This is a genomic window from Mesorhizobium sp. PL10 (genome assembly GCF_053714315.1).
Genome location: NZ_JBSKBR010000010.1, coordinates 164,759 through 266,384, shown reverse-complemented (window position 1 = coordinate 266,384; position 101,626 = coordinate 164,759). Strand labels below are relative to the sequence as shown.

Here is a 101,626-nt window from a genome sequence, read left to right as displayed (position 1 = left end):
AAGAGAGCCTGAGGCGGCTCGCCAAGCGCTACGGGATCAACCAGAAGACGGTCGCGAAGTGGAAGAGGCGAGCTTCGGTCGCCGATCTGCCGACTGGTCCGAGGGAACCGAGATCGACGGTGCTCTCGATTGAGGAGGAGGCGGTCATTGTCGCTTTCCGTCGCTACACGCTGCTGCCCCTCGACGACTGCCTCTATGCGCTTCAGGCAACCATCCCGCATCTGACGCGGTCTTCATTGCAGCGCTGACGGCTAGCCGACGCACCAGTTTCACCATCCCTGACGGTTCCCACCGACCAGGCTTTGCTCTACCACTATGGTGGCGCAGGGCCCGGCCCCGGCGGGAGGGGTCAGCGATGCCGAGTTTCGACAGCCTGTTCAACGCCTTCGTCACCATTCTGGTGACCATCGACCCGCCTGGTCTCGCTCCGCTCTTCCTTGCGGTGACACGCGGCATGAACCGCGAGGAACGTCAGCAGGTTTCGATTCGCGCTTCGATCATCGGTTTCCTGGTGATGGCGCTGTTTGCCGTCGCGGGCGCCGCGATCCTGTCGGTGTTCGGCATCACTCTGCCGGCCTTCCGCGTCGCAGGCGGCTTTCTTTTGTTCTTCATCGCTTTCGAAATGGTGTTCGAGCGCAGGCAGGACCGCAAGGAAAAGATCGGCGACGTCGCCATCACCAAGGACATGATCCACAACATCGCCGCCTTCCCGCTGGCGATCCCGCTGATCGCCGGTCCCGGCGCGATTTCGGCGACCGTGCTTCTGTCCGGCTCGTTCCAGGGTTTTGCCGCTCAGGCGGCGCTGGTCGGCATCATTTTCGTCTGCCTTGCCATCACCTATCTGGTGTTCGTGCTGTCGGAACGCATCGACCGCATCCTCGGCCAGACAGGCCGCTCGATCCTCACCCGCCTGCTCGGCGTCATCCTGGCGGCGCTCGCGGTGCAATTCGTGGCGGATGGCATCAAGGCGCTGATGGCGGGGTGAACGGCAGGCCCTACTGCCTACTTCACCGCCGTATCGACGACCTCAAAATCGTGGGTGATGACGGCGGTCTTGGCCAGCATGGCGGAGGCCGAGCAGTATTTTTCGATCGACAGGTTGATCGCGCGCTGGACCTTGTCGTGCGCCAGCGCGCGGCCCGTGACAGTGAAATGCATGTGGATGCGGGTGAAGACTTTTGGGTCGCTTTCGGCGCGGTCGGCGTCGAGCTCGACGGTGCAATCCTCGATCGCCTCGCGGCCTTTTTCGAGGATGTGGACGACATCATAGGCCGAGCAGCCGCCAGTGCCGATCAGCACCAGCTCCATCGGGCTTGGGCCTGGCGTCTTGCCCTCGGGACCGGAGGCGGTTCCAAGCACGAGCTTGTGGCCGCTGCCGGACTCGCCGACGAAAGTGCGCTCTTCGACCCACTTGATCCGTGCTTTCACAGCAATCTTCCTTCTAGAAATGCGTCACTGGCCGAACACGACCGCATGCATGATGCGCCCTGGCAGCAGAGTGAACACGCCGGCGCCGATCAACGCGAAAACGTAGAGCGAAATCATGACCCTGCGATGTTTGGCGACGCGATGTATATGCGCGTGCCAGACCGCCAGCGGCACGGTGATCAACACGATGATCGACAAGAGGTGGATCGGGCTGAACGGGCCGATGAGGCGGATCTGCTGGATCCAGAAACTGGAGATGGCGATGACCAGCATCAGCGCCGCCCAGGCATAGCCCATCGCGCGGTGGCGCGTCGTGCCTTTCGGCAGCGCCAATTGGGCGCCGCCGATAACCAACGCGGCAAGGGCCGCGAAAGCGTGCCAGGGAATGGGAGGGGGCGCCGACAGAAGCGGTCCGAGCGACATTGCGCCCTCTCCTCAGATGCTATCGCTCAACGCTCAGAACGGGATTTCGTCGTCCAGTTCGCGCGACGAACCGCCGCCACCGCCGCCGCCTCTGGAACCGCCGCCGCCACCGCCGCGGTTGAAGCTTTCATTGGGGCCCGACTGGCCGAAATCCGAACCACGGCTCGCACTGCTGCCACCGGCATAGTTGCCGACCTGGCCGCTGCCCTCGCCGCGTGAATCGAGCATCTGCAGCTCACCGCGGAATTTCTGCAGCACGACTTCCGTCGTGTATTTGTCGGCGCCGGTCTGGTCCTGCCATTTGCGTGTCTGCAGCTGGCCTTCGACGTAAACCTTCATGCCCTTCTTCAGATATTGCTCGGCGACCTTGGCGATCTGGTCATTGAAAATGACGACGTTGTGCCACTCGGTCTTTTCCTTGCGCTCGCCGGAATTCTTGTCGCGCCAGCTTTCCGACGTGGCGATGCGGATGTTGACGACCGGATCACCGGAATTCAGGCGGCGGATTTCGGGGTCCGCGCCGAGGTTTCCGACCAGAATGACCTTGTTGACGCTACCCGCCATGACACTTCTCCGCGCTCATCCGAAACAAATTTCAAGTCGCTCACCTTACAGCCTGCGAGCCGCCCATGCCCGCAAAGGCTGGCTTTTCCCACAAGGTTTTTGTTCTTTTTTTGTTCTATTCCTGCCGCCCCCTTCTGTCAAGGAACGTCAACAAGAGGTAGGGTATGCGCCTGAAATTGCGACCATGCGGGATCGAAAGGCTGTGGCGAATGAAGGTCATTGCGCATCTGGACCAGCCGCGCGAGCAATGGCGGGCCGGCGTGGAGACCCGCATGCAGGTTTCCGCCAGCAATGGAGCCCGCCAGCTTTGCATGTTCGAACAATGGGTTCAGCCGGGCGTCGGGGCTCCGTCACATCGGCACCCGGTCGAGGAGGTGCTGAGCGTCATCGCCGGAACCGCCGAAATGTGGATCGATGACGACCACGTGACGCTGACTGCCGGACAGTCGCTCCTCATTCCAGCGCAGAGACAACACGGCTTTCGAAATGCCGGCACCGATACGCTTCATATCCATGCCGTGTTGGCGTCGCCAATCTTCGAAGCGACGTTCGAGGGGGCAACCGCGCCGGTGAGGCGCTGGCTTGCAGCGAGCGAATAAAACAGCGCTTGCCAAATCGATAAGTATCGACTTATGCTTTTGCCATGATCGAAGCAGAGATTTTTCGCGCCCTCGCCGACCCGACACGGCGTGCCGTCTTTGAACGGCTTGCCGCCGGCGAGATGAGCGTGTCGGAGTTGCGCAGCGGCATGAGCGTGTCGCAGCCGGCGGTGTCGCAGCACCTGGCGGTGCTGCGCGGCGCCGGCCTGGTCAGCGAAAGGCGGTCGGGCCGCAATGCGTACTACCGCACCGATCCGCAAGGGCTCGAGCCGTTGCTCGGCTGGATCGAACGCTACCGCGCATTCTGGCCGGAGCGCATCGAAAGACTGAAGGCCGTTTTGAAGGACATGGACCAATGACCGATGAAAAGCAGGCGCAGACCGCCAAGGATAGCCTCGCCTTCGAATGCGATCTGCCGGACGCACCGGAAAAGGTGTGGCGGGCGCTGACCGTGCCGGAGCTGTTGGCGGCGTGGATGATGCCAAACGACATCAAGCCGGAAACCGGCACCCGCTTTGCCTTTGCCGGACCGGACGCGCCGATCGAGTGCGAAGTGCTCGATGCCGAGCCGGGGCGGTTGCTGCGCTATTCCTGGCGCGAGCGGTCCGAAACCAGAAATGCCAATGGGCTGGACAGCATCGTCACCTTCACGCTTTCCCGCACCGTTTCCGACGGCACGCATCTGCGCATCGTCCATGACGGCTTCGTCCAGGCGGCAACGCCTGCGGTTGCGATGGCGGGCGGCAGTTGCCGGCTTTCGCTCCGCGCAGACAAGCCCACGCTACCTATCGCCGCGAACGCGCCGCGCCTGTTGCTGCGCGCAGCTTGATCTAGAGAAAAACGAACGGAGACAATGGGATGAGCGGCTTTGCCAATCTGGTGCCGATGGTGATCGAGCAATCGAGCCGCGGCGAACGCGCCTTCGACATTTTCTCGCGGCTGCTGCGCGAGCGCATCATCTTTGTCAACGGCGAGATCAATGACGGCATGTCGGCGCTGGTCTGCGCCCAGCTTCTGTCGCTGGAATCGGACAATCCCGACAAGGAGATCTCGCTCTACATCAACTCGCCGGGCGGCGTGGTGAGCAGCGGCTTCGCCATCTACGACACGATGCAATATGTCAGCTGCCCGGTGTCGACGGTGTGCATGGGCTTTGCCGCCTCGATGGCCTCGTTCCTGCTGATGGCGGGAACGCCGGGACGTCGCATCGCCCTGCCCAATGCCAGCATCGTGCTGCATCAGCCCCTGGGTGGATTCCAGGGCCAGGCCTCCGACATCCAGCGCCATGCCGAAGGCATTTTGCGCACCAAGCGGCACATGACCGAGCTCTACGCGCAGCATTGCGGACGCACCTATGAAGAGGTCGAACGCACGCTCGACCGCGATTTCTTCATGACCGCGCGCGAGGCCAAGGACTGGGGCCTCGTTGACCATGTTTTCGACACCCGCAAGCAGGCGGCGGCCTGATCGCCGGATTGAACGCGAGCCGGCGTCGTGTCAATTTCGACGCCGCCGGTCTGGCCTCGCATTGGGCGCGACACTATAGTCCAGCGATGCGCTACCGCCTGAACAGACTGATGACAGCCATCGTGATCACCGCCGTGACCGCGAGCGCGGCTCTTGCCGGGGACAGCACGTCCAAGTCGTCGAAAGGCGCCCTGCCCGGCGTGACCGGCGACTACCGCATTGCCAAGCCGGCGCCGCAGCCCGAGCCCGACGACGTGCTGCCCTCCGGCGAGAACGGCACATTCAAGATCGGCGACACCGATGTCAGGATTTCCGGCAGCATCACTGTCGATGTCGGGGTGGGTGCGAACAAGCCTTCCAACCGATAGGGTGCCGGCGACAGAGCGACCCTCGTCGGCTGCCTCGGTAAGCCGCACAAACAAACAGCCCCGCCGTCGCTTCCGCAAACGGTCGGGGCTTTTTTTGGATTCCAGATCCAACTTGCCGGTAGTGTTATACCGACTTTTGTCTCGGATGCTTCGCGGCATTCAGCCGACGATCCGACTATCCGTCTCTGATTTTGGTGTGATACGGCAGGTCACGGTTTGTCGGGTGGCGAAAACGCTGAACCCTGGCACTTATGCCCGCCGCGGCTCCAACGAGATGTGGAGCCTCAAAGGACTATCCGGTGGCGTCATGCTCCGCTCCTATGTCCGTTGCGACTGTGTCGTCCGAAGCGCAAATCGCAAAACCTGCGGCGTCTCGCAGGCGCCTGTGGGCGGCGAGGCCATCGAAAGACGGCCGGCTTCGTTGACTTCTGGACACTGCGCCCCTGAGTCGGTGACGTCAACCGTTGAATAGCCGGTTACCGAAAAATGTGATCGCCGGGAGCTTACGTCAGGGTCAGTTTTTGAAACACCCTTGTCAGGTTTCTGCACAGCTTTGTCAGGAGCGTGTTCGGCCTTTGTTCTTTCCGCTTGCCCCTGTGGGAGAAAGACGGTTAAACGACTTTGGTCGAGAAGTGTGACGTCTCTCGACGTGGCGGCAAAAATACCTACATAGGGGGTGGCCGGGATAACCCCGCCGATCCCACTGATACCAGACTTGAGGCGGCGACCGGCGATGGCCGACCATAAATACCTTTCCATTCGCGGTGCACGCGAACACAATCTGAAGAATGTCGATCTCGACCTGCCGCGTGACAGCCTGATCGTCATGACCGGCCTGTCGGGCTCCGGCAAATCGTCGCTCGCCTTCGACACCATCTATGCCGAGGGCCAGCGTCGCTATGTCGAGAGCCTGTCGGCCTATGCGCGCCAGTTCCTCGAAATGATGCAGAAGCCTGATGTCGACCAGATCGACGGCCTGTCGCCTGCCATCTCCATCGAGCAGAAGACCACGTCGAAGAACCCGCGCTCGACGGTTGGCACCGTTACCGAGATCTACGACTATATGCGCTTGCTGTTCGCGCGCGTCGGCATCCCCTATTCGCCGGCCACCGGCCTGCCGATCGAGAGCCAGACGGTCAGCCAGATGGTCGACCGGGTGCTGGCGGTCGAGGAAGGCACGCGGCTGTTCCTGCTGGCGCCGATCGTGCGCGGCCGCAAGGGCGAGTACCGCAAGGAACTGCTGGAGCTGCAGAAAAAGGGCTTTCAGCGCGTCAAGGTCGACGGTGTCTTCTACGAGATTGCCGACGTGCCGGCGCTGGACAAGAAATACAAGCACGACATCGACGTCGTCGTCGACCGCATCGTCGTGCGCGGCGATCTGGCGACGCGGCTGGCCGATTCCATCGAAACCGCACTGAAGCTCGCCGAAGGGCTGGCGGTGGCAGAATTCGCCGACCGCCCACTCGACGCCAGCCAGACCGGCGAGGACTCCGTCAACAAGTCGAAGAACGAGACGCATGAGCGCATCCTGTTCTCCGAAAAATTCGCCTGCCCGGTGTCCGGCTTCACCATTCCGGAGATCGAGCCCAGGCTGTTCTCGTTCAACAACCCATTCGGCGCCTGCCCGACCTGCGACGGTCTCGGCAGCCAGCGCGCCATCGACGCCAGCCTGATCGTGCCCGACGAGAACGTCTCGCTGCGCGATGGCGCCGTCAGCCCGTGGGCGAAGTCGACCTCGCCCTATTATGCGCAGACGCTGGAAGCGCTGGGCAAGGCCTACGGCTTCAAGCTCGGCGACAAGTTCAAGGATCTGACCGAAGAGGCAAAGGAAGCCGTGCTGCGCGGCACCGGCGAGCGCGAGGTCACTTTCCAGTATGATGACGGTCTCCGCTCCTACAAGACGACCAAGACGTTCGAAGGTGTCATCCCCAATCTGGAACGGCGCTGGAAGGAAACCGAATCCGCCTGGATGCGCGAGGAGATCGAGCGCTTCATGTCGGCGACGCCCTGCCCCGCCTGCAAAGGCTACCGGCTGAAGCCGGAAGCGCTAGCGGTCAAGATCGCCGGAAAACATATCGGCGAGGTCACCGAGCAGTCGATCCGCAGCGCCGACAAATGGTTCACCGACCTGCCGGCGCAACTGAACGACAAGCAGAACGAGATTGCTGTCAGGGTGCTCAAGGAAATCCGCGACCGGCTGCGCTTCCTCAACGATGTCGGCTTGGACTATCTGACGCTGTCGCGCAATTCGGGCACGCTGTCGGGCGGCGAGAGCCAGCGCATCCGCCTGGCCTCGCAGATCGGCTCCGGCCTCACCGGCGTCCTCTATGTGCTGGACGAGCCGTCGATCGGCCTGCACCAGCGCGACAATGCGCGCCTGCTCGACACGCTGAAGCACCTGCGCGACATCGGCAACACGGTGATCGTCGTCGAGCATGACGAGGACGCCATCCTGCATGCCGACTATGTCGTCGACATGGGGCCGGCCGCCGGCATTCATGGCGGCGAGATCATCGCCCAGGGCACGCCGCAGCAGGTGATGGCCAACCCCAACTCGATCACCGGCAAGTATCTGTCGGGCGCGCTTGAAGTGGCCACGCCTGGTGTCAGGCGCGAGGCGAAGAAGAATCGCCGGCTGAAGATCGTCGGCGCGCGCGGCAACAATCTGAAGAACGTGACCGCCGAAATTCCGCTCGGCACCTTCACCGCCGTCACCGGCGTGTCGGGCGGCGGCAAGTCGACCTTCCTGATCGAGACGCTGTTCAAGGCGGCGTCGCGGCGCATCATGGGCTCGCGCGAACATCCGGCCGACCACGACCGCATCGAGGGCCTCGAGTTCCTCGACAAGGTCATCGACATCGACCAGTCGCCCATCGGCCGCACACCGCGCTCCAATCCGGCCACCTATACCGGCGCCTTCACCCCGATCCGCGACTGGTTCGCCGGCCTGCCAGAGGCCAAGGCGCGCGGGTATCAGCCGGGCAGGTTCTCGTTCAACGTCAAGGGCGGCCGCTGCGAGGCCTGCCAGGGCGACGGCGTCATCAAGATCGAGATGCACTTTTTGCCCGACGTCTACGTCACCTGCGATGTCTGCCACGGCAAGCGCTACAACCGCGAGACGCTCGACGTCGTGTTCAAGGGCAAGTCGATCGCCGACGTTTTGGACATGACGGTCGAGGAAGGCGTCGACTTCTTCGCCGCCGTGCCCGGCGTGCGCGACAAGCTCGACACGCTGAAGCAGGTTGGCCTTGGCTACATCCATATCGGCCAGCAGGCGACGACGCTGTCCGGCGGCGAGGCGCAGCGCATCAAGCTCGCCAAGGAATTGTCGCGCAAGGCGACCGGCAAGACGCTCTACATCCTGGACGAGCCGACCACCGGCCTGCATTTTCACGATGTCGCTAAGCTTTTGGAAGTGCTGCACGAACTGGTCGACCAGGGCAACACGGTGGTGGTCATCGAGCACAATCTCGAAGTGATCAAGACCGCCGACTGGGTGCTCGATCTCGGCCCCGAAGGCGGCGACGGCGGCGGCGAGCTGGTCGCCCAGGGCATGCCCGAAGCCATCGTGCGCGAAAAGCGCAGCTATACCGGGCAGTTCCTCAAGGAGCTGCTGGAACGGCGCCCCGGGGGCAAGCGCGAAGCCGCGGAATAGTAGACAGACCGGTCGAGCGCCTGGGGAGTTTTGAATGACATTCCGACAGGCGCTTGCCGGTGATCTCGACGCAGTCGTCTCGCTGACGCAGGCCGCCTATGAGCACTACACGCCCCTGCTAGGCGCCCCGCCGATCCCGGTCACCGAAGATTATGCCCCGCGCATCGAACGCGGCGAGGTTTGGCTCTTGGAGCGTGGCTCGGGTCTCGCCGGGCTGATCGTCGTCGAGCGGCATCCCGATCATGCGATGATCTTCAGCGTCGCGGTTTCCCCGCCTTCCAGGGCAGGAAACTCGGCACTGCGCTGCTCGACTTCGCGGAGGAGCAGGCGCGATCGTGGCGCGTGCCGGAGGTGCGGCTCTACACCAATTCGCGCATGGAACGGAACATTGCAATCTATACCGCCTATGGCTTTCGCGAGACCGGCCGCCGGGCCAATCCCCACCGGCCGGGATGGACGGTGGTCGACATGGCCAAGCCGGTCAGCGAGAGCACGGCAGCCTGATTTTTCTGAACTCGGGAGGACGACTATGAGCAAATCCGGGACAATCCGCTCAGGCATGGGCGGCTGGACTTTCGAACCCTGGGATACGTCCTTCTATCCCGACAAACTGTCGAAGGCCAAGCAACTGCACTATGCAAGCCGGCAGGTGCCGAGCATCGAGGTCAACGGCACCTACTATTCCAGCTTCAAGGAACCGACCTTCATCAAATGGGCGAGCGAAGCGCCGGACGGTTTCGTCTATTCGCTGAAGGGCAATCGCTTCGTCACCAACCGGCGCGTGCTCGGCGAAGCCGGCGAATCCATAACGCGCTTCCTAGGCTCCGGCGTCGCGGCACTCGGCGAGAAGCTCGGGCCGATCCTGTGGCAGTTCGCGCCGACGAAGAAATTCGATCCCGACGATTTCGAGGCCTTCCTGAAACTGCTGCCGGAAAAACAGGACGGGGTGGCGCTGCGCCATGCGCTCGAGGTGCGCAACGACAGTTTCATCGTGCCGGAATTTGCCGCACTCGCTCGCAAATACAAGGCGGCGATCGTCTATGCCGACCATGCCAAATACCCTGATATCGCCGACATCACCGGCGACTTCGTCTACGCGCGGCTGCAGTCGGGCTCGGACGACAATCCCGACTGCTATACGCCGAAAGGGCTGGACGAATGGGCGGCGCGGATGAAAACTTGGGCGGAAGGCAAGCAGCCGGCCGATCTGCGGCGGGCCGACCCGGCTTTCGACGCGCCGGTGAAGCCGCGCGACGTGTTCGCCTACTTCATCACCGAGGGCAAGGTGCGCGCGCCGTTCGGCGCCATGGCTCTGATGAAGCGGGTAAGCTGATCGGCTGAACGGTTCGCCCCTCGTGAAAATGGCGAACCGCTCTCCTGCTTTGGGTTAATGCGATTCCGAACGTCCGAACGCGCAACAGCGCTTCAACCCAGAATTGCTCCAAACAACCGAAGCGTGATATCTTCCGCCCCATCGTAACCTTATCGATACCACCTTGCTGCATAAATCCGGTTGGGCCCCGTCGTCGCGACAGGTAGCCGCGAGCAAGGACGAGGGCATGTCGCTCGACTACAATTCGCTTCTGCTGGCTGTCGGTTTTTCCGCCGCTTGCCTCGGCATGACTTTGTTCGGCATCTGGCTGACCGCGCGCTCGGAAAAATTCCTGCTGACATGGGCGGTCAGCGTGCTTCTGATCGTCGCCGACGTCTTGGCCTACCAAGCCTATATCGACACGCCCGGACGCCTGCTCGGCCTCGCCACCTTCACCTTCCTGCTGCTTGGCTTTTCAACCATGCTGGGCGCCGCCCATCAATTCACGACCGGCCGCTCGCCGCTGCCGCGCATTGCCATTGGCGCCGGTGTCTCGCTGGCGATCGCCTTGCCGCCGATGGGGCTCGGCTATGACGGGCTGGGCTTCATGCTGGAAAATGCCTTTGCCGCGCTGCTCCTGTTTGCGACAGCCTATGAATACTGGAAGGGGCGTACCGAATTTCCGGCGCCGATCATCGGCATTGCCGGGCTCTACACAGCCACTGCCATATCCTTCGTGCTGTGCTCCGGGGTGCTCGTCTGGGATGGCAGGCTGGTGCTCGGCCATGCGCCAAGCAACTGGGCCGAGGATCTCAGCCTGATCGTCGTCATCGCCTGCATGACCGGCATCGGCGCGCTGTCGCTGGCGCTCAACCAGGGACGCCTGGCGCAGCATCACCGCCGCGAAGCGCTGACCGATCCGCTGACCGGCCTGCTCAACCGACGCGCTCTGTTCGACCTGCATGGCAAGACGCCGGTGGGCGTCTTTACCGCCGTGATCGTGTTCGATCTCGACGGATTCAAGGCCATCAACGACGAGTTCGGCCACGCCACCGGCGACGAGGTGCTGAAACTGTTTGCCAAGGATTTGACCGCCAATCTCCAGCCGGGCGACATCGCCGCGCGCATGGGCGGAGAGGAATTTGCGCTGGTCCTCGATCGCATCTTGCCTGAGAAGGTGGAATTCATAGCCGAGCGCATCCGGGCCAGTTTTGCCTCGCGACGGATCGACACCGAGACCCGACTGCTGGCCTGCACGGTCAGCGCCGGCTACGCCTTCGGCAGCGAGGGCGGCACCAAATTCGACAAGGTGCTCAGCGCCGCAGACAAGGCGCTCTACGGCGCCAAGCGCGGCGGCCGCAATCGCGTGCTGGCCTTCCGGCGCGCCGGTTAGGCCGCCAGCACGATCTCGTTATAAGTATCGAGATCGACGTAGAAAACCTTGGTGATTTCGCCGATCAGCTCATCCTGCTGGTAGCCTTGCGAGCGCAGAATGTTGATGGCTGTGATGATGTCGACGCGCTCCGTCAGCCGTCGTTTCTGGTGGTCCTCGACGAACCGCTCCATAGCCCTATTCTCCTGGCAAGATTATCTGGACGCATTGACCGACAATCAGAACTGCGAGGGAAAGCTAGGGCGGCTTGCTTGCGTGGAACTTGCAGGCTGAGCCAGCGCATTCCCTCGATCTACAGAACCAGACTGATACGGAAGCGGCCGACTCACCGAGGCCTGACAAAGACTAGCACGCAGTATTGTGGGTGCCAGTGTTGAGTATGGCGCCGCTGACGAAAGTCAGGCGCAACGGTGCGCGCCTATGCGACTTCAGCGCAGCGAAGGCAAAGCGTAGCCAAGACCCAAGAATCCATGCGGTGACTTCAATGCACCACTGACGGTGCAGAACCAGACAGCCTACACCGTCAGAAACTTCCTGACATCCGCGCGGTCGAGATCCTGCGCCGGACCGCTGTGGACGATCTGGCCGCGGTCCATGATGTTGACCTCGTCGGCGAGCTCGCGGCAGAAATCGAGATATTGCTCGACCAGAAGCACGGCGATGCCGGCCTGATCGCGCAAATAGCGGATGGCGCGGCCGATGTCCTTGATGATCGACGGCTGGATGCCTTCTGTCGGTTCATCCAGCACCAGGAGTTTCGGGCGCATCACCAAGGCCCGGCCGATGGCGAGCTGCTGCTGCTGGCCACCGGAGAGATCGCCGCCGCGGCGGCCCAGCATCTGCTTCAGCACCGGGAACAGTTCGAAGACATGCGCAGGCACGTCGCGGTCGGCGCGCTTCAAGGGCGCAAAGCCCGACTCCAGGTTTTCGCGTACCGTCAGCAGGGGAAAGATCTCCCTGCCCTGCGGTACGAATGCGATGCCCGACCGGGCGCGATCATACGCCGCGCTCCGGTCAAGCGCCTTCCCCTCGAAGGCAACGCTTCCGCTCGTCAGCCGGTGGTGGCCGACGATCGATCTCATCAAACTGGTCTTGCCGACGCCGTTGCGGCCGAGCACACAGGTGATCTTGCCGGCTCCCGCCCTCAGCGACACGCCGCGCAGCGCCTGGGCGGCGCCGTAGTGGAGCGTGGCATTGGAAACTTCGAGCATGTCAGCGCCTTCTCCAGAAGCGAAGGAAGGACAGATCGAAGCGATGGAATTGCACCCGCCACACCATGCTCATCTCCCCAGATAGACTTCGACGACGCGCTCGTCGGCCGAAACAAAATCGAGCGAGCCTTCCGACAGCACCGAGCCCTCATGCAGGCAGGTGACCTTGACGCCGAGTTCGCGCACGAAATGCATGTCGTGCTCGACGACGATGACTGAATGGTCGCGCGCAATGTCCTTGAGCAGGCGCGCGGTTTCCACGGTCTCGGCATCGGTCATTCCGGCGACCGGCTCATCGACCAAAAGCAGTTTCGGGTCCTGCGCCAAGAGCATGCCGATCTCCAACCACTGCTTCTGACCATGACTGAGATTGGCCGCCAGATCGTGGCGCTTGTCGCCGAGCCGTATGACGCCGAGGATGTCGTCGATCTGCCGCGCCTCGCCGGCCGAGCGGCGATGGAGCAGCGCCGGGAAGATCGAGCGCGGTCCCTTCAGCGCCAGCATCAGATTGTCTTCGACGCTGTGGCTTTCGAAGACGGTCGGTTTCTGGAATTTGCGGCCTATGCCCATCATGGCGATCTCGGCCTCGTCGTGCCGGGTGAGATCGACCTGGCCGTCGAAGAACACTTCGCCCTCGTCGGGCCGGGTCTTGCCGGTGACGATGTCCATCATCGTCGTCTTGCCGGCGCCGTTGGGGCCGATGATGGCGCGCATCTCACCCTTGTCGAGCACAAGCGAGAGATTGTTGATGGCGCGGAAGCCGTCAAAGGAGACCGAGACGCCATCGAGATAGAGGATGGTGTTGGATTTCGACATCGCTCTACTCCGCCGGCTGCGGTTCGGGGCCGGACGCGGACCAGGCACCAGGCGTTGTCGCCGCGGAGCGAACGATCTTCGGCGGCGGCGGGACATCAGGCTCTATGCCCGCTTCCTCTGCAATCGCTGCAGCCCGCATTGCCCGAGCGTTACCGCGCCAAGAATCCCACATGCCGACGATGCCCTTGGGCAGGAACAGGGTGACGGCGACGAACAGGCCGCCCAGCGCAAACAGCCAGAATTCGGGCAGCACGCCGGTGAACCAGGATTTGCCGGCGTTGACCAGCAGCGCGCCGACGATCGGGCCGACAATAGTGCCGCGCCCACCGACGGCTGCCCAGATCACCACCTCGATCGAGTTGGAGGGCTCGAATTCGCCGGGATTGATGATGCCGACCTGCGGCACGTAAAGCGCGCCGGCAATGCCGGCCATGACGGCCGAGACAGTGAAGGCGAATAGTTTGACGTTCTCCGCCCGCCAGCCAAGGAAGCGCGTGCGGCTTTCGGCATCGCGCACAGCCATCAGCAGCTTGCCGTATTTGGAGCCGACGATTGCCCAGGTGATGAAGACGGCAAGCGCCAGCATCACCGCGCTGGCGGCAAACAGCGCCGAGCGGGTGGCGTCGGCCTGGACGTTGAAGCCCAGAATATCCTTGAAATCGGTCAGGCCGTTGTTGCCGCCGAAACCCATGTCGTTGCGGAAGAAAGCGAGCAGCAGCGCATAGGTCATGGCCTGGGTGATGATGGAGAGATAGACGCCGGTGACGCGGCTGCGGAAGGCGAACCAGCCGAAGACGAAGGCAAGCAGGCCGGGCACCGCCAGCACCATGATGGCGGCGAACCAGAAATGGTCGAAACCGGTCCAGAACCAGGGCAGTTCCTTGTAGTTCAGGAACACCATGAAGTCGGGCAGGATCGGATTGCCGTAGACGCCGCGCGAGCCGATCTGGCGCATCAGGTACATGCCCATCGCATAGCCGCCGAGCGCGAAGAAGGCGCCGTGGCCCAGCGAAAGGATGCCGCAATAGCCCCAGACCAGGTCGAGCGCCAAAGCGAGCAGCGCGTAGCAGAGATATTTGCCGGTGAGCGCGACGATGTAAGGCGGAATATAGAACGCGCCGGTCGGCGACACAGCGAGGTTGAGCAGCGGCACGATGATGGCGGCAGCCAGCAGGATGAAAATGGTGATGGCGATGCGGCGGTCCGCACCCGCGGCGAAGAAGCGTCCGGTGATCATGCTTCCACCGCCCTGCCCTTGAGCGCGAACAGGCCGCGCGGGCGCTTCTGGATGAACAGGATGATCAGCACAAGCACGACGATCTTGCCGAGCACGGCACCGGCATAGGGTTCCAGAACCTTGTTGACGATGCCGAGCGAGAAGGCGCCGACCAGCGTGCCCCAGAGATTGCCGACGCCGCCGAAGACCACGACCATGAAACTGTCGATGATGTAGCCGCGGCCGAGATTGGGCGAGACGTTGTCGATCTGGCTGAGCGCGACACCGGCAATGCCGGCAATCCCCGATCCCAGCGCAAAGGTCAGCGCGTCGACCCAGGGCGTCCGGATGCCCATCGAGGCGGCCATGCGGCGGTTGGCGGTGACGGCGCGCATCTGCAGGCCCCAGGGCGTGCGCTTCATGACATAGAGCAGCACGCCAAAAACGGTGAGCGCGAAGACCAGGATCCAGAGCCGGTTCCAGGTGATGGCCAACTGGCCGACATCGAACGAGCCCGACATCCAGGAAGGATTGCCGACCTCCTGGTTGGTCGGCCCGAAGATCGAGCGCACCGCCTGCTGCAGCACCAGCGAGACGCCCCATGTCGCGAGCAGCGTTTCCAGCGGCCGGCCGTAGAGAAAGCGGATGACGCCGCGCTCGATGATGAGGCCGACAGAAGCGGCAACCAGAAAGGCGAGCGGCAGCGCAATGACCAGCGACCAGTCGAACAGGCCTGGAAATGAGGTGCGGATCACCTGCTGGACGACGAAGGTGGTGTAGGCGCCGAGCATGACCATCTCGCCATGCGCCATGTTGATGACGCCCATGACGCCGAACGTGATGGCAAGGCCGATGGCCGCAAGCAGCAGCACCGAGCCGAGCGATATGCCGTACCAGATGTTCTGGCCGGCATCCCACAGCGCCAGGCTCGAATTGATGCTGGCGATTGCTGCTGTTGACGCATCCTTGACCGCGCCTTGCGCATTGGCTTCCACCGACGTGAGCAGCGACAGCGCATCGCGATCGCCGCGCGCGCCGATGAGCGCGATGGCCGCAAGCTTGTCGGCCTCGGGCTTGTCGGAGACCAGCACCGATGCCGCGCGCGCCTGTTCAAACAGCGCTTTGACCTTGGCGTCGGTCTCGGCGGCGATGGCCGCGTCGAGCGGCTCGATGTTGGCGGCATCGGGCGTCTTGAACATAGTGTCGGCGGCGGCAATGCGCACCGCCGGATCCTTGGCGCGCAGCGTCAGCGTGCCCAGCGCATCGCGGATGACGCGGCGCAGCGTGTTGTTGACTTTGATCTTGGTGAGGTCAGCCTTGGCGGCATCGCCGGTCTTTTCGCCGCTCAGCGGGTCGAGTAGCGCGACGCTGTCGCCGGCCTCATTGCCGACGAAGACGGCTGAATCCGCTTTTCGGATGTAGAGATTGCCTTCGGCAAGTGCGGCAAGCGGCCGTTCAACCAGTGGATCGCCGGTGGCGGCAAGCTCACGCACCACTGCTTCGGTGGCGGAAAAGCCAGTTCCGGTGGCGAATTTGGCGACGATGGCGCGCAGATCGGCTTCGGCTGCGTTCGAGGGCAAAAGACTTGCCATCAGGAACACCAGCATGAGGCCGAAAGCGCGCAACAGGATCATCCGTTCAGATACTTTCCGGGAGGTGGAATTCGGCGTCCGGGCGGGCTGAAGCGCCCGGACGCCTTGCGGTCTCTGGCCTTGGAACCGGCCAGTCCCGGGAGGGATCAGTTGGTGCCCTTGCCGCCGCACCTGCCGGTGGCGACGTTGAAGTTGCCGCAGGACAGGGGCGCGCGCCAATCCGAGATCAGGTCCTTGGAATCAGGCAGATAGTCGGACCATTCGTCGCCCATCACGAGGCCGGGCGTCTGCGACACGGTCTCGAACTGGCCGTCGGCCTGGATCTCGCCGATCAGCACCGGCTTGGTGATGTGGTGGTTCGGCATCATCGTCGAATAGCCGCCGGTGAGGTTCGGCACTGACACGCCGACCATGGCGTCGATGACCTTGTCCGGATCGGTGGTGCCGGCCTTCTCAACCGCCTTCACCCACATGTTGAAGCCGATATAGTGGGCTTCCATCGGGTCGTTGGTGGTGCGCTTGTCGTTCTTGATGAACTTGTGCCAGTCGGCGATGAACTTCTTGTTTTCGGACGTGTCGACGCTCTCAAAGTAGTTCCAGGCGGCGAGATGGCCGACCAGCGGCGCGGTGTCGAGACCGGCCAGTTCTTCCTCGCCGACCGAGAAGGCCATGACCGGGATGTCCTCGGCCTTGATGCCCTGGTTGCCGAGTTCCTTGTAGAAGGGAACGTTGGCGTCGCCATTGACGGTCGAGACGACGGCGGTCTTCTTGCCGGCCGAGCCGAACTTCTTGATCGCCGAGACTTCGGTCTGCCAGTCGGAGAAGCCGAACGGCGTGTAGTTGACCATGATGTCTTCAGCGGCGACGCCCTTGGCCTTCAGATAGGCCTCGAGGATCTTGTTGGTGGTGCGTGGATAGACATAGTCAGTGCCTTCCAGCACCCAGCGCTTCACCGAGCCGCCGTCGTCGCTCATCAGGTAGTCGACAGCGGGGATCGCCTGCTGGTTCGGTGCGGCGCCGGTGTAGAACACGTTGCGCTCGCTTTCCTCGCCCTCATACTGGACGGGATAGAAGAGGATGTTGTCGAGTTCCGAGAACACCGGCAGCACCGATTTGCGCGACACCGAGGTCCAGCAGCCGAACACGGCCGCGACCTTGTCCTTGGAGATCAGCTCGCGCGCCTTTTCGGCGAAGAGCGGCCAGTTGGACGCCGGGTCGACAACGACCGCTTCCAGTTTCTTGCCGAGCAGGCCACCCTTGGCGTTCTGCTCTTCGATGAGCATCAGCATGGCGTCTTTCAGCGTCGTCTCCGAAATCGCCATGGTCCCCGACAGCGAATGCAGAATGCCGACCTTGATCGTGTCTTCGGCAGCCTTTGCCGGAGACGACATCGACAGGCCGGCAGCGACCACGCCGGCCGAAAAGATTTTTGTTATTGTCGCGAAATTGCCCCTCATACCGAAGACTCCCAAGCTGGTTGATTGCACCGCAACACTACAATGCAACAGCCGTGCCAAACGCAAAGGCACCGCTCGGAAAAGGGGAATAGCGCAACGTTATCAGGCTGCTATTATATTAGCCTGAAGAAAACAAAGGCAGCCGGTTAAAGATTGATTGAGGGAAATTTGCGCAGCGCACAAGGCTTTTGCCTAATTTTTGCCCAAGTATGACAAGTGCCTAGATTTTGAACTCCGCCAGTGGCAATGCGGACGAACAATATTGCGGCACGGCGCAATAATGGGGCAAGCTCATCCCCGCAAACGAGTGACCTGATGACATCCCGCATCTCATGCATTTCCGGCATCCTGCTTCTGATGGCAACAAGCGGCGGCGCGCGCGCCGATTTCAGCGATGGCAAGCTGCCGGACGGCACCTATCACTGCGAAGTCTATCTGCTCGGCGCCTTCCTCAACCTTGGCGACATCACCATCAAGGGCGACGTCTATAGCGGCCCGGTGACGTTCGGCACCGCGCCTCAAGGCTATAACTATCAGATGAATGCGAATGGCGAGATCACCTGGCTCGGGCCGCTGGGCGGCTACACCAGCGGCGGCAATTCCGTCTCGATGACACAAGCGACGCTGGATGGCGAGACCACCCCGTCGTTCGACATCATCCTGAAGCAGCCCGACGGCGCCTTCACCGCCTCGACCTGCACCAAGGGCTGAGCCGGGCCAAAACCCTTTCCTCTCCCTGTCATGCGGATGTTGCCGAAGCAGACTAGGCAGCGGTGCGCCGTAACATCCACCCTGAGAGGCAGACACCATGGCCAACGCACCGTCTTCATCCTCCCCCGTCATCCGCGAAATCATTGCCGAGCGCGTCTCGCGCCGGTCTGTTTTGAAAGGCAGCCTCGCCTCCGGCGCGCTGCTTGCCGGCGGCAGCTTCGTCGGCTCACTGTTTGCCGGCGAAACGCATGCCGCGGAGGCGCAGTCGACACTCGGCTTTCCCGAACTGAAGCGGGTCTACGACAAGACCCATGCCGCCGCCGAAGGCTATGAAACCACCATCGTCGCGCGCTGGGGCGATCCGCTTGCCGCCGGCCTGGCAGAGTTCGACGGCAACAAGGTTGCCGCCGACGAGCAGGAAAAGCGCTTCGGTTACAATTGCGACTACATCGCCTTCATGCCGCTGCCCAAGGGCACGGTGAATTCCGACCATGGCCTGCTCTGCGTCAACAATGAGTACATCTCGCCCAATGTGATGTTTTCAGGGATGACCGAGGACGACGCCGGCAAATCGATGAGCAGGGAACAGGTCGATCTCGGCATGGCCGCCATGGGCCACTCGATCGTCGAAGTGCAACTGAAGGACGGCAAATGGGAAACCGTGGCCGACAGCCCGCTCAACCGCCGCATCACCGCCAACACCGAAATGACCGTTTCCGGACCGGCCGCAGGTCATGCGCTGATGAAGACCTCGGCCGACGCCACCGGCACCAAGGTGCTCGGCACCAGCTATAACTGCAGCGGCGGCTTCACCCCCTGGGGCACGGTGCTGACCTGCGAGGAAGGCGTGTCCGACATTTTCGGCGGCGATCCAAAGAACGCGCCGACCGCCGACCTTCTCGACCGTTATGGCTTTGACGGATCCGACATCTATGGCCGCGGCCGCTTCCATGACCGCTTCAACCTCGACAAAGAGCCGAACGAGGCCAACCGCTTCGACTGGGTGGTCGAGATCGATCCCTACGACCCGCAGTCCAAGCCGGTGAAGCGCACCGCGCTTGGCCGCATGTCGCATGAGGCCTCGACCGTCGTCCTCAACAAGGACGGCCGCGTCGTCGTCTATATGGGTGACGACGACTACTTTGAATACATGTACCGCTTCGTCTCGGCCAAGGCGTATGACAAGGCCAACCCGGCCTCCGGCGCCGATCTGCTTGATGACGGCGTGCTGTCGGTCGCGCGTTTCGATGCCGACGGCTCGATGACATGGCTGCCGCTGGTGTACGGCCAGGGCAAGCTCACCGCCGAGAACGGTTTTGCCGACCAGGCCGAGGTGTTGCTGAAGACGCGCTTCGCCGCCGACGCGCTGGGCGCCACGCCGATGGACCGGCCCGAGGACATCGAGACCAATCCGGTAACCGGCCGCGTCTATGCGGTGATGACCAAGAACAAGAAGCGCGATCAGTCGAAGGTCAATCCGGCCAACACCCGTCCCGAAAACTTGTGGGGCCACATTGTCGAACTGATTCCGCCGGGTGGCCGCGGCGTGGATGCCGACCATACGGCGGAAAAATATGCCTGGGACCTGTTCGTGCTCTGCGGCAATCCAAAGGACGCAAAGATCGGCGCCACCTTCCATCCGGATACGTCGGACAATGGCTGGTTCGTCTGCCCCGACAACATCACCTTCGATCCGGCCGGCCGGTTGTGGGTAGCGACCGACGGCGCCAATGATTTCGACCTGCCGGACGGCGTCTATGGCGTCGACACGGAGGGTGCTGCGCGCGGCCTGCCGAAACTGCTGTTCACCTGCCCGCACGGCGCCGAAGCGACCGGGCCGTGCTTCACGCCGGACGGCACGACGCTGTTCCTGTCGGTGCAGCACCCCGCGGAAGATGCCGAGACGCTCGACAAGGCGCAGACGCTGTGGCCCGACTTCAAAGACGGCCAATTGCCAAGGCCTTCCGTCGTCGCCATCCGCCGCAAGGACGGACAGCCGGTCGGCGCCTAGTCGATCTCGGGAGAAAAAATTGCGGAACGCGCCCATGCGCGTTCCGCGTAGCGGTCCGGGAGGATGGCTCAGATCGTCTTGGCCGACATTTGTGACGCGATGTATTCGGCCTGGCGGATCGCCAGCGACACGATCGTCAGCGTCGGGTTTTCCGCCGCCCCGGTCGTGAACTGGCTGCCGTCCGACACGAACAGGTTCTTGATGTCATGCGCCTGGCCGTGCTTGTTGACGACGCCGTCTTCCTCCTTCTCGCTCATCCGGTTGGTGCCGAGATTGTGGGTCGAGGGATAGGGCGGCGTCGGGAAGGAGCGCGTTGCACCGACCGCATCGTAAAGTGCTGTGGCCTGCTTGTAGGCATGGTTGCGCATTGCCGTGTCGTTGGGGTGGTCGTCGAAATGCACGTCGGCGATCGGCATGCCGTGTGCATCCTTCTCGTCCTTGTGCAAGGTGATGCGGTTTTCCTCGCGCGGCATGTCCTCGCCGACGATCCACAGGCCGGCCATGTGGTCATAGTGGTCGAGCGCGGTGGTGAAGGAACGGCCCCAGCCGCCAGGATTCAGGAAGGCGGCCATGAAGGGCAGGCCGAGCGACAGCGTCTCGAATTCGTAGCCGCCGACGAAGCCCCGTGAGGGATCGTGACGAGCCTCGTCGCGGATGATGCCGGCCATGGTAGTGCCGCGATACATGTGCACCGGTCTGTCGAAGATGGCGTAGACCGAGCCGGTGGTGTGGCGCATGTAGTTCTTGCCCACCTGCCCCGACGAATTGGCGAGACCGTGCGGGAATTTGGACGATTCCGAATTGAGCAGCAGGCGAGGGCTTTCAATCGAATTGCCGGCGACGGCGACGATGCGGGCCTTCTGCTCCTGCAGCTTGCCGTCCTTGTCGGCATAGACGACGCCGGTCACCTTGCCTGAGGCGTCATGGTTGATCTTGATCGCCATCGCATTCGGCCGGACTTCGAGATGGCCGGTCGCCTCGCCCTTGGGGATCTCGGTGTAGAGCGTCGACCATTTGGCGCCCCATTTGCAGCCCTGGAAGCAGAAGCCGGTCTGCTGGCAGGAGTTGCGGTCGTCACGCTCGACCGAATTGATGGCCATGTTGCCGGTATGGCATTCCTTGTAGCCGAGCTTGTCGGCGCCGGCCTTCAGCACCTTGAAATTGTTGTTACCCGGCAGCCGCGGCCAGCCATTGGTGCCGGTGACGCCCATCTTGGCCTCCGCCTTGGCGTAGTACGGCTCCATCTCGGCAAGCGTGACCGGCCAGTCCAGAAGGTTGGCGCCTTCCAGCTTGCCGTAGGTCGAGACCGTCTTGAACTCGTGCTCCTGGAAACGCAGCGAAGCACCCGCCCAGTGCGTGGTTGAGCCGCCGACCGACTTGACGATCCAGGCCGGCAAATTGGGGAAATCCTTCGACACCCGCCAGTCGCCGGAAGTCGTGCGCTTGTCCGTCCAGGCGAGCTGGCTGAAGGAGGTCCACTCGTCGTTGATGAAATCCTCGTATTCGTGGCGGGCGCCGGCCTCGAGTATGACGACATCGACGCCTTTCTGGGCGAGTTCGTTGCCGAGCGTGCCGCCGCCGGCGCCAGAGCCGATGATGACGACGACATTGTCGTTCTTGAGATCAAATGAAGTTGCCATGGTTTCCTCCCATGAATTGCAGTCTGCGGGGTTTCAAAACGACAGAGGGCTCAGAGCCACTCGATGTCGTCGAAACCACGCGCGATGTAGCCGCCCTTGGAAAAGGATTCGCCCTCGTAGCCGAAGATCGGCCACACCTCCTGCTGGTTATAGAGGCTGACGACGAGGCCGCCGCGAATGGACTGGAAGAAGGGCGTCGCCTCGATCTGCTGCAGCACGGCGACGCGCTGCTCCTCCCAGCCGAGGCCGCGATAGCCGCCCTCGCCCGACTTCTTGTCGAGATCGGCGATGCCGTCTTCGATCATCGTCTTGTAGGTAGCGTCCTTGCCGGCCTGCTCGTCATGGCCCTTGACGGCGATGGCGTAGTATTTGTCGGGCACCTGATCGTGCGGATAGATGTCGCGCGCCATCTGGATCAGCGTCGCCATGGTTTCGGGCTTGAGCGCCGATGTCTCGAGACCCCAGGCATTTTCGGGGCTGATGACGGTGCTGCCGGAAATGACGAGCAGCGCGCCAATGCCGCCGCGTTTGAGAAGTTCCCGACGTGAGAGCCCAGGCTTCGCGTCATAGATCGTGACCATTTTGTTCCTCCCTGCTTCTATTTGCGCCCATGAAGAGCGCCGTTGCTGGCGTCGCGCGGCTGAACGCGGCGGAATACCTACTGGAAACGCCCTCCACGCTGCAGAACCTCGATCTTGTAGCCGTCGGGGTCCTCGATGAAGAAAAAGCGGGCGATCAGCGATTCGTCGCGGTTGAATTCGACGATCTTCTTCGGGTTGAGGCCGAGCGCGCCGATCCGGTCGTGCTCGCTGTCGAGATCGGCGACCGAGACCGCCAGATGGCCGTAACCGTCGCCAAGCGCATAAGGCTCGGTGCGGCCCTTGTTCACGGTGAGTTCGAGCTCGAACCCGGTTTCGGGGTTGGCGAGGTAAATCAGGGTGAAGGTCTCGAAATCCAGCCTGTCGGCGATATCGAGCCCGAAAGCGTTTCTGTAGAAATCGACGGATCGGTCCTCCTCGAGGACCGGATCATGGAATGGATCGCCTTCGCCAAATCAGTCTCCGTCGCTGCATGTTGGAGGCGATTATGGGCGGCGCGCGTGAAAGGTGGTGGCAGCCGGTTACCACGGCCAAATTTCCAATCGCTGCCATGCCTGCGCCCAAAGACGAAAGTCCGATTGCCGTTTTCGGCATTCGGGCTGAAAGTGGCTGAATAGATATATGCTTGAAGGCGTGACTCACTGCGCCCAAAACCAACAATATCGGGAGGTAGGAATGTGCAGGGTTTTTGCCGGCCAGGATCCGGAAGGCTACAGACAGATCAACCGGTCGATCCGCATCGACGGCCATTCGACCAGCATCCAGCTTGAAGCGACATTCTGGGCGCTGCTCGACGAGATCGCCGACAGCCAGAGCCTGACGACGCCGAAGTTCATCTCAAAACTCTATGACGAGGCGATCGAGATCAACGGCGCCATTCCCAACTTCGCCTCGATGCTGCGCACCACCTGCGCGCTCTATCTGCGCGGTCATCGGCCCGACATTGATGAGCTGGCGCCGAAGCGCGAAGCGGCATGAGAAGCTAGCCTTCTGCCGCCACGTCGAGCCCGAGCCGCGCAATGTCGGTGAACAGCGCCTGGCGCTCGGAATAGGCCGTCTGCTCCTCTGTCACGATGTTGTCGACGACGGTCAGCAGCGACAGCGCACGGGCGCCGAAATGCGCCGCGATGCGGTAGAGCGCGCTGGTTTCCATGTCGACGGCGAGCGCGCCGAGCGCCTGTGCTTCAGCGAATCGAGCGCGCCCTTCCGGGTGATAGAATATATCGCTGCAGATGGTCAGCCCTGCCCGATGGTCAATGCCGAGTTGAGCGGCGCGGGCCAGCGCGTGCGCAAACAGGCTCGGATCTGGTCCGGCGGCGGCATCGTAGAGGCCGAAGACCTGGCCGCTTCGCTCGCTTTCGGCGCGCACCGATTGTGAAATCACCAGGGAGCGCAGCGGCACGCCGGCGGTCAGGCCACCGCAGGTGCCGGTGCGGATCAGCGTTTTGACGCCGTGGAAATCCAGGAGCTCATGCACATAGATCAGGAAGGACGGCACACCGATGCCGGTGGCCTGTATGCTGACGGGCCGGCCGCGATAGAGGCCGGTAAAGCCCAGCGCGCCCCTGCGGCGGTTGACACAGCGCGGCGCCTCAAGAAACGTCTTTGCCATCCACTCGGCGCGCTGCGGATCGCCCGGCAACAGCACGGTTGCGGCATAGTCACCCTTGGCTGCCTCGTTGTGCGGCGTCACGACATGCTCCCCAAAACCCGCCGCCCGTTTCGCCTGCAATCATGGCAGCGTCACGTCATTGCGCAAGCGGTGAATTAGGGGACCCTAAGATTCAAGCACGTCCTTGACGACAGTGGCCAGTTGTTTGAGCGAGAACGGCTTCGGCAGGAAGCCGAATTGCGCGTCGGGTGGCAGGTTTCGGGCGAAGGCATCTTCGGCATAGCCGGACACGAAGACAAACTTGATGTCGGGCTGGCGCTTGCGCAATTCGCCAAGCAGCGTCGGGCCGTCCATTTCCGGCATCACCACGTCGGACACGACGATATCGACCTTGCCGCCGAGCGCTTCGAAGACTTCCAGCGCCTCGACGCCTGAGGACGCCTCATGCACGGTGTAGCCGCGCGAGGTCAGCGCCCGCGAGCCGCCCATGCGCACGGCGTCCTCATCCTCGACCAAAAGCACGGTGGCCGACCCCGACAGGTCCTTGGCGGTGTCGGCGGCTTTCACCGGGGCTGCCGGCGCCTCGCTTACGTCGCCGGGCTTTTTCGCCTCGACGATGTGGCGCGGCAGGAAGATGCGGAAGGTCGAGCCCTTGCCGACTTCGGAATCGCAGTAGATGAAGCCGCCGGTCTGCTTGATGATGCCGTAGACCATCGAAAGCCCCAGGCCGGTGCCCTTGCCGACCTCCTTGGTGGTGAAGAAGGGTTCGAAGATCTTCTTCAGCACGTCCGGCGCAATGCCGGAGCCGGTGTCCTCGACCTCGACCAGGACATAGTCGGCCGGAGTGAGCTCGCGGTAGGAAAAGCTCTTGCATTCCTCGGCGGTGACATTGCGGGTGCGCACGGTGAGCTCGCCGCCGGCCGGCATGGCGTCGCGCGCATTGACAGCGAGATTGACCACCACCTGCTCGAACTGGCCGATGTCGACCTTGACCGGCCACAGGTCGCGGCCGTGATCGACCTTGAGCTTGATGTCGTTGCCGACCAAGCGGGCAAGCAACATCCGGAGATCGGCAAGCACGTCGGTGAGGTTCAACACCTCCGGCCGCAGCGTCTGCTTGCGCGAGAAGGCGAGGAGCTGCCGCACCAGCGATGCTGCCCGGTTGGCGTTCTGCTTGATGTTCATGATGTCTGGGAAGGACGGGTCCGACGGGCGGTGATTGGTCAACAAAAGATCCGACGCCATGATGATGGCGGTCAGCACATTGTTGAAGTCGTGGGCGATGCCGCCGGCGAGCTGGCCGACCGCCTGCATCTTCTGGCTTTGCGCCATCTGGCCCTCGAGCGCTTTCTGCTCGGTGGTGTCGACGGCATAGACGATGGCAGATTCCTCCGCCCCTTCGCCGCCGGTGCCGTCGGCGACCGCGTTGACGTAGAAGCGGATGTGGCGTTCCTCATTGCCGGGCAGCAGCGTGTCGATCGGCTCGATATCGGCCTGCCTCAGACGCGCTTTCTCGAAGGCGGCGGCGAAGGCCGGGCGGTCGCGCTCGTGGATGACCGTATCCAGCCGCACGCGGCGGTCGACGGCATCGCGGTCGACGACGGAGGAAAACAGCGACAGGAACGGCGCGTTGGTGCGCAGGATGCGGCCGCTGGCGTCGACGCCGGCAATCGCCATCGGCGTCGAGTTGAAGAAGCGGGTGAAGCGCACTTCCGACGCCCGAAGGTCGGCGGATGCATCCTCGCCCTGGGTGCGGTTGAGCACGATTGTACGGGTCGGGCCGTTGGTCCCCTCGCGGCTGGCCGAAACGCGGTGCATGAAGCGCACCGGCAGCGCTTCGCCGGTCGTCGTGGTCAGATCGAGATCGATGACCGCGTTGCGGGTGGTGCCGGGATCGGCCTTGACCGAGCGCACCAGCGCCATGCCGTCGCCGGCGACGATTTCCGGCAGCGTCACCGCGCCAGGCGTGAAGCTCGCCAGATCGATGCCCAGCCATTCGGCGAGCGTGGCGTTGATGTAGGTGACGCGGCCCTCCTGGTCGGCCGAGAAGAAGCCGGCCGGGGCGTGGTCGAGATGGTCGATGGCCTTTTGCAGGTCGAGGAAGAAACGTTCCTGCTCGGCCCGTTCCTGGGAAATATCGGCAAGCTGCCAGGCGAGCATGGGCAGACGCTGGCCGGGAACACTGAAGGTGCGGGCCCGCGCCCGGTACCAGCGTGCGCCTGGTTCGGCGCCCGGCCGGATCGACTGCGCCAGCCGGAATTCGCCGTCGCCGGCCTGGCCGTCGCGCAGGCCCGAGGCCAGCCGGTATATGGTCACCGAGGCTTCGGGAACATCGGAAAGCAGGCCTTCGACTGTCTTCAGATCGGCTGCCGACGCAGCCCCCGTCATCTCGGCATAGGCCCGGTTGGCGTAGACGACGCGGCCCTTGGTGTCGGTGACGATCAGGCCCTGCGACATCGAATCGACGAAGGCCTTCGACAGTTCGTCGCCGGTCGAACGCGGCGCGATCTGAATGAAGCCGATGGCCGTGGCGAACAGGAAGCCGACGCCGATCATGGCAAGCACGCCCAGCATGCCGAGCAGGAAGGGATCGCCAAGACGCTCTCGGAAAATGCCGAAAACGATCGCGGCCCCGGTCAGGACGATGATGAAGACGATGAGCCGGGTAACCGCGCCCGGCCGCGTGTTCTGGTCGACGATCGGTACCGGATAGAAATCGCCGCGCGTTTCCCTGGCCATATGCCCCCTGCTCGTGAATTCCTGATATCCGACACCGCCCCGGCCGGTTGAATCACATTCTCCTAGTCCGGAAAAGGCCTTGGCGGCAAATGTCGGATAAAAATGACGTGCCGGTGTTTCAAGCTGTTCACGAAGCGTGAAGGCAACTTGCGGTGTCTGGTCGCAACGGTCTAGTGTCGCTTCCACTTCAAAAACCGATTTGGGGGCACCGATGCAGTGGCTGGATAGCGTGGCGGGTCCTGGATATGCCGCAGCGCTGCTGTGGACGTTTGCCGCCCTTGTCCTGCTGGTCATCGTGCTGGTCATTATCAGGCTGGTCCGCAACCTGACCTTCGGCACCTTCGTTGCCGGCGGCCGCAATCGCAAGACGCGGCTGGCGGTCATGGACGCCACCGCGGTCGACAGCCACCGCCGGCTGGTGCTCATCCGTCGTGACGATATCGAACACCTCATTTTGATCGGCGGCCCGACCGACGTTGTGGTCGAGCGCGACATCAGGCTGGCGGCGCCACGCCGTCCGGCTTTGACCGGCGATGGCGGCCAGCAGCAACAGGCACCGCGTCCGCGCGCTGCACAACCCGCATCCGCCCCACCCGCAAGACAGGCGCCACCGCCGCAACCGGTAAAGGCTGCTCCGGCCGCCCTTCCGCCCCGCCAGGCGGCGCCGGCGCCAAAACCAGCCCCAATATACCAGGCCAGCAATGTGACACCGCTGCCGGCCTATGGCGCGGCCGCCAATACCGCGCGGCAGGCCCCGCCGCCACCGAAGCGCGAGTCGATCGACGACACGCTGATGCGGGAACTTGAGGTCTCGCTCGATGATTCGCACGCCAGCAAGCCGGTAAGCAGGCCGGCAGCGACAGCGCCGGCGTCGCTTGATGACGAGATGACCAAGCTGCTCGGCGAACTCGCCAGCCAGAAGCGATAGCGGGAATCGAAATGGCCGATGGCCTGGAGCGTTTCACCGTTTCATTGAAAACGACGAACTGTCCTGTCTCTTTGATTTTGCACTGGCGAGATGATTTCGCGCCTGTTTGCTGGATGGCATCCAATACAGAGTCGAATTTGACGTTCAGGCTTGACGGATGAGCGTTTGCCACGAGCCCAACAACAAAAAATGGCCGGAAATCCCGGCCATTTTCAATTTCTGTCCTGCAGTTGCGCTTCAATCGTCGCGATAGACTTTCTCGCGGCGCTCGTGGCGCTCCTGCGCTTCGATCGACAAGGTCGCGATCGGGCGCGCGTCGAGCCGCTTCAGCGCGATCGGCTCGCCGGTTTCCTCGCAATAGCCGTAAGTGCCTTCATCGATGCGCTGCAGCGCCGAATCGATCTTTGAAATGAGCTTGCGCTGGCGGTCGCGGGCGCGAAGCTCGATGGCGCGATCGGTTTCCGAAGAAGCCCGATCCGCGAGATCCGGGTGGTTAGCGTTTTCCTGCTGCAGGATTTCGAGAGTTTCGCGCGCTTCGCGCAGTATGTCGTTCTTCCAAGTGACGAGCTTCAAGCGAAAGTAAGATTTCTGCCGCTCGTTCATGAACGGCTCGTCTTCGGAGGGTACGTAATCGGCGGTAGAGATATCGTTCATTCGACTCACCCAACAACCCCAAATTTCGCGCTTATATATTCGCGCGGAGGGGGCTGCACAAGCGTAATCGGCGCGCGTTTCACGCAATTGTTAATGCCGTACTGGCGAGGGGCGGCAAAGCCTTCCACAGCAAGGGCGCGCGCGAATTCGCACATGATTCGTTGCGCTTGGGTGCCGCCGCCCATTGTGCGGCAGGCCGTTCCTAATCCATTGTGTCATTTGATAGGCAGCACGCCATGGGGGTCCGGTGAGTAGACTGTATCTGTTGCGGCATGCCAAGGCCGGCTGGGCCCTGCCCGGCGTGCGCGACTTCGACCGCCCGCTCGACGCATCGGGCATTGCCGATGCCGAAACGATGGGCACAGCCATGCGTGCCCGCAACTACATTCCCGATATCACGCTCTGCTCCAATGCCAAGCGGGCGCGCCAGACGCTGGAGGGCATCGCCGGCCACACCGATACCGGCCGGGTGCTGTTCTTCGACACGCTCTACAGCGAGGACGCCGCCGGTTACCTGGGCATCATCCGCGGCAATGGCGGCCCCGGCTCGCTGCTGGTCATCGGCCACAATCCGATGACGGAAGACCTTGCCATGGCGGTTTCCGGCAATGGCGACGAGGCGGCGCGGGCCATCATGAACCATGGTTTCCCGACCTCCGGCCTTGCCGTCGTCCGCTTTAACGGCGCCCTCACCGAGGCCGCGCAAGGGGCCGGCTATCTCGAAGCCTTCCTGACCCCCGCCGATCTCTGAGCAGAGACGGCCGGCCCGGGCGCCATTTCAAACTTGAACCGCAGAGCCTATATCGGGACTGACGGAAGCCCCGAGAGAACAAATTTGGCATCATCGCTGACGACATTCACCGACGAAGCGAGAATTGCCCTGGATACGCTGTCGGGGCGGGCGAGTGGGCTTTTCTCGCCATCGCTGCGGCTCGGAGTCACCGGCCTTTCCCGCGCCGGCAAGACGGTGTTCATCTCGGCTCTTGTCCACAACCTGATCCACGGCGGGCGGCTGCCGCTGTTCGAGGCGCAGAAATCTGGACGCATCGCGCGCGCCTTCCTCGAGGAACAGCCGGATGACGCGGTGCCGCGTTTTCAGTATGAGGACCATATCGCCGCACTGGTCAATGACCGTATCTGGCCGGACTCGACGCGCGCCATTTCGGAACTCAGGCTCACCATCGAATACGAATCGGCCTCCGGCTGGAACCGCATGTTTTCCAGCGGCCGGTTGTCGGTCGACATCGTCGACTACCCCGGCGAATGGCTGCTCGACCTGCCGCTGCTCGGCAAATCCTTCGCCGATTTCTCGCGTGAAGCTTTCGAAATGGCGATGCTGCCGGTGAGGGTCGACTTGTCGCAGGACTGGCGGACCTTGTCGGCGGCGATCGACCCCAATGCCGACGCCGACGAGATGAAGGCACGCCGGCTGGCCGAGAGCTTTGCCGCCTATCTCAAGGCCTGCAAGCTGGACGAGCGGGCGCTCTCGACCTTGCCGCCCGGCCGTTTCCTGATGCCTGGCGACCTCGAGGGTTCGCCGGCGCTGACCTTCGCGCCCTTGCTGCTTCAAGGCGAGCGGCGGCCGCGCTCCGGTTCGCTGCAGGCGATGATGGAACGGCGCTACGACGCCTACAAGACACATGTGGTGAAGCCGTTCTTCCGCGAACATATCGCCCGCCTCGACCGCCAGATCGTGCTGATCGACGCCATGCAGGCGCTGAACGCCGGCCCTGGCGCGATGGCCGACCTTGAACGTGCCGTGACGGAGATCCTCTCCTGTTTCCGCCCCGGTCGCGGCAATTTCCTCACCGACCTGTTTTCACGCCGCATCGACCGCATCCTGGTCGCTGCGACCAAGGCCGACCATCTGCATCATGAAAGCCATGACCGGCTGCAGGCGATCGTGCGGCGGCTTGCTGACCGGGCCGTTGCGCGGGCAAATTTCACCGGCGCCGATGTCGACGTGGTCGCCATGGCGGCTATGCGCGCAACACGCGAAGGCACGGTCAAGCAGGGCCGGGAGACGTTGCCAGTGATCATCGGCACGCCGCTGAACGGCGAAAAAATCAACGGCGAAACCTTCGATGGCAAAACCGAAACCGCCATATTTCCCGGGGACTTGCCGGAAAAAATTGGTGCCGTTTTCGATGTTTCCGAAACCGACCATCGGCAAAGCAGCGACGATCCGGCGATCCGTTTCGTGCGCTTTCGCCCGCCAAAGCTCGAACGCACCGCCGAAGGCGTCACGCTGTCGTTGCCGCATATCAGGCTCGACCGCGCCTTGCAGTTCCTGATCGGAGACCATCTGGCATGACCGCGCCCCGCAGACCGGCAGCTTTCCGTATCGAGCCGGCGGCCGAACCGAAGCAGGCCCGCAGCCATGCCGAGCCGCTTCCGACGCGCAAGCCGCGCGCCGTGGTTGTGCCGGCCGAGATCGACGTCTTCGACAAACCCGACATCATTGCTGCCGAACCACCGCCAGCGACCGTGCCGCGCAAGCGCTCGCTGTTTGCCAGCCTGTTTTTCGGCGCGGTCGGCGTGCTGGTTTCGCTGGCCGTCGGCCTGTGGACCGACCAGCTCATTCGCGACCTGTTCGAGCGCGCAGAGTGGCTGGGCTGGCTGGCGGCCGCAATGGCGGGGATCGCCGTGCTGGCGCTGGTGGTCGTGCTGGTGCGTGAATTCCTGGCCATTGCCCGGCTGGCCGAGGTCGAAAAGCTGCAAAAGCGGGCTCTCGATGCCGTGGCACGCGACGATCCGAAGGCCGCAAGGGCCGTCGTCGACGAACTGTCGGCCTTTGTCGCGGCCAAACCCGAAACGGCGGCAGGCAGACGATCGCTGGCCGAACTGCGCGGCGAGATCATCGATGGCGGCAATCTGGTGCAGCTGGCCGAAACCGAGATTCTCGGGCCGCTCGACGCCCGGGCAAAGGTGATGATCCTGGAAGCGGCCAAGCGTGTGTCCCTGGTGACGGCGGTCAGCCCACGGGCGCTGGTCGACGTCGCCTATGTCGTGTTCGAGGCGGGGCGCCTGATCCGCCGCCTGTCCGAGCTTTACGGTGGCCGGCCGGGCACGCTGGGCTTTTTCCGGCTGGCGCGCAGCGTTCTCGCCCATCTGGCGGTGACCGGCTCGATCGCCGTCGGCGACAGCTTTGTCCAGCAGATCGTCGGCCATGGCCTTGCCGCGCGACTTTCGGCCAAACTCGGCGAAGGCGTCGTCAACGGCATGATGACGGCGCGCATCGGCATTGCGGCGATGGAGACGGCGCGTCCCCTGCCCTTCATTGCCGCCAGGCGGCCGGGCATGGGCGATTTCCTGTCGGCGCTGACCTTGTTCGCGACCAAAAAAGAGAGTGAAACGCCTGCTCCCGACAAGTGAACGTCCTCTCGCGGTCACCAAGCATTAACCAATCTTGTTCATGGTCGTCCAACAACAGCCTCCTTGTTGCCGGGTGTCTTCCATGAAAAGCGTAATCTTGTCCTGCGTCCTGCCCCTGGTCGCGATTGCAGCACCTCTGGGCCTGGCCGGGAAAGCCTCTGCAGCCGAACCCGACAAGCAATTCTTCCACACCGTCGAAGGCAAATGGGTCGGCCCGGGCGAGATCGTCGCCGGCAAGTACAAGGGCACGAAATTCACCTGCAGCTTCGACGGCTCGACGCCTGACAACAAGACGGGCATGTCGCTGGACGGCGACTGCCGGGTCGGTGTTTTCACCCAGAAAATGTCGGCGACCGTCGAGCGCAAGGGACGCGACTACAAGGGCAACTTCATGGGCGGCGCCGCGGGTTCTGGTCTCGACATCATCGGCGGCAATGTCGTCGATCCCCGCAAGGTGGTCTTCACCATCAACCGCAACCAGTTGCGTGGCGTCATGCAGGCTCGCATTCCCGACGACAATTCGATGACGGTGACCATCGCCGTGCGCGTCGACCAGCAACTGGTGCCGGTGATCGGCATGAGCCTCAAGCGCGTCGATGCCGTGGAAGTCGGTTCCATCGCCAAGAACTGATTGCCGGCAGCGGCAAGAAAAAAGGCGGCGGCCATCCGAGCCACCGCCTTCTTCATCAATTCCCCGAACGACAATCAGCCCTTTATGGCGGCCGTCAGCTCGTCATAGGCCTTGCAGGCTTCGTCCAGCGTCGTGGCGCCCTGGTACTTGGTTGTCACCGCCTGCACCTTGGCCGTCAGGTCAGCCGCCTTGGACGGATCCTTGGTGATCGCCTCCTGCAGCGCGGCGGTCATCTCCTGCGCCTTCTTGGCCGCTATCTCCTGCGTGCATTCCGGCGCCTTCGAGCAGGCCGATGCGGCAAGCATGGCGACACCCACGCCAACGAGCAAAAACTTCTTCATGTCAGTCATCTCCTCAAAAAGGCAGAACTTGATCGTCGCTGCCTTCCAACGGCCGAAGCCGAGCGTCCCTTAGCCGCCGATTGCGGCCAAACGCAACGCGAGAACCGCATAAACTTGTGTAACGCAGCTGCAACATCGCGGCGGCCCGGATTTGGGGCCGCCTATGCATGTCGCCCAAAAGTGCGCAGCGGTTTTGGGACAACGACATGTATAAATACAGCAACCTAAAGCGCGTCGCATTGGGCCGGTCAGGCGCGACGCGCTTTAGGCCAGCTGCAGCAAGGTTCAGCCGCGAGGCTGTAGCATCGCCAGCACGGCTGTCGATGCGGCAAGGACCGCGGTAAGGGTCAAGGGCCCCGTAGCGCCATAGGTGTCCACGACATAACCACCGGCCACCGCGCCCATGGTGATGGCGACCTGGAAAGAGGTGACCATCAGGCTGCCCGCTGCTTCCAGCGCATCAGGCGCCGCACGGGACAGATTGGTCGGCAGCACCACCGGCGCCATGCCGAAGGTGAAGCCCCAAAGCGTGACAAGCCCGAAGGCAATGCCGATGTGCACGCCCCAAAGTACCAATGCCAGCGCCGCAAACGCCATCAAAGCGGCGGTGACCAGGAGCGCCATGTGGATATTGGCATCGGCCAAGCGGCCGCCGGCAATGTTGCCGATCACGGCGGCGATGCCAAATCCGAGGAGAGCCAAAGCAATCGGCCCGGTTGCGAGCAGCGTAACGTGTTCGAGGAAGGGGCGCACATAGACGGAGCCGGCAAAATGCCCCGTCATCAGCAAGACAATAGCCAGCATGCCGAGTTGAATGCCACGCCGCCGTGTCAGCCGAAACACGTCGGCGAGACTGTTGCTTGCTGCCGCAGGCAAGGTCGGCAGGCTAAGCAACTGTAGCAGCATGGCAATCACGGCCAGCCCCGCCGTCATGGCCATGGCGCTGCGCCATCCCAGCCAGTCGCTGATCAACGCACCCATCGACGGCGCGGCAATGGTGGCAAGCGAGACGCCGAGCGTGACGATAGCCATGCCTCGACCTGTCGCATTGGCGCCAACCAGCCTCGCCACGACGGCAACCGAAAGTGCCCAGAAAGCGCTGAGAGCGATCCCCAGCCCGGCCCTGCCTAACAACAGCAGCCAGAAATTGGGCGCCAACGCTGCAAGAATGTTGGAACCGACCGCCAGGGCCATGAGGCCAACCAGCACGGTCTTGCGGTTCAACCGGCCGATGAGAACATTGCTCAGCATGGCCGTCACGGCGCCGACCGAAGCAGTCGCGGTGACGACCTGTCCGGCCGTCCCCTCGCTGATGCCGAGATCGCGCGCCATCGGCGTCAACAGACCTGCCGGCAGGAATTCGGCTGACACCAGCGCAAAGCTGGTGGCCGCCAGTGAAAGGACCGCAAACCAAGTGCCTGCGCTCCACGCTGGTGCCGCATCGGCGTCAAGGCCGATCGCGGTGTCTTCAAGCTGTAATGTTGTGTCAGTCACGGAAAGATCTCCAAAGTTTGGAGATCTTAGATAGGCGAGTCTGCCCGGATTATATGTATCTTAAAATCCGAAATTCATATCTATTCGTCCGGGAATTGTGCGGCGCACAACGCCGGGCGAGACATTGGTGATGCGTTTGAACGCGCGGGCGAATGATGCCTCGGAATCATAGCCCAAACGGGTAGCGACTTCGGCAACCGACATGCCGTTTTGCCCCAGCAAATCGCGGGCAAGTTGCATACGCAGGCGGGCGAGATAATGTGCAGCGCCCTCCCCCAAGACAGCGCTGAAGCGCTCGGCGAAAATCGACCGCGACTGGCCCGCCACGCCGGCCAGGCTTCCCAGCGTCCAGTTATGGCCGGGGTCTCGGTGCATGGCTGCCAGAGCGCGGCCGATATGAGGGTCGCGGATGGCTGCGAGCCAACCGGTGGTCGAGGCTCCGTTGCAATTGACCCAGCAGCGGATGAGCCGGGCTGTCAGCAAGTCCGCCATACGCGACAGAATCGTGGCGCTGCCCATCTGCGGTTGCGCGGCCTCCACCGTCATCGCCGCGAGCAAAGGGCCGACGACCGGGTCATTGCCGGCGACATCGCAACCCTTGATGACAGGCGGCATCAACGTGATCAACGGGTTGAGCGCACAGGAGCCCAAGGCCATGGAGCCGCAGAAAAGGGTGCTTGTCGCTCCCGTTCCCTGCCCTACCACTTCGCAGACATTGCCGCCCAACTTGGTCACCTGGCAGCCCTCGAGCGAGTCGCCTTCAACGTCCGGCGCACTCGCCAGCCGATGGGCGGTGCCTTGCGGGAGCAGCACCAGATCGCCATCGCGCAACTCCTGCCAGCTTTGCGCTTCGGTATGGATCCAGCATGGACCCTGGCCTACAAAGTGAAAACGAAGCAGCGGTTGTTGCGGAAACTCTATGCTCCATGGATGCCGGAGTTCGCAGCGGCCATAGTTGACGCCACTCAAGCGAAAGTCTTGCAAAACTTCGCTTAGCGCATCCATCGGGATATGGGGCGGCGAAGACGGTCGGGACGAATGGTCAAGCATTTGGCAAACATAGATGCCGAACGTCCGGCAGGCAAGCAGAGACCGTTGTTCCACCGGGGCGACCGCTTCGATGACGCCCTGCCCTTCCTGGCAGGCTTCCCGCCCTTGCCTCCCACTCCAACTGCATGCAAGGAGTGCTGGAGAACACAGGGACAAGAGGCATGGCGGCGGAAGCATCGGGCAGCGATCTCATTCAGGTGGTGGCGCTGCTTGCCGCAGGCGTCGTCGCGGTCCCGATCTTCAAGCGCATGGGGCTGGGCTCGATCCTCGGCTATCTCGCCGCCGGCGTCGTCATCGGGCCGTTCGGTATCGGCATTTTTTCCGAATCGGAAGCCATCCTGCATGTCGCCGAACTCGGCGTCGTCATGTTCCTGTTCATCATCGGGCTGGAGATGCAACCGTCGCGGCTGTGGGGCCTGCGCCGCGAGATTTTTGGCCTCGGCGCGCTGCAGGTCGGCGTCTGCGCGCTCTTGCTGACCGGTGTCGGGCTGGCCGGCGGCTTTCCGATCGCGCAATCGTTCGTTGCCGGCGCCGGCTTCGTGCTGACCTCGACGGCAATCGTCATGCAGCTGCTGGAAGAGCGCGGCGAGATGACCAGCCCGAAGGGACAGCGCATCGTTTCCATCCTGCTGCTCGAGGATCTGGCAATCGTGCCGCTGCTGGCGCTGGTCGCCTTCCTGGCGCCTGGCGGTGCCGAGATGACCCTGCAGCAAAGGCTGACCGAGATCGGCATCGGCCTTGGCGCCATTGTCGCCCTGGTGGTCGCCGGCCGCTATCTGCTCAATCCGTTCTTCCGCATCCTGGCCGACGCCAAAGCGCGCGAAGTGATGACGGCGGCGGCGCTCCTGGTCGTGCTGGGGTCGGCGCTGGTCATGCAGCTTTCCGGCCTGTCGATGGCGATGGGCGCGTTCTTGGCCGGCGTGCTTCTATCCGAATCGACATTCCGCCACCAACTGGAAGCCGACATCGAACCATTCCGCGGCATCCTGCTCGGCCTGTTCTTCCTCGCCGTCGGCATGTCGCTCGACGTGCATGTGGTGGTCGATAACTGGCGTCTCGTCGCCATCTATGTCGTCACCTACATGGTGATGAAGGCGATCGGCATCTATCTCGTCGCCCGCATGCTGAAGAGCGGCCACCGCGAAGCGCTGGAGCGCGCCGTGTTCATGGCGCAGGGCGGCGAATTCGCCTTCGTGCTTTATTCCGCCGCCGCGGCAGTCGGCATCATCGACAGCCGGGCCAACGCCACGCTGACCGCAATCATCATCATCTCCATGGCGCTGACTCCGCTGGCCATCATTGCGCTTAGATATTTGACGCCGCGCGATGAGCAGTCGCTTGAAGGCGTGGACATCGCCGACGGCCTCACTGGCAGCGTTCTGGTCATCGGTTTCGGTCGCTTCGGCCAGATCGCCAGCCAGCCGCTTTTGCTGCGCGGCATTGACGTGTCGATCATCGACAATGATGTCGAAATGATCCAGGCGGCCGCCGATTTCGGCTTCAAGGTCTATTATGGCGACGGCACCCGGCTCGACATTCTGCGCGCCGCCGGTGCTGGCCGCGCGCGCGCCGTGCTGATCTGCGTCGACAAGCCGGACGCTGCCGTTCGCATTGCCGAACTGATCAAGGCGGAGTTCCCGCTGCTGACCGTTCTGGCGCGTGCGTATGATCGCGGTACCGCGCTGTCGCTCATTCGCGTCGGAGTGGATTTCCAGCTGCGTGAAACCTTCGAATCGGCCCTCGTCTTCGGTGGCTCGGCGCTTGAAGCGCTCGGGGTCGAACCGGAAGATGTCGCTGACGTCATCGAGGACGTGCGGCGCCGCGACAACGACCGCTTCGAGACGCAGCTGGCGGAAGGCATACGGGCTGGCCGGCGCTTCCTCAGGGGCAATATCGGCACGCCCATACCGACGCCACTTGCCCCGCCACGCCGACCCGGCCAGGCCCTGAATGAAGAAACCGCCGGTGTGTTGAACAAATCCGAACAAGCCCAGTCAGAGGAAGGCAGATGACCGCATTGGATGAGCAAGCGCTCGCCGTCACAAAATTCTGGCGCGAGGCCGGCGAAGACGCCTGGTTCGAGAAGAACGACGCTTTCGACGCGGATTTCCGCAGCCGGTTTCTGGACCTGCATTTTGCCTCCGCGCGCCGCGAATGCGATGCGTGGTCGGAGCATGCCGAGGGTTCGCTGGCGCTGATGATCCTGCTCGACCAGTTCCCGCGCAACTGCTTTCGCGGCACCGGCCACATGTACGCCACCGATCCGCTGGCAAGGCACTTTGCCGCCAAGGCGATCGCCGCCGGCCACGACCTTGCGCTGGAAGAAGACCTGCGCGTCTTCCTCTACCTGCCTTACGAACATTCGGAACTGCCCGCCGACCAGGACAGATCGGTCGAACTCACGACCGCCAGGGCGCCGGAGTATATCAAATACGCGATCGAGCACCGCGACATCATCGAGCGTTTCGGCCGCTTTCCGCACAGAAACAAGATGCTTGGCCGCGAGACGACTGCCGACGAACAGGCATTTCTCGATGGCGGCGGGTTTTCAGGTTAGCTCAACCACCAGTCACGGCCGGACGTGAGCCGCTCAATCCCTGACGTGTCGACCGCACCCAGCCGTTCGGCCACGCTGCGGCCGCCAACCGCCAGTTCCGGCGCTATCTCGGCCAGGGGCGCCAGCACGAAGGCGCGCTCCAGCATCCGGGGATGCGGCACTTCCAGCCCGGTCTCGTGGATGATGCGGTCGCCGAACACCAATATGTCGATGTCGATCAGGCGCGGCCCCCAGCGCTCCTCACGCACCCGCTTCAGCTTGCGCTCGGCCTCGAGACAAAGGTCGAGCAGCGCCCTCGGCGCCAGCGCCGTCGAAATCTCGGCAGCGGCGTTGAGGAAATCCGGCTGGTCGAGCTTGCCCCAGGGCGGCGTGCGGTAGAGCGAGGAAACAGCGATGACGCGCGTGCTCTCGTCGGCGTCGAGCAGGCGCAGCGCCGTGGCCATCGAGGCCGCCGGATCGCCGAGATTGCCGCCTAGGCTGAGATAGACCGTGTTATTCGGGCCAGACAACGGTCACCTCGACATAATCGAGCACGCCGGGCACCGGCGCGTTTGGTTTGCGCACGGTGATCTCGGCCTTCCTGATCTGTGGAAACCGCGCCGTCAGCGCCTTCGCCACTTCGAGCGCGAGCGCCTCGATCAGGAAACGGCGATGCCCCGTGATGATCTTTTCAATCACCGTGAAGGCGATGCCGTAATTGACGGTGTCCTCGATGGAATCATCCTCCAGCGGGCGGCTGGGCTCGACCGTCAATTCGGCATCGACGTAGAAACGCTGGCCAAGCGCCTCCTCCTCGTCCAGCACGCCGTGCCGGGCAAAGAAGGCGCAGTTCTTCATGCGGATCACGTACATTTCTTAGCTTCCTGGGCTTAGTATCCCGGCTTTTCACGCGCCAGCATAGCATCGGCCACGGCCAGTGCGTCCACGTTGATTGCGACATCGTGGACGCGAAAGAGATCGGCACCCTTCAGCCTGAGGATGACGCTGGTGGCGGCCGTGCCGGCGCCGCGCGCGGCGGCCTCGCGGCCGGTGATCGTGCCGATGAAGCGTTTTCTGGAGGTGCCGGCCATCAGGGGAAAGCCGAGCGCCTTTAGTTCGGAAAACCGCGCCATCAGATCGAGGTTCTCCTCCGCCGTCTCCTTGGCGAAGCCGAAGCCGGCATCGAGCACGATATGGTCGTCCTTGACGCCGCTGCGCTTCGCGATTTCCAGCGATTTCTTCAGGAATAAAAACTGATCGTCGATGACGTCGGGCAGCTTTTGCCGCTCGCGCCCGGTGTGCATGATGACCAGCCCGGCGCCGGTCTCGGCGGCGACGCGGGCAATGCCAGGTTCACGCTGCAGGCCCCAGACATCGTTGACGATATGCGCGCCGGCGGCAACGGCGAGGCGCGCGGTTTGCTCGCGATAGGTGTCGACCGAAATCAGGGCATCGCCGGAGCCGGCGAGTGCTGCTATCACCGGCAGGATGCGGGCCTGCTCGTCCTCAGGGGTTACGGGAGAGGCGCCGGGGCGCGTGGATTCTCCGCCGATGTCGATGACGGCAGCGCCCTCTTCCACCATGCGGCGCGCCTGCGCCACCGCCTGGTCAGCCGCGATGAACCGCCCGCCATCCGAAAAACTGTCCGGAGTGACGTTGAGAATGCCGACCACTATGGCCTTCTCGCCAAGGTCGAGATGGCGCCCATGCGCCAGTTGCCATCGCCTTGTCGTCATTGTCCTTCAACCATGTGACCCATCGAGCGCTTGCAATCCATCAACGATGCGTGATCGGTGGGGGATCAATTCGGTTGCGCCGGCAACGGCCGTAAAGCAAGGTGAGTGAAGAGGCAACATGATGAAGCGACCCCTGCTCTGCGCCCTGATGCTGGCTTTGACCGCCCTGCCTGCGGGCGCGACCAATCTGGTGAAAACCTATAGCTATTTTGCCATCGGCGGCAGCACGCTCGATGACATCGAGACGCAATTGTCGAAGCATGGACCCGAGGTGAAAAGCACCGGCATGCGGCATCCGGGTGCGACCCAGATGGCGTTCACCACCCGCATCAGCTACGCGCAGACTGCCGATTCCTGCCGCATTGCCAAGGCTGCCGTCACCGTCAAGGTCAAGGTTATCCTTCCGGAGTGGCGCCGGCCGCGCAAGGCCGACCCCGATGTCAGGCTGTTCTGGGATACGCTGTCGGCAGACATCAAGCGCCACGAGGAGCGCCATGTCGAGATTGCCAAGAACCACGGCCGTCAGCTTGAGGACGCGCTGAACGCGAGCTTTGCGCAAAAGACCTGCGCCGAGGCAAAGGCGCAGGCGGCGCAGATTACCGCGGCCGAACTCGCGAGGCATGACCAGGACCAGCTGCGCTTCGACCGCGTCGAAGGCGTCAACTTCGAAAGCCGCATCCTGCGGCTGCTGCGCTACCGCATGCAGCGCGTCGAAAGCGGCCAGATTCCACCCGGCTGATCACAAGCCAAAATTGGCGAAGCATGGGGCCAGTCACGAAAAATTTTCGGGCGGCGGTCGAAATCGGCCTATAGGGAATGACATATGTCAGGCTCGCAAGGCGAGCTTCGAACACGACATCAAGACCAATCAAGGCGGCTGATTGAGCGAAGCGGCCATTGGGCGCCGCAGTCGCGCGCAAGCATATGGATGAACTGATATGGACCAGGCTGTCGACAAGCCGGCTATGGTGGCGCCCGCCGCGCCGCTGACGGAAAGCGAGAAGAACGTCATCATCGCCGGCATCCTTTTGTCGATGCTCCTGGCGGCGCTCGACCAGACAATCGTCGCGCCGGCCATGCCGACCATCGGCCGTTCGCTCGGCCATGCCGACTATCTGCCGTGGATCGTGACCGGGTATCTCCTGACGGCGACCGCCATGGCGCCGCTCTATGGCAAGATCTCCGACGTCCATGGCCGCCGGCCGACCGTCTATGCGGCGATCCTGATCTTCCTCGTGGGATCGCTGGTCAGCGCCTTGGCGCCCAACATGTTCGTGCTGGTCATCGGCCGGGCGATCCAGGGTGCGGGCGGCGGGGGCCTGTTCGCCCTGGCGCAGATCGTCATCGGCGACCTAGTGCCGCCACGCGAACGGGCGCGCTATGCCGCCTGGATTTCGGGCACATGGGCTGTCGCCAGCATCGCCGGACCGTTGCTCGGCGGCGGATTTGCAGAACATCTGCACTGGTCGCTGATCTTCTGGATCAACATTCCGCTTGGCCTGGTGGCAATGGCGATCATCAACAAGCCGCTGCGCAAACTGCCGGTCGCCGCAAAGCGGCATCGCATCGACGCCCTGGGCGCGCTGCTTCTGGTGGTGGCGACGGCATTGCTGCTCCTGGCGCTCAACTGGGGCGGCAGCGCCTATCCATGGGCCTCTCGCGAGATCCTCGGCCTGTTCGCCTGTTCGACGGTCTTCTGGGGCGCATTCGCGCTCCGCCTGATGCGTGCGGCCGAGCCGCTGATTTCATTGGAAGTGCTCAGCAATCCAATCGTGCTTGCCGGAACGGCGTCGATGTTCCTGCTGCAGGCCGCCAATATCGGCCTGTCCGTGTACCTTCCGGTCTATCTGCAGTCGATCATCGGCCTATCGGTCAGCCAGTCAGGCCTTGCCATGCTCGGCCTGCTGCTCGGCACGGTCGCGGGCGCGACGTTCAGCGGCCGCACGATCCCGCGCTTCTTCCACTACAAGCGCATCGCCATGATCGGCGTCATCTTCGCCATCGCCTCCCTTGGTACGCTCAGCCTGGTCGCCGGCCGCGCCTCGCTGCTGGTGGTCGAGGTGCTGACGATCTGCGTTGGCCTGGGAACGGGCACCACCTACCCCGTAGCCACCGTCTCGGTTCAGAACGCGGTCGACCGCGCGCATCTCGGCGTCGCCACCGGCGTGCTGACGTTCCTGCGTTCGCTGGGCAGCGCGCTCGGCGTCGCCATGCTCGGCGCGGTCGCGCTCGGCTACGGCCTGCCGCTTGCCGGCGAAGGCGTGCCGGCCGCCGGACAGATCGTCTCGGCGACGCCGTTCATGATGATCTTCCTTGCTGCGGCCATCACGCTCGTCCTGGCGCTGATCACGCTGGCGCTGATGCCGGAAAAGTCGCTGCGCGGCCGCGACGAAGCCGAGCCGGCGCCTCTGGTGGAGTAAGATTCCGTTCTCAGAGGGCGAGTTTGAAGAGCTTGAAAGACAGGTCAGGAATTCGCCGCCGAACCAATGCCACAACGCTGCGGCCGTTTCCTGTCGGCGAGAGTGTTTGTGCGCCTTGTTGGCGGCATTATGCTGTGATCCAATAGACACGAAGCAGACATGTCCTGATCTATGTGACAGCCGGCTCGACAATCGAAGATACGGATCGGCTGCTCGGGCCTTGGGAGCGAGATTACTCTAAGGTGGGTAGGTGGTTGATTTGTAGAGCTGCAGCCAATGCGAGCCACGAGCGTTCTCTTACGCATTTACTTTGGCGACCGAGGATCGCTGCGTGGCCTAGTTTGTCATGTCTAGGACTTCTAGTCATGATATTTGGCGCAGTTTCCTTGCCAAGAAACGCTTACGCAAATAGTGACGAAGAGTACTGGGTAAAATTTCTGCGCGACATGGACGGTATCCTCAAAGCAGAACATCACAGTGTAGTGCCGATTGAGAGTTTTGTTAATGGAGCCAGCACGAACACTTCTGTTAACGAGTCGAGAGATTTATTGAATACATCTGAGTATTTTGTGAAATCCTTTAACTCTGGGGATGTTATAGTGTATGTGTTTGCAAATGATGTATTCATAGTCAACTTGAATTTTGATGGACGTACCGGCTATTTCCTATCAAAAGGTAGCGGTCCATGGCTCAAGAAAACAGTAGACGACTATAAAGTCCACCCGGCTAAAAAGTAGTTTCGCTAATATATACGAAAAAGGTCGGCAGCTATTCCACGACGCCGAGCTTCTTCTGCAGGCTGGTCGACGACGTCGTATACTGGAAGACGATGCGCTCGCCGGGGCTGATGACGCGCTTGGCTGCCTGCGCCATCAGCGCCACCTCGTGAAAGCCCGACAGGATCAGCTTCAGCTTGCCGGGGTACCAGTTGATGTCGCCGACGGCGAAGATGCCTGATACCGAGGTCTGGAACTTTTCGGTGTCTACCGGAATCAGGTTCTCGTGAAGGTTGAGCCCCCATTCGGCGATCGGGCCAAGTTTCATGGTCAGTCCGAAGAACGGCAGCATCCGCGTGCACGGCACCTCGATGTCGCCGTCAGGCCCACCCTTGATGGTCGCTGACGCCAGTTGGCCGTCGGCACCGGTCAGGCCGCTCACCTGGCCGACGCGGAATTCCAGCTGTTTCATCTCCTGCATGGCGTACATCTTGTTGACGCTGTCGGGCGCCGCCCTGAATTCCGGCCGGCGGTGGACCAGCGTCACGCTCTTTGCCACCGGCTGCAGGTTCAGCGTCCAGTCGAGCGCGGAATCGCCGCCACCGACGATGACGAGGTCGTGGCCACGGAAATCCTCCATGCGCCGCACCGAATAGAAGACGCTCTTGCCCTCATAGGCCTCGATGCCGGGAATGGGCGGCCGCTTGGGCTGGAACGAGCCGCCGCCGGCGGCGATCACCACCACCTTGGCCTCGAACACCTCGTTCTCGTCGGTGGTGACCCGAAAACTGCCGTCGTCCAGCTTCTCCAGGCTGGAGACCATGCGGTTGAAAGTGAAGTCGGGCTTGAACGGGTGGATTTGCTCGAGCAGCTTGTCGACCAGGCCTTGCGCCGAGATCGAGGGCCAGCCCGGAATATCGTAGATCGGCTTTTCCGGATAAAGCTCGGCGCACTGGCCGCCCGGCCGGTCGAGGATGTCGATCAAATGGCACTTCATGTCGAAGAGGCCAAGTTCGAACACGGCGAACAGGCCAACCGGCCCTGCCCCGACAATGAGTGCGTCGGTCTTGATTACATCGGTCATGCCTGGTGAGCCTCATTGCCAAACTGGCGCGAGACTGCATGAGCATTGGCTTGCTGCCAAGCGCCGGCGATAAAAATCCGAAAGAAGTTGGCTCAGCCCTGGCGGGCGGGCACGCGCACGACGAGGCCGTCAAGCGCGTCGCGGACCTTGATCTGGCAGGACAGGCGCGAATTTGGCTGGACGTCATAGGCGAAGTCCAGCATGTCCTCTTCCATCGCCTCCGGCTCGCCGACTTCGGCCGTCCAGGCTTCGTCGACATAGACATGGCAGGTCGCGCAGGCGCAGGCGCCGCCGCATTCCGCCTCGATGCCCGGCACCGCATTGCGGATCGCATTCTCCATGACGGTCGAGCCGTTTTCAGCCTCGACGTCGAAAGGAGTGCCGTCATGGGCGATGAAGGTCAGCTTGGTCATTTGTCACCTGAAGGGAGTCTCAGCCGAGATAATCACTCCGCCGGACAAGTCAACTGCGGCGCGAAAGCGCCGCTCTGTGACGTTTTTTCAGAAAGCTGGCTAAAACGCGCCCTGGCGCCGCTGATTCATCCCGGTGGTCGCTGCCGAGCGGCAACCATTAGCGGTTGATGGCGGCGATGAAATCGCGCACTTCCTCGATCAGGGCGCCGAGGCGCTTGAGGGTGCGCATGTCTTCCGGCTGCTGTTCGATCGATGAGGCGCAGTCGGCGATGGCAAAGGCGCCGACCCCGCGCGCCGAACCTTTCAGCCCATGTGCCAGAAGCAGCCTCTCCCTGACATCGGCGTCGACTATTCTGTCGCGGACAGAAAGCGCCTGCTGTACGAAGAGTGCCAATACCTCTTGTTCGAGGGCGCGATCGCCCATTGTCTGGCGGGCCAGATGGGCCATATCCACCGGCCGCGAACGGGCCGGTCCCGACACATCGCCGCCCGGCATTGAAAAGGCAATGCCGCTTTCACCGCGTACCAATTTGAAACTCCCTGTGCCAATCACCAAAAAACCTAGGCGATTTCCGTCGCCAACGCGTTAATGAATGGGCTGGAAAATTGTTGCCGTGGAGGCGGCGAAATCACGTTCTCGTTAACCTTATATTTAAAGTTTTACGTATCTCGCGGAATGCATGTTTTCTTTACCCCTGTGTGTCATTACGATACGAGGGTCCATTTTCAGCCTCCTGCGTGGGACCAGACAAGCCAGAATCAGGCCAAAATCATAAAGTCCCTCGGCAGCTAGTACAGGGTAGCGAAGGCATGGCGAAGAAACCAACGACGACCAGAAATCTCGACAGCGACGTAGCCAGGGAACTCGAAAAGGCACTAGACCTCGACCTTAGCGGAGACGGCAGCGGCGATCTCGATATTGCGGCGTCGATGGAAGATCTGGAAGCCCAGATTTCGCAGGCCGCCGATGAACTGGCGCGGGAAGGCCGCACCCAAAATCCCGCCCCCGTTCAAAGCGCACCCGTCCAACAAAATCAAAGCGCGATGCCGGCTGCCAAGGCCAAGCCCGCTGAGTTGCGCCCGGTTGAATCGCGCAACGCCGCCCAGCCGGCCGGTTTCAAGCCGGCAAACGATGACCACCAGAAAGACTACAAGACGCTGCTGCACAGCCTCAACCGGCGCGCGTCGAGCACGATCTATTGGGTCGTGGCGTTCGTGTCGCTGGCCTGGATTGCCGGCGCCGGCGGCCTTGCCAACCTCCTGTTTGGCCCCAGCATCTGGAAAATCCGTACATTCGATCAGCTCCTGGCCCGCCCCGAACTGATCGGCCTCGCAATCGCGGCAATCATTCCGGTTGTCCTGTTTTGGGCCTTCGCGGCGATGATCCGCCGCGCGCAGGAAATGCGCATAGCCGCCCAGTCGATGACGGAAGTTGCTTTCCGCCTGGCGGAGCCGGAAAACCTCGCCCAGGACCGCGTCATGATGATCGGCCAGGCCGTTCGCCGCGAGGTGGCGGCGATGGGCGAAGGCATCGAGCGCACTTTGGCGCGCGCCGTCGAGCTCGAAACGCTGGTCCACAGCGAAGTCAACCAGATCGAACGCTCCTATTCCGAGAACGAATCCCGCATCCGCTCGCTGGTCGACGGTCTGGGCAGCGAGCGCGAAGCCGTCGTCACCCATGCCGAGCGCGTGCGCGCCTCGATCACAGGCGCGCATGAGACGCTGAAGGACGAAATCGGCGCTGCCTCGGACATCATTCGCGACTCGATCCTCAACGCCTCGACCAAGCTTTCGATGACGATCACCAATTCAGGCGACACGCTGATCGACCGCATCAACGAAAGCTCGATGTCGATCTTCGATCAGGTGGAAGGCCGGCTCGATACGATCACCGACCGGCTGTCGACATCGGGCGAAGCCTTCGCATCGCTGCTCGACACCCGCATCGCCAAGCTGACGGACACCACCGATGGTCTGACCCGGTCACTGACCGACCTGCTCGACGACCGCACCACCGGAATGGTGTCGCTGCTCGGCGGCGCCGCCCGGACCCTGAGCTCGGAATTCGAATCCAGCCTCAGCGGCATCGAGCGCACCTTGGCCGAACGTGGCCAGGCGCTGATCAGTGAATTCGAGACCCGCGCCGAAGCGCTCGACACCGGCACCCAAAAACTCAACGCCGCCCTTGAGGCTCGTGCCCGCCAGATCAACGAGACGCTGGTAGAGCGCGCCCGTGAAATCGCCCACACCTTTGCCGAGAGCAAGGACCATTTGTCGGCGATGATCGATCAGGGCAAGACCCAGATCGGCGCCGACATGGCCGACATCGTCTCGTCGACCTCGTCCATGCTCGAAGCCCGCGCCAGCGATTTCGCCGGCCGTATGGAAGCGGCCCGCCATGTCGTGTCGCGCTCCTTCGACACCGACATCCAGCGCATGGCCGACGCCCGCGTCGGCATCGAGGAAGCTGTCGAAAACCACAGCCGCAAGCTGTCCGAAAGCCGCGAACGCATGGCGGAGGCCATGCAGGCCGACCTGGCGAAATTCGCTGAGGGCCGCGCCGGCATCGACGCAGCCGTAACCAACCAGGTGCAGAAGCTCGCCGAAGGCCGCAACCTGATTTCGCGCGCGTTGGAAGAGGATCTGCGCAAGGTCAACGAATCGCGCGCCGCCATCGATGCGTCGCTGGGCAGCCATCTCGAACGGCTTGAAGAGGGCCGCAACCGGCTTAACCAGGCCTTGCATGAAGACTCCGGGAAACTCGTGCAAGCCCGTACGATCATTGATGAAATGGTCGCCGGACATGTCGGGAAACTGGCCGAAGGCCGCAACATTCTTTCACGTGCCCTGGAAGCCGATCTCGGCAAGCTCGCCGACAGCCGCGCCTCGATTGACGGGCTGGTCGCCGGCCAGGTCGAAAAGATCGCCGAAGGCCGCGCGGTCCTGACCAAGGCGCTCGAAAACGATATTATCGGCATCAAGGGTGTGATCGAGAACCACTCGGCGAAACTGGCCGAGGACCGGACCGAACTCAGCAAGGCGCTGGAGAACGACCTGTCGGGCATCAGGGGTCTGCTCTCCGACCATTCGAACCGGCTCGCCGACGATCGTGGCCTGTTGTCACAGACGCTCGAGGCCGACCTTGCCAAGCTGGCGGAAAGCCGGTCAAGCATCGACGGGCTGGTCGCTGGCCAGGTCGAGAAGCTGGCCGAAGGCCGCGACATCCTCAAGCGCGCGCTCGAAGCCGACATCAATACCATCAAGGGTGCCATCGCGGGTCATTCCGACAGGGTGGCGGAAGAGCGCAGCCAGCTTTCGAAGGCTCTGGAAGCCGATCTGCAGAATGTGAACAGCCTGATCGCCGACCACACGAGCCGGCTTGTCCAGGATCGTTCGACGCTATCCCAGGCGCTTCAGGATGATCTGCACAATGTGAGCGGCATCATGGCCGATCATCAAAACAGGCTCGTCCAGGACCGTTCGGCACTCTCGAAGGCACTGGAAGACGACATCGCCAAGCTGGCGGAGAGCCGCTCCAGCATCGATGGGCTGGTCGCCGGACAGGTCGAGAAGCTCGCCGAGGGCCGCGACATCCTCAAGCGGGCGCTCGAAGCCGATCTCAACACGATCAGGAGCGCCATTGCCGACCAGTCGCAAAAGCTGACCGAAAACCGTGGAGAGTTCGCACGGGTGCTGGAAGCCGATCTGGAAAATGTCAACAGCCTGCTCCAGGGCCACAGCGACAAGCTCGTCCAGGATCGCGCGACGCTGTCGAAGGCTCTTGAGGACGACCTTGCCACGCTGGCCGAGAGCCGGTCGAGCATCGACGGGCTGGTCGCCGGCCAGGTCGAGAAGCTGGCCGAAGGCCGCGACATCCTCAAGCGCGCCCTGGAAGCCGACCTGCAGAAGCTGTCGGCAAGCCGCAGTGAGGTCGACGACATCATTGCGGGGCATGTCGGCAAGCTGGCCGAAGGCCGCAATATGCTGACCCAGGCGCTGGAAGACGATCTGGCAAAGCTCGCCGACACACGCCAGGATGTCGACCGCTCGCTGTCAGGCCATATCGACCAGATTGCCGCCAGGAGCACCGATATCTCGGCGGCTATCGCAGCCGACGTCGAGAAGATCGAACAAGCCTTCAGCAAGCAGACCGGCATCATCGAGGAGCGCGCCGGAACCATGGAGCGCGCGCTGTCGGTGGGTGTCGACAATGTCCGCAACGTGCTCGAAAAGAGCGCCGTCTTCGTTGCCGGCGCCCTGCGTGAGAAGGTGATGGAAGTCACCAGTGCCCTGCACGAACAGGCAGGTGCCGCCTTCAGCGATGCCGACCGTAAAATCGCCGAGCGTGCCGAGCAGACTTCGGCCGCCCTGCTCGCCCGCGCCGAGGATATCGCCCGCACCTTCGAGGACGCGGATCGCCGCCTGCATGCACGTGCCGAGGACACGTCGAGCGCCCTGCTTGCCCGCGCCGAGGATACCTCGAGCGCGCTGCTTGCCCGGCATGACGAGACGTCGAACTCGCTGCTCGCCCGCGCCGAGGAAACGGCCGGACGGCTGGCTGCCCGCGCCGGCGAAATCGTCGGAACGTTCGACGCCGCCGACCAGAAGCTGGTCGCCCGTGCGGTTGAAACGGCGCAGTCGCTGGCCGACCGCGCCGGCGACATCCTGCGCAACTTCGAGGGTGCCGACCAGCGGCTGAGCATGCGCATCGGCGAATCCGCCGAAGCGCTGGCCGCCCGCGCTTCCGACCTCGGCCGTATCTTCGACGCCGCCGACCAGCAGCTCATCTCGCGCATTGCCGAGGGTTCCGACGCGCTGTCGGCCCGCGCCACCGAGATCAGCCGCATCTTCGACGAGGCCGATAACCGCCTGGTGTCGCGCATCGCCGACTCCACCTCGACGATCGGCGAGCATGCCGACAACATCGTCGGCGCCTTCGCCAGCACCGAGCAGCGGGTTGCCGAACGCGCACGCCAGACCGGCCAGGAACTTGCCGTCCACGCCCGCGAGATGGAGCAGGCACTTGCCGGCGCCGACGAGCGGCTGGCGGCGAGCGTTGCTGCCGCAACCACCCGCGTCGAGGAACAGGTCGCGAGTGTCGAAAACCGCCTCGCCTACACCACCGAGACGATGGGCCAGAAGCTCAACGAGCAGGTGTCGAGCGCCGAGGCGCAACTGATCTCGCGCGCCAACACGATTGCCGAGACCTTCACCGCGGTTGGCCAGCATATCGGCCAGAGCACCAACGACGCTGCCAAGACCATCGGCACAAACACTCGCGAGCTCAACACGATGCTGGCGGCACGTTCGGCCGAAATGTCGAAGATCCTCGACGAAACCGCACGGCCGCTGGTCGAGCGCTTCTCCCAGGGCGGCTCGGAACTGCAAAAGAGCATGGAAGAAGTCACCGAACGCGCCACCGAGAAGCTGCGGAGCGAAAACGCCGCCCTCGTCAACGCGCTCGCCAGCCGCACGGCCGAAACGCTGTCGGCCGTCGAAGGCGCGCGCTCGTCGCTCGCCGACAGTGTCGCCGATCTTATTGGCCGCATGAGCGTCTCCAGCTCGCAGCTCGGTGAGCTGATCGAGCAGGCGGCAGTCAATCTCGGCCAGGTCGACGAACGTCTCAGCGGCAGCACGCAAAGCTTCGCGGCGACCACCGAAAAGGCGGCGCAAACCTTCGCCAGCTCGGCCCGCCTGGTCGATTCGAATACGACGCGGCTTACCGAACTGTCGTCTGCGACGCTGCGCGAAGTCGCCTCGATCGCCACCAAGTTCGACGAGCACAGCCGTCTGTTGTCATCAGCTTCCGACCTGCTGAGCTCGGCGCAGAGCAATCTGGAACACACGCTGGAGAGGCAGTCGTCGCTGGAAGATCTCGCCGTCGGCCTGGTCAAGAAGTCGGAAGACCTCGAGAAGGTGATGCGTTCGTTCGAGAGCCTTGTCGGTCAAACGATGCAGAATGCCGAAGGCAGGACGCTGGCATCGGCCGACAAGATCCGCATTGCCATCGCGGAAGTGGTCGATTCGGCAACCAACCGGTTTGCCGATGCGACCGAGGAGATGCGGCGCACCGCAAGCTCGATCAAGAGCGAGCTTGACCTCACACGCGCCGAGCTCAAGAAAGGCGTCATCGAGATGCCGGAAGAGGCCAAGGAATCGACGTCGGCGATCCGCCGTGCCGTTTCCGAGCAGATCAACGCGCTCAAGGAACTTTCGGATATCGTTGCGAAATCGGGCCGCGGTGGTGGCGACAATTCCGAGCCCCGTAATTTGCGCCCGGCCCCTCAGGCGCCGGTCCAGCGCCCGGCCGAGCCGGTACGCCGCCCGCCGCCGGCGCCGCAGGACGAGCGTCCGGCACCGCAGGCGCCGCTTGGCGGCCTGCGCGGCACGCTCGATATCGAACGTCCCGCCGAAGCACCGCGCCAGCGCGACGCCAATGCCCGCACGCAGCAAGGCGGCTGGGTGCGCGACCTGCTGACCGGGGCATCGCGCGAGGAGGAAGTCGCCAGGCCGGCAGCGCCCGCGGAGGCGCCGCGCGCAACACCCGCCCAGCGTTCGCCGCTGCATGTCATGGAGTCGCTCAACTCGCTCTCCGTCGACATCGCCCGGGCGATCGACCATGACGCTTCGATCGAGCTGTGGAACCGCTACCGGCGCGGCGAGCGTGACGTGTTCACGCGGCGCCTCTACACGCTGAAGGGCCAGCAGACCTTCGACGAAATACGGCGCAAGTATCAGGGAGAGGCGGAGTTCCGCGCCGCCGTCGATCGCTATTGCGACGACTTCGAAAAGCTGCTCAAGGACGTCTCGCGCAACGACCGCGACAACATCATGGCGCAGACCTACCTGACGTCGGACACCGGCAAGGTCTACACCATGCTGGCCCACGCGAGCGGCCGATTGCACTGATCGGGGCGAAGGTAGCGACAAGCAAAAGGCGGGATTTTTCCCGCCTTTTTCATTTCCGAGAGCTTGGAGGGGCGCGAAGGATCGCAACCAAACCGCACTATCTTGTCGCGATACGAAGCAATCGCCTCGCTCAGATCACCTGATCCGTCCAGCGGACGATATCCTTTGCAGCTTGGCCGAAGGCGTCGTCGAGTGCACCGACATAGGCAGCGTTGCCGCTGCCGGAGACCGGCGCGCTCGCGGTGAAGTCCTTCGAGGCGCGCACCTCGCCATTACGGTCGTTGAGGATGCGCACGAACAGGTCGACCTCGGCATGCTCGCCGCCATTGACGCGAACGTCGAAGGACCGCACCTCGACGATGATTTGATAGTCGATCGCCAAGCCCTCGCCCGGCTTACCGACACCGGTAAAGCTGCCGGAATGCTGGAACGTCTCGGCGAGCCTGGCCTGCACGATGAGCGGCAGGCGATCCGCCCATTGCGCGCCCTTGAGGTACTGGATCGAGTGGTCGGACGGCCTGATGACGATGTTCTGGCTGTCCAGCGCCTTGAGCGCCGAAGGCTGGGCGATCAGGATCTGGCGGCGGCTGTGGCCCCGCATGTCGATCGAGGGAGCGGAAAGCTCGAACGTATCGAGCGGCGCCGGCTTGCCTCCCAATGCCGCGCAACCGGCCAGCGTCAAGCCAAGCAACACGACAGCAGACTTATGCCCACCCAAGCTGAACGTCACGCGCGATCCCCATTGTCCCCGGATCGTAAGACCAACCCGCAGTCGCGGTTCAACTTCTTGCGGCGGGCGGCGGCCGAAGTCAACGCCGCGCCCTGCCGTCGAACTGCCGAACCTCGCCGGCGCCGCCCGAAAGGATGCGTTGCGGATTGCGGCTGAGATCGGTCACCGCCTCTTCGATGCGGCTGATCGAACGCCGGCTGTCCTGGACCAGCGCTTCGACATTCGACAGGCCCTGGCCGGAGAAGCGCGCCAGATTGTCGGTAATGGTGCCAAGCCGTGCGTTCAGCGTGTCGGCGACCTGCTTGAACGATTTCAGCGTGTCCCGGGCATCAGCCATCACGCCGTCCGCCTGGCCCGAACCCAGCAGCGTGTCGACCCTTTCCAGGATGCCGTCGACGCGCACCGAGGCATCATTGAGGCGCTGCGCCAGCTGTCTGGCATCCTTGATCGTCTCGTCGATATCGTCGGCCCGGTCGGCGAACTTGTCGGTCACCTTGGCGATGTCGGCGGCCGCCTGGTTGGCGTTTTCGCTGGCCTTCTGGATGTTGGCAAGCGCCACCCGCACCTGCGCCGGATCGATGCCGTCGAGCACATTGTCGACCTTGGCCAGCGTGCCTTGCGTGCGCGTGGCGAAATCATTGACCGAGCCGACCGCCGTATCGACGTTCCTGATCACGCCGTCGAGCTGCTTCGACGTTTCCTTGAGGTTGCCCGTCACCGCATCGACGTTGGCGACAATGCTCTTGATCTTGTCCTTGTCGACGGCGTTCAGCAGGCCCTCGGCGGCCTTCAGCGTGCCGTCGAGCTTGCCGGAAACACCCTTCAACTCATCCGACAGCGCGCTGACGGCAGTCAGGAACTTGTCGATGCCGTCGGCATTCTTGGCAAGCGCATCCGAGAACGTCTGGGCGTTCTTGACGGTCTGCGTCAGCGGCCCACGCACATCCTTGGTGAAGCCTTCGAGGTCCGACAGCACCTTGTCGGCACGGGTGAAGATGTTTTGCGCCGTCTGCAGGAGATTGTTGACAGCCGACGGGTTGGCGAGAATTTCAGCGACCCTGCCTTCTTTTTCCGCCTCCTCAAGCAGGTTCGGCTCCTTGGGATTGGCGCCCTTCAATTCGATGTTGACCTGGCCGGCAAGGCTGGCGATGCCGATATCGGCCTGCGTCGATTTGGTGAGCGGGGTTGTCTTGTCAATCTCGGTCGTGGCAATGGCGGCATTAGGGTCATTGCGGTCGAAATAGACGCGCTTGACCACGCCGACCTTGACGCCGTTGAACAGCACCAGACTGCCGGGGCCAAGGCCTGAGGCCGAGCCCTGAATGCGCACGCGCAACTCCGCCGTCTCGCCGCGATCGCCAATCTGCGCTGTCCAGTAGACGAACGCGAAGGCCGCCAGGATCGCGGCCAGCGTGAAAATGCCGACAATTACGTAGTTGGCTCTGGTTTCCATTGCCCCACTTATGGCTATTCGCGTGCCGCAAGATCAAGTTGCCGGGCGCGTTTTCCGCGGAAATAGGATTTTACCCACGGCTCCTCGCTCTTCAGCATGTCGTCGATCGTGCCTTCGACCAGGATTTTCTTGTTGCCGAGCACCGCCACCCGGTCGCAAGCGGTAAAGAGCGTGTCGAGGTCGTGTGTGACCATATAGACCGTCAGGTCCATCGTATCGCGCAGCTTGACGACCAATTCGTCGAACTCGGACGCGCTAATCGGATCGAGGCCGGACGTCGGCTCGTCGAGGAAGACGATGTCGGGGTCGAGCGCCAGCGCCCGCGCCAGGGCGGCGCGCTTGATCATGCCGCCCGAAAGCTCCGAGGGGAATTTTTGCGCGGCGTCCGGCGGCAGGCCGACCAGCTCGATCTTGAGCAAGGCCAGCTCGTCCATCAGCTTCTTCGGCAAATCGAGATATTCGCGCATCGGCACCTGCACGTTTTCCTGCACCGTCAGCGCCGAAAAAAGCGCTCCATGCTGGAAAAGCACGCCAAGTCGCATGTCGACGCGCAACCGTTCGATGTCGCTCGCCTTGTCGACATCGACGCCGAACAGCTTGATCGTCCCGGACTGCTTGTGCAGCAGGCCGAGAATGGTGCGCAGAAGCACCGATTTTCCGGCGCCCGAGGCGCCGACGAAACCGAGGATTTCACCGCGCTTGATGTCGAGCGCCAGTTTGTCGAGGATCAGCTTGTCATCCAGGGAGACAGTAATGTCGCGCACGGAGAGCACGATATCGCTTTCGTTCGTCCCTTGCTCAGCCTTGATCGCCTTTGAGCTCTTACCCATCATGTCAGAACTCGATCGAGGCGTAGAAGATGGCGAACAGACCGTCCAGGATGATGACGACGAAGATCGACTTCACCACCGAGGCGGTGACGTGCAGGCCCAGCGATTCGGCGCTGCCGCCGACTTTCATGCCTTCGACGGACGCGATGGTGCCGATGATCATGGCCATGAACGGCGCCTTGATCAGGCCGGCGAAGATGGTGCTGATATCGATCGCGCCGCGCAACCGATCGATGAAAGCGGACGGCGTGATGTCGGAATAAAGCCAGGCAGCGAGGATGCCGCCGCCAAGGGCCGCAAAATTGGCAATGATGGTGAGACAGGGCAGCGCGATCACCAGCGCCACCAGGCGCGGAAACACCAGCACGCCGATCGGATTGAGGCCGATGACCTTCAGCGCGTCGACCTCCTCGCGCATCTTCATCGAGCCGATCTCGGCGGTGATGGCGCTGCCGGAGCGGCCGGCGATCATGATTGCGGTCATCAGCACGCCGAGTTCGCGCAGGATCAGCACGCCGACCAGGTCGACAACGAAGATGTTGGCGCCGAAATAGTTGAGCTGGTAGGCGCCTTGCTGGGCGACGATGGCGCCAACGATGGCCGACATCAAGGCCACCACCGGGATGGCGCCGACACCCATGCGATCGATCTGGTTGAAGATCGCCGCAGGGTTGATGGCATGGCCGCGCCCGAGTTTCATCTGCGCGCCGCCGATGGTGGCGCCGAGGATGTTCATCGAGGCGAGGAAATCGTCGCGCATCTCATAGACGCGGCGGCCGATCGCCTCCAGCCCGCGAAGGACGATGTTGGGGCGCCGGACACGACCCGATTCGGGCTCGCGCCGAACGGCCTCGCCGACAGCACCAAGCAGGATCGAGGCAACATCGCTTTGCCCCTGCATCTTGACCTCGACGCCCTTCTTCTCAAAGACGCTGACCAGGCGGTCGATCAACCAGGCGCCGGCCGTATCAATCTTCTCGATGTGGGAGAGGTCGAGGGCCAGCGTTTGAAAGCCTTTGCGCTGCTCGATCTTGCGCATCTCGGCATCGATCAGCGCCACTGTCCGCGTCGTCCAGATTCCGGAGAAAGCGCAACCGAGGACGCCTCCCTCCTCGCCGACCGCGACGCGGGGCTGGTGGTTGGCCTCCTTGGCGGCGTTGCCGCTTGCGTCGCGTTTGCCGATGGTCAACATGGCGTCCTGTTTAGCCTGACGGGTCGAGCCTGTCGATTTGCCGACAGGCTGATGTTGCATAGCCGGAGTAGAAAATTATGGCGCGTGTCATTTCGGTCGAGGCCGAGCGTTTTCCCATCGCCGGCACCTTCACCATCTCACGCGGATCGAAGACCGAAGCCGAAGTCATCACCTGCACGATCAGCGATGGGGACAATCGCGGATGGGGCGAATGCGTCCCTTACAAGCGCTATGGCGAGACCATGGACGGCGTGCGCGACGCCATCGAGGCGATGCGCCGGCAGATAGAAGGCGGCATCAGCCGGAAGGGCCTGCTCGATGCGATGCCGGCTGGTGCTGCCCGCAACGCCATCGACTGCGCCTTGTGGGACCTGGAGGCGAAGACGAGCGGCATAGCGGTGGCGGACATTATCCACGCCATGCCCCTGTCGGCGCTGGAGACGGCCTACACGCTGTCGCTGGGCGAGCCGGAGGCGATGGCAGCGCAAGCCAGCGCCAATGCGGGGCGGCCACTGCTCAAGGTCAAAATCGGCGGCGACAACGATGTAGCCCGCATCCGCGCCGTGACCGAAGCGGCGCCCGCCAGCCGCATCATCCTTGACGCCAATGAAGGCTGGACCGATGCCAACATCGTCGAGAACCTCGCTTTTGCGGCCGATCACGGCATCACCCTGATCGAACAGCCGCTTGCCGCCGGCCATGACGCCATCCTGCGCCACATTGCGCACCCCGTGCCGATCTGCGCCGACGAAAGCGTGCACGAGGCGAAGGACCTCGAAGAACTTGTCGCCCTCTATGACGCCGTCAACATCAAGCTCGACAAATCCGGCGGCCTGACTGCTGCGCTTACCCTTCGTGACCGCGCCCGCGAACTGGGTTTCGAGGTGATGGTCGGCTGCATGGTCGGCACCTCGCTGGCGATGGCGCCGGCGGTGCTGCTCGCGCAAGGCGCCGAGTTCGTCGATCTCGACGGTCCGCTGCTTTTGGCGCGCGACCGCGATCCCAGCCTCGTCTACCAGGGGTCGCTGGTGTCACCGCCTGACAGGATGCTGTGGGGCTGAACGCGCGGCGAGCCCGATCAGCGCCAGGCCGATGATGGCGATCGGGATCATCGCCAGGAAGCCGTCGACGCCGTAGCGCTCGTAGAGCGGGCCGGATGCCAGCGTCACCGCGGCCATGAAGAAGCCGTTGAAGAAGTAGGCTATGCCTTGCGCGGCACCGGTGCGCTCTTCCGAAACCGTCTCGCCGATCATCCTCTGCAAGCCGATCAGCACCATCGCCACCGACACCGAGTGCAAGGTCTGGACGCCGAAAAAGCCGATAACGCCAAGCCCGAGCGGCCAGATCAGCGGAAAGGCGATCCAGCGCACGATCGAGCCGATGCCGGCGATCAGCATCACCTTGACGACCGAGACGGAGGCGAAAATACGGTTGAAAAACAAAAACATGCAGACTTCAGCTACGACGCCCCAGGCCCATAGCAGGCCGATGACGGAGCCGCTGATGCCGATCGACTTCCAGTAGATCGAAACGAAGCCGTAGAGAAAGGCATGGCTGGCGGTGATGATGCCGACGCCGAGGGTGAAATAGAGGAAATACGGGTTGAGCAGGCTGGGCGCCGAATGCTGGATGTCGGTGGCCGACAGCGGCGAGGCCCGGCGCGGACGGCCAAGGCGGGGCGCCAGCAGCCCGGCGACGAGTGCGGTTGCAAGCGACAGGAAGATGATCACCGGCACGGCCTGAACGCTTGTCCAATACAGGATGAAGCCCCCGGCAGCATTGGCGCAGAGATAGGAGATCGAGCCCCATTTGCGCATCGCGGTGTAGTTGGAGCCGAAGCGGCGGACGCCCGACAGCGCCAGCGAATCGGCGATTGGCGAATGCGGTGTCCACACCACCGTCAGCGCCAGCGAAACGGCTAGCACCATGGCATAGGTGGAGGTGAGGAAATAGCCGGCGGAAAGCACCATCGTCGCTGCCACCAGCGCGATATAGACGTCGGCCCTGTCCTTCGCCCGGTCGGCCAGTGCGGTGAGAAGCGGCGTCGTCACCACGCGCAGGAACATTGGTGCTGCCAGGATAACGGCGATCTGCGACGCGTCAAACCCCTGAGCCTCGAGCCAAACCGGGAAAAAGGGCACATGCGTTCCCAGCGACACGAACAGTGTCGCGAAGATCAGGCTCATGCGCAGTTCGAAATGGCGCGGCTTGACGAGTTGTTCAGGCGAGAGCGGCGGCAGCGACATGAATCGATCCAATTACGCTGCAAAAAAATAGCTGCGGCGCAGATCGATCCCTTAACATGCGGGAAAGCCGTACGAAACCGCCTGGACCAACCGATTAACAGCTAGGTCACGCCGCTTCGACGACCCTGTCCTCGATCAGCATCGGGATGAAGGGTTCGTCTGGCGCCTCGGGCAGGATTTTCGCCCAGTGGATGATCTCCATGCGGCCGTCGAAATGCTCGACCACCGCCGTGCAGCTCTCCACCCAGTCGCCGGTGTTGATGTACTGCACATCGCCGTAATTCTCGATTACGGCATGATGGATGTGACCGCAGATGACGCCGTCGACATGCGAGCGGCGCGCCTCGTCGGAGAGCACGGTCTGGAACGAGCCGATGAAATTGACCGCCCTCTTGACCCTTCCCTTTGCCCAGGACGAGAACGACCAGTAAGGAAGGCCTAACAGATGGCGGAGCTTCGTCACCACGCGGTTCACCATCATGGCCGCGTCATAGGCGTAGTCGCCGAGATACGCCAGCCAGCGCTGATTGTGGACGACGGTGTCGAACTGATCGCCATGGATGACCAGCAGGCGCCTGCCGTCGGCGGTTTCGTGGATGGCGCGGTCGGCAACGACGATGCCGCCGAAATGCACGCCCTGGAACTGGCGCGCGAACTCGTCGTGATTGCCGGCGATGTAGGTGATCGAGGTGCCCTTGCGCGCCTTGCGCAGCAGTTTCTGGACGACGTCATTGTGGCTCTGCGGCCAATGCCAGCTGCGCCGCAGCCGCCAGCCGTCGACGATGTCGCCGACGAGATAGATGATATCGGCGTCGTGATACCGCAGGAAGTCGATCAGGAACTCGGCCTTGGCCGCCTTAGATCCGAGATGCAGGTCGGATATGAACATGCTGCGGAAAGTGCGGGTTTCTGTGCTGGACATCAGATCGTCACCGTTGCTTTCGCGCAGGCTATGCCCCGATTCATGCAACAACCGTATGACGGTTGCGATTGGGCCAGCCAAAGAGCTAGCGTGCCGCGCCAATCACAGGAGAAAATCGTCATGGATCTCGGTATCAGGGGCAAGAAAGCCATTGTCTGCGCTTCGAGCAAGGGGCTCGGCCGCGGCTGCGCCATGGCGCTGGCCGAGGCGGGCTGCGATCTGGTCGTCAACGGACGCAATGCCGAACTGGTGGCAAAAACCGCCGCCGAACTGCGCGAACGCTACGGCGTGAAGGTGACGGAGATTGTCGGCGACGTCTCGAAACCCGATGTACAGAAGGCACTCCTTGCCGCCTGCCCCGGCCCCGACATTCTGGTCAACAACAATGGCGGCCCGCCGCTGCGCGATTTCCGCGAGCTCGACCGTGCAAAAATCCTCGAAGGCGTGACGCAGAACATGGTGACGCCGATCGAGCTGGTGCAGGCTGTCATCGACGGCATGGCCAAGCGCGGCTTCGGCCGCATCGTCAACATCACCTCGCTGTCGGTCTATGTGCCGATCCCTGGCCTCGACCTGTCATCGGGTGCCCGCGCGGGCCTGACCTCGTTCCTGGCCGGCGTGGCGCGCACGGTGATCGACCGCAACGTCACCATCAACAGCCTGCTGCCGGGCAAGCTCGACACCGACCGGCTACGCGGCCCGCACGAGGCCGGCACGACGGAAGACCCGGCCGCTGCTGCCGCCCGCAAGACCCGCATCAGCGCCGACGTTCCAGCCAAGCGGCTCGGCACGCCGGAAGAGTTCGGCCAGATCTGCGCCTTCCTCTGCTCGGTCCATGCCGGCTACCTCACGGGCCAGAACATCCCGGTCGATGGCGGCCTCTATGTCAGCGCATTCTGATCGACGTGCCTGCGAAGCAGCAGGAGTCGCTCGCGATGAAATCGGTATAAGTATCTGATACAACGTCGCTTTCGGCGCGCGATGGCGGAAAGCTGACGGCGCGTCATTTAGCGTCGCGACAAACCTTGGCCGCATGCTAAAAGGACTCTGGCATAGCAGTTTCGAGGGAGCGGCCGCATGGAAGGCGACAACAAGAAACCGGCACGTTCGGACCTCGACGAAGCCGCCCTTTACTTCCACAAGCACCCGCGACCGGGAAAGCTCGAGATCCAGGCAACCAAGCCGCTCGGCAACCAGCGCGACCTGGCGCTGGCCTATTCGCCGGGTGTCGCAGCCCCCTGCCTTGAAATCCGAGACAATCCGGCGACCGCCGCCGACTATACGGCGCGCGCCAATCTGGTCGGTGTCGTCTCCAACGGTTCGGCCGTGCTTGGCCTCGGCAATATCGGCCCGCTCGCCTCCAAGCCGGTAATGGAAGGCAAGGCGGTGCTGTTCAAGAAATTCGCCGGCATCGACGTCTTCGACATCGAGATCGACGCGCCCGGCATCGAGCGCATGGTCGAGACGATCTCGGCGCTGGAGCCGACCTTCGGCGGCATCAACCTCGAGGACATCAAGGCGCCGGAATGTTTTGAGGTCGAGGCGAAGTTGAAGGCGCGCATGGGCATTCCGGTGTTCCATGACGACCAGCACGGCACCGCCATCATCGTCGCCGCCGCCGTGCTCAACGGGCTTGAATTCGCCGGCAAGACCATTTCCGACATCAAGATCGTCACCTCCGGAGCGGGTGCGGCGGCGCTCGCCTGCCTCAACCTGCTGGTCTCGCTCGGCGCCAAGGTCGAGAATATCTGGGTCACCGACCGTTTCGGCGTCGCCTACAAGGGCCGCACCGATGAGATGGACCGCTGGAAAGATCCCTATGTGAAGGACACCGAGGCGCGCACGCTGGCCGATGTGATCCTGGGCGCCGATGTCTTCCTCGGCCTGTCTGCGGCCGGCGTGCTGAAGCCGGAACTGCTGCAGCACATGGCGGAAAAGCCGCTGATCCTGGCGCTGGCCAATCCCAATCCCGAGATCATGCCGGAGGCGGCGCGCGCGGCCCGGCCGGACGCGATGATCTGCACCGGCCGTTCCGATTTTCCCAATCAGGTCAACAACGTACTGTGTTTCCCTTACATCTTCCGTGGCGCGCTGGATTGCGGCGCCAGCGCCATCAACGAGGAGATGAAGATGGCGGCGGTCCGGGCGATTGCAGCCCTTGCCCGCGAAGAGCCGTCAGACGTTGCGGCGCGCGCCTATTCCGGCGAGACGCCGATCTTCGGGCCTGACTTCCTGATCCCCTCGCCTTTCGACCCACGGCTGATCCTGCGCATTGCGCCGGCGGTGGCCAAGGCTGCCTGCGACACCGGCGTCGCGACCCGGCCAATCACCGATTTCGCCGCCTATATCGACCAGCTCAACCGCTTCGTCTTCCGCTCCGGCCTGGTGATGAAGCCGGTGTTTTCCTCTGCCAAGGCGTCGAGCGCCAAGCGCGTGATCTATGCCGACGGCGAGGACGAGCGCGTGCTGCGCGCGGCACAAGTGGTGCTGGAGGAAGGGATTGCCGAGCCAATCCTGATCGGTCGCCCGCATGTCATCGAGGTCAGGCTGAAGCGCTACGGCCTGCGCATCAAGCCCGGCGTCGATTTCGGCCTGATCAACCCGGAGGACGATCCGCGCTACCGCCACTATGTCGACCTTTTGATCGAGCTTGCCGGCCGGCGCGGCGTCACGACCGAAGCCGCGCGCACCATGGTGCGCACCGACAATACGGTGATTGCGGCACTGGCGCTGAAGCGCGGAGATGCCGACGCCATGGTCTGCGGCCTCGAAGGCCGTTTCGAACGGCATCTGCGCAATGTGACGCTGGTCATCGGCGCTCGCCCCGGCGTCAAGGACCGCGATCTGTCGACGCTGTCGATGCTGATCTCGCAGCGCGGCATCATTTTCCTGACCGACACCCATGTCTCGGTCGATCCGACGGCCGAGGAAATTGCCGAAATGACCATTCTGGCGGCGGAGGAAATCCAGCGCTTCGGCATCGAGCCGAAGGCAGCGCTGCTCTCGCATTCGGATTTCGGCTCGCGCGATTCCCCCAGCGCCCTGAAGATGCGGCAAGCAGCGGCGATCCTGGCGCGCGTTGCGCCCGACCTGCAATGCGACGGCGAAATGCATGCCGACACGGCCTTGTCGGAGCATCTGCGCCAGCGCGTTTATCCGCATTCGCGGTTGAAGGGCGAAGCCAATCTGCTGGTGTTCCCCAATCTGGACTCCGCCAACATCACGCTCAGCGCGCTGAGGACGATGATGGATGCGCTGCATGTCGGACCGATCCTGCTCGGCACCGACAAGCCGGCGCATATATTGACGCCGTCGGTGACCTCGCGCGGCGTCGTCAACATGACGGCGCTGGCGGTGGTCGAGGCGGCGCACAAGGCGCAGGCGGTGGTCGATTTCAGCTAGAGCGTTTCACCGGTTCACGGAAACGGCGAAACGCTCTAGCTCTTTGTTTTTTCGCAATTCCGGACGGAAAACCGCTCACACTTTTCCTGGAATTGCTCTGGCGCTCAGGCGGGCGCGAAGCGGTAATGCCCGGTCTGACCGAAGGCGAACAGCGTGTCCTCTTGCCGGGCGCCCGCCCCGATATTGTGGATGACCAGCGGCCTTTCCGGCACGTCCGCCGAGCGGTCGGATGAGACGATGACGATGTGCGGCAGGTTGCCGGGCAGCATCTGGGTGACGAGATCGCCCGACTGAAAGTCGGCGGGCTCTTCGCTGACGGCCAAGGAAACGCCCTTGCGCCCGAAAAAGGCGGCAAGGTTGCCGACCCGGCGGTGATCGATGTTGCGGTCGGTCGCCTTCAGGCCCCAGGTCTTCGGATAGGCCGCAAAATTGGCCGCCATATCCTCATGCACCAGTTTTTGCAGATCGAGACTGAAGGCGCGGCGATAGGCGCGCACGATGACATCCGTGCACACGCCTCGATCCGGCGCGACATCGCCGCCGGGGTAGCCGAGCCGGACATAGGTCGGGTCGTAGAGAGTGGTGACGCCGATCTGCTCACGCGCGGCTTCGACCAGTCTGCTGCGCCAGTCCGCGCGGCTGGCCTTTCCTGCGCGAGGGTGGGCGCCGCCAAGCAGACCAGACCGAATTGCAGTGCGGTTCGACGGCTAATCGTGGTCATGCCAGGCCCCGGGGCATTGCTTGATCGAGGGATATTTCCCGAGCGATTGCGCCTTTTTCATGCAGCAGAGATTTTGGCGCGGTTGCGCCTTGTCCGAACACCTCTTGCACCGCGTCTATGGGCTAAGACCATCTTTGGTTGTAGATTGAGGGAACGGTTAACCGCGAATCCGGTAGCATCGCGACAGGCAGGCAAGCGGGGTCTCTAGCAATGACGGGCGGAAAGTGGACGCATTTGGCTGCGCTGCTTGGCGCGCTGGTGCTTTCGGCCGTCGCCACCACAGAACCGCAAGCCGCTTCGCGTGTCTGCCGGCAGCTGGAAGCCGAGCTTGCTTCTTCATCGAATGGCCGCGGCAAGTCCGGAATGGTGCGGAAGTATGACAACGCCATCGCCCGCCAGCTCGAACAATTGTCAAAGGTGCGCGGTCGTGCGAGCGATGCGAATTGCGGGTTTTCGCTGTTTTCGCGCAACGTCAGCCAATGTGCTGCGCTGAACAGCAGCATCGATCGCATGAACGCCAATCTCGATGCGTTGCAAGCCAAGCGCGCGCAGCTTGCCGACGGCGGCTCGCGGCGCGACCGCGGCCGCATCCTGGCCGCGCTCGACGCCAATGGCTGCCGGGACGAGCCCGCGCCGCGCCGGCAGGAGCAAGAAGCCAGCCGCGAACCCGACGACGGCAATCTGTTCGACCAGCTTTTCGGCGGCAACCGGCAGATTGACACGCTCGATCAGCCAGACGATCCCGACGAAGAGCGCAATGTGCGCCGCGTGCTCAACCAGCCCGGCGTGCCGGATTTCCCGACGGTCGGCGGCGAGTTCCATACGAGCTGTGTACGCACCTGCGACGGCTATTTCTTCCCGATGTCGAATTCGGCTTCGCTGGGCGATTTCGAGCGTGATCAGAAAAACTGCGAATCGAGCTGCCCCGGCACCGAGATGCAGGTGTTCTATTCACGCGGCATGGATGACGATTCGGCCAACATGACGTCATCGGTCACCGGCCGTCCCTACAGCGAATTGCCGACCGCCTATCTCTACAAACAACCCGACATGTCGCGGCCGCCGGCCTGCGGTTGCAATGCGCAGGCTGGAAATTTCGAGATCATCGGCGGTAACCCGCCACCGCCCGAACAATCGCAGCCTGACACCCAGGCGACGCCGTTCATTCCGATGCCGGCGGCAAAGCCCGATGCGGGCGCGGATCCGGAGACGCTGGCCAACATGCAAGGCGGGCTCGACGGCGACGCCATCAAACGCCTTGCCGTCAAACCGGTGGTATCGCCGGTGTCGCTGATCCCGCCGGACCAGCGCAAGGTCAGGGTCGTCGGGCCAGCGTTCCTTCCCGACCCAGCAGCGGCAATAGATCTGCAAGCTCCGGCCCGGAAGCAAGTCCGGTAAGCGCCAGCCTCAGAGGCATGAACAGCGCCTTGCCCTTGCGGCCACTGGCTTCCCTGATCCTGGCCGTCCAGTCCTTCCAGACCGTGCCGGTCCATGGCTCTTCCGGCAAGAGGTCGAAAGCCTGCTGCAGGAAGTCGCGATCCTCGTCGGAAAATTCCGGCGCCGGCTGCGGCCCGTCGGCAAGGATACGCCACCAGCCGGCCGCATCGCTCAGCCGGTCGATATTGCCGCGCACCGCCAGCCAGAACGGTTCGGCCTTGTCGCCCGAGATGCCAAGCACAATCAGCCGGTCCTGCGCCACGGCGAATGGCATGTGGTGCATGAGCGCGCGATTGAGCACGAACAGTTCGTCCGGGTCGAACTTGGCGGCCGATTTCGACGTTGCGGCGGGATCGAAGCGCTCGGCGAGTGCCGGCATGTCATGCATGGCCGCGACATTTTCCGAGGTGCCGACAAGCACGGCCAGAGAAGCGACCGCCATGGGTTCGATGCCGTCCTCCCGCAGGCTCTCGATCGACAGCGCACCGCTGCGCTTCGACAGGCCCTCACCCGAGGCCGTGGTCAGCAGATTGTGGTGGCCGAACACAGGCGGCTCGGCGCCCAGCGCCTTGAACAGCGCGATCTGCACGCCGGTGTTGGTGACGTGGTCGTCGCCGCGGATGACGTGGCTGACCCCCATATCGATATCATCCACCACCGAAGGCAGCGTGTAGAGATAGGTGCCGTCCTCGCGCCGCAGCACCGGATCGGACAGCGAGGCGAGGTCGACGGTTTCCTGGCCGCGCACCAGATCCTCCCAGTGGATTTCGGTGCGTTCCGGCTGCAGCGGGTCGCTGGTGAAGTTGGGCAGCAGAAAGCGCCAGTGCGGCCGGCGCCCATCCGATCGATACTCGGCGATCTGCTGCTGCGAAAGCGTCAACGCCTCGCGGCCATAGACCGGCGGCAGGCCGCGCGTGCGGCGCACCTTGCGGCGCAGGTCGAGTTCTTCAGGGGTTTCGTAGCAGGGATAGAGCACGCCCGCCGCCTGCAGCCGTTCAACCACCGCATCGTAAGCTTCGAAGCGCCGCGACTGGTATTCGGTGGCGTCGGGGAAAATCCCCAGCCAGTGCAGGTCGTAGAGAATGGCGTCGGAAAATTCCTGCTTCGAGCGGGCAATGTCGGTATCGTCGAAACGCTGAATGAAACGGCCCTTGTTGTTCATGGCAAACAGCCAGTTGAACAAAGCGGTGCGGGCATTGCCGATATGAATGCGGCCGGTTGGTGAGGGGGCAAAACGGACGGTAACTGTCATGGGCGGGGCGTAACGGATGCTCTTGGAATTGACAAGACGCGCCCCCGCGCGACGCCAAAGACATAATGCACGCCAGCTAAAATGAAAAGGCTGTGAGCCGAATCCGCCCGGGCCTGTCTCCCGGTGAACCGCTCACCAGTGGTGTACGCCGGCAAAACCGGGCTTTCCACAGCCGCTTTCTATCCCCGTTATCCACATATGTGACACACAAGATGTTGGGGTCACAAAAGCTACGTAAACGAATCCTTGACGACGCAAACCGAGTCGCCTTTTATGTGCCATGTGCTCTTGTTGAGGGTGCGACCGGAGAGTTCAGAGCCCGGTCTTTTTTCCCGGATTTTGTGCGTTTTTGCCCAGATTTCCGCCTGTTTACGAGGCTGGCGGAAGCGTTGGGATCGTGGGGCTTGGGGTGACGAAAGGGAGAATTGTCGGACTGGAAAAAATCATCTGTTAACACTATATTTAGTGTTTGCAGGCAGTCTCGACGCTAGATAGTGTGAACCTCCCTCCAGCGAGGGAATCGATCAAAGTTTCAGTTTTGAGGGACCCGCGGGTCGGCCTGCAGCCAGGGTAAGCGCCTGAAGAGGTGTTTGCCAGTTCGCTGCTTGGCGCCCGCGACGAGGAGAGTGTCGGGGTTGCTTGCAGCACCGGCAAACGGCGGACCGTGCTTTTCGCCATGTGGGGCAGAAATCCCTGGGGAAAAGCGCTATATATAGACAAAAGGGATCGGACCAATGCGCATCGAGCGTCGTTTCACCAAGCAAGGGCAATCGGCTTACGCGGAGATCGAATTCCGCAAGGCGCTTTCGGAGATCAAGAATCCGGATGGCTCGGTGGTGTTCCGTCTCGATAACATCGATGTGCCGGCGCAATTCTCGCAAGTTGCCGCCGATATCCTGGCGCAGAAGTATTTTCGCAAGGCCGGCGTGCCTGCGCGCCTGAAGAAGGTCGAGGAGAACGACGTCCCCTCCTTCCTGTGGCGCTCCGTCGCCGACGAGGCCGAGCTGGCAAAACTGCCGGAGGCCGAGCGCTACGGTTCCGAGATCGACGCTCGCCAGGTCTTCGACCGGCTGGCCGGCACCTGGACCTACTGGGGCTACAAGGGCGGCTACTTCAAGTCGGAAGACGATGCCCTGACCTTCCGCGACGAGCTCGCCTATATGCTGGCGACGCAGCGCGTGGCGCCGAATTCGCCGCAATGGTTCAACACCGGCCTGCATTGGGCTTATGGCATCGATGGCCCAAGCCAGGGCCACTACTATGTCGACGCGTTCACCGGCAAGCTGACCAAGTCGAAGTCCTCCTACGAGCACCCGCAGCCACATGCCTGCTTCATCCAGGGCGTGCAGGACGATCTCGTCAACGAGGGCGGCATCATGGACCTTTGGGTGCGTGAAGCGCGCCTGTTCAAATACGGCTCCGGCACCGGCTCCAACTTCTCGCTGCTGCGCGGCGAAGGCGAAAAACTGTCGGGCGGCGGCCGCTCGTCCGGCCTGATGAGCTTCCTCAAGATCGGCGACCGCGCGGCGGGCGCCATCAAGTCGGGCGGCACGACGCGCCGCGCGGCGAAAATGGTCATTGTCGACGCCGACCACCCCGATATCGAGGAATTCATCGACTGGAAGGTCAATGAAGAGCAGAAGGTCGCCTCGCTGGTGACCGGATCCAAGATCGTCAAGAAGCATCTCGAAGCGATCATGAAGGCCTGCATCAATTGCGACGGCAATGCCGACGATTGTTTCGATCCGGCGCTCAACACCGCGCTGAAGCGCGAGATCAAGGCGGCCAAGAAGTCGGCGGTGCCGGAGAACTACATCTACCGCGTCATCCAATTCGCCAAGCAGGGCTACACCTCGATGTCGTTCAAGACCTACGACACCGACTGGGATTCCGACGCCTACCTCACCGTTTCCGGCCAGAACTCCAACAATTCGGTGTCGCTGAAGGACAATTTCCTGCGCGCTGTCGAGGACGATGCCGACTGGCACCTGACCGCCCGCAAGGACGGCAAGGTGCTGAAGACGCTCAAGGCACGCGACCTATGGGAAAAGATCGGCTACGCCGCCTGGGCTTCCGCGGATCCCGGCCTGCATTTCAACACGACGATGAACGACTGGCACACCTGCGCTTCGGCCGGTGCGATCCGGGCCTCCAACCCGTGCTCGGAATACATGTTCCTCGACGACACGGCCTGTAACCTCGCCTCCATCAATCTGCTGCCCTACCGCAATGCCGATGGCACGATCGATATCGCCGCCTATGAGCACACGGTGCGGCTGTGGACCGTCGTTCTGGAAATCTCCGTCATGATGGCGCAGTTCCCGTCGAAGGAGATCGCCAAGCAGTCCTACGAATACCGCACGCTCGGCCTCGGCTATGCCAACATTGGCGGCCTGCTGATGACGTCCGGCATTCCCTATGACTCCGACGAGGGCCGCGCCATCTGCGCCGCACTCACCGCCATCATGACCGGCGTCGCCTATGCCACCTCGGCCGAGATGGCGTCCGAACTCGGCGCCTTCGCCGATTACGACCGCAACGCGCAGAATATGCTGCGAGTCATGCGCAACCATCGCCGTGCCGCCTACGGTGAAAAGGGCGGCTACGAGAAGCTTGCCGTCAACCCGGTGCCGCTGGTCGCTTCCGACCTCAAGCAGCAGGATCTGGCCACGCACGCCAAGGCTACCTGGGACCGCGCTATCGAGCTCGGCGAAGAGCATGGCTACCGCAATGCGCAGGCGACCGTGATCGCGCCGACCGGCACGATCGGCCTGGTCATGGATTGCGACACCACCGGCATCGAGCCCGACTTCGCGCTGGTGAAGTTCAAGAAGCTCGCCGGCGGCGGCTACTTCAAAATCATCAACCGCGCCGTGCCGGAAGCGCTGCGCACGCTCGGCTATTCCGAAAGCCAGATCGCCGAGATCGAGGCCTATGCGGTCGGCCACGGCAACATGAACCAGGCGCCGGCGGTCAACCCCGGCGCGCTCAAGGCGAAGGGCTTTACCGATGAAAAGATCGCGGCGCTGAACGCGGCGCTGAAGTCGGCCTTCGACATCAAGTTCGTCTTCAACCAGTGGACGCTCGGCGCCGACTGGGTGAAGGAGACCTTCGGCTTCACCGACGAGCAGCTCAACGATTTCTCGTTCGAGATGCTGCCGGCGCTGGGCTTCTCGAAGAAGGACATCGAGGCCGCCAACATCCATGTCTGCGGTGCGATGACGCTGGAAGGCGCGCCCTTCCTTAGGGCGGAGCACCTTGCCGTGTTCGATTGCGCCAGCCCGTGCGGCAAGATCGGCAAGCGCTCGCTGTCGATCAACAGCCACATCCAGATGATGGCGGCCGCACAGCCCTTCATCTCCGGCGCCATCTCCAAGACCATCAACATGCCCAATGATGCGACGGTGGAAGACGCCAAGGGCGCCTACATGCTGTCGTGGAAGCTGGCGTTGAAGGCCAACGCGCTTTATCGCGACGGTTCGAAGCTGTCGCAGCCGCTCAATTCGTCGCTGCTCGCCGATGGCGAGGAGGATGAGGACGATGCGGTCGAGCAGTTGATCCAGGCCCCGGCGGCGGCACGTGCGGCGCAGATCACCGAGCGGATCGTCGAGCGCATTATCGAGCGCGTGTCGCGCGAGCAGGAGAAGCTGCCGGGACGCCGCAAGGGTTATACGCAGAAGGCCAAGATCGGTGGCAACACCATCTTCCTGCGCACCGGCGAATATGACGATGGCCGTCTCGGTGAGATCTTCATCGACATGAACAAGGAAGGCGCCACGCTGCGCGGCCTGCTCAACAACTTCGCCATCGCCATTTCGCTGGGCCTGCAATACGGCGTGCCGCTCGATGAATATGTGCACGCCTTCACCTTCACCAAGTTCGAGCCGGCCGGCATGGTGCAGGGCAACGACGCCATCAAGAGCGCGACGTCGATCCTCGACTACGTGTTCCGGGAGCTTGCCATCTCCTATCTCGGTCGCAACGACCTCGCCCATGTCGACCAGTCGGACTTTTCCAACACGGCACTGGGACGTGGCATCAGCGAAGGCAAGACGGACGCGGTCTCCAAAGGCCTGACCCGCGGTTCGCCGGTGAAGCTGGTGTCGCGGGCGGCAAGCAGTGATCCCAAGGGTTTTGCCGGCGGTTCGGCGAGCACCCCTGCCCGCTCGGCGCCCACCGCCTTCTCCGGCTCCAACGTGCTGGCGCTGAAGCCGGCCAGCGACGAGGCGGTCGCCTACAAGCGCGACTATGAGGAGCGGGCCAGGGAGCTGGCCGAGGACATCGCCTTCGAGGAGGTTGTGGACGCGGCTTCCACCGACGCCACCGCAGCGCTGTTCACCGACGCCGCAGCCAATGAAGCGGCCGAGGCCAAGAAACTCGCCGCCGACCGCCGCGCCAAGTCGCTGCTGCAAGGCTACACCGGCAATTCCTGCTCCGAGTGCCAGAACTTTACGATGGTGCGGAACGGGACTTGCGAGAAGTGCGATACGTGCGGCGCGACGAGCGGGTGCAGCTGAGGACGAATAGCTCTATTGCCCCCATCGAAGCTTTTTGTTGTTAAAATTGACCCTGGCGATAGCTGCTCATCGTGCCAGGGTCAATTCTCATTCGATCCAATTCGAGGGTATGAAGGCCATCTCTTTCTAGAAAACTATATTGTGCCTCAGGGTAATTTCTCAGAACTCTCCCTGCCAGAGAAGCTTACGGGAAATTTTCTAAGCATTTTGACCGAAGATGGTCAGTATGCCACCTTTTGCTATCCAAGGTTTGGCAAAAGAACTTGGGCTAATTTTAAATCTCTCCGAGTTGATTTCACCTTCCCATACCTTTTGGACAAGGTAGGGATTGCTGGATCCGAGGATAAATCGGTGACATCCCTGCGAATCTATTCACCGACGCTAGCCAGTATACTTGGAATTAATCCAGTAGAGCAATCCTTTGACATGCCAAACACTGGAGGAAGCGCTAAATTTAAGATAACACGAAGAGAATGGGAGACCTCTGAATACAAGGTTGAAATCAGTGACAAGAGAAATATCGGAAGCTCTTCTGATCGGAGCGAGGTTCATTTTCGATCCGATATTTGCTTGGCAATTACATACAAAACAGCAAGGTCGATTTCGGAGACACTGCACGATCTGCATGCTCTAGACGATTTCTTATCTGTGATATCCGGCACATACGTGAGCATTAAAGATGCCTGTTTGAGCATTCTGCTTGGCGAGAATGGCAACGAAGGCGAGGACGAATTTCATCTTTCGGGATACGATATCGGCTTCTCAAAAAATGCGTTCGTCGACAGACACGAGACCTTAGCTCAGCTACCATTTCAAGCTGACTGGGGGGAGGTGCTGAATAAATTTGTCGAGGAGCGGAGTACGAACGAGGTCGCATTCAAGTGGTTCCGTTCGTCGCAGGTCAAGCAAAGGTATGTTGAAGAAATTTTCTTTTATACTGTGCGGATGGTGGAGAGGTACTTTAAAGCGAAACCTTCCGTCGATGACGACGCGTCCAGAGCGCTGTCGATAATTTTAAATCGGTCAAACGACGACAATTTTCTCGTCGATTTTGTGAATCGGAGGCTTTCTCCGCTCCTTAGTCGCGCTCCCTCGTTACCTCGAACCCTACGCGAACTCTACGCTCGCTTTCCAGAGATGCGCGCTTTCTCAGAGATCAAACCCCAACGAGTTAACTACCTAAGGGGTAAAGAGGCCCACGGAGCCGATACAAACTACGACACCGACGAGTATGTCGATATGGACTACCTATCCAGGTCATTCCTGCTGGCTTTTAGAATTTCAGTTTTGGAGTCTTGCGGCTTTGATCGCCAGGGTATCCTTGATGGTTTGAAAGCAAGAATGAGCAAAGTACGCCACTTACTCAAACCGATGCCGGACTGATCAACCGAGGCGCGCCGAGTTTGTTTTTGCCGATGATGGGCAGCGATCTTAGCTGACAAAATCCTGAGACGATTGAACGTCATGATCGACCACATCACCATCGAATTGAGCGACCTCGATAAGAGCAAGCTCTTCTACGAAAAGGTGATCCAGAGCACTGGTAAGAAGCCGCCGCTCCGTCTGTAGGGGCTGCACCAGGAACACTGAACAGCATCCTCAAGCAGTCCGGCTTAAAGGAGCGATGACATGCGTTACGCTGTGGTGATCGAAAAAGCCGGAAACAATTTTTCCGCTTATGTGCCAGATCTGCCGGGCTGTACTGCGACTGGTGCTACGGTGCCAGAAGTGAAAATCGAACTTCGCGACGCAATACGGTTCCATATCGAGGGCCTGCGCGCCGATGGGCTGGATGCACCGAAAGGCGTCAGCCTCGCAAAATACGTCGAAGCATAGAGACGGACCACGACCAGGATTTTCTGCGCCTACCTACTCTAACACCCTTAGCGTCTGCTCATCGAACAGCGACTCATCCTGTCCTGCCCGCACGAAAAGCACCTTGTGCCCCTCTCCCGCCGGCACCTCGAAATACTGGATGCCATCGGGCATTTCGCCCCAGTCGCCGCAGGGCGGGTCGGGGATCTCGTTGGGGTCGGCCTTCGCTTCCAGCTCTTTTGCGTAGGCGGCGTCGGGGCTGAAGGTGAAGCGCTTGACGCCGGCGGGCACGGTTCCCTCGGTGTAGGGCGTGAGCTCACAGCGGGCGCTGATGGTCCTGTCGGTCTTTTCCAGCAACAGGCGCAGCACTGCGGCCTCGGCGGTTTCGCCTGATTTGACGTCGAACACCTCGACCAGAGGATCAGGCGCGCCGCCATCGCTGTATTTGATGGCAAGCGCATTGCCGACGAATTCGAAATGGATTTTGCGGAAGCCGAAATCGCAGCGCTGCGCCCAGGCGGCCAGACCGACCGTCTTGTCGGTCAGTTTTTCCCAGACACATTTGTCGATCGGCGGTCGCGACGGAGCAGGCTCGTCGGCACGCGCCACGGCCGATGTCAGCGCCGAGACGAAGAGGGCGCAAATCCAGGTGATCGATCTCATCGTGTTATCCATTGCCGCATCCCGTCAAAGAGAAGGCACCAGCCCGACCAGCCGGGCCGCGCCGCCGATAAAGCCCGCCGCGCACAACCACAGCACCCACAACCCGCGCGCCCTGCATTCAAGCACAGCTGACGCCGGGTTTGCCGGGTCGTAGTGCACGTCGACCTTGCTGCCTTCGGCGTAGCGTTGCGCCTGGCCGCTGACGAGGGCCGGTATCGAAGCCAACACGTAGGCGCCGAAAGTGACGCGGGCGGCGGTGTAGCGCCGGCCGGCGACCTCGTAGCTGTAGACGATGCGGGAGCGGAAGACGGGGCGCCAGCGCCGGTAACCGTTGTCGATGCGGACCGTCTCAAGGCCTGACGCATCGATGCGGCCGGCAGTCACCGGCCATTTCGTTGCTCGCTTTGCCAGCACCTTATGGGCGATGCCCATGAGCAGGGCGAACAGGCCGATGAACATGAGAAACACTGCGATGCCGAGGTTTTCCGGCTTGGGCAGATGCGAGCGGATCGCCTCCAGGACACCGCTGAACGAGAACACCAGCAGCGCCGAGCCGATCACCATGCCGGCTGACAGCTTGACCATGAATTTGAAGGCGCCCTCGGGCAAGGTGCGCTCGATCACGGCTTTGCTCGGATCGGCCGGATTGTAGAACACGGTCACCGCGGCGCCGGTAGGAAACTGCGCCAGCGTTTCCTCGACTTCGAAATTCCCCAGATTCTCCTTCACGCTGTAGCGCGAGCCGCGAAATTTCTTGGTCCCCACTTTGTATTCGAAGGTGATGGCGGGAAAATTCCTGACTTCGGTGACCTTTTCGCTGTCGGGGCCAACGCCCGATACGTTCACCTTGCGGGCCTCGACGCGCGAAGAAATGATCTTTCCCCGCGTCGGCAGCCAGTGGCTCATCGCCTGCACCTCGCGCCATTTGACGAAGGTGATGCCCGACAGCACGGCCGCCACCACGCAGACAAATCCGACGATCAGAAACTGCAGTTCCACCCCACCCCCCTTGCCTCTCGATCAATCCCCTATGGCCATCACCGCGACATATCCCTCCAGCTGAAGCGCCCGATCGCGGATGACATTGGTGGTGTCGGCGGCCTGCATCGGCACGAACATCGTGCCTTCCCTGGTTTCGTAGAGCGCGCCTCGCGCCTTGGTCTCGGCATCGCGAAACGCCAGCCATGCGCGCTGCGATTTCTGAAGCTGTCGAGCAGCCTCATGCGGCAGCTTTTGCATCAGCGTCGCATAGGCGGCATTCATCCGCCGATCGTAGTCAGCCGATGCCGCCGCCTCACAATCGGTCTGGCCGGCGGTCGACCCGTTGGCCGGGTCGTTGAGGCAGCGGTCGAGGGTGTCCGCCGTCGGGTCTCGAACGGTCGAGGCCGCAGAGGCTGCTGCCGACGAGATTGCCAGCACCAGCGCTGCCGTGATGGCAAGACGTGTGTGTCCGCGTTCCGCTATCCGCATTTCGCCTCCGAAGCGTGATTGCGCTATTATGAGGAGCCATCGACGCCTGTCCACACAGCACGTTACGCGGCGCCTCTTGCTCGGGTATCGAAGTGCCACCGACTTTGTTAATAGTCGCCCAAAACCTCACGTCGTTGGGAGCCACGACACCGAATGACAGCACTGCGCGTTCTCTCCGATGCCTTCATCCCGGAACTGCCGAACCACTACAAAGGCAAGGTCCGCGAGAATTACGATCTGCCGGATGGCCGCCGCATCATCATCGCCACCGACCGGCTGAGCGCCTTCGATGTCATTTTGACCGCGATCCCGCTCAAGGGAGAGCTGCTGACGCAGACGGCGCGCTACTGGTTCGAGGAAACGGCAGATATCTGCCCGAACCATGTGCTCGATTATCCCGACCCCAATGTCGTCGTCGGCACAAGGCTCGACATATTGCCGGTGGAGATCGTCGTTCGCGACTACCTCGCCGGCACCACCAGCACGTCAGTGCTGACGAAATACAAGAACGGTGAGCGCGATATGTATGGCATCCGATTGCCGGACAGACTGCGCGACAATGAGAAGCTGCCTCAGGCCATCGTCACGCCGACCAGCAAGGCGCTCGATGGCGGTCATGACGAGCCGTTGACGCGCGACGATATCCTGACGCGCGGCCTGTTGTCGGAAGAGCAATGGGACACCGTCTCGCGCTATGCACTGGCGCTGTTTGCGCGCGGCAAGGCGCTGGCCGCTGAACGCGGCCTGATCCTGGTCGATACAAAATATGAGTTCGGCACGAACAGGGATGGCACCATCATCCTTGCCGATGAAATCCATACACCCGACTCAAGCCGCTACTGGCTCGCCGAAAGCTACGAACAGCGTTTCGAGGCTGGCGAGCGGCCGCAGAGTTTCGACAAGGACTTTATCCGCGCCTGGGTCACGGCGCGCTGCGATCCCTACACGGACCGTATTCCGAAAATCCCGGCCGAGCTCATCGAGCAGACGTCACGGGTCTATACCCAGGCCTATGAAACCATCACCGGCAAAACCTTCGTCCCCGATCTGTCTGGCAAGACGGTGCTCGACCGCATTCGCGAGAACCTGAAGCCATACTTCTGACCGGTGGCGGCAGCAGCCCACAACGCGTCATGTCGGCCTCACCGCCAGGAAGGTGGTCCACTCTTCGCGATCGCGGCCAATGTTGAATTCGTCGCCGACAAGGACCAGACCGGCGGCTTCGAGGCGGGCGACGAAATCGTCCCTGCGCCAGTAGACCGTGTGATATTCGCCGCTTGTCTCGCCATCGCCAATGCGCATCGAGACGAGGAAGGCGCCGCCTGGCCGAAGCGATCCGGCTATCTTGGCAAGCACCTGGTCGGTCTGCTCGCGCGGCACATGGATCAGGACGCAGAGCGCCAGGACTGCGTCGTAGGGGCCGCCGAGATCGTCGGTGATGAGATCGAGAAACTCACCGTGCTTGCCGCGAGCGGCCTGGAGCTCCAGAAACCGCTTTGTCGCATCGGTGCGCCGGACATTGGCGCCGAGCCCCTCGACGAAGTCCGCATCATATCCAGGTCCCGACCCGACCTCCAGAACCCGGCCGCCTTTGCCGGCAATCTTCACCAGGCGCTTCAGCCATTTCTGTTCTCTTTGGTTCGGAACATGCCTGACCAGTGCATCGTAGCGTTCGGCATAGTCTTCATAGGCGTTGATCGTCTGGCGGCTCTTGGCCAAGTCCTCGGACAGCACGGTCATCATTCCCTCCCTTGGTCAAAAGAGCTTGCTTAGCGAATGGTGCCGGGAGGGACGCGTCCGTCAAGCATACCGATATCCCTGAGGAAATGATCCGACAGCGAGCGGTGGTCGAGCAGGCCGCGCTTGCGGGGTCTGAACGGCGCGGTGAAGAGGTCGAGCACCGGGCGGCGAAGCGTGTTGTAGAGAGCGATGGTGGTGGTCATTGCCGTTTCCTCCAGGGTTCGGTTTGATGAACACAACATGCCGTTTTCCGGTCTTGGTTTCCAATCGAACGTCGCGTAGTATGCATCAGGAGGATTGATGCGTCATGAGCTGGGAGCTGCCACCATTAGGAGCCATCAGGGTCTTTGAAGCCGCCGCGCGACTGGGCAGTTTCACCAAGGCTGCCGAGGAGCTCGGCATGACCCAGTCCGCCGCCAGCTATCAGATCAAGGTTCTGGAAGAGCGAGCGGGAACGCCGCTTTTCATAAGAAAAACAAGGCAGATTGCCCTGACCGAAGCCGGGCAGCAGCTGGCGCCGCACGCATCCGGTGCGTTCTCGGCGCTGGCTGATGCATGGGTCGCCACCAAGGGCGGAGCGACCGGCGTGCTGTCGGTGACGACCATGGAGACCTTTGCAACGAACTGGCTCGCCGTGTGGCTTGGAACATTCCAGCTGATGCATCCCGACTTGGCCGTGAAGGTGAACACATCGCATGGCCTGGTCGATTTCACGCGCGGCGACATGGACGTCGGCATTCGCACCGGCGGCGGAAAATGGGCCGGCCTGACGGCCCACTATTTGTTCAAGGCCGACTACACGCCGATGCTCAGCCCAAAGCTCGCCGAGAGCGTCGGCGGCATCCACCGTCCCGAGGATCTCTACAAGGTGCCGCTCTGCTGCGCCGACGATCCCTGGTGGAAAATCTGGTTCGAAGCCGCCGGCGTATCTTACGAGCCCGATCGCATCATCGCAGGCCCTAAGCTGGGTACGCAGGCCTATGACGCAATGGCGGCCCTGACCGACAAGGGCGCAGCGATCCTTACCAAAAATCTCTACAGCGCCCTGTTGGAAAAGCGCCAGTTGATACAGCCATTCGACGTGCTTGGATCGGATGGCGACGGCTATTGGCTGGTGCACCTGGAGAACCGCCGCAACACCCCCAAGATCAAGGTGTTTCGCGACTGGGTGCTGGCGCAAACCGCGGAAATACGCGAGCGCGAAAGGCGGTAGGCCCGGAGGGTTCTCCCTTCTCCCCCTGTGGGAGAAGGAAGAAATGCCTCTAATCCTTGAAGGTCAGCCCGTATTTTGCAACCTGCTCCTTCGGCATGTCCGCAAGCGCCTGGCGGGTTGTGTAGCCGCCGTAGATCACCTTGCCGTTCTTGATCATCCAATCCTCGACGTCGGCTTCGGCCACCGTCATCCTGTCGCCCATCTTGTATTTGTTGCCGTTGACCGGCACGTCGGCGAGCAGGCCGATATAGGAGCCGTCGCTGTAGCCGACCAGCTGCAGCCAGATATGCTCGGTGGCGCCGTTCTGGGTCAGCGGGAATTTTACCGTGTAGGTGCCGGGCGTGCCGGCAGCCATCAATTCGTGGAAGCGCTTGAGGGTAGAGCGGCCGCTGTTCTTGGCAGCCTGCATCGCCTCGTCCTCGGTGGAATAGGAAACGACGTTTTGCTTCGACTCCGCCAGCGAAGCGCCATTGCCGCCCGGCATATGCCCGAGCGCATTGAAAAATCCGTAGCCGACGGCGGCGACAACAGCGATGGCCACAATTGGATTGCGCATGAACCCCTCCGAACCCGATCACGGGCACGTTACCGGAGGGCTGTTGCGATACAGCTAAAGGACAGGGTGAGCGGATCGTTAGCGAAAAGCGAAAAATTCAAGCCAAGGCACCCAAACGGCCACGGTGCTGCCGACGATAGCGCGCGCGAGCCCTCAGTTGGCGTCGGCTATGGTCGTCTGTCCACCTGCCCATGCCCGCCAGGCGCGCTCGTCGCCATGGAAGACGTTGAGGTCGATGCGGCCGGTCACGCCATGCGACAGGCCGGAGCCGGAATACTGCCAGAACAGCCATTTGCGGCCCGGATAGACCTTGGACGGGTGCCGCGCCACCGCGCGCAGCCAGAACGGATAGTCGAGAAAAGCGCCCTTGAGATTGTCGCGGTAGAAATCCGGGCTGGTGTAGATGATAGGCCGCTGGCCGTAATGGCGCTCGAGCTTGTCCATGAACACCTGCATCTTCTCCAGCACCGTCGCGCGCGAAGGCCGCCGCTTGCAGGAGGACTCGCCGTTCCATTCGACATCGATCACCGGCGGCAGCGCGCCGTCCATCTTCGGCACATTGCGGATGAACCAGTCGGCCTGCTCGCCGGCGGTGCGGCACCAGTAGAAGAAATGATAGGCGCCGCGCTTCAATCCGGCGGCGTCGGCATTGCGCCAGTTCTTCATGAACATCGGATCGAGATGGTCGCCGCCATCGGTCGCCTTGATGTAGGCGAAGTTGGCGCCCTGAGCGCGCAGCTTGCTCCAGTTGACGTTGCCCTGCCAGCGCGAAACGTCGACGCCGTGCACGGCGAGATAGCGCGGCGACGCCTTGCCGAAGTTGATCGGCTTGGCATCGCGAAAGCCGTAGCGGGTCAACGGCGAGGCCAGCATGGCAGGCGCCGCGCGGGTCAGCCGCTTCGGCGGAGACATCAAGGCAACCGGCTCGACCGGCGGCTCGGCGTTTTCCTGAGGTGTGTCCGCCACGATCGCCTCTTCTTCCTCGACCATGGAAAAGGGCGGCGCATTGTCGGCCACAGCGTTGTCGGCCACCATGTCGGACCGCATTGGTGCTAGTTCGGCCACCGCCGGAGCCGCTGCGACCGGCGCTCTTGGCCGCACGACCGAACTGGTCGTTTCGTTCGACGGCTGCAAGGCATCGACGCCCGCTGTGGACGAGCAGCCGGCAAGGCACAGCGATGCCACCATAAAACTGACGACGCCTGAAATCCGCATCTGGACCTGTACGCAAAACACAACAGACCGATGGCAAACAGACGCCGCCGGACAAACCGGCTTCGATTACTAACGATAAATTACCAATAAAGTTTGAATCGAATATTAGCCATAAGCCAAATCTTCCTTCTCCCTTGTCGAGCCCGAAGGGAGAGCGCAGCGGCTGACTGGCTCCGGGCGACGCTTCAGAACCGAGACTGATTGATGGTGCCAGGAAATGTCTCGGCTGAGGCTCCAGCTCACCATCCCGCTTGACAAGTCCCGTGTTAATACTACCCTGCGCTTACCTTACATTGTAAGGTTACGAACCGGGAGGAAACCATGTCGTCCGCCGCTCTGTCCGAATTGCAGCCGGTTGCCCTGCCCGAACCGCATCAACCCGCCATCGCAATGGAGGACGTCTCCCGCGATTTCAGCCGCGCGATCGAACGCGCCGAGGTCAATGCCTGGCTCGACCTCTATCGCGCCGTACCGGCCGACTTTGCCGCGCGGCTCGGACTGGCGATTGCCGAAGGCGGCGATCTGGTCTGGACCACATGCACGGCAATCCCGTTCATCCATTTCAACTGCGTCAAGAATATCGGCGTCGATGGCCCGGCCAGCGAGAACCAGCTTGACGCGCTGTTGGCGCATTACCACGCCGCCGGCATTGCGAGGCCGTGGTTCTATGACAATCCGCACGCCGAGCCTTCTACGCTCAGATGCTGGCTCGAGGCGCGCGGCCTGCAGCGCCTGAGCGGTTGGGAACGGATTTTTCGCGAGGCAGCACCTCTGGCGGCTGAACCGCTTTTCCTGATCGAGGGCGTTTCGGTCGAGCAGGTGACGCGGGCAACGGCAAGCGAATGGGCAGGCTTCATCGACAGCCAGTACCGGCTGCCGACCTCACCATGGCTTAAGGCGCTGGTCGGCCGACAGGGCTGGCATCATTACATTGCGCGGCGGGACGGCGTCGCGGCCGCGGTGCGCTCGCTGTTCATCGGCGCTGACGGCACGGCCTGGAGCGGCATCGACGCGCCGGTACCCGGCATCATGGCGCCAAGCTTCGATCTCGATGCCATGCTCGGCGAAGCCATGGTGCGCGACGGCCTTGCGGCCGGCGCGAAACTGTTTGTCGCCGACATCGAGGCGCCGCACCCCGACCGCGACGGCCCGGCCTATCGCAACTATGCGCGGCTCGGATTCAAGCTGGCCTATTTTCGCAGCCATTACAGCTATTTGCCGGCAAGTTCGGGCTGACCTACCTGCCCAGCCATTCCCGCAGGCAGGTCTTGGCCACCACATGCGCCGGCGGCACCGACGGCTCGTCGGCGGCGGGGCGGCGGTGGCGTTCGAGCAGGAGGCGCACCTGTTCGGGACGCACGCGATCACGCTCCATCACAAGCAGGACCATCGGATCGCTCAAAAGCTCGTCCAGGGTGTTGATTCTGTCGCTCATCGGTCGTCTCCTCGAATACCGGGCCCGCAGCCGATAGATAGGCAGGCAATCATGGCCCGCCAATGACGCTTTGCCGGCTATGTCGTGTTTTCGGGATTAATTTCCGATAAGACCTGCGTCAGTTCGGAGGCGGCGCACCTTCATGTTGCGGCAGCCCGTCATCGAGCCGCAGCCAGGGCTGCTTCGAGGCCGTCCACATATGCATTTCGGGCTTGAACAGCGAGGGATCGTCGAGCGAGCCGGTGGTGATGCCGACGATGCCGGCGGAATCGCGCCGGGAAAACAGCGTCGTGCCGCACGCGGCGCAAAAGCCGCGCTTGAGGTCCGCAGAGGTGTTGACCGTCGCCACCTGGCCCTCGACGGTGACGTCATCGATGCGAAACAGCAGACGCGCGTTGAAGGCCGCGCCGATGACCTTCTGGCAGCGCCGGCAATGGCAGACGCGCTGATTGACCGGCGGCGCCTCAGCACCATAACGCACCGCCCCGCACAGGCACCCACCCTCATATTTCGCCATCATCTGAACCCGTCGCGCTGGAGATCCCCGGAAAGTATCGACTGGCAGCTTTCGGTCAATTGAAAAGCCCTGATGGCGCTATCGATTGCGCTGATACGACCGATGGGCTGTTGCTGGCCCAACGCAGGGAGCGGCGAAGCATTGACAGCCAGCCGGCGGCCGCGCCTGTTTTATCGCAGGGCCGACCGGGAGGAAATCATGGCGCAGGACATCGAAACCATTGCGGTCGCGGATCTGTTCGGACCGCCCTCGCCCGGCCGCGACCACACCGATGCGCGGATCATGGCTGCCGCCTCCGGCATCGGTTTCATGGCGATCCGGGATTTTCCTGGCGACGACTGGCTGACACGGGACAAGCGATTGCTGCTGCTCAATATCTTCACCCTGCCCGACGCGGAGAAGGCAAAGCTGCTTCGCTGGAATTTCGATCGCACGAAGAAGAACGTCTATCGTGGGTGGTTCCCACTGCAGCCGACGGCCGTCTCCTACAAGGAAGGCATCGATATAGGCCCGGACATTGCGCATGCACCCACTGACGCCGCCGACGATGCGGGCGACCCGCTGCGCGAGCCGACTCCATTGCCGTCCGACGCGGCGCTGCCTGGCTGGCGCGCTTCTGCCGCACAGTATTACCTGGCCATGGAAGCGCTCGGCAACGCGCTGATGCGCTCGATCGCGCGCGGGCTCGATCTGCCGGAAACCATCTTCGATGCGGATTTCGACGGCGGCATCTCGACGTTGCGGCTGATCCGCTATCCCTTGCGCGACGCCAACAGCGGTGTCGATCTGAGCGGGCCGGAGTTTTCCGTCGTCCACAAGGGCGAGACGCGCACAGTTATCGGCCGCGAACATGCCGATTCCGGCTTCGTCACGCTGCTAGCGCAGGACGGCGTCGAGGGGCTGCAAGCCAAAAACCTTGCCGGCGAGTGGATCGACGTGCCGCCCGCCGACAGCACGCTGGCGGTCAATTTCGGCCAATTGCTCGAGCGCTGGACCGGCGGGCGGGTACGGGCGACGCGGCACCGGGTGATCGCACCGAAGACGGCACGGTTCTCGATCCCGTTCTTCTATGAGCCGCGGGTCGATGCGGAGATCGCGCCGTTGCCGCTGGCAGATGCGGCGCCCTTCGAGCCGTTCCTCTATGGCGATTATCTCTGGGACTCCGCCACGACCTTCGTCGAGATGAGCGGCATTAAGCATTTGCGCGCGCCGCGCCGCGCCAAAGCTTCGTAATTCGGCCAAAAACCGACCGCCTCGCAGAGACGGCCGGCAGCATTCTGGGCAGAGCTACCTGGTTTCGCTCACGACCTCATCCCAGGTCTTCACCTTGGTCTCGCCATTGAGGAAGGGCGGTGCGGCGGCGGTCAGTTCCGGCGCGAAGAAGACGTCGTAGTGGGTGCGGTTGGGGATGATGGCCAACCGGTTCTGCGACAGGTTTTCCCGCATCCAGCCAGCGTCCTTCAACCCGCCGCCGAGCATCTGGTAGAACTTGATCTCGTGCTCGGGCTTGTACATGTCGCTGTCGCCATAGGCGAGCATGACCGGCATCTTCAGCTTCGCGACATCGGCCGAATAGTCGTAGTCCTTGCGCATGAAATTGCCGAGCGCGTCGAGCAGTTTTGGGAAATCCTGTGGACGCGGCGCCACCGCGACGTAGGATTTGTACATCGGCGTGTCCTTCATGAACTCGGCCGCCGCCGCGCTCACGTGCGCCTGCTGCGGACGCATTTCGTCATAGAAGCCATCGGGAGAAAAGCCGGTCGATACCAGCACCAGCCGGCGCACCGCTTCGGGATGCTGGACCGCCATGCGAAAGGCGACGCCGCCGCCCAGGGAATAGCCCAGCACGTCGACCTTGTCGTAGCCGAGCGCCTTGACGATTGCCGCCATATCGTCGCCCATCGCTTCCAGCGTGAAGGGCCGCTCGCCGAGCGCGGTACGGCCGTGGCCCTGCAGGTCGACGGCAATGATGGTGCGGTTCTCCGCCAGTTTCGGCAACAGCGGCGCGAACATGTCGGACGTGCCGAGGCCGCCATGCAGCAGAAGCAGCGGTTCGCCCTTACCGTAAACGGCATAGTAGTAGTTGAGGCCGCCGATCGGCAGCAGACCGGATTTTTCCGGTTTCGACAGTGCGCTGAACTCGGTGGTCATGGCGGGCTTTGTCTCCTCTGCATTGGTAAGGCCGGGTGCTGCGAACAAAGCTGCAACCGAGGCAAGAATGGCGAAAAGGGTCGATCTGGACATGTCAGCCTCCTCCGGTGTCGGGGTCAAATAGGGGTTGCGGATTCAAAGGGTCTTGGCGAGTTCTTCGAGTTGCTCGGTGCACTGGCCCCAGCCCTCGTGAAAACCCATCTTCTCGTGCTGCTCGCGGTCGGCAACGCTCCAGTGCCTGACCCGGGCGATGTAGCGGGTCTTGCCATTGCCTTCGTCCTCGAAGGTCAGCACGACAGTCATGAACGGCTTTTCGGACGGCTCCCAGGCGCTGGTGTAGGCATCAGTGAAGACGATCTTTTCGCCGGGAACGACATCGAGGAAGACGCCGGGATTGGGAAATTCGTTGCCGTCGGGACCGGCCATGACGACCAGGCTGGAGCCGCCGCTGCGCACGTCCATTTCGGCGCGCGGCGTCGTCCATGGCTTGGGTGAAAACCACTGCGTCACCAGCTTCGGCTCGGTCCAGCAGCGATAGACGCTCTGGCGCGGCGCATCGATGATGCGGCCAAGCACCAGTTCGCGGTCGTTAGTCGGGGCGATGTCGAGCTTGGTGGTCATGGAAACTCCTCGTTGTCTTGGTTGGATTTGGATTCTGCCCAAGGACGAGCGGGCACGCCACATGCCGACACGCTCCGCAAAAAATCTGGCGGAGCGTCGATCGGCCGGCTGTCATTGATTGGGCGGAGGCTGAGCCTCAGTGGCGCTTGGCCTGTACCAGATAGGCGTCGATCTCGGTCTCGCCGAGCCATTTGGCGGCTTCCAGCCGATGCAGGCCTTCGACCAGGATATGGCGCTTGCCGTCATGGCGGACCTGGATCGGCATCTTCATGCCGTTTTCCAGAATGTCTTCGGCGAGATGGCGGACGGTTTCGGGATGCAGCGTCTTCTTGCGCGCCGTCGGCACGTAGATGTCGTCGACCTTGACCTTCTGCACTCTCAGCATGCTGGCTCCCCAGACGGAAAATGCCGCCTTGCCTGAGATAGTCGCTTTGGCGGGAGCGGCCAAGAGCGGCCAGGCAACTGCTGGCCCGATCGTTTCCATTTGACGCTTGCCCGGGAGATGGCCGAAATGGCGGCCTTCGATCGTTTCCGGTATCCATGACCCAACTGCCGACCGAATTCCCCGATTTCGGACTGACGCCCGAGCAGCGCCGCGAGGCGGTGCGCGGCCATTATTACGAATGGCCGGGGATGGACGGCGAGCGCGGCGAGATCTGGTCCTATTCCGACCGCTTTTCCTACCGCGCCGGTGAAACCGTAACGCTGCATGTCACTTCGACCGCGCCGCGCTTCAACATCACCATTGTGCGCGACGGCGGTAGCGAGATAAAAATCTTCGGGCAAACGGGTCTGTCGGCGCGCTGGCAGGACACGCCTGACCAGTGCTCGGTTGTAGGCTGCGGCTGGGAAGCGTCTTTCGAATTTCGCATCGGCGACGACTGGCCCTCCGGCGCCTATCGCCTCACGCTGACGGCGGAGGGCCGGGACGGCAAGCCGATCCATTGCCACCATCTCATCATCGTCGCTCCTCTGCCCGGCAAGAAACCTGGCCGTGTGCTGCAAGTGGCGGCGACGGGAACCTGGCTTTCCTACAACACCTGGGGCGGCTCCAATGCCTATCAGGGCATCACCGGGCCGGGCCGCGACCAGTATGCGCGCATGGTGTCGACGCAGCGGCCCTGGTGCCGCGGTTTCGTGGTGCTGCCCAAGGATGCGCCGCGGGTTCCGCTGGAGGTCGCGGTGCCGACGAAGACGGTGCCGCGCTATCCCCATATGGAATGGGCTTATGCCACCGGGCATTCGAAGAAATACGCGTCGTCCGGCTGGGCTAGCTACGACAGCCACTTCTTCCGCTTTGCCGAGCGCGCCGGCTATCACGTCGATCTCGCCAGCCAGCACGATCTGCACTTTTCGCCCGAAATCCTCGACGGGTATGATTGCGTCGTCTTCGTCGGCCATGACGAATACTGGACCTGGGAAATGCGCGATGCGGTCGACAACTACGTTGAACGCGGCGGCCATGCGGCGCGCTTTGCCGGCAATTTCATGTGGCAGACCAGGCTGGAAGACGAAGGCCGCCGGCAGGTCTGCTACAAATACCGCGCTCGGGCCGAGGATCCCGCCTACAGCAGTGACGTAACCCGCGCGACCAATTCCTGGGAGGCGCCGGAGATTGGTCGCCCCGGGGCAATGACCTTCGGCCTCAACGCGACACGCGGCGTCTATGCCGGCTGGGGCGGCTGCGCGCCGCGCGGCGTGCGCGGCTTTCCGGTCTACAGGCCCGAGCACTGGGCGTTTGCCGGCACCGGCATCTACTATGGCGACCTGCTCGGCGCCGACAGCCATGTCTATGGCTATGAGGTCGACGGGCTCGATTTCGAGATCCGCGGCGGCCTGCCCTATCCAACACCGGCCAGCGGCGCGCCCGACGGCTTGCAGGTGCTGGCCGTAGGCATGGCAAGCCAGGTCGAGGAAAGCGCCGACATCCCGATCAAGGACCAGTTTTTGACCGACGAGGACGGCCGCTTCACCGCCGAGGCGCTGTTTGGGGAGCCAAGCGACGCCAATCTGGAAAAAGTCAAACGCGGCAATGGCATGATCGTCAATTTTCAGCGCGGCAAGGGCGAGGTCTTTCACGCTGGAAGCTGCGAATGGGTCGCCGGCCTCTTAAGGCAGGACCCGATGGTCGAGCGTGTGACCAGGAATGTAATCGATCGCTATCTCGGAAAGTTCTGACATGCAGAAGCCCTCCTCCATCGAAACAGAAGCGCGCGCCCCCTCGCATCTGTTTTATCTCTCCAGCCTGCGCCGGCCGCTCATCGACCGCGCCGAAGGCATCTACATGTGGACGCAGGACGGTCGCCGCTTCATCGACGGCTCGAGCGGGCCGATGGTTGCCAATATCGGCCATTCCAACCGCAACGTGCTCGACGCCATGAAGCGGCAGATGGACCGCGCCACCTTCGCCTACCGGCTGCATTTCGAAAACGAACCGGCGGAAGAGCTGGCGCGGAAACTCGCGGGAAAACTGCCTGAGGGCATGGACCGCATCTTCTTCGTCTCCGGTGGCTCGGAAGCGACGGAATCCTGCATCAAGCTGGCGCGGCAATGGGCCGTTGCCACAGGCCAGCCCAAGCGCTGGAAGGTGATCACGCGTTTTCCCTCCTATCATGGCGGCACGCTGGGTTCGCTGTCGGTCACCGGCGACGATGCGCTGGCCGAGACCTTCACGCCGATGATGCGCGTGATGCCGACCGTGTCGGCGCCAACCGCATGGCGCGACCGCGACAACCTGTCGATGGAACAGCGCGGCATCCGCTATGCCGACATGCTGGAGGAGAAAATCCAGGCCGAAGGGCCGGACAGCGTGCTCGCCTTCATCATGGAGCCGGTCGGCGGTGCTGCGACTTCCGCCCTGGTGGCGCCCGACAGCTATTATCCGCGCATCCGCGAAATCTGCGACCGCTATGGCATCCTGCTCATCCATGACGAAGTGATGAGCGGCGCCGGCCGCACAGGCAAATTCCTTGGCGGCGACCATTGGAACTGCAAGCCTGACATCGTCGCGCTGTCGAAGGGGCTGGGCTCGGGCTATGCGCCGCTCGGCGCGCTCGCGGCCCCGATGCGGCTGGTCGAGCCACTGCTGGCTTCAGGCGGCTTCCAGCATGGCCACACCTATGCCGGCAATCCGCTTGCCTGCGCCGCCGGGCTTGCCGTGCTCGGCGAAATGGACCGGCTGGACCTGATCGCCAACGCCGCCGCCATGGGCGACGTGCTGATCGACGGGCTGAAGGGGCTGGCCAAGCGCTTTCCATTCATTGCCGACGTGCGTGGCAAGGGCCTGCTCACCGGCGCCGAGATGGTTGCCGATCCCGATACGCTGCGGCCGATCGACCAGGGCAAGAAAGCCACCCAGCGTCTGCTCGACCTCGCCTATGAACGCGGGCTGATCATCTACGGCCGCAGGGTCAAGGGCGGCGTCGACGGTGATAATTTCATGGTCGCCCCGCCGATGATCGTCACGGCTGAACAGGTCGGCGAGATCCTTTCCATCATCGGCGACTCGCTGGAAGTTCTGGCGGCCGAGCTCGACCTGCCCGTCGAAGGTTAAAAGCATGGCGCCGCGGAAAGTCATCATCACCTGTGCAGTCACCGGCTCGGTGCACACGCCGTCCATGTCGCCCTATCTGCCGCTGACGCCGGACCAGATCGCGACGGACGCCATCGCGGCAGCCGAAGCCGGCGCCTCGGTCCTGCATCTCCATGCCCGCGACCCCAGGGACGGTCGGCCGACCGCCGATCCTGAGGTGTTCATGCAATTCCTGCCGCGCATCAAGCAGGCAACCGACGCCGTGATCAACATCACCACCGGTGGTTCGTCGCTGATGACGCTGGACCAGCGGCTGGCGGCCCCGCTCAGGGCCGAGCCGGAAATGTGCTCGCTCAACATGGGCTCGATGAATTTCGCGCTGTTCCCGATGCTCGACAAGCCAAGGGAATGGCAGCACGAGTGGGAACCAAAGCTGCTCGAAGCCACGCGCGACACCATCTTCAAGAACACCTTTGCCGATATGGAAGGCGTTCTCGAAAAACTCGGCAAGGGCTGCGGTACGCGCTTCGAGTTCGAGTGCTACGATGTCGGCCATCTCTATTCGCTGGCGCATTTTCGCGATCGCGGCCTGGTGTCGGGGCCTCTGTTCATCCAGTTCGTGCTTGGCATTCTGGGCGGCATCGGTGCTGATCCCGACAATCTCATCCATATGAAGCGCATTGCCGACAAACTGTTCGGCGACAGCTACCAGTTCTCGGTGCTCGCCGCCGGCCGCAACCAGATGCCGCTGATCTCGATTGCGGCGGCGATGGGCGGCAATGTCCGCGTCGGCCTGGAGGACAGTCTCTACGATGGGCGGCAGCTGGCGAAATCCAACGCCGATCAGGTGCGCCGCATCCGTGCCATTCTGGACGGGCTGTCGCTGGATGTCGCCACACCGTCGGAGGCGCGCGACATGCTGGCGCTGAAGGGCGGCGACCGGGTGGCCTTCTAGGGCTCGCACGGGATCGCGTGGTAAAAGGAGGCTGACATGGAAAAGATTCTGGTCTCAGCCTGCCTGCTTGGCAGCCACGTCCGGTATAACGGCTCCTACCGGCTCAGCAACCATCCCGTATTGACGCGATGGCAGGCGGAAGGGCGGGTCGTGCAAATCTGCCCCGAGGTAGCCGCAGGCTTCTCCACGCCGCGTCCTCCGGCAGAAATTCTGGGCACAGGGGACGCAGTGCTTCACGGTCAAGGCCAGGTGATCGAGCAGACAGGAAACGACGTGACCGCACTCTATCTCGAAGCCGGCCAGCTTGCCCTCGATCTGGCCCGGGAAACCGGATGTCGCTATGCGGTTCTCACCGATGGCAGCCCGTCCTGTGGCTCAAGCTTCGTCTATGACGGCAGTTTTTTGGGCAAGCGCGTAGCCGGCCGTGGCACGACCACCGCGCTCCTGGAAGCGAATGGCATTCGCGTCTTTTCGGAAGACGATATCGGCGAACTTGACGACCTCCTGAACGGTTCCGCCGGAACCACGGCCTGATCCATGGCAGGAAAGATCCAGTCCAGCGATACCGTTATCCGCCTCGGCACCATCCGCGACGTCGACACCATCTACGGCGCGCTGCTCAAGCTCGGCACCCACATCGGCGGGCATCAGGAGATTACGTCCACCACTGAGGATCTGCGCCGCTACGGCTTTGGCGAAAAGCCCGCCTTTTCCACCCTGATCGCCGAAGTCGGCGGCGAGTTTGCCGGGCTCTGCCTGCACTTTCCGATCTTCTCGACCTGGATGGGGCGGCCCGGCGTCTATATCCAGGACCTCTACGTCGAGGATCGGTTTCGCGGCCGCAAGATCGGCGAAAAGCTGTTGCGCCGGGTCGCGCGCGACTGCCGTAGTGATGGCGGCGCCTATCTCAGGCTGTCGGTCGATACCGACAATGACGGCGCCAGGGCCTTTTACGAGAAGCTGGGCATCGGCTGGGCGCATTACGAGCAGACGCAGAAGATCGTCGGCGAGGCCTTTTTCGCCTTTGCCGATTCAGTGCTGGATGGGGAAACGGAATGAAAGCTTTCTTTGCCAAGGAGCAGAAACGCCACGACCCGAAGGCCTTCCTGTCCAGCGGTGCACCGCAGCCCAATCCTGAACAGCCGGAGCGCGCCGAGCGATTGTTAGCCGGCGCAAAATCTGCCGGCTTGACCATCGAGCGCCCCAGGGATCATGGCCTTGGCCCGGTTGCGGCAGTGCATACGCCAGAGTATCTCGCCTTCCTCGAACATATTTTTGCGCGCTGGCGGCGCATTGAAGGCGCCTCGGCGGAAGTCATCCCCAACATCCATCCCCTAGCCCGCGACGGCGCCTACCCGGCCTCGGCGGTCGGCCAGGCCGGTTACCACATGGCCGACACAGCCTGCCCGATCTCGGCCGAGACCTGGCAGAGTGCGCTGTGGAGCGCCTGGAGCGCGGTCGAGGCCGCCGAAACCGTCATGGCCGGCGCGCCCGCCGCATACGCGCTCTGCCGGCCGCCCGGCCACCATGCCTTCGCCGATGTCGCCGGCGGCTTCTGCTTCATCAACAATTCGGCGGTCGCGGCGCAAGTGTTGCGCAAGCAGGCGGCGCGGGTGGCGATCCTCGATGTCGACCTGCATCACGGCAACGGCACCCAGGGCATTTTTTACGGGCGATCCGACGTGCTCACCGTCTCGCTGCATGCCGATCCGGTGCGCTTCTATCCGTTCTTCTGGGGCCATGCCGACGAGCGAGGCGAAGGGCCGGGCCTCGGCTATAATCTTAACCTGCCCTTGCCGCGCAAGTCAGCCGATGCGGCGTTTCTCGAAGCGCTTCAAGCGGCGGTCCAGCGCATCCAGGCCTTCGCGCCGGAGGCGCTGGTCGTGGCGCTCGGTCTCGATGCGTTCGAGGGCGACCCGTTCGGCGGGCTTTCGGTGACCACGCCCGGTTTCTCGCGCATCGGCGAGGCGATCGCAAAGCTCGGCCTGCCGACGGTGATCGTGCAGGAAGGCGGCTATCTCTGTGACGCACTCGGCGACAACCTCACCGCCTTCCTCACCGGCTTCGGCGGCAAAAAGCGATAGCTGACTAGAGCGTTTCACCGTTTCACGGAAACGGCGAAACGCTCTATGTCTTTGTTTTTTACGCAATTCCGGACGGAAAACCCGCTCACACTTTCCTGGAATTGCTCTAGCGCTGTTGCCTCAGCATGGCGATCACCCGATGCACGCTTTCCAGCGTCTCGTCGATTTCGGCCGTCGTGTTGTAGTGGGCAATACCGATGCGCACGACGCCCTGCTCGGCAGGAATGCCGAGCTGGTGGACGATCTCCCAGGCGTAGTTATGGCCCGACCACAGGAAGATGTTTTCGGCATTCATCTGCCGCACGATCGTCTCCGGCACGACGCCTTCGACCGTGAACGAAACCGTCGGCACGCGCTCGTTGACACGCTTCGGATCGGTGATGCCGCGGATGGTCAGGCCCTCAATGTCCGACAACCCTTCGATCAGCCTCAGCGCCAACGGGTTTTCGTAGGCGATCGAGACCTGGAATGCCTTGGCAATCCTGCGTCGCCGTGAGCTGCCCTCGCCTGCCGCGGCACCCAGTTCCGCGAAGTAATCGACCGCGGCTGTCAGCCCGGCCATCAATTCGATCTGCGGCGTGCCGAGTTCGAAGCGCTCCGGCAGGCCGTTGGAGGAGCAGCGGCATTTGTAGGGTTTCAGCGCATCGATGACATCACGACGGCCCCAAAGGATGCCCATATGCGGCCCGAAGAATTTGTAGGCCGAGCAGACCAGGAAATCGCAGCCGAGCTCCTGCACATCGACCAGCCCGTGCGGGGCGAACTGTACGGCATCGACATAGACCAGCGCGCCGGCCTGTTTGGCGATTGCCGTCAGCGCCTGAACCCGGTTGATCGAGCCGGTGAGGTTCGAGGCGTAGTTCAGCGCAACGAGCCGCGTCTTGTCGGTGAGCAGAGCGCTGAGTGCCGCCTCCTCGACCTGCCAGCTCTTCTCGTCGAAGGGCAGGAAGCGCACGACAAGGCCGAGATCCTCGGCCAGTTGCAGCCAGGGCGAGACATTTCCCTCGTGATCCATGCGGGTGACGATGATCTCGTCGCCCGGCTTGAAATCGCGGCCAAGCGTGCGCGACATGTGATAGGTCAGCGTCGTCATGTTGGCGCCGATGATGATTTCCTCTGGGCTTGCCGCGCCGAGAAAATCGGCCATTGCCGCATGGGCGTCGTCAACCACCTTTTGCGCGGCAATCGTGGTCTCGAAATAGCCGCCGAGATTGGCGTTGGTCGTCAACAGACAGCGCGCCACCGCATCGGCAACCGCTTGCGGTACCTGCGTGCCGGCCGGATTGTCGAGATAGATGCGCCGGCGGCCCTTGTCGGTCAGGTCCAGCGCCGGAAATTTCCCCCTGACGGTCTCGATCGGAAAATCCATTGCTGTCCCCTTCCCCTTGTCTTTGCTCGGCAATTCCGTCCGAACGGCTTGCCTATGGGCACGGATTGCCGACGCGCTGGTGGATCGCATCGACGGCCTTCTGCATCTCGTCGGTCCAGGTCACGTCGGCCGAGGACAACGCAATTTCAAGCTGGGCAATCGTCGTCGCGCCGATGATGCTGGAAGTAACAAATGGCCGGCTGGCGACATAGGCGTTGGCGAACAGCGCCGGTTCGAGGCCAAAGGAGCGCGCCAGCTCATTGTACTCGAGCTGCGCTTCCGCTGCGTTCGGCGTCTCATAGCGCTGGCCGCGGTTGAACAGCTGTGAGCGCGAGCCTTGCGGCCGCGCGCCATGGTCGTATTTGCCGGTAAGATAGCCTTGCGCCAGCGGCGAATAGGCGAGAAAGCCAACCTCTTCTCGCTCACAGACTTCGGCCAGGTTCACCTCAAAGGTGCGGTTGACGAGGTTGTAGGCGTTCTGCAGCGAAACGACACGCGGGCCCACGCCCTTGTCGGCCTCGGCGATGAAGCGCATGACGCCCCAGGAGCTTTCATTCGACAGGCCGAGATGCCGGATTTTGCCTGCTTTCACCAGTTCGTCGAAGACGGCGAGCGTCTCTGCAATCGTCGTTTCGCCGGCCGGCGCCCCAAAGGCGTCGGCACGGCGCGGCGTGGCGCCGACACGAGTCGGGTTGGCGCCCCACGGAATGTCGCGCTCCGGCCAGTGGATCTGGTAGAGATCGAGATAGTCAGTGCCGAGCTTGGCCAGCGATTTGTCGATGGCGTCGAAAATGTCGGCGCGCACCAGCTTCGAGGGACGATCGCCACGAAACCAGCGGTTGGCGGTGCGACCGACCACTTTCGAGGCCAGGATGACCTTGTCGCGATTGCCCTTGGCCTTCATCCAGCTGCCGATGAACTTCTCCGTCCGTCCTTGAGTCTCCTCCTTGGGCGGGATCGGATAGAGTTCGGCAGTGTCGATGAAATTCACGCCGCGCTCAAAAGCCAGATCCATCTGCGCGTGGCCTTCGGCCTCGGTGTTCTGCTGGCCCCAGGTCATCGACCCCAGGCAGATCTGGGTAACAAGAAGATCGGTCCGACCGAGACGGCGTTTGTGCATGGATTTCTGCTCCGGAGGGAAAGCTGGCGCGGCAGCGCGGGAAGGAAGCGGTATCCTATAGCAAAGCCGGGCGGCTCTCCAACCCTTGGCTGACCGAGATTTATGTGAAGCTTGGCAAAGTCAGCGCCGGACGCCGGCCAGCGCGCGCCGCTTGGCTTCGTCGATCAGCATGTTGGCCACCTGCATGCGGATCATGGCGCGCTGGCGCAGATGTGGCGCGACACGATCGGGATGGTTGGCGAAGGCGAAGTTGCGGCGCATGCGGCCGAGATCGGCAGTCTTGACGGAATGATCGAGGCCGAGTTCGACGGCGATCGCTTCAGGATCGATCGGCGGCAGTCGTTCCTCGGGCTTTGCTTCCTCGCCGGCCAGCGCCAGCTTGGCCTGGTCGAGAAGGGCTGCGAATTCGGCGGCAAGGTCGGACCCCGCTTCGCGATACTCGGCAGTGAAGGTTTCGCCGGAGACCTTGATGCGGCCGGAATGAAGCTCGTCGGCCACGGACAGATAGTCGAACGGGATCGACGGCCGCGCGCCTGTCTCGTCGTTCGCCTCGTCTTTTTCCGAGGCCACGAAGAGATCGTCCAGCAAGGAAGCGAAATCCCGCTTGGCGCCGATGACTGCCTCCCCCTTGTGAGCACGCGCATGCGATCGAGACGAGCGCACCATAGTGCCGGCTCGTTAAAAATGAATGCCACTGATCTTAACCAGTTTAGGCGTTCGCCAGGCTGGCGCTTGGCGGCTGCTGACGCAAGCTCAACAAAAAGCCGGACTGCATTTGCATGCAGTCCGGAAATTTCGCCAGGAGTGGCGAGGAAAAGCCGGCCATGTGCCAGCGTCTATGCGTACGGTCGGCGCCAACCAAAAGTTTCAGCGCATGAGCCAATTGTGCCGAAAAAAATTTGCATGGCATGGCTGCCATGCAAATGCTGCACTGCACAATCTTCACATTTTTTTTATATTCGGTGACGTGGAGGGTCAACTAGGGGCCGAATCATGGGGTTCTTCACTGAAATGTTTGCTCGTCCGCGTCCGCAGGAGCATCAGCGTTATCGTTCCGCCTTGGCGCTGTTGCATTCGATGAGTAATGCCGACCGCGCCGACATCGGCATCAAGCCGGCCGATTTCCCGCGCATCGCGCGCCAAATGTCCGTGCGCTAAGCCAGCACATTCCGAGGCTTCCCGGCAGCGGCCGGGAAACCTCGGAATGCCGAATTCCTCAACGATTGCCGAGATACGCACCCTTGGTCAACGGCACGCCATTGTGGCGCAGGATGTCGTAGGCCGTCGTCACGTGGAAATAGAAGTTGGGCATGGCGACATGCAGCAGATACTGCAGTCCGGGCATCGAGACCTCGCGCGGGCCAAACTTCAGTGCGACCACCCTGTCATCCGAACCATCGAATTCGGCAGCCGAGAATGACGCCAGCAGGTCAAGCGTCTTGGTCAGGCGCGCCTGAAGCTCGGCGAAGGTCGCTTCATTGTCGTCGTATTTCGGCACCTCGCGGCGGGCCAGCCGCGACGGCGCGCCCTTGGCGTGGTCGGTGGCGACCTGCACCTGCCTGACCAGCGCGTACATGTCTGGCGCCAGCCTTGCGGTCAAAAACACCTGCGGGTCGATCTTGCGCTCAAGCGCGTTCTGTTCGGCAGCCGTCAGAATGCCGGACAGCGCCTTCAGCCTGGCCGAAAACACCGGCACGGAGGCCTCATACATCGATAGTGTCACGTCACATCTCCATTGCGGCTGAAGCGCCGACGAGGGACGTAGCGCCTTTACCGGGGATTCTTCAAGCAACGGCAGCGATGCGTCACCCCGCCGCCGCAATCCATGTGGTAGAATCTTCGTTACCGTGCGGAGATTCCCGATGAAGCGCATCTTTTTCGCAGCAACTGCACTCTTCTCCCTTGCAGCGATCGGCCAGTCGGCGATGGCGGACGACGATACGCCCGAAGCCCCTTATGTCGACGACAGGTCGAGCGCCGAGGCGGTCGTCCAGTCACTCTACAGCGCCATCAACCGGCACGAATTCGCCCGCGCCTGGGGCTATTACGGCGATACGAAGCCGGCAAAGGATTTTGACGCCTTCGTCAAGGGCTATGACGGCACCGACAAGGTCGAGGTCGAAACGGGAGCCATTTCCAGCGACGGCGCGGCCGGCAGCATCTATTACAGCGTTCCCGTCGCCATCAAGGCCACCGACAAGGATGGGGATGAGAAGGTCTTCGCCGGCTGCTACACTCTGCGGCAGGTGAACGCGCAGGCCCAGGCTGCGCCTCCCTTCGATCCCATCCATATCGAAAAGGGCGCGCTAAAACCCTCCAGCGCCGATTTCGAGGAGGCGGTTCCGGCAAACTGCGGCGACGGTCCGCCGCCGCCGAAGAAGGATACCGCGCTCGAGAAGGCCAAGAAGGCGTTCCTGGCGACCTATGGCAGTCAGTGCGACAAGCAGTTTGTCGGCGAGGAGCCGAATGCTTTCTCGATCAAATACAAGGACAAGGACGCACAGCCTGGCGACCCTGAAAAGGAGACGCGGCTTTTCGAATTCTACTGTTCCGCCGCAGCCTATAATACCGCTTCGGTCTACTACATGACGGATGCGCTTGGTGAAGTGCTCCAGTTGCAGTTCGCCGAACCGGAACTGGACATACGCTACGAGAACAATGACAGCGACGGCAAACTGCTGGGCGTGACCGTCACTGGTTTCCACACGACCGGCTGGGCAACCAATCCCGAATATGACGAAGAGACCAGGACGATTCGCACATTCAACAAATGGCGCGGCGTCGGCGATGCCTCTGACAGCGGCACCTACCTGTTTCGCAACGGTGATTTTTCGCTGGTCCAGTACGATGTCGACGCGTCTTATGACGGCGAAGAAAACCCGCAGACGGTGGTCGACTACAACACTGCGCCTTGAGGCCGGCTCAGGGGGCTTTCGACAGCATCCAGTTCAGCGTCTCGCGCCAGTCGACCATGCGGATCGGCGTACCGTGGGTCCCGGTCTCGAAACGGACGAAGTGCGTCGGATAGGGATAGGCTTTCGAGTTCGCAATGATGGAGCGGAAGAAGGCTTCCTGCTTCTCCACGGGAAAGACCGGATCCTTGCTGCCCTGGCCGAAGAATACCGGCACATGGCGCCTGTAGGCGGGGCTTGCCAAAAAGCTGTCATCCCATAACGAACCGAGCAGCAAGAGCCCGTTGATGCGCCGTCCGGTATCGTTGCGGCCGGCTAGCTTCCAGCACAGCGAACCGCCCATCGAGCCGCAGGCGACGAAGATTTTCGCATCGGGCGAGGCCTCGGCATAGTGGCCGATCAATGCTGCGACCTGGGCTGCGCCCTTGTCACCGAAATCGGTGAAATCGGGTGAGAGATAGAGGCCGCCATTGCCGGCCATCAGGTTCTTGATGCGGTTGAAATTGCCGCCGAATGTGAAGTCGTCGACGCCCTGCTTGCGGCTGCCGCCCTGCCCGTGCAGGTAAAGCACGATGATGCCGGCGCCCTCGGTTTTACCAACGGCGATATGCCTGACATCGCCGGCATCGGTTTTCAGCATCAGATCCTGCTGAACCTTGCGCACGCTTGTGTCGGTGTACTCGGCGCGCACGCGCTTTTCCGGCACCTGGTCGCGGGCGTTGATGTCGCGCATTTCCTGGTAGTCGATGACGGTGTGCGCGCCGCTGTCGGACGACGACAGCGTCGCCGGATAGGCGAAGAGATCGTCTTTGAAGGGTTTTAGTTCAAGTGCCTCCGCGCGGACGGCGGACAGCGAAAGAACGATTGCGGTGAGCAGCGCACGGGAGAATGGGAAGCGAAGAGCCATCCTTCAGCCATGCGTTTTTCAGCTTCGGTTTGTCAATCCTGCAGCACGCCGCCGGCGTCTTCGAGCGCTTCGCGGGTGTCGACATCGATCGATGCACCGTCGCCAATTTCGACGTCGATGACATCGAGCCCCTCGGCCTCGACCAGATGGCGGGCGCCGGTGTCGCCTTCGAGATGGGCGATGGCCGGAAACAGCGCGCGGGGCAAGAGCACCGGATTGCCGCGGCGGCCATCATGCGCGGCGCGCACCACTGAATGGCCGCCGTCCCTACGGAAGGCGTCGATCAACCTGTCGAGATCGGCCGCGGAGATGCCCGGCATGTCGCCGAGGACAATCATCGCGCCGGCGGCCTCGGCTCCGACTTTGGCCATGCCGGCTTTCAGCGACGAGGACAGGCCTTCGGCAAAATCGGGATTGTCGGCGAAGATCACATTGAGGCCCGATAAGGCGTGATGTATCCGCTCGCGCTGATGGCCGGTGACGACTACGGTGGCCGAGGCCTTCGAGCCTAGCGCGCGTTCAGCGGTGCGGCGTACCAGCGGCTTGCCGTCGAACAGCGCCAAGAGCTTGTTCGGCCCGCCCATGCGGCTGGAACGGCCGGCAGCGAGAAGCACGATGTCGACCTTCAGCCCGGCGACCCTTGCTGACTGGGGGGCCGGCAGCGGCTCGCGCGGCTGCGGCCGGGTCGGGATCTCCATCAACAGTCCTCCGACACCCATACCGGCAATATCCTTGGCCGTCACATCGAGACCGGCGATAAGTCGGTCGAGCACCCAGTCGAAGCCGTTCTCCTTGGGGCTGCGGGCGCAGCCCGGCGCGCCGATGACGCGTTTGCCGTCAAGCGTGCCCAGCACCAGCAGATTGCCGGGATCGACCGGCATGCCCGCGCGGATGACGGTACCGCCAGCCTTCTCGATCGCTGCTGGGATGACGTCTGCGAAATCGCTCATCGCCGAGGCGCCGAAGATCACCACCATGTCATTGTCGCGCGCCAGCGCAGTCGCGGCCTCGGCCACAGGCGCTACTTCGTGCGGCGTGCGGCGCTCGACGGTCAACCGGGCGCCGGAGCGCGCCAGCCGCGCCTCGGTGACGCGCCGCGTCTTGTCGAGCACACTTGCCTTGATGCCGGGCAGCACGGTCTGGATGACGCCGATGCGCACCGGCTGGTAGGCGTTGACGGCAAAGATCTCGCCGCCGGCGCAGATGCTCGTCACGGCATCGACCAAGGCCGAGGCGACGGCGAACGGTATGATCTTCACCGTGGCCACCATCTGGCCCTTCTCCACCGGCGCGTGCTGCGCCAGTGTGGCGATGGTGATGGTCGGATCGACAGCATTGATGGCGTCGATCATTGCCGCGTCGACCGTAAAGACGCCAGCCGCTTTGGCGTGAAGGTTGACGCGGCCGGTCGCGGCGGACTTTGCCTCGATGGCGCGGTGGGCCATGCTTGCAGCGATCTTTTCGGCCGCAGCATCCTCGCTGAGATCATCGGCGGCAAGCACAGCCACGACGATTTCGGCAATGCCGGCCGCCTTCAATGCCGCAACATCCTCAGCAGTCAGCCTGTGCGCCTTGCGGAAGCGGCGCTCGCCGGCCGTGGTGGCATGGGCGAGCACCGCGCCTTCGGCCTGATCGATCTGAACCGGACCGAATTTCACGCTGCCGCGCCTTTTGCTTCCAGGCCGCGTGAGCGAAAGGCATGGATGGTCTGGGCGAGGATGGCGACGGCGATCTCGGCCGGGCTCGCCGCACCGATATCCAGGCCGATCGGCGCGTGGATGCGGGCGATCTGGTCGGCGGTCGCGCCCAGTGCCAACAGGCGCTCGACGCGCTTGGCGTGGGTTTTGCGACTGCCGAGCGCCCCGACATAGAAGCAGTTGGCGTCGAGAGCCGCCTTCAGCGCGAAATCGTCGATCTTCGGATCATGGGTTACGGCGGCGAGTGCGGTGTAGCTGTCAAGCGGCTGGCGTTTCAGCACATCCTCAGGCCATTCGGCATGCAGCGCCACATCGGGAAAGCGGTCCGGCGTGGCGAAGGCTGTGCGCGGATCGACGATCTCCAGCGGATAACCGGCGATCTTGGCCATCGGCGCCAGCGCCTGGCTGATATGGACGGCGCCGATCACCACCAGGCGCGGCTGCGGCAGATGCGCGTTGAGGAAGAAAGTCCGCCCCTCGGCCTCGACTGAACCGGAACTGCCTGAGCGAAACGCCTTGGCGATTGCTTGCCCGAGTTCGCCGGCGACAGAATCGCCCTCGCGCACGATGCGGTCGCGGCCATCGCCGAGATCGGTGACCAGGATTGCCGCGCGGCGGGCGCGGCGTTCGGCATTGAGCGTTTTGAGGGCGTACGGGTCCATACTAACCGAGCCGCTCCACATAGACCTTGATGCGCCCGCCGCAGGACAGGCCGACCTGCCAGGCGGTTTCGTCGGCAACGCCGAACTCCAGCATCTTGGCTTTGCCGGTATCGATGACGTCGATCGCCTCGCTCACCACCGCACCCTCGACACAACCGCCCGAGACCGAGCCGTGGAAATTGCCTTCGGCGTCAATGACCAGATGGCTGCCGACAGGCCTCGGCGCCGAACCCCAGGTCTCGACCACAGTGGCGATGGCGACATCCTTGCCGTCCTTCATCCAGCCTTCCGCGATGATCAGGGGATCGCGGGCTTCATCGAGATAGATGCTGTTGTCCATGATCGCTTGTCTCAAAGTCTGTTTTTCCGATGGGATAACATATGGCTATGCGGCGCGCCCGACACCAGCGTCCAGCCAGCGGCGCGGATCCACCGAAGCGGCCGATTTCTTGTCCAACGAGGCGCATAGATCGGCAAGCGCATCGAGATTGTGCACCGAGCGGAACTCATCGACATGCGGCAGCATCGCCTTGACGCCACGGGCGCGCGCCTCGAAGCCGCCGAAGCGCAGCAAAGGGTTCAGCCAGATCAGCCGCCGGCAGGATTTGTGCAGGCGCTCCATCTCCTGCGACAGGCCGGTGACATCGTCACGCTCCAGCCCGTCAGTGATCAGAAGCACCACCGCGCCCTGCCCGAGCACGCGGCGCGACCATGTCAGGTTGAATTCGGCCAGCGTGTCGCCGATACGGGTGCCGCCCGACCAGTCCTTCACCGTCGCCGAGCAGTCGGCAAGGGCGGCATCGGGGTCGCGGTGGCGCATCTGCCGCGTCAGATTGGTCAGCCGCGTGCCGAAGACGAAGGTGTGCACGCGCCGGCGCTTTTCTGTCAGCGCGTGCAAAAAATGCAGGAAAATGCGCGTGTACTGGCTCATCGAGCCGGAAATATCGGCAAGCACCACCAGGGGCGGGTGGACTTCGCGGGCCGAGCGGAATTTCGGCAGGATCAGCTCGCCGCCGGTGCGCGCGGCAGAGCGCATCATGGCACGCGGATCGATGCGGCGGCCATGCGGATCCGCCTTGAAGCGCCTTGTCCGAACCATGTCGAAGGGCAGCCGCAGCTCGGCAATAGCCTTCTTGGCGTCGGCCATCTCGGCGGCGTTCATCTGGGCAAAGTCCTTGCCGCGCAGTACCTCGTTGCCGGAGAAGGTGAAGCGCGCATCGACCTCGATCTCCGGTATTTCCTTTGCCGGCTGGTTTTTCTGATGACCCTCGAACATCGCCTGGCTGACGCGGTTTTCAGCCGCGCGCGGCTTTTGCTTCTCCCTGGTGTCCGGCGCCACCGGCGAAAACATCGCCAGCAGCTTTTCAATCAGCTCGCGCGATTTCCAGAACAGCCGGAAGGCTTCGTCAAAGACAGGATGATCCTCGTGCCTGGACACCAGCACCGCATGCAGCGTCCAATAGAAATCGTCGCGCGAGCCGATGCCGGCGGCAAGCACCGCCTCGATCGCATCCTTGACCGAGGCCGGCCCGACCCGCATGCCCGCCTTGCGCAAGGTGCGGGCGAAATAGACGATATTGTCGGCGATGCGGCCATCCTCCGTCGCCTCTTTGGGGTCGGCCTCTTTGGGATAGGCACCCGGCGCCTTCACTGTTTTACTCCGCCGCCGCAAGCTCGGCCTTGACCTCGTCGAGGATGCGCCGGCCCTCGCCCGCACCGATGCGGGCAATGTCGTCCTGGTATTTCAGCAGCACGCCGATGGTGTCGGACACCGTCTCGGGATCGAGCGCCACCTTGTCGAGCTCGGTCAGCGCGCCGGCCCAGTCGATGGTTTCGGCAACGCCCGGCGCCTTGAACAGCTCGACCTGGCGCAATTTCTGGATGAACGACACCACTTCGGCCGAAAGCCGGCTGTTGGCCTGCGGCACCTTGCGGCGCACGATTTCGAGTTCGCGCTCGGCATTGGGATAGTCGACCCAGTGATAGAGGCAGCGCCGCTTCAGCGCGTCGTGGATTTCGCGGGTGCGGTTGGTGGTGATGATGACGATCGGCGGCTCCTCGGCCTTGATCGTGCCGAGTTCCGGCACCGTCACCTGGAAGTCGGACAGGATTTCGAGCAGGAACGCCTCGAAGGCCTCGTCGGTGCGGTCGAGCTCGTCGATCAGGAACACCGGGGCGGCACCCGCCTTGCCGGTCAGCGCGTCGAGCACCGGGCGGCGGATCAGGTATTTTTCGGAGAACACATTGCGTTCCATGTCGGAGCGGTCGACCGAGCCTGCCGCCTCCTCCATGCGGATCTCGATCATCTGCGCGGCGTAGTTCCATTCATAGACAGCGGAGGAGACGTCGAGGCCTTCATAGCATTGCAGCCGGATCAGCCGGCGGCCGAGCGCCTGCGCCAGCACCTTGGCGATCTCGGTTTTGCCGACGCCGGCCTCACCTTCGAGGAAGAGCGGCCGCTGCATGCGCAGCGACAGGAACAGCACCGTTGCCAGCGAGCGGTCCGCGACATAGTCCGCGCCGGTCAGGAGATCGAGCGTCTCGTCGATCGTCCGCGGCGCGGGGCGCGGTTTCAGCTCGGTCATTCCTTCTCCGTTGACGCCTCTGCTCCGCTTTCCAGCACGTGGTAGTCGCGAGCGTGATAGATCAGCGGCCGCAAATTATCGCCCATGCGCAGGCCTGTCACCTTGCCAAAAAGCACACGATGGGTGGCCAGATCCTTGGTGTCGATCAATTCGCAGTCGAAAACGGCGAGCGCGCCTTTCAAGGTCGGCGCGCCTGTCGATACGACATCCCACTCGCCGAGCGCAAAACGCTCATCGGACGACAGGCTGGTCAGGCCTGAAAACGCCACCGATAGCGGCTCTTGGTGCGATGCCAACGTGTTCAGCGCAAACCGGCCGTTTTGCACAAACAGCTCGTTCCTGGGATTCTCGCGGTTGAGACAGACGAGCACGGTCGGCGGCGTGTCCGACACCGAACAGGCGGCGATCACCGTCGTGCCGCGCTTGCCGGCGGGACCGTCGGTGGTCACCACGTGGACGTGGCCGGCAAAATGCGCCATCGCGTCGCGATAGGCCTGCGGCCCTATGTCGTTCAACTTCAACATCGATGATTTTCCATGGCAGCAACCCAAGCGTTATATATGGCGGCACACAATAGGCCACAAGCGAAGTGCTTGACACCAATC

At 62.7% G+C, this 101,626-nt stretch carries 98 protein-coding genes and 3 pseudogenes; 45 read left to right on the top strand and 56 right to left on the bottom strand.

The annotated features are described in order from the left end of the window. Both ACWGTO_RS18665 and ACWGTO_RS18660 read left to right on the top strand, forming a co-directional pair. Positions 1 to 245 (top strand): annotated as a pseudogene (locus ACWGTO_RS18665) (IS481 family transposase); the annotation flags it as partial. Between the two features lie 110 nt (positions 246 to 355). Continuing rightward, a complete protein-coding gene (locus tag ACWGTO_RS18660) occupies positions 356 to 985 on the top strand; it encodes a MarC family protein (RefSeq protein WP_454576265.1) in 630 nt (209 codons plus the stop codon). Positions 986 to 1,002: 17 nt separating this feature from the next. On the opposite strand, the gene ACWGTO_RS18655 is transcribed toward ACWGTO_RS18660, so the two are convergent. Genes ACWGTO_RS18655 through ssb form a run of 3 tightly spaced genes read right to left on the bottom strand, consistent with a single transcriptional unit; the run spans position 1,003 to position 2,415 of the window. Beyond that, positions 1,003 to 1,428: an OsmC family protein gene (locus ACWGTO_RS18655; protein WP_454576264.1), complete on the bottom strand. Its 426-nt coding sequence runs from the start codon at positions 1,426 to 1,428 to the stop codon at positions 1,003 to 1,005. A 24-nt stretch (positions 1,429 to 1,452) separates the two neighbouring features. After that, entirely contained in the window at positions 1,453 to 1,851 is a 399-nt protein-coding gene (locus ACWGTO_RS18650) for a DUF2306 domain-containing protein (RefSeq protein ID WP_454576263.1), read from the bottom strand. 33 nt (positions 1,852 to 1,884) lie between these two features. Beyond that, the gene (gene ssb / locus ACWGTO_RS18645; RefSeq protein ID WP_454576262.1) at positions 1,885 to 2,415 is read right to left on the bottom strand and encodes a single-stranded DNA-binding protein; all 531 of its coding nucleotides are present in this window, start codon (positions 2,413 to 2,415) and stop codon (positions 1,885 to 1,887) included. A 164-nt stretch (positions 2,416 to 2,579) separates the two neighbouring features. Here ssb and ACWGTO_RS18640 point away from each other — a divergent pair, with 164 nt between their 5' ends. From ACWGTO_RS18640 to ACWGTO_RS18600, 9 genes and pseudogenes are all read left to right on the top strand, one after another. Beyond that, positions 2,580 to 3,014 carry a cupin domain-containing protein gene (locus tag ACWGTO_RS18640; RefSeq protein WP_454576261.1) on the top strand — a complete coding sequence of 145 codons (435 nt, stop codon included), beginning with the start codon at positions 2,580 to 2,582 and terminating at the stop codon, positions 3,012 to 3,014. A 44-nt stretch (positions 3,015 to 3,058) separates the two neighbouring features. Beyond that, a complete protein-coding gene (locus ACWGTO_RS18635) occupies positions 3,059 to 3,373 on the top strand; it encodes an ArsR/SmtB family transcription factor (protein ID WP_454576260.1) in 315 nt (104 codons plus the stop codon). Continuing rightward, a complete protein-coding gene (locus ACWGTO_RS18630; protein WP_454576259.1) occupies positions 3,370 to 3,843 on the top strand; it encodes an SRPBCC family protein in 474 nt (157 codons plus the stop codon). The genes ACWGTO_RS18635 and ACWGTO_RS18630 overlap by 4 nt, the downstream gene beginning before the upstream one ends. 29 nt (positions 3,844 to 3,872) lie before the next feature. Further along, entirely contained in the window at positions 3,873 to 4,481 is a 609-nt protein-coding gene (locus tag ACWGTO_RS18625; RefSeq protein WP_454576258.1) for an ATP-dependent Clp protease proteolytic subunit, read from the top strand. Between the two features lie 110 nt (positions 4,482 to 4,591). Next, complete coding sequence (locus tag ACWGTO_RS18620; protein WP_454576257.1) at positions 4,592 to 4,849, top strand: hypothetical protein; 258 nt, start codon at positions 4,592 to 4,594, stop codon at positions 4,847 to 4,849. Positions 4,850 to 5,582: 733 nt separating this feature from the next. Further along, on the top strand, positions 5,583 to 8,504 hold the full coding sequence (gene uvrA / locus ACWGTO_RS18615) for an excinuclease ABC subunit UvrA (protein WP_454576256.1): 2,922 nt from the start codon (positions 5,583 to 5,585) through the stop codon (positions 8,502 to 8,504). A 34-nt stretch (positions 8,505 to 8,538) separates the two neighbouring features. Continuing rightward, a pseudogene (locus ACWGTO_RS18610) lies at positions 8,539 to 9,008 on the top strand (GNAT family N-acetyltransferase). 25 nt (positions 9,009 to 9,033) lie between these two features. Beyond that, a complete protein-coding gene (locus ACWGTO_RS18605; protein ID WP_454576255.1) occupies positions 9,034 to 9,837 on the top strand; it encodes a DUF72 domain-containing protein in 804 nt (267 codons plus the stop codon). Between the two features lie 226 nt (positions 9,838 to 10,063). Continuing rightward, positions 10,064 to 11,209 (top strand): GGDEF domain-containing protein, encoded by a 1,146-nt coding sequence (locus ACWGTO_RS18600; protein WP_454576254.1) that lies wholly within the window; start codon positions 10,064 to 10,066, stop codon positions 11,207 to 11,209. On the opposite strand, the gene ACWGTO_RS18595 is transcribed toward ACWGTO_RS18600, so the two are convergent. The 6 genes from ACWGTO_RS18595 to urtA all read right to left on the bottom strand — a co-directional run bounded on the left by ACWGTO_RS18595 (position 11,206) and on the right by urtA (position 17,501). After that, positions 11,206 to 11,382, bottom strand: coding sequence for a hypothetical protein (locus ACWGTO_RS18595; RefSeq protein ID WP_112561526.1), 177 nt, complete (start codon positions 11,380 to 11,382; stop codon positions 11,206 to 11,208). The two genes, ACWGTO_RS18600 and ACWGTO_RS18595, sit on opposite strands and share 4 nt — an antisense overlap. Before the next feature lie 342 nt (positions 11,383 to 11,724). Next, positions 11,725 to 12,420 carry an urea ABC transporter ATP-binding subunit UrtE gene (urtE, locus tag ACWGTO_RS18590; protein WP_454576253.1) on the bottom strand — a complete coding sequence of 232 codons (696 nt, stop codon included), beginning with the start codon at positions 12,418 to 12,420 and terminating at the stop codon, positions 11,725 to 11,727. A gap of 69 nt (positions 12,421 to 12,489) precedes the next feature. Further along, positions 12,490 to 13,236 (bottom strand): urea ABC transporter ATP-binding protein UrtD, encoded by a 747-nt coding sequence (gene urtD / locus ACWGTO_RS18585; protein ID WP_454576252.1) that lies wholly within the window; start codon positions 13,234 to 13,236, stop codon positions 12,490 to 12,492. Positions 13,237 to 13,240: 4 nt separating this feature from the next. Next, the gene (gene urtC / locus ACWGTO_RS18580) at positions 13,241 to 14,473 is read right to left on the bottom strand and encodes an urea ABC transporter permease subunit UrtC (RefSeq protein WP_454576251.1); all 1,233 of its coding nucleotides are present in this window, start codon (positions 14,471 to 14,473) and stop codon (positions 13,241 to 13,243) included. Next, positions 14,470 to 16,086, bottom strand: coding sequence for an urea ABC transporter permease subunit UrtB (gene urtB / locus ACWGTO_RS18575; RefSeq protein WP_454576250.1), 1,617 nt, complete (start codon positions 16,084 to 16,086; stop codon positions 14,470 to 14,472). The genes urtC and urtB overlap by 4 nt, the downstream gene beginning before the upstream one ends. 104 nt (positions 16,087 to 16,190) lie before the next feature. Further along, positions 16,191 to 17,501 (bottom strand): urea ABC transporter substrate-binding protein, encoded by a 1,311-nt coding sequence (gene urtA / locus ACWGTO_RS18570; protein WP_454576249.1) that lies wholly within the window; start codon positions 17,499 to 17,501, stop codon positions 16,191 to 16,193. Positions 17,502 to 17,816: 315 nt separating this feature from the next. Here urtA and ACWGTO_RS18565 point away from each other — a divergent pair, with 315 nt between their 5' ends. Further along, positions 17,817 to 18,212 (top strand): hypothetical protein, encoded by a 396-nt coding sequence (locus tag ACWGTO_RS18565; RefSeq protein ID WP_454576248.1) that lies wholly within the window; start codon positions 17,817 to 17,819, stop codon positions 18,210 to 18,212. A gap of 97 nt (positions 18,213 to 18,309) precedes the next feature. After that, complete coding sequence (locus ACWGTO_RS18560) at positions 18,310 to 20,223, top strand: PhoX family protein (protein WP_454576247.1); 1,914 nt, start codon at positions 18,310 to 18,312, stop codon at positions 20,221 to 20,223. Between the two features lie 68 nt (positions 20,224 to 20,291). On the opposite strand, the gene ACWGTO_RS18555 is transcribed toward ACWGTO_RS18560, so the two are convergent. From ACWGTO_RS18555 to ACWGTO_RS18545, 3 genes and pseudogenes are all read right to left on the bottom strand, one after another. Continuing rightward, positions 20,292 to 21,863, bottom strand: a complete 1,572-nt coding sequence (locus tag ACWGTO_RS18555) for a GMC family oxidoreductase (RefSeq protein WP_454576246.1) — start codon at positions 21,861 to 21,863, stop codon at positions 20,292 to 20,294. A 50-nt stretch (positions 21,864 to 21,913) separates the two neighbouring features. After that, positions 21,914 to 22,444, bottom strand: a complete 531-nt coding sequence (locus ACWGTO_RS18550) for a gluconate 2-dehydrogenase subunit 3 family protein (protein ID WP_454576245.1) — start codon at positions 22,442 to 22,444, stop codon at positions 21,914 to 21,916. A 77-nt stretch (positions 22,445 to 22,521) separates the two neighbouring features. Continuing rightward, positions 22,522 to 22,916, bottom strand: a pseudogene (locus tag ACWGTO_RS18545) (VOC family protein). A 221-nt stretch (positions 22,917 to 23,137) separates the two neighbouring features. On the opposite strand from ACWGTO_RS18545, the gene ACWGTO_RS18540 reads away from it, so the two are divergent. Next, on the top strand, positions 23,138 to 23,440 hold the full coding sequence (locus ACWGTO_RS18540; RefSeq protein WP_454576244.1) for a ribbon-helix-helix domain-containing protein: 303 nt from the start codon (positions 23,138 to 23,140) through the stop codon (positions 23,438 to 23,440). Positions 23,441 to 23,444: 4 nt separating this feature from the next. Here the strand turns inward: ACWGTO_RS18540 and ACWGTO_RS18535 are convergent, their stop codons facing one another. Continuing rightward, a complete protein-coding gene (locus tag ACWGTO_RS18535; protein ID WP_454576243.1) occupies positions 23,445 to 24,155 on the bottom strand; it encodes a purine-nucleoside phosphorylase in 711 nt (236 codons plus the stop codon). 84 nt (positions 24,156 to 24,239) lie between these two features. After that, the gene (gene cckA / locus ACWGTO_RS18530) at positions 24,240 to 26,813 is read right to left on the bottom strand and encodes a cell cycle histidine kinase CckA (RefSeq protein WP_454576242.1); all 2,574 of its coding nucleotides are present in this window, start codon (positions 26,811 to 26,813) and stop codon (positions 24,240 to 24,242) included. A 211-nt stretch (positions 26,814 to 27,024) separates the two neighbouring features. On the opposite strand from cckA, the gene ACWGTO_RS18525 reads away from it, so the two are divergent. Next, a complete protein-coding gene (locus tag ACWGTO_RS18525) occupies positions 27,025 to 27,741 on the top strand; it encodes a hypothetical protein (protein ID WP_454576241.1) in 717 nt (238 codons plus the stop codon). A 237-nt stretch (positions 27,742 to 27,978) separates the two neighbouring features. Here ACWGTO_RS18525 and dksA read toward each other — a convergent pair whose 3' ends face one another. Beyond that, complete coding sequence (gene dksA / locus ACWGTO_RS18520) at positions 27,979 to 28,395, bottom strand: RNA polymerase-binding protein DksA (RefSeq protein ID WP_112395407.1); 417 nt, start codon at positions 28,393 to 28,395, stop codon at positions 27,979 to 27,981. 247 nt (positions 28,396 to 28,642) lie between these two features. On the opposite strand from dksA, the gene ACWGTO_RS18515 reads away from it, so the two are divergent. The 4 genes from ACWGTO_RS18515 (at position 28,643) to ACWGTO_RS18500 (ending at position 32,401) form a co-directional block, all read left to right on the top strand. Continuing rightward, positions 28,643 to 29,146, top strand: a complete 504-nt coding sequence (locus ACWGTO_RS18515) for a SixA phosphatase family protein (RefSeq protein WP_454576240.1) — start codon at positions 28,643 to 28,645, stop codon at positions 29,144 to 29,146. Positions 29,147 to 29,230: 84 nt separating this feature from the next. Continuing rightward, a complete protein-coding gene (locus tag ACWGTO_RS18510) occupies positions 29,231 to 30,709 on the top strand; it encodes a YcjX family protein (protein ID WP_454576239.1) in 1,479 nt (492 codons plus the stop codon). Further along, positions 30,706 to 31,770: a YcjF family protein gene (locus ACWGTO_RS18505; RefSeq protein WP_454576238.1), complete on the top strand. Its 1,065-nt coding sequence runs from the start codon at positions 30,706 to 30,708 to the stop codon at positions 31,768 to 31,770. Before ACWGTO_RS18510 ends, ACWGTO_RS18505 begins: the two co-directional genes overlap by 4 nt. An 82-nt stretch (positions 31,771 to 31,852) precedes the next feature. After that, the gene (locus tag ACWGTO_RS18500; protein WP_454576237.1) at positions 31,853 to 32,401 is read left to right on the top strand and encodes a hypothetical protein; all 549 of its coding nucleotides are present in this window, start codon (positions 31,853 to 31,855) and stop codon (positions 32,399 to 32,401) included. Positions 32,402 to 32,475: 74 nt separating this feature from the next. Here ACWGTO_RS18500 and ACWGTO_RS18495 read toward each other — a convergent pair whose 3' ends face one another. The 3 genes from ACWGTO_RS18495 to ACWGTO_RS18485 all read right to left on the bottom strand — a co-directional run bounded on the left by ACWGTO_RS18495 (position 32,476) and on the right by ACWGTO_RS18485 (position 35,286). Then, the gene (locus ACWGTO_RS18495; RefSeq protein WP_112561811.1) at positions 32,476 to 32,742 is read right to left on the bottom strand and encodes a hypothetical protein; all 267 of its coding nucleotides are present in this window, start codon (positions 32,740 to 32,742) and stop codon (positions 32,476 to 32,478) included. A 285-nt stretch (positions 32,743 to 33,027) separates the two neighbouring features. After that, positions 33,028 to 34,236: an MFS transporter gene (locus tag ACWGTO_RS18490; RefSeq protein ID WP_454576236.1), complete on the bottom strand. Its 1,209-nt coding sequence runs from the start codon at positions 34,234 to 34,236 to the stop codon at positions 33,028 to 33,030. A gap of 60 nt (positions 34,237 to 34,296) precedes the next feature. Continuing rightward, entirely contained in the window at positions 34,297 to 35,286 is a 990-nt protein-coding gene (locus tag ACWGTO_RS18485) for an AraC family transcriptional regulator (protein ID WP_454576235.1), read from the bottom strand. A gap of 161 nt (positions 35,287 to 35,447) precedes the next feature. Here ACWGTO_RS18485 and ACWGTO_RS18480 point away from each other — a divergent pair, with 161 nt between their 5' ends. Together ACWGTO_RS18480 and ACWGTO_RS18475 are read left to right on the top strand one after the other, a co-directional pair. Next, positions 35,448 to 37,298, top strand: a complete 1,851-nt coding sequence (locus ACWGTO_RS18480; RefSeq protein ID WP_454576234.1) for a monovalent cation:proton antiporter-2 (CPA2) family protein — start codon at positions 35,448 to 35,450, stop codon at positions 37,296 to 37,298. Then, the gene (locus ACWGTO_RS18475; RefSeq protein ID WP_454576233.1) at positions 37,295 to 37,843 is read left to right on the top strand and encodes a DUF924 family protein; all 549 of its coding nucleotides are present in this window, start codon (positions 37,295 to 37,297) and stop codon (positions 37,841 to 37,843) included. Before ACWGTO_RS18480 ends, ACWGTO_RS18475 begins: the two co-directional genes overlap by 4 nt. Here ACWGTO_RS18475 and folK read toward each other — a convergent pair. Genes folK through folP form a run of 3 tightly spaced genes read right to left on the bottom strand, consistent with a single transcriptional unit; the run spans position 37,840 to position 39,558 of the window. Next, entirely contained in the window at positions 37,840 to 38,352 is a 513-nt protein-coding gene (gene folK / locus ACWGTO_RS18470; protein ID WP_454576232.1) for a 2-amino-4-hydroxy-6-hydroxymethyldihydropteridine diphosphokinase, read from the bottom strand. The genes ACWGTO_RS18475 and folK overlap by 4 nt on opposite strands. Next, entirely contained in the window at positions 38,336 to 38,695 is a 360-nt protein-coding gene (gene folB / locus ACWGTO_RS18465) for a dihydroneopterin aldolase (protein ID WP_142865847.1), read from the bottom strand. The genes folK and folB overlap by 17 nt, the downstream gene beginning before the upstream one ends. A 17-nt stretch (positions 38,696 to 38,712) precedes the next feature. Continuing rightward, positions 38,713 to 39,558, bottom strand: coding sequence for a dihydropteroate synthase (gene folP, locus ACWGTO_RS18460; protein ID WP_454576231.1), 846 nt, complete (start codon positions 39,556 to 39,558; stop codon positions 38,713 to 38,715). 118 nt (positions 39,559 to 39,676) lie between these two features. Between folP and ACWGTO_RS18455 the strand changes: the two genes are divergently transcribed. From ACWGTO_RS18455 to ACWGTO_RS18445, 3 genes are all read left to right on the top strand, one after another. Continuing rightward, complete coding sequence (locus ACWGTO_RS18455; RefSeq protein WP_454576230.1) at positions 39,677 to 40,297, top strand: DUF922 domain-containing Zn-dependent protease; 621 nt, start codon at positions 39,677 to 39,679, stop codon at positions 40,295 to 40,297. A gap of 199 nt (positions 40,298 to 40,496) precedes the next feature. After that, on the top strand, positions 40,497 to 41,978 hold the full coding sequence (locus ACWGTO_RS18450; RefSeq protein ID WP_454576229.1) for an MDR family MFS transporter: 1,482 nt from the start codon (positions 40,497 to 40,499) through the stop codon (positions 41,976 to 41,978). Positions 41,979 to 42,343: 365 nt separating this feature from the next. Further along, complete coding sequence (locus tag ACWGTO_RS18445) at positions 42,344 to 42,715, top strand: hypothetical protein (RefSeq protein ID WP_454576228.1); 372 nt, start codon at positions 42,344 to 42,346, stop codon at positions 42,713 to 42,715. Positions 42,716 to 42,746: 31 nt separating this feature from the next. On the opposite strand, the gene ACWGTO_RS18440 is transcribed toward ACWGTO_RS18445, so the two are convergent. The 3 genes from ACWGTO_RS18440 to ACWGTO_RS18430 all read right to left on the bottom strand — a co-directional run bounded on the left by ACWGTO_RS18440 (position 42,747) and on the right by ACWGTO_RS18430 (position 44,687). After that, positions 42,747 to 43,778 carry an NAD(P)/FAD-dependent oxidoreductase gene (locus ACWGTO_RS18440; RefSeq protein ID WP_454576227.1) on the bottom strand — a complete coding sequence of 344 codons (1,032 nt, stop codon included), beginning with the start codon at positions 43,776 to 43,778 and terminating at the stop codon, positions 42,747 to 42,749. Between the two features lie 92 nt (positions 43,779 to 43,870). Further along, the gene (locus ACWGTO_RS18435; protein ID WP_023707481.1) at positions 43,871 to 44,191 is read right to left on the bottom strand and encodes a 2Fe-2S iron-sulfur cluster-binding protein; all 321 of its coding nucleotides are present in this window, start codon (positions 44,189 to 44,191) and stop codon (positions 43,871 to 43,873) included. 157 nt (positions 44,192 to 44,348) lie between these two features. Further along, positions 44,349 to 44,687 (bottom strand): Hpt domain-containing protein, encoded by a 339-nt coding sequence (locus tag ACWGTO_RS18430; RefSeq protein ID WP_454576277.1) that lies wholly within the window; start codon positions 44,685 to 44,687, stop codon positions 44,349 to 44,351. A gap of 314 nt (positions 44,688 to 45,001) precedes the next feature. Here ACWGTO_RS18430 and ACWGTO_RS18425 point away from each other — a divergent pair, with 314 nt between their 5' ends. Then, positions 45,002 to 51,100 (top strand): apolipoprotein A-IV repeat region-like domain-containing protein, encoded by a 6,099-nt coding sequence (locus ACWGTO_RS18425; protein ID WP_454576226.1) that lies wholly within the window; start codon positions 45,002 to 45,004, stop codon positions 51,098 to 51,100. A gap of 130 nt (positions 51,101 to 51,230) precedes the next feature. On the opposite strand, the gene ACWGTO_RS18420 is transcribed toward ACWGTO_RS18425, so the two are convergent. The 4 genes from ACWGTO_RS18420 to ACWGTO_RS18405 all read right to left on the bottom strand — a co-directional run bounded on the left by ACWGTO_RS18420 (position 51,231) and on the right by ACWGTO_RS18405 (position 55,305). Further along, entirely contained in the window at positions 51,231 to 51,830 is a 600-nt protein-coding gene (locus ACWGTO_RS18420) for an ABC-type transport auxiliary lipoprotein family protein (RefSeq protein ID WP_454576225.1), read from the bottom strand. Between the two features lie 79 nt (positions 51,831 to 51,909). After that, complete coding sequence (locus ACWGTO_RS18415; RefSeq protein WP_454576224.1) at positions 51,910 to 53,283, bottom strand: MlaD family protein; 1,374 nt, start codon at positions 53,281 to 53,283, stop codon at positions 51,910 to 51,912. A 14-nt stretch (positions 53,284 to 53,297) separates the two neighbouring features. Continuing rightward, the gene (locus tag ACWGTO_RS18410) at positions 53,298 to 54,113 is read right to left on the bottom strand and encodes an ABC transporter ATP-binding protein (RefSeq protein ID WP_454576276.1); all 816 of its coding nucleotides are present in this window, start codon (positions 54,111 to 54,113) and stop codon (positions 53,298 to 53,300) included. 4 nt (positions 54,114 to 54,117) lie between these two features. Beyond that, positions 54,118 to 55,305 (bottom strand): MlaE family ABC transporter permease, encoded by a 1,188-nt coding sequence (locus ACWGTO_RS18405; protein WP_454576223.1) that lies wholly within the window; start codon positions 55,303 to 55,305, stop codon positions 54,118 to 54,120. Between the two features lie 77 nt (positions 55,306 to 55,382). On the opposite strand from ACWGTO_RS18405, the gene dgcA reads away from it, so the two are divergent. Further along, a complete protein-coding gene (gene dgcA, locus ACWGTO_RS18400) occupies positions 55,383 to 56,366 on the top strand; it encodes an N-acetyl-D-Glu racemase DgcA (protein WP_454576222.1) in 984 nt (327 codons plus the stop codon). On the opposite strand, the gene ACWGTO_RS18395 is transcribed toward dgcA, so the two are convergent. Both ACWGTO_RS18395 and ACWGTO_RS18390 read right to left on the bottom strand, forming a co-directional pair. Further along, on the bottom strand, positions 56,337 to 57,551 hold the full coding sequence (locus ACWGTO_RS18395) for an MFS transporter (RefSeq protein WP_454576221.1): 1,215 nt from the start codon (positions 57,549 to 57,551) through the stop codon (positions 56,337 to 56,339). The genes dgcA and ACWGTO_RS18395 overlap by 30 nt on opposite strands. A gap of 106 nt (positions 57,552 to 57,657) precedes the next feature. After that, complete coding sequence (locus ACWGTO_RS18390; RefSeq protein ID WP_454576220.1) at positions 57,658 to 58,473, bottom strand: UDP-2,3-diacylglucosamine diphosphatase; 816 nt, start codon at positions 58,471 to 58,473, stop codon at positions 57,658 to 57,660. 120 nt (positions 58,474 to 58,593) lie between these two features. Between ACWGTO_RS18390 and ACWGTO_RS18385 the strand changes: the two genes are divergently transcribed. Together ACWGTO_RS18385 and ACWGTO_RS18380 are read left to right on the top strand one after the other, a co-directional pair. Continuing rightward, positions 58,594 to 59,373, top strand: coding sequence for an SDR family oxidoreductase (locus tag ACWGTO_RS18385; protein WP_454576219.1), 780 nt, complete (start codon positions 58,594 to 58,596; stop codon positions 59,371 to 59,373). Between the two features lie 177 nt (positions 59,374 to 59,550). Next, entirely contained in the window at positions 59,551 to 61,875 is a 2,325-nt protein-coding gene (locus ACWGTO_RS18380; protein WP_454576218.1) for an NADP-dependent malic enzyme, read from the top strand. 104 nt (positions 61,876 to 61,979) lie between these two features. On the opposite strand, the gene ACWGTO_RS18375 is transcribed toward ACWGTO_RS18380, so the two are convergent. Next, positions 61,980 to 62,492: a DUF1287 domain-containing protein gene (locus ACWGTO_RS18375; RefSeq protein WP_454576275.1), complete on the bottom strand. Its 513-nt coding sequence runs from the start codon at positions 62,490 to 62,492 to the stop codon at positions 61,980 to 61,982. Between the two features lie 314 nt (positions 62,493 to 62,806). Here ACWGTO_RS18375 and ACWGTO_RS18370 point away from each other — a divergent pair, with 314 nt between their 5' ends. After that, a complete protein-coding gene (locus tag ACWGTO_RS18370) occupies positions 62,807 to 63,994 on the top strand; it encodes a DUF2865 domain-containing protein (protein WP_454576217.1) in 1,188 nt (395 codons plus the stop codon). Here ACWGTO_RS18370 and gltX read toward each other — a convergent pair. Further along, on the bottom strand, positions 63,912 to 65,285 hold the full coding sequence (gene gltX / locus ACWGTO_RS18365) for a glutamate--tRNA ligase (protein ID WP_454576216.1): 1,374 nt from the start codon (positions 65,283 to 65,285) through the stop codon (positions 63,912 to 63,914). The two genes, ACWGTO_RS18370 and gltX, sit on opposite strands and share 83 nt — an antisense overlap. 734 nt (positions 65,286 to 66,019) lie before the next feature. Between gltX and ACWGTO_RS18360 the strand changes: the two genes are divergently transcribed. The 4 genes from ACWGTO_RS18360 to ACWGTO_RS18345 all read left to right on the top strand — a co-directional run bounded on the left by ACWGTO_RS18360 (position 66,020) and on the right by ACWGTO_RS18345 (position 71,638). Continuing rightward, positions 66,020 to 69,802 (top strand): vitamin B12-dependent ribonucleotide reductase, encoded by a 3,783-nt coding sequence (locus ACWGTO_RS18360; RefSeq protein WP_454576215.1) that lies wholly within the window; start codon positions 66,020 to 66,022, stop codon positions 69,800 to 69,802. Between the two features lie 141 nt (positions 69,803 to 69,943). Then, entirely contained in the window at positions 69,944 to 71,185 is a 1,242-nt protein-coding gene (locus tag ACWGTO_RS18355) for an ApeA N-terminal domain 1-containing protein (protein WP_454576214.1), read from the top strand. 81 nt (positions 71,186 to 71,266) lie between these two features. Then, positions 71,267 to 71,371 (top strand): VOC family protein, encoded by a 105-nt coding sequence (locus tag ACWGTO_RS18350; RefSeq protein ID WP_454576213.1) that lies wholly within the window; start codon positions 71,267 to 71,269, stop codon positions 71,369 to 71,371. Between the two features lie 60 nt (positions 71,372 to 71,431). Next, positions 71,432 to 71,638 carry a type II toxin-antitoxin system HicB family antitoxin gene (locus ACWGTO_RS18345; protein WP_454576212.1) on the top strand — a complete coding sequence of 69 codons (207 nt, stop codon included), beginning with the start codon at positions 71,432 to 71,434 and terminating at the stop codon, positions 71,636 to 71,638. Positions 71,639 to 71,671: 33 nt separating this feature from the next. On the opposite strand, the gene ACWGTO_RS18340 is transcribed toward ACWGTO_RS18345, so the two are convergent. Genes ACWGTO_RS18340 through ACWGTO_RS18330 form a run of 3 tightly spaced genes read right to left on the bottom strand, consistent with a single transcriptional unit; the run spans position 71,672 to position 73,750 of the window. Then, positions 71,672 to 72,280: a hypothetical protein gene (locus ACWGTO_RS18340; RefSeq protein WP_454576211.1), complete on the bottom strand. Its 609-nt coding sequence runs from the start codon at positions 72,278 to 72,280 to the stop codon at positions 71,672 to 71,674. A gap of 24 nt (positions 72,281 to 72,304) precedes the next feature. Continuing rightward, complete coding sequence (locus tag ACWGTO_RS18335; protein ID WP_454576210.1) at positions 72,305 to 73,279, bottom strand: DUF3592 domain-containing protein; 975 nt, start codon at positions 73,277 to 73,279, stop codon at positions 72,305 to 72,307. 21 nt (positions 73,280 to 73,300) lie between these two features. Next, positions 73,301 to 73,750: a lysozyme inhibitor LprI family protein gene (locus ACWGTO_RS18330; RefSeq protein ID WP_454576209.1), complete on the bottom strand. Its 450-nt coding sequence runs from the start codon at positions 73,748 to 73,750 to the stop codon at positions 73,301 to 73,303. A 162-nt stretch (positions 73,751 to 73,912) separates the two neighbouring features. Between ACWGTO_RS18330 and ACWGTO_RS18325 the strand changes: the two genes are divergently transcribed. Then, entirely contained in the window at positions 73,913 to 74,854 is a 942-nt protein-coding gene (locus ACWGTO_RS18325; RefSeq protein ID WP_454576274.1) for a phosphoribosylaminoimidazolesuccinocarboxamide synthase, read from the top strand. Positions 74,855 to 74,881: 27 nt separating this feature from the next. Here the strand turns inward: ACWGTO_RS18325 and ACWGTO_RS18320 are convergent, their stop codons facing one another. Beyond that, the gene (locus ACWGTO_RS18320; protein WP_454576208.1) at positions 74,882 to 75,490 is read right to left on the bottom strand and encodes a class I SAM-dependent DNA methyltransferase; all 609 of its coding nucleotides are present in this window, start codon (positions 75,488 to 75,490) and stop codon (positions 74,882 to 74,884) included. 29 nt (positions 75,491 to 75,519) lie between these two features. Further along, positions 75,520 to 75,693, bottom strand: a complete 174-nt coding sequence (locus ACWGTO_RS18315; protein WP_185970365.1) for a hypothetical protein — start codon at positions 75,691 to 75,693, stop codon at positions 75,520 to 75,522. A gap of 104 nt (positions 75,694 to 75,797) precedes the next feature. On the opposite strand from ACWGTO_RS18315, the gene ACWGTO_RS18310 reads away from it, so the two are divergent. Continuing rightward, the gene (locus tag ACWGTO_RS18310) at positions 75,798 to 76,703 is read left to right on the top strand and encodes a LysR family transcriptional regulator (protein ID WP_454576207.1); all 906 of its coding nucleotides are present in this window, start codon (positions 75,798 to 75,800) and stop codon (positions 76,701 to 76,703) included. A 49-nt stretch (positions 76,704 to 76,752) separates the two neighbouring features. Here the strand turns inward: ACWGTO_RS18310 and ACWGTO_RS18305 are convergent, their stop codons facing one another. Both ACWGTO_RS18305 and ACWGTO_RS18300 read right to left on the bottom strand, forming a co-directional pair. Then, on the bottom strand, positions 76,753 to 77,259 hold the full coding sequence (locus ACWGTO_RS18305; protein ID WP_454576206.1) for a DUF2314 domain-containing protein: 507 nt from the start codon (positions 77,257 to 77,259) through the stop codon (positions 76,753 to 76,755). A 153-nt stretch (positions 77,260 to 77,412) separates the two neighbouring features. Continuing rightward, complete coding sequence (locus ACWGTO_RS18300; RefSeq protein WP_454576205.1) at positions 77,413 to 78,474, bottom strand: glycoside hydrolase family 25 protein; 1,062 nt, start codon at positions 78,472 to 78,474, stop codon at positions 77,413 to 77,415. 321 nt (positions 78,475 to 78,795) lie between these two features. Between ACWGTO_RS18300 and ACWGTO_RS18295 the strand changes: the two genes are divergently transcribed. Beyond that, entirely contained in the window at positions 78,796 to 79,710 is a 915-nt protein-coding gene (locus ACWGTO_RS18295; protein WP_454576204.1) for a hypothetical protein, read from the top strand. 1 nt (position 79,711) lies between these two features. On the opposite strand, the gene ACWGTO_RS18290 is transcribed toward ACWGTO_RS18295, so the two are convergent. Together ACWGTO_RS18290 and ACWGTO_RS18285 are read right to left on the bottom strand one after the other, a co-directional pair. Next, positions 79,712 to 79,909, bottom strand: a complete 198-nt coding sequence (locus ACWGTO_RS18290) for a hypothetical protein (protein WP_454576203.1) — start codon at positions 79,907 to 79,909, stop codon at positions 79,712 to 79,714. Between the two features lie 118 nt (positions 79,910 to 80,027). Next, positions 80,028 to 80,426 carry a GFA family protein gene (locus tag ACWGTO_RS18285; RefSeq protein ID WP_454576273.1) on the bottom strand — a complete coding sequence of 133 codons (399 nt, stop codon included), beginning with the start codon at positions 80,424 to 80,426 and terminating at the stop codon, positions 80,028 to 80,030. A 198-nt stretch (positions 80,427 to 80,624) separates the two neighbouring features. Here ACWGTO_RS18285 and ACWGTO_RS18280 point away from each other — a divergent pair, with 198 nt between their 5' ends. Further along, complete coding sequence (locus ACWGTO_RS18280; RefSeq protein WP_454576202.1) at positions 80,625 to 81,659, top strand: isopenicillin N synthase family dioxygenase; 1,035 nt, start codon at positions 80,625 to 80,627, stop codon at positions 81,657 to 81,659. A 54-nt stretch (positions 81,660 to 81,713) separates the two neighbouring features. On the opposite strand, the gene ACWGTO_RS18275 is transcribed toward ACWGTO_RS18280, so the two are convergent. The 3 genes from ACWGTO_RS18275 to ACWGTO_RS18265 form a co-directional block, all read right to left on the bottom strand. Beyond that, positions 81,714 to 82,670 (bottom strand): alpha/beta fold hydrolase, encoded by a 957-nt coding sequence (locus ACWGTO_RS18275; protein WP_454576201.1) that lies wholly within the window; start codon positions 82,668 to 82,670, stop codon positions 81,714 to 81,716. A gap of 42 nt (positions 82,671 to 82,712) precedes the next feature. Beyond that, positions 82,713 to 83,198: an SRPBCC family protein gene (locus tag ACWGTO_RS18270; RefSeq protein ID WP_454576200.1), complete on the bottom strand. Its 486-nt coding sequence runs from the start codon at positions 83,196 to 83,198 to the stop codon at positions 82,713 to 82,715. Between the two features lie 136 nt (positions 83,199 to 83,334). Then, on the bottom strand, positions 83,335 to 83,583 hold the full coding sequence (locus ACWGTO_RS18265; RefSeq protein ID WP_006206067.1) for a ParB N-terminal domain-containing protein: 249 nt from the start codon (positions 83,581 to 83,583) through the stop codon (positions 83,335 to 83,337). Between the two features lie 155 nt (positions 83,584 to 83,738). Here ACWGTO_RS18265 and ACWGTO_RS18260 point away from each other — a divergent pair, with 155 nt between their 5' ends. Genes ACWGTO_RS18260 through ACWGTO_RS18235 form a run of 6 tightly spaced genes read left to right on the top strand, consistent with a single transcriptional unit; the run spans position 83,739 to position 89,769 of the window. Continuing rightward, positions 83,739 to 85,376, top strand: coding sequence for a N,N-dimethylformamidase beta subunit family domain-containing protein (locus tag ACWGTO_RS18260; protein ID WP_454576199.1), 1,638 nt, complete (start codon positions 83,739 to 83,741; stop codon positions 85,374 to 85,376). A 1-nt stretch (position 85,377) separates the two neighbouring features. Beyond that, on the top strand, positions 85,378 to 86,751 hold the full coding sequence (locus tag ACWGTO_RS18255) for an aminotransferase family protein (RefSeq protein ID WP_454576198.1): 1,374 nt from the start codon (positions 85,378 to 85,380) through the stop codon (positions 86,749 to 86,751). Positions 86,752 to 86,755: 4 nt separating this feature from the next. Beyond that, entirely contained in the window at positions 86,756 to 87,685 is a 930-nt protein-coding gene (locus ACWGTO_RS18250) for a 3-keto-5-aminohexanoate cleavage protein (protein WP_454576197.1), read from the top strand. Positions 87,686 to 87,721: 36 nt separating this feature from the next. Continuing rightward, on the top strand, positions 87,722 to 88,219 hold the full coding sequence (locus ACWGTO_RS18245; protein ID WP_454576196.1) for a DUF523 domain-containing protein: 498 nt from the start codon (positions 87,722 to 87,724) through the stop codon (positions 88,217 to 88,219). A gap of 3 nt (positions 88,220 to 88,222) precedes the next feature. Beyond that, the gene (locus tag ACWGTO_RS18240) at positions 88,223 to 88,744 is read left to right on the top strand and encodes an N-acetyltransferase family protein (RefSeq protein ID WP_454576195.1); all 522 of its coding nucleotides are present in this window, start codon (positions 88,223 to 88,225) and stop codon (positions 88,742 to 88,744) included. After that, positions 88,741 to 89,769 carry a histone deacetylase family protein gene (locus tag ACWGTO_RS18235; protein ID WP_454576194.1) on the top strand — a complete coding sequence of 343 codons (1,029 nt, stop codon included), beginning with the start codon at positions 88,741 to 88,743 and terminating at the stop codon, positions 89,767 to 89,769. Before ACWGTO_RS18240 ends, ACWGTO_RS18235 begins: the two co-directional genes overlap by 4 nt. A gap of 106 nt (positions 89,770 to 89,875) precedes the next feature. Here ACWGTO_RS18235 and ACWGTO_RS18230 read toward each other — a convergent pair whose 3' ends face one another. From ACWGTO_RS18230 to ACWGTO_RS18215, 4 genes are all read right to left on the bottom strand, one after another. Next, the gene (locus ACWGTO_RS18230) at positions 89,876 to 91,138 is read right to left on the bottom strand and encodes a cysteine desulfurase-like protein (protein ID WP_454576193.1); all 1,263 of its coding nucleotides are present in this window, start codon (positions 91,136 to 91,138) and stop codon (positions 89,876 to 89,878) included. A gap of 52 nt (positions 91,139 to 91,190) precedes the next feature. Then, the gene (locus ACWGTO_RS18225) at positions 91,191 to 92,258 is read right to left on the bottom strand and encodes an aldo/keto reductase (protein ID WP_454576192.1); all 1,068 of its coding nucleotides are present in this window, start codon (positions 92,256 to 92,258) and stop codon (positions 91,191 to 91,193) included. 120 nt (positions 92,259 to 92,378) lie between these two features. After that, positions 92,379 to 92,846, bottom strand: coding sequence for a hypothetical protein (locus tag ACWGTO_RS18220; RefSeq protein ID WP_454576191.1), 468 nt, complete (start codon positions 92,844 to 92,846; stop codon positions 92,379 to 92,381). Between the two features lie 121 nt (positions 92,847 to 92,967). Beyond that, entirely contained in the window at positions 92,968 to 93,237 is a 270-nt protein-coding gene (locus tag ACWGTO_RS18215; RefSeq protein ID WP_454576190.1) for a hypothetical protein, read from the bottom strand. A 14-nt stretch (positions 93,238 to 93,251) separates the two neighbouring features. Between ACWGTO_RS18215 and ACWGTO_RS18210 the strand changes: the two genes are divergently transcribed. Next, entirely contained in the window at positions 93,252 to 93,416 is a 165-nt protein-coding gene (locus ACWGTO_RS18210) for a hypothetical protein (protein ID WP_454576189.1), read from the top strand. 58 nt (positions 93,417 to 93,474) lie between these two features. On the opposite strand, the gene ACWGTO_RS18205 is transcribed toward ACWGTO_RS18210, so the two are convergent. Next, positions 93,475 to 93,981 (bottom strand): DUF1993 domain-containing protein, encoded by a 507-nt coding sequence (locus ACWGTO_RS18205; protein ID WP_454576188.1) that lies wholly within the window; start codon positions 93,979 to 93,981, stop codon positions 93,475 to 93,477. Positions 93,982 to 94,120: 139 nt separating this feature from the next. On the opposite strand from ACWGTO_RS18205, the gene ACWGTO_RS18200 reads away from it, so the two are divergent. After that, positions 94,121 to 95,173, top strand: coding sequence for a DUF1176 domain-containing protein (locus ACWGTO_RS18200; protein WP_454576187.1), 1,053 nt, complete (start codon positions 94,121 to 94,123; stop codon positions 95,171 to 95,173). Between the two features lie 7 nt (positions 95,174 to 95,180). On the opposite strand, the gene ACWGTO_RS18195 is transcribed toward ACWGTO_RS18200, so the two are convergent. From ACWGTO_RS18195 to ACWGTO_RS18165, 7 genes are read right to left on the bottom strand one after another with little or no spacing between them, the layout of a single operon-like run. Further along, complete coding sequence (locus tag ACWGTO_RS18195) at positions 95,181 to 96,077, bottom strand: alpha/beta hydrolase (protein WP_454576186.1); 897 nt, start codon at positions 96,075 to 96,077, stop codon at positions 95,181 to 95,183. A gap of 32 nt (positions 96,078 to 96,109) precedes the next feature. Then, the gene (locus ACWGTO_RS18190; RefSeq protein ID WP_454576185.1) at positions 96,110 to 97,735 is read right to left on the bottom strand and encodes an NTP transferase domain-containing protein; all 1,626 of its coding nucleotides are present in this window, start codon (positions 97,733 to 97,735) and stop codon (positions 96,110 to 96,112) included. Then, entirely contained in the window at positions 97,732 to 98,436 is a 705-nt protein-coding gene (locus ACWGTO_RS18185; protein ID WP_454576184.1) for an XdhC family protein, read from the bottom strand. The genes ACWGTO_RS18190 and ACWGTO_RS18185 overlap by 4 nt, the downstream gene beginning before the upstream one ends. 1 nt (position 98,437) lies before the next feature. Beyond that, positions 98,438 to 98,776, bottom strand: a complete 339-nt coding sequence (locus tag ACWGTO_RS18180; RefSeq protein ID WP_454576183.1) for an XdhC family protein — start codon at positions 98,774 to 98,776, stop codon at positions 98,438 to 98,440. Between the two features lie 45 nt (positions 98,777 to 98,821). After that, the gene (locus ACWGTO_RS18175) at positions 98,822 to 100,087 is read right to left on the bottom strand and encodes a vWA domain-containing protein (RefSeq protein WP_454576182.1); all 1,266 of its coding nucleotides are present in this window, start codon (positions 100,085 to 100,087) and stop codon (positions 98,822 to 98,824) included. Positions 100,088 to 100,091: 4 nt separating this feature from the next. After that, entirely contained in the window at positions 100,092 to 101,021 is a 930-nt protein-coding gene (locus tag ACWGTO_RS18170; protein WP_023711480.1) for an AAA family ATPase, read from the bottom strand. Continuing rightward, positions 101,018 to 101,545 (bottom strand): flavin reductase, encoded by a 528-nt coding sequence (locus ACWGTO_RS18165; protein ID WP_454576181.1) that lies wholly within the window; start codon positions 101,543 to 101,545, stop codon positions 101,018 to 101,020. The genes ACWGTO_RS18170 and ACWGTO_RS18165 overlap by 4 nt, the downstream gene beginning before the upstream one ends. Positions 101,546 to 101,626 lie beyond the last annotated feature (81 nt).

Coding starts and splice junctions, on each gene's coding strand:
- ACWGTO_RS18245 (WP_454576196.1), top strand. CDS start 87,722: ATGGAAAAGATTCTGGTCTCAGCCTGCCTGCTTGGCAGCCACGTCCGG.
- urtE (WP_454576253.1), bottom strand. CDS start 12,420: ATGCTCGAAGTTTCCAATGCCACGCTCCACTACGGCGCCGCCCAGGCG.
- ACWGTO_RS18185 (WP_454576184.1), bottom strand. CDS start 98,436: ATGGACCCGTACGCCCTCAAAACGCTCAATGCCGAACGCCGCGCCCGC.
- ACWGTO_RS18540 (WP_454576244.1), top strand. CDS start 23,138: ATGTGCAGGGTTTTTGCCGGCCAGGATCCGGAAGGCTACAGACAGATC.
- ACWGTO_RS18475 (WP_454576233.1), top strand. CDS start 37,295: ATGACCGCATTGGATGAGCAAGCGCTCGCCGTCACAAAATTCTGGCGC.
- ACWGTO_RS18550 (WP_454576245.1), bottom strand. CDS start 22,444: ATGGTCACGATCTATGACGCGAAGCCTGGGCTCTCACGTCGGGAACTT.
- ACWGTO_RS18275 (WP_454576201.1), bottom strand. CDS start 82,670: ATGTCCAGATCGACCCTTTTCGCCATTCTTGCCTCGGTTGCAGCTTTG.
- ACWGTO_RS18270 (WP_454576200.1), bottom strand. CDS start 83,198: ATGACCACCAAGCTCGACATCGCCCCGACTAACGACCGCGAACTGGTG.
- ACWGTO_RS18315 (WP_185970365.1), bottom strand. CDS start 75,693: ATGACCACCACCATCGCTCTCTACAACACGCTTCGCCGCCCGGTGCTC.
- uvrA (WP_454576256.1), top strand. CDS start 5,583: ATGGCCGACCATAAATACCTTTCCATTCGCGGTGCACGCGAACACAAT.
- ACWGTO_RS18630 (WP_454576259.1), top strand. CDS start 3,370: ATGACCGATGAAAAGCAGGCGCAGACCGCCAAGGATAGCCTCGCCTTC.
- ACWGTO_RS18450 (WP_454576229.1), top strand. CDS start 40,497: ATGGACCAGGCTGTCGACAAGCCGGCTATGGTGGCGCCCGCCGCGCCG.
- ACWGTO_RS18600 (WP_454576254.1), top strand. CDS start 10,064: ATGTCGCTCGACTACAATTCGCTTCTGCTGGCTGTCGGTTTTTCCGCC.
- ACWGTO_RS18265 (WP_006206067.1), bottom strand. CDS start 83,583: ATGCTGAGAGTGCAGAAGGTCAAGGTCGACGACATCTACGTGCCGACG.
- ACWGTO_RS18210 (WP_454576189.1), top strand. CDS start 93,252: ATGGGGTTCTTCACTGAAATGTTTGCTCGTCCGCGTCCGCAGGAGCAT.
- ACWGTO_RS18640 (WP_454576261.1), top strand. CDS start 2,580: ATGCGCCTGAAATTGCGACCATGCGGGATCGAAAGGCTGTGGCGAATG.
- ACWGTO_RS18525 (WP_454576241.1), top strand. CDS start 27,025: ATGCAGTGGCTGGATAGCGTGGCGGGTCCTGGATATGCCGCAGCGCTG.
- ACWGTO_RS18435 (WP_023707481.1), bottom strand. CDS start 44,191: ATGACCAAGCTGACCTTCATCGCCCATGACGGCACTCCTTTCGACGTC.
- urtC (WP_454576251.1), bottom strand. CDS start 14,473: ATGATCACCGGACGCTTCTTCGCCGCGGGTGCGGACCGCCGCATCGCC.
- ACWGTO_RS18495 (WP_112561811.1), bottom strand. CDS start 32,742: ATGAAGAAGTTTTTGCTCGTTGGCGTGGGTGTCGCCATGCTTGCCGCA.
- ACWGTO_RS18260 (WP_454576199.1), top strand. CDS start 83,739: ATGACCCAACTGCCGACCGAATTCCCCGATTTCGGACTGACGCCCGAG.
- ACWGTO_RS18385 (WP_454576219.1), top strand. CDS start 58,594: ATGGATCTCGGTATCAGGGGCAAGAAAGCCATTGTCTGCGCTTCGAGC.
- ACWGTO_RS18485 (WP_454576235.1), bottom strand. CDS start 35,286: ATGCTTGACCATTCGTCCCGACCGTCTTCGCCGCCCCATATCCCGATG.
- ACWGTO_RS18595 (WP_112561526.1), bottom strand. CDS start 11,382: ATGGAGCGGTTCGTCGAGGACCACCAGAAACGACGGCTGACGGAGCGC.
- ACWGTO_RS18170 (WP_023711480.1), bottom strand. CDS start 101,021: ATGACCGAGCTGAAACCGCGCCCCGCGCCGCGGACGATCGACGAGACG.
- folP (WP_454576231.1), bottom strand. CDS start 39,558: ATGACGACAAGGCGATGGCAACTGGCGCATGGGCGCCATCTCGACCTT.
- ACWGTO_RS18285 (WP_454576273.1), bottom strand. CDS start 80,426: ATGGCGAAATATGAGGGTGGGTGCCTGTGCGGGGCGGTGCGTTATGGT.
- ACWGTO_RS18505 (WP_454576238.1), top strand. CDS start 30,706: ATGACCGCGCCCCGCAGACCGGCAGCTTTCCGTATCGAGCCGGCGGCC.
- ACWGTO_RS18660 (WP_454576265.1), top strand. CDS start 356: ATGCCGAGTTTCGACAGCCTGTTCAACGCCTTCGTCACCATTCTGGTG.
- ACWGTO_RS18180 (WP_454576183.1), bottom strand. CDS start 98,776: ATGGACAACAGCATCTATCTCGATGAAGCCCGCGATCCCCTGATCATC.
- ACWGTO_RS18305 (WP_454576206.1), bottom strand. CDS start 77,259: ATGCGCAATCCAATTGTGGCCATCGCTGTTGTCGCCGCCGTCGGCTAC.
- ACWGTO_RS18225 (WP_454576192.1), bottom strand. CDS start 92,258: ATGCACAAACGCCGTCTCGGTCGGACCGATCTTCTTGTTACCCAGATC.
- ACWGTO_RS18445 (WP_454576228.1), top strand. CDS start 42,344: ATGATATTTGGCGCAGTTTCCTTGCCAAGAAACGCTTACGCAAATAGT.
- ACWGTO_RS18350 (WP_454576213.1), top strand. CDS start 71,267: ATGATCGACCACATCACCATCGAATTGAGCGACCTCGATAAGAGCAAG.
- urtB (WP_454576250.1), bottom strand. CDS start 16,086: ATGATCCTGTTGCGCGCTTTCGGCCTCATGCTGGTGTTCCTGATGGCA.
- ACWGTO_RS18200 (WP_454576187.1), top strand. CDS start 94,121: ATGAAGCGCATCTTTTTCGCAGCAACTGCACTCTTCTCCCTTGCAGCG.
- ssb (WP_454576262.1), bottom strand. CDS start 2,415: ATGGCGGGTAGCGTCAACAAGGTCATTCTGGTCGGAAACCTCGGCGCG.
- ACWGTO_RS18555 (WP_454576246.1), bottom strand. CDS start 21,863: ATGGCAACTTCATTTGATCTCAAGAACGACAATGTCGTCGTCATCATC.
- ACWGTO_RS18165 (WP_454576181.1), bottom strand. CDS start 101,545: ATGTTGAAGTTGAACGACATAGGGCCGCAGGCCTATCGCGACGCGATG.
- ACWGTO_RS18605 (WP_454576255.1), top strand. CDS start 9,034: ATGAGCAAATCCGGGACAATCCGCTCAGGCATGGGCGGCTGGACTTTC.
- ACWGTO_RS18390 (WP_454576220.1), bottom strand. CDS start 58,473: ATGTCCAGCACAGAAACCCGCACTTTCCGCAGCATGTTCATATCCGAC.
- ACWGTO_RS18395 (WP_454576221.1), bottom strand. CDS start 57,551: ATGTCGCTGCCGCCGCTCTCGCCTGAACAACTCGTCAAGCCGCGCCAT.
- ACWGTO_RS18635 (WP_454576260.1), top strand. CDS start 3,059: ATGATCGAAGCAGAGATTTTTCGCGCCCTCGCCGACCCGACACGGCGT.
- ACWGTO_RS18230 (WP_454576193.1), bottom strand. CDS start 91,138: ATGGATTTTCCGATCGAGACCGTCAGGGGGAAATTTCCGGCGCTGGAC.
- ACWGTO_RS18500 (WP_454576237.1), top strand. CDS start 31,853: ATGAAAAGCGTAATCTTGTCCTGCGTCCTGCCCCTGGTCGCGATTGCA.
- ACWGTO_RS18410 (WP_454576276.1), bottom strand. CDS start 54,113: ATGGGTAAGAGCTCAAAGGCGATCAAGGCTGAGCAAGGGACGAACGAA.
- folB (WP_142865847.1), bottom strand. CDS start 38,695: ATGTACGTGATCCGCATGAAGAACTGCGCCTTCTTTGCCCGGCACGGC.
- ACWGTO_RS18455 (WP_454576230.1), top strand. CDS start 39,677: ATGATGAAGCGACCCCTGCTCTGCGCCCTGATGCTGGCTTTGACCGCC.
- ACWGTO_RS18380 (WP_454576218.1), top strand. CDS start 59,551: ATGGAAGGCGACAACAAGAAACCGGCACGTTCGGACCTCGACGAAGCC.
- ACWGTO_RS18405 (WP_454576223.1), bottom strand. CDS start 55,305: ATGTTGACCATCGGCAAACGCGACGCAAGCGGCAACGCCGCCAAGGAG.
- ACWGTO_RS18280 (WP_454576202.1), top strand. CDS start 80,625: ATGGCGCAGGACATCGAAACCATTGCGGTCGCGGATCTGTTCGGACCG.
- ACWGTO_RS18425 (WP_454576226.1), top strand. CDS start 45,002: ATGGCGAAGAAACCAACGACGACCAGAAATCTCGACAGCGACGTAGCC.
- ACWGTO_RS18330 (WP_454576209.1), bottom strand. CDS start 73,750: ATGCGGATAGCGGAACGCGGACACACACGTCTTGCCATCACGGCAGCG.
- ACWGTO_RS18480 (WP_454576234.1), top strand. CDS start 35,448: ATGGCGGCGGAAGCATCGGGCAGCGATCTCATTCAGGTGGTGGCGCTG.
- ACWGTO_RS18250 (WP_454576197.1), top strand. CDS start 86,756: ATGGCGCCGCGGAAAGTCATCATCACCTGTGCAGTCACCGGCTCGGTG.
- urtD (WP_454576252.1), bottom strand. CDS start 13,236: ATGTCGAAATCCAACACCATCCTCTATCTCGATGGCGTCTCGGTCTCC.
- dgcA (WP_454576222.1), top strand. CDS start 55,383: ATGGCGCGTGTCATTTCGGTCGAGGCCGAGCGTTTTCCCATCGCCGGC.
- cckA (WP_454576242.1), bottom strand. CDS start 26,813: ATGGCCAGGGAAACGCGCGGCGATTTCTATCCGGTACCGATCGTCGAC.
- ACWGTO_RS18415 (WP_454576224.1), bottom strand. CDS start 53,283: ATGGAAACCAGAGCCAACTACGTAATTGTCGGCATTTTCACGCTGGCC.
- ACWGTO_RS18650 (WP_454576263.1), bottom strand. CDS start 1,851: ATGTCGCTCGGACCGCTTCTGTCGGCGCCCCCTCCCATTCCCTGGCAC.
- gltX (WP_454576216.1), bottom strand. CDS start 65,285: ATGACAGTTACCGTCCGTTTTGCCCCCTCACCAACCGGCCGCATTCAT.
- ACWGTO_RS18290 (WP_454576203.1), bottom strand. CDS start 79,909: ATGAGCGACAGAATCAACACCCTGGACGAGCTTTTGAGCGATCCGATG.
- ACWGTO_RS18370 (WP_454576217.1), top strand. CDS start 62,807: ATGACGGGCGGAAAGTGGACGCATTTGGCTGCGCTGCTTGGCGCGCTG.
- ACWGTO_RS18240 (WP_454576195.1), top strand. CDS start 88,223: ATGGCAGGAAAGATCCAGTCCAGCGATACCGTTATCCGCCTCGGCACC.
- ACWGTO_RS18565 (WP_454576248.1), top strand. CDS start 17,817: ATGACATCCCGCATCTCATGCATTTCCGGCATCCTGCTTCTGATGGCA.
- urtA (WP_454576249.1), bottom strand. CDS start 17,501: ATGAGGGGCAATTTCGCGACAATAACAAAAATCTTTTCGGCCGGCGTG.
- ACWGTO_RS18440 (WP_454576227.1), bottom strand. CDS start 43,778: ATGACCGATGTAATCAAGACCGACGCACTCATTGTCGGGGCAGGGCCG.
- ACWGTO_RS18430 (WP_454576277.1), bottom strand. CDS start 44,687: ATGCCGGGCGGCGATGTGTCGGGACCGGCCCGTTCGCGGCCGGTGGAT.
- ACWGTO_RS18320 (WP_454576208.1), bottom strand. CDS start 75,490: ATGACCGTGCTGTCCGAGGACTTGGCCAAGAGCCGCCAGACGATCAAC.
- ACWGTO_RS18625 (WP_454576258.1), top strand. CDS start 3,873: ATGAGCGGCTTTGCCAATCTGGTGCCGATGGTGATCGAGCAATCGAGC.
- ACWGTO_RS18235 (WP_454576194.1), top strand. CDS start 88,741: ATGAAAGCTTTCTTTGCCAAGGAGCAGAAACGCCACGACCCGAAGGCC.
- ACWGTO_RS18310 (WP_454576207.1), top strand. CDS start 75,798: ATGAGCTGGGAGCTGCCACCATTAGGAGCCATCAGGGTCTTTGAAGCC.
- ACWGTO_RS18345 (WP_454576212.1), top strand. CDS start 71,432: ATGCGTTACGCTGTGGTGATCGAAAAAGCCGGAAACAATTTTTCCGCT.
- ACWGTO_RS18195 (WP_454576186.1), bottom strand. CDS start 96,077: ATGGCTCTTCGCTTCCCATTCTCCCGTGCGCTGCTCACCGCAATCGTT.
- ACWGTO_RS18360 (WP_454576215.1), top strand. CDS start 66,020: ATGCGCATCGAGCGTCGTTTCACCAAGCAAGGGCAATCGGCTTACGCG.
- dksA (WP_112395407.1), bottom strand. CDS start 28,395: ATGAACGATATCTCTACCGCCGATTACGTACCCTCCGAAGACGAGCCG.
- ACWGTO_RS18340 (WP_454576211.1), bottom strand. CDS start 72,280: ATGAGATCGATCACCTGGATTTGCGCCCTCTTCGTCTCGGCGCTGACA.
- ACWGTO_RS18295 (WP_454576204.1), top strand. CDS start 78,796: ATGTCGTCCGCCGCTCTGTCCGAATTGCAGCCGGTTGCCCTGCCCGAA.
- ACWGTO_RS18560 (WP_454576247.1), top strand. CDS start 18,310: ATGGCCAACGCACCGTCTTCATCCTCCCCCGTCATCCGCGAAATCATT.
- ACWGTO_RS18300 (WP_454576205.1), bottom strand. CDS start 78,474: ATGCGGATTTCAGGCGTCGTCAGTTTTATGGTGGCATCGCTGTGCCTT.
- ACWGTO_RS18620 (WP_454576257.1), top strand. CDS start 4,592: ATGACAGCCATCGTGATCACCGCCGTGACCGCGAGCGCGGCTCTTGCC.
- ACWGTO_RS18255 (WP_454576198.1), top strand. CDS start 85,378: ATGCAGAAGCCCTCCTCCATCGAAACAGAAGCGCGCGCCCCCTCGCAT.